This is a genomic window from Mesorhizobium sp. USDA 3734 (assembly GCF_056279665.1).
Window position 1 is genome coordinate 3,659,548 of the sequence record NZ_JBWCCW010000001.1, and the last position, 111,267, is coordinate 3,770,814.

Consider the following 111,267-nt stretch of genomic DNA (forward strand, 5'->3'; position numbering starts at 1 on the left):
CGGCGATGCGCTCGACGCGCCTGGCCATTTCGGCCGCAGCGCGGCGCGAAAAGGTCATCAGCAGAATGCGGCGCGGATCGGCGCCTTTGACGATCAGATGGGCGACGCGATGCGCCAGCGTGTTGGTCTTGCCCGAACCGGCGCCGGCAATGACCAGCAGCGGACCGGCAATCTTGCCGTCGCCATGCTCGACGGCCTGGCGCTGGGCGTCGTTCAGCCGGGCGAGATAGGCAGGCTGGACGGTCGGTTCCCGAAAGGTCGAATCAGCGGCGGCGAGGTTCATCACCCATCAAGCATCGTTTCTGCTTTGTTCGCAACGGCGATGCGAGGATGACTCGCGCGGACTGAGGGCTGACAGATCGCCCCTAGCGTTGCGGATCGATACCCATCGCGGCCGACTGCCGGCGCAAGGCTTCACGATCATATTCCGACGGCGGCAGCAACAGCGGGTCGACCGTGGCAGGCACGTCGTCGATCATCTGCCGGGTGATGCGGTAGGTGACATAGGCCAAAGCGCCGGCGATAAGCAGACGGAACATGGTTCATACTCCATTGGAACAGAACCAACCCGAGGAGACGGCATTTGGTTCCCTCGCCGATTATCCAGGCCAGGTGATCAAGAGCAGCGATCTTCCGCTAACGCCCAGCCCGTTCCGGTATTTCGGCGATGCATTCCTCAAGACGCTCCAGGCGGAACTTGGCATTGCGAAGTTCGTGTCCTGCCTCATGCCGCCTATGGCGGCCCTGCGGAGAGGTCGCCATCAGGTCGCGCTCCAGTTCGGCAATGTGCGCACGCACCTGCCGGGCCTCGTCCTGACGTAACGCCTTGATCCATCCACGCCCGCGCATCGGTCTTCCTGCCAGAACCCCCGAAAGGCATGCCAGACCTATGCCGGAAAGACCCTAATTCCAGGCAAGCCGGAACGCTCTAAATTTAACTTTCGCTAATTTAGCACGACAGGGAGGTTTTTGGAGAAGAAGGCCGGCGCCGCTTGGGAGGAGGAATGAAGCGCCGGCCAAGCGGATAATTAGGTCCGCCGCACAGCAGAGGTTAGCTGAGTCTTTCCCTGGCGTCATCGGGCGATTGTCTTCGTTAAAAGCGTACCCTCGCCGCCCGTCACCCGCGTGTCTTGACCATCATCCCGGCAATCTCCTTGAGGAGTTTTGCCGCCACGCCGGCGGTCAGGTAGGCGATGTCGCGAACGGGATTTAACTCAACGATATCAGCCGCCACGATCGGCTGGTTGACCGACTGAATCAGGTTGATGACCTGACGGGTGGTCAGGCCGCCGGGTTCGCGATGCGAGACCCGTCGTGGGGAATTCCCAGCAGCGAAATCCTGGTCATCGGCATCCGAGCTCCGTCAATGGGAGTTCAACGAAGACTGGGGGAGTTCAGTAAACCCGGGATCTGGCTGGCAATAGCGGTGGTGTTTGGGCCAGTGGCGAGCGCGGTCCGGCGATCAAAACGCGATCATCTTCCCGCCTCGCCACCCAGCCTTTGCCTGACCACGGCGACATGGAAATTCGTGCCGAACAACAGCCCGTCATCGTTGAAGTCGTAGCTGGAATTGTGCAGCGGCGCCGAGCCCTCGCCATTGCCGAGGAAGACGAAGCAGCCCGGCACATGATCGAGAAACCGGGCGAAATCCTCGGAGGCGGTCATCGGCTCGCGGGAGACAGCGATGTCGCCGGACTCGAAGACGCTTCTAGCGGCCGCGAACGCGGCATCGACCAGTTCGACATCGTTGCGCAGAGGCACGAACTCCCTGCTGTACTTGACCTCGGCGGTGACATTGTAGGCGGCGGCGGTGCCCTCGGCGATGATGCGCATCTGCCGCTCGATCTCGGCGCTGACCTCGGGGCGGAAGCTGCGCGCATCGCCGAGGATGCGGGCAAGGCCGGGCAGAGCGTTGCGGGTGCCGTCGGTGATCAGCTCGGTCACCGAAACCACCGATATGTCGGCCGGACTCAGCCGGCGCGAGACAATGGTCTGCAGATTGGTGACCAACGCGCAGGCGGCGATCAGCGTCTCATTGCCGGAATGCGGCCGTGCCGCGTGGCCGCCGAGACCTCTGAGCACGATCTCGAAGATATCCTCGGCCGACATGATCGGGCCGGCGCGGGTCTCGAAATGCCCGATGGGCAGGCCGGGCATGTTGTGCAGACCAAAGATCTCGTCGAAGGGAAAGCGCTGCATCAGCCCATCGTCGAGCATAGCGAGTGCGCCCCTGCCCCATTCCTCGGCCGGCTGGAAGACGAAGCGCACAATGCCATCGAAACCGCCCTCACCTGCCAGCAGCTTTGCCGCTCCGAGCAGCATGGTGGTGTGGCCATCATGGCCGCAGGCATGCATGATGCCGGGATTGCCGGAACGGTAGGGTGCGTCCGACTGCTCGGTGATGCGCAACGCATCCATGTCGGCCCTGAGCGCAATCGCCCGGTTGCCGCTGCCGCGCTTCAGCGTGCCGACGACGCCGGTTCCGCCGACACCTTCGGTGACATCGTCGAGGCCGAACTCACGCAATTTGGCGGCGACGAAGGCTGCGGTGCGCTTCTCCTCGAAGCCGAATTCGGGGTGCGCGTGCAGATCGCGCCGCCAGAAAATCATCTCTTGCTTCAGCGCATCGCGATCGAGTTCAGACATTTTCCGCCCCTTCTGACCTACTTTGCCAGTTGCGCGGCGACATCAAGCAGGATGTTGGCGCCGGCAACAAGCTCGGCATCTTCGGTGTGCTCGCGCGGATTGTGGCTGATGCCGCCGGCGCTCGGCACGAAGATCATCGCAGCCGGCGCGATGCGCGCCAGCATCTGCGCGTCATGGCCGGCGCCTGATGTCATGCGCCTGACGCCAAGGCCGCGGTTTTTCGCGGCGGCCTCGATCCGCTCGACAATGCGGATGTCGAAGATGACCGGCTCGAAGCGGGCCAGCTGCTCGACTGAGATCGTCACGCTCTCGGCGGCGGCAAGCTGCTCGAGATAGGCGGCAAGTGCCGCCTCCTCCGCCTGCAGGCGCTGTTCGTCGGGATCGCGCAGATCGATGGTGAAGACGGCGCGCGAGGGAATGACGTTGATGGCATTCGGCTCGAAGCGGATCGTGCCGACGGTGGCGACGGTCGGTGCGTTCGAGGCTTTGGCCCGGTCGAGCAGGAAGGTGATGACCCGGGCGGCGGCGTGGCCGGCATCGCTGCGCATCGACATCGGCGTGGTGCCGGCGTGGTTGGCGATGCCGTCGATGGTGACGCGCTGCCAGGAGATGCCTTGCAGATTCTCCACCGCACCGATGGGCAAGCCCTCACGCTCCAGCACCGGCCCCTGTTCGATATGCAGTTCGAGATAGGCATACGGCTTGAGGAAGCCGGGTTCCCGGTCGCCGGCGTAGCCGATGCGGGCGAGTTCCTGCCCGAGCACACTGCCGTCGGTGCCGACAGCCGCCAGCACCGTTTCGGCACCGACCCCGCCGGCATGGACCAGCGAGCCCATCATGTCGGGGGTGTAGCGCACGCCCTCCTCATTGGTGAAGGCGGCGACCGCGATCGGGCACGACGGCGAAAAGCCCGATGCCTTGAGCGTCTCGATCACCTCCAGCCCGGCAAGCACGCCGTAGCAGCCGTCATAGATACCGGCATCGATGACGGTGTCGATATGCGAGCCGATAAGCAGCGGCGCGTGCCCCATATTTTCCGGGCTCTGCCAGGTGCCGAAGATGTTGCCGACACGGTCGATGGCGATATCGAGCCCGGCCTGCCGCAGCCAGCCGACGAAGAGGTCGCGGCCCTGCCTGTCGGTGTCGGAGGCGGCCAGCCGGGTCAGTCTGCCCTCGCCATCACGGCCAACAGCACCGAGTTCGCAGATACGGCCGAGCAGGCGCTTTGCATCGATAGCGGTCATGCCGTTGCCTCGGCCGTCATCTTGCCGGCCAGCACATCGGCCGGGCTCATGCCAACCAGTTCGGCATAACGATGCGGGTCGGTGGCGCCTTCAGTGTTGATCACCAGCACCCGGGATTTGCCGTCAAATCCAAGATCGGCCTTGTTGGCGGCCACCGCCCGGATCAGCCCGGCAAGGCCGACGCCGCCGCTTTCGCCGGCGACGATCACCGGATCCCCGGCGGCCGGCCACGCCAGCCGCCGCATCACCGCGACGGCGTCATCCTCATCCACCGTCATGAAGGCGTCGGCGGCGCGTGCCAGCACCCGCCAGGCGACCGGAGAAGCCTCGTAGCATTCAAGCATGGCCATCACCGTCGGCTGGCCGTGCGCGACCTTGACCGGGCGCCCGACCTGGGCGGCTGCAAAAACACAAGCGGCACGCGCCGGCTCGACCACGATGAAGGTCGGCCTGGTATCACCGAGCACGATGGCCAGATGGCCGGCCAGCGCGGCGGCAATGCCACCGACCCCGGCCTGCACGAAGACGTGGGTTGGCGTCCGAGGGAGCTGACGCAAGGCTTCGCGCACGATCGCCGTATAGCCTTGCATGACGAGGCTAGGAATCCGTTCATAGCCCGGCCACGAGGTGTCCGACACAACGGTCCAGCCCTTCTCGGCCGAGACTTGAGCGGCTTGCCTGACCGAATCGTCATAATTGCCGTCGACGCGGATCATCTCGGCGCCATAGCGGGCGATCGCCGCTATGCGCTCCTCGCTGACGCCGGCGTGGACGAAGATCGCCGTCCGCGCACCGACGAGTTGCGCGCCTTGCGCGACGGAGCGGCCATGATTGCCGTCGGTCGCACAAGCAAACGTCATCGCCGCGGCGACGGCCCGCACGTCAGGCTGATCGAGATCGGCCACATCGACGGGCCGGCCAAGTCGGCTGCCTGCCTCCTCCAGCACCAGGCGGAAGACGGCATAGGCACCGCCAAGCGCCTTGAAGCTGGCGAGGCCGAGGCGAAAGCCTTCATCCTTGATGTGGATGGCGCCAAGTCCGAGTTCGGCGGCGAGCGCCGGCAGCGCATGCAGCGGCGTCATCAGGTGATTGTCGCGATGGGCAAGAAAACGCTCGACCGTGTCGGCACCGGTCACGCCAAGGGTTTCGGCATCGGCCGGATCGAGCGGCAGGCGATGCAGGGTATTGCGGTTGAGCAGGAACACTGGCGGCCTCCCTAGAGCCGGATGATTTCAGGTCGAATCGACCTGAAATCTGAATCCGTCTCTAAATCAAAGAGATAGAGCATGATGTCCTCCGAAAACCGCTTGACACTTTTCGGCATCATGCTCCGGCATTCAGCGAGAATATATTGCAGGATCGGCGCAAGGAGCGCTGTAATATGGCCTCCCAAATGCAAGTTTGTTTCGCTGGGGATCTCTCCATTGCCTGTATCGCCACCCTCGCTCGACAGTTTCGATCTCGCCATCCTTGCCATCCTGCAGCGGGACAACACCACGCCGCAGCGGCTGATCGGCGAGGCCGTGAACCTCTCGGCGCCGGCGGTGCAACGCCGCATCAAGCGCATGGAGCAGACCGGCGTCATCGCCGGCAATGTCGCGGTCATCGAGCCCGCCGCTGTCGGCCAGCCCATCACCATCTTCGTCGAGGTGGAACTCGAGAGCGAACGCGCCGAACTGATCGATGCGGCCAAGCGGCAATTCTCGACAACCCCTGAAGTCCAGCAATGCTACTATGTCACCGGCGAGGCCGACTTCATCCTGGTCATTACCGTAGCCGACATGGGTGCCTATGAGGCGCTGACGCGAAAACTGTTCTTCGACAGCAACAATGTCCGGAAGTTCCGCACGTTTGTTGCCATGGACCGGGTCAAGGTCGGGCTGACGGTGCCCTTGCCCGGCTGAGCGTTGCTGGCATGGCAGGCTCCGGCTGCCATGCTTTTGCCATTCTCCGGAAGCGAATTTGTCGGTGGAGGCGCGCTTGGACGACACCACCCCAGTTGCGATCATCGGTGCCGGGCCGGCGGGCCTGGCCATTGCAGCGTGCCTGCGGCAGGCCGGGCAGGATTTCGTCCTCCTCGAAAAAGAACAGCAATCCGCCCCTGCCTGGCGACGCCACTATGAGCGCGTCCACCTGCACACGACCAAACGCTATTCCTCGTTGCCCTTCGTGCCTTTTCCCAAGGATTATCCGCGCTATGTGCCGCGCGACCTGTTCGTCGACTATCTCGATGCCTATGCGCAACGTTTCGATCTGCGGCCCCGATTTGGGGAAACGGTACGGGCGATCACCCGGCGAGGCAGAAGCTGGCTCGTAGACACGACAACAGGTCCCCTGCATGCTTCACAGGTGGTGATCGCGTCGGGCAACAACGCCGAACCGCTGATGCCCGGATTTTCCGGCGCCGATGCCTTCAAGGGCAAGAGACTGCATAGTGCCGACTATCGCAACGCCATGCCTTTTGCCGGTCAGTCGGTGCTGATCGTCGGCATGGGCAATACCGGTGCCGAGATTGCGCTCGATCTGGTGGAAGGCGGTGCGCGGCCGACGATTTCGGTGCGCGGCGGCGTTCACATCGTGCCACGCGAGCTGCTTGGCGTGCCCATCCAGATGATCGGAATGGCGGCGCGTCTGATGCCGCAACGCATCAACGATGCCTTGTTCCCGGTCATTCTCGATCTGGCGTTGGGCAGGCTGGGGAAATATGGGCTCAGGCGGCCGCAGCAAGGAATGCTGCAGCAGATCGCCCTGGCATCGCGCATTCCGACGATCGATATCGGCACGGTCGGCAAGATCCGCGAAGGCGCGATCAAGGTCGCACCCGACATTGCCGAGATCACTGAACAGGGCGCCCGTTTTGCCGATGGCAAGCACGGCGCGTTCGATGCGATCATCTTCGCCACCGGCTTCCGGCCGGGCTATGCCAGATTGCTGGAGCCCGGCGTCCAGCCAGGCGGCAGCGGCGTCAACCTAAGGGCTTCGGATCTCGGCCTCTATCTCATCGGCTTCCACAATCCGGTCACCGGATTGCTGCGCGAAATTTCGATCGAGGCAGAGCAGATCGCTGACGACATCCGCCTCCGGCGAAACCGAAAGAAGGTGGCCGAAACCCTGCCGGTATGATCTGAGTTCTCGCCGACCTCACCCTGCCGCGCGCAGCCAGACCTTGTTGTCGTGGAAGGCAGCACCGCCATATGGCGCCGGCGCGTCGGCGCCGGTCAGCACGTTGATACCTTCGCCGCGCTCGTGGGCGCTGTTTGGCCAGATGCCTTCGGCGATGACGACGCCGCGCTTGAGGCCGTCAAACAGCTTTGCATGCAGCACGACTTCGCCGCGCTGGTTGCCGACCTCGACACGGTCGCCGTCGGCCAGCCCGTGTGCTGCGGCATCGTCGGGATGCAGCAAGAGTTCCGGACGGCCTTCCCTGGCCTTCGACACCGGCGTTTCCGAGAATGTCGAGTTGAGAAAATTGCGCGCCGGCGAGGTTGTCAGCCGGAACGGATGCGCCTCGTCGGCGACCTCGATCAGGTCGACATGGTCGGGGAATTCCGGCAGCCGCGCCACCGGGCCGAACAGACCCATGCTTTTCGGCGGGCGGTTGGGCGCCGCCTGCCCGGTCCAGTCGGCCCGAAAGCGGAATTTTCCATCCGCATGGCCAAATCCCCTGATGAAATGCGCGGTATCGAAATCCGGCTGCAGGTCGACCCATTTGTCTTCCTTCAAGCTGTCGAAACTGCCCAGCCCGCGCTTGCCAAGAATGATGTCGATATGCTGCTGCTCGGTCAGGCCAAAGCCCGGTCGATCGGCGACGCCGAGGCGCCCGGCCAATTCCTCGATGACGAAATGATTGGTGCGCGGCCCTTCCGGCGGCTCGATCAGCTTAGGGCCAAGCGTGATGTGCTGGTTGCCGCCGCCCTTGTAGACGTCGTCATGTTCCAGGAACATCGTCGCCGGCAGCACGACATCGGCGAGCTTGGCCGTGTCGGTCATGAACTGCTCATGCACGCAGGTGAACAGGTCGTCGCGCAGGAACCCCTGCGTCACCAGCCGCTGTTCGGGTGCCACATTCACCGGGTTGGTGTTCTGGATCAGCATCGCCGTCACCGGCGGGCCGCCATAAAGCGCGTCGCTGGCTCCGGTCAGCACCGGACCGATGCGCGAATGGTCGAGATAGCGGATCGAGGGATCGCGCATCTTGGTGCCTTCGAGCACATCCTGGTTGAGCTTGAAGATGCCGGAATTGGAATGAAAGGCGCCGCCGCCCTCATATTGCCAACTGCCGGTAACCGCAGCGATGCAAGATGCGGCATGCATGTTGACGGCGCCATTGCGCTGGCGCGCGAAACCATAGCCGAGCCGGAAATAGGTCTTTTTGGTGGTGCCGACGAGCCTGGCGAAGGCCTCGATTTCGGCGACCGTCAAGCCGGTGATCTCAGCCGCCCACTCCGGCGTGCGCGTCTTGAGATGTGCTTCCAGTCCCTTCGGATCGTCGGTGTATTTTTCGAGATAGGCGCGATCGGCCATGCCTTCCCGGAACAGCACATGCATGACCGCGCAGGCCAGCGCGCCGTCGGTGCCGGGCTTCAACACCAGGCCGAGATCGGCCTGCTTCATCGTCGCGTTTTCGTAGACGTCGATGACGACGATCTTGGCGCCGCGCTCCTTGCGGGCCTTGATGGCGTGGGTCATGACGTTGACTTGGGTGACGACGGCATTGGTGCCCCAGATCACCACGCAATCGGATTTCGCCATCTCGCGCGGGTCCGGCCCGCGCAAGGCGGCCCGCCCCCATCATCCAGCCGGTCCAGGCCAGGTTGGTGCAGATCGAACCAAAGAAGCCGGAATACTTTTTCGCGTGGCGCAGCCGGTCGATGCCGTCGCGCTGCACCAGCCCCATCGTGCCGGCGTAATAGTAGGGCCAGACCGTCTCCGAGCCGTATTTCACTTCAGCCGCGATGAACTTTTCGGCGACGAGGTCGAGCGCGGCCTCCCAACTCGCTTCCTTCCAGGCGCCCTCGCCCTTGGCGCCGGCGCGGATCAGCGGCTTCAGCAAACGGTCGGGGTGGTGGACGCGGTCGGCATAACGCGCGACCTTGGCGCAGACGACGCCGGCCGTATAGCTGTTGGACTTGGCACCATGGACGCGGCCGATGCGATTGCCGTCGAGCAGTTCGACCTCGAGCGCACAGGTCGACGGGCAATCATGAGGACAGGCCGAATGGCCGATTCTGAGCTTGGCGTGCTGGTTCATCGGGTCAAACTAGTCGTTAGTGATGGCGGCGTGTAGGGCCAGATTTGCCCACAAGCTGCCTTTGGGAGATGTCTTTTCCACCTGATGTGGCGCGGCGGTGGTTCACCCTCCCCTTGATGGGGAGGGTCGGCGCGCAGCGCCGGGGTGGGGTGAACTGCCGCGTTGCCCCCCACCCCGCTCCGCTTCGCGGATCGACCCTCCCCACAAGGGGGAGGGTCGATCACTCCGCCGTGCCTTCCTCATATTCGGCCGACATGGTCAGCCACTTTTCCTCATGGCCGGCCAGCGTCTGGGCAAGCTGCGAGCGCTCCTTGGCGAGCCGCGTCGCGGTCGAGGGATCCTTTTCATAGACAGCCGGATTGGACAGCTCGTCCTCGATGCCGTCGATGCGCTTGCGGATGCGGTCCATCAGCGCTTCGGTGGCGCGGATCTCCTTGGCCAACGGCTCGAAGGCGGCGCGGCGTGCGGCTGCATCGCGGCGGCGATCGGCCTTTGACGCCTTGTCGGCCTCGCGCTTGCCGCGGCGGTCGCCGGACACGCCGGTGACCAGCGTCTTGTAGTCTTCCAAGTCGCCATCATACGGGTTGACCGCGCCGTCCTTCACCAGCCATAGCCGGTCGGCGGTCGCCTCGAGCAAATGGCGGTCGTGCGAGATCAGGATCACGGCGCCGGGAAATTCGTTCAGCGCATGGATCAGCGATTCGCGGCTGTCGATGTCGAGATGGTTGGTCGGTTCGTCGAGGATGAACAGGTTGGGACCCTCGAAGGCCGACAGGCCCATCAACAGCCGCGCCTTCTCACCACCCGACAGGTCCTTGGCGGCGGTGTTCATCTTCTCGGTGGTGAGGCCGAACTGGGCGACGCGGCCGCGCACCTTCGATTCCGGGGCCTCCGGCATCAACCGGCGGACATGCTCGTAGGCGTTTTCGTCCGGCCGAAGATCATCGAGCTGATGCTGGGCAAAGATCGCCACCTTCAGCCCGGGCGCCACCGTCATGGTGCCGCTCTCCTGCTTGAGCCGGCCGGACAGCAATTTGGCGAAGGTCGACTTGCCGTTGCCGTTGGCGCCGAGCAACGCGATGCGGTCGTCGGCGTCGATGCGTAGCGTCATCTTCTTGAGGATCGGCTGCCCGTCCGTGTAGCCGACATTGACGTTGTTCAGCGCCACGATCGGCGAGGCCACTGTCTTCACCGGCTCGGGGAAGGAGAACGGCCGCACCGAATCGTTCACGATGGCCGCGATCGGCTTCATCTTTTCCAGGGCCTTGATGCGCGACTGTGCCTGTCTCGCCTTGGAGGCCTTGGCGCGGAAGCGTTCGACGAAGGATTCCATGTGCTTGCGGGCGGCTTCCTGCTTGACCCGGCCCTTCTCCTGCAATTCCTTCTGCTCGGTGTATTGACGCTCGAACTGGTCGTAGCCGCCGCGCCAGAAGGTCAGCTTCTTCTGGTCGAGATGAACGATCGAGTTGACGGCGCGGTTGAGCAGGTCGCGATCGTGCGAGATCAAAAGCACTGTGTGCGGGTATTTCGACACGTAGTTTTCCAGCCACAGCGTGCCTTCGAGATCGAGATAGTTGGTCGGCTCGTCGAGCAGCAGAAGGTCGGGCTCGGCAAACAGCACCGCGGCGAGCGCCACGCGCATGCGCCAGCCGCCGGAGAAGGACGATGCCGGACGCCTCTGCGCGGCGTCATCGAAGCCGAGGCCAGCGAGAATGGTGGCGGCGCGGGATTCGGCTGAGTGCGCGTCGATGTCGGCCAGCCGCATATGGATGTCGGCGATACGGTGCGGATCGGTTGCCGTCTTTTCTTCTTCGAGCAGCGCCGTGCGTTCGAGATCGGCCTTGAGCACGATCTCGATCAGCGGGTCCTCGGTGCCTGGCGCTTCCTGCGCCACCTGGCCGATGCGGGTGCTCTTCGGCAGGCTGATCGAGCCTGTCTCGGAAGGGAAATCGCCGGTGATTGCCTTGAACAGCGTCGTCTTGCCGGTGCCGTTGCGGCCGACAAGGCCGGCCTTGGTGCCGGCCGGCAAGGTCAGGGAGGCATGGTCGAGAAGCAAACGTCCGGCCATGCGGAGCGATAGGTCATTGATGATCAGCATGGCCGCGCTTTTGCACCGGACATCAACGCTTCGCAAGACCTTGTGGGCCAGTTGGCCGCACAAGGTCTCGAAACGACGCCCGCGAGGGCGCCGTCAAAGCAGTCGAACAGTGGCCCGCCTACCCGGCGAGGCAGCGCTCAGGCAGTCGCCTTGCGCTTCGTCGCCTTGGCCACAGTGGCCGGCGCTGCCGCCGGCTTGCGGCCAAGTCCCGTCGACTTTGCCAGCGCCGATCGTGTCGCCGAGTAGTTTGGCGCAACCATCGGATAGTCCGGCGGCAAGCCCCATTTGGCCCGATAGTCGTCCGGGCTCAGGCCGTAGTCGGTCCGCAGATGCCGCTTGAGCGACTTGAACTTCTTTCCGTCCTCAAGGCAGATGATGTAGTCGGGAAACACCGACTTCTTCGGATTGACTGCCGGAACCAGGTTTGGGGTTTCCGCGACAACTGCACCAGCGAGCTTGCGGACCGAAGCACTGACGCTGGCAATCAACTCGGGCAGACCGGAAGCCGGAAGAGGATTGTTGCCTACATAGGCCGAGACAATATCGGCCGTCAGCTCGATAACGGTCTTATCATCGATATTTGACAATTCTTTCACCTTGTTTGCGACAAAATCATCCACCCCAGCGAAGACTTGTGTCGATGTATCTCTTTAACCGCGTCCCCCAACGGACCGCCAAGTCTCAAAAAGGAATCAAGAATCGGCAAAAGTAGCTTTCATGCGAAATCGGCGCTATGCAAATTAGAAAATCTAATACTTGGAACTAGCAGACTTCGCAGCAGGACTGTCGGCCAATATCTCCAGAATACGCTTCCAGCGGGCGCAGCGCCCGAAATCCTTTTGTTCTATCGCCTTTTCGGCCTTCATCGCGGCGTAAAGCGGCGCCTCGGCGCCAAATTCCTTGATCAGCCAATGCGCTTCCTGAATGGCCAGACGTTCATTTTCGTCAAACATGGTTTTCGGCCTCCGAACGTTCCACACCGACCGCGACGCAACTGCCGATGACGAGGACGGCTCCGACAATGGCCGTCATCGTCAGCCGCTCACCGGACAGGGTCAGCAGCAGGGTCGAAGCGATCGGCGTGAGATAGGCGACGACCGCGATCTTGCCGCTGCCTTCGAGCTTCAAGGCGCGTGACCAGAAATAGTAGCCCAACCCCATCGGACCGGCGCCGAGATAGAGGCCGAGAGCCAGGTCCGTACCGACGGGCCAGGTAAAACCGTCGCGAACGCACCACAGAAACGTCAAGGCGACGCCGATCAGCGCCGATGGCAGCAACAGACGATCCGGCGAGGTGGCAACCCGCCCCACCATGATCGAATAGAAGGCCATGCACAGTGCGGATCCAAATGCGGTGAGATAGCCGACGAGATCGCCCTGGAGCCAGGATTGGTTACGCCCGCCCGAAATCACCAGTGCAACGCCGATGAAGCCCACCACCGCGGCTAGGCCCAGCAGTGCCGGGCGCCGCGGATTCTCCAAGGCGATGACCGCCGCCGCGACCATCAACGGCCAGGTGTAGGCCATCAGATTGGCCTCGATCACCGGCATCGAAGCGAAGGCTATGTATTGCAGCACCATGGTGCCGACCAGACCGATGAAGCCGACCGCGAGAGCGATGAGCGCCGCCCCGGCCGTGACCGGCGAGGCTCCTTCCCGGCTCATCAGCCGGATGACGGCGAAGACCAGCGCAGCGCCCGCAAATTGCAGGAACTGCACCTGCGACACCGGATGGCTGGCCAGCAGGGATTTGCCGACCAGCGCATTTGTCGACCACAGAGCCACCGCGCCGGCCGCGAAGACCAGCGCGGATATCGAGCCTGATCCATGCCGAAACAACGGGCCTGGGACTCTATTATGCCGTTCGACCATGACCGTGTCCGAAAACCGGTTCCCACTTTTCGGAATCATGGTTCATTACCATGATTCCCTGGCCCCGCCCGGAACCGACGGATCGACGGGGGCGGGTACCGGATGCTCTGCCTCGAACCGGCGATAGGCCGGCAGCTGGTTGGTCCAGACATCTTCGGCCAACTCGTTGACCCACTCACGGTCGTGGTCGTTGTCGGCGGCGAGATAGAACATTCTGTTATCGTCGACATAGGGCTTGGCCACCGAGCGCTGGTTGAGCACCAGCGTGACGCGCTCGCCGAACCGGATCGGGGCGGTGCGATGCAGGACGCCCAGGAACTGCCCGAGCGTCGCATAGTTCATCTTGTGGTCGATGCGCATGACGCGGTTGCGCGGGATCTCGCGGCCGGATTCGAGGATGGCGCGGCCGGTTTCGGAGTCGTCACAATAGATTTCGAGATGGCCGCCGACCAGCGGGTTGCTGATCGACAGCGGAATGAGCTCGGTGACCGGAACGCCATCGCAATGCCATTCCACGGCGCCGTCCTTGGGGTTCATGAAGGTGACTGTCGAACCGACGATCGACAGCGGATAGGGCTCCAGCTTGGTGCCCATCATATCCGACAGCCGCTCCAGGCGCAGCTTGTCATTCAGCAACTCCTTGATCTCGGGGATGAAGCGGTCTGCCCCGGTGATGAAGGTCAGATCGAGGTGCTTATGCACGGCATGGCTGGCCTTGAGCTTCAGAGCAGCCTCCTCGATCGCGGCAAGAAGTGCCGGGTCATAGCCGTGCAAATATTGCGCGACGCCGAAACTCGACACTTTCCAGGCGGTCTCATGGCCGATGATGGCTTCACGGCTCATCGCATAGCGCAGTTCGGGAATTGTATGGGCGTTCATTGTACTTCTCCAGGAGGGGGGCAACACTTGGTGAACAGTCGATTAATTCACCCACCCCTGTAAAATTAGGAATGCTGGTGCTAGTGTAAGCCAAGCTTAAGGTCGAAACCGTGCGTCTGCTCAGTCAGGTCAACCTCAATTCGCTTAAAATCGTGGAAAGTGCTGCGAGGCACGGGAATTTCACGCGGGCCGGCGAAGAACAGTTTATCACCGCTTCAGCGGTCAGCCAGCGCGTGAAAAGCTTGGAGGATCAGCTGCGCTTCAAGATCTTCCAGCGCGGCGGCAATGCGGTGTCGCTGACGCCGGAGGGCGAGACCTATGTCTCGCGCGTTCGCGAGGCGCTGGAGCGAATCGTCGCCGCCAGCATGGAAGCGACCGGGCAATCGCAGGAGCATGTGTTGAAGATTTCTGTGTTGCCGACTTTTGCCGCACGCTGGCTGTTTCCGCGTCTGCCGCTGTTCCAGCGGCAATACCCGGACATCGAGATGCGGGTCTCGACCTCCTACGCGACGCATGAGTTCACGACTTCCGAATTCGATCTTGAAATCCGCTATGGCGACGGTCACTTTCACGGGCTGCAATCCGATCTGCTGTTTCGTGAAGATCTGACACCCGTGTGCAGCCGCAAGCTGTTCCATGAAGTTCTCGGCGACAAGCCGCTGTCAAAGGTGATACCGGACGACCTCAAGCACTTCACGCTGCTGCATTCCGATACCTGCACCCAGAATTGGCAATCCTGGCTTGGTTTCGCCGGCGCCAGCTTCGTGCTCAGCGAGACCAAAAGCATCTATTTCGACTCGTGCATGATGTCCTACGAGGCAGCCAATTCCGGGATGGGTTTTGCTGTGGCCAACCGCGCCTATATGGCGAGCGATATCCGCGCCGAAAGGCTGGTGGCTCCATTCGCCGTCCACCATCCGAACACGGCTGGTTGGTATTTTGTCTCACCCCCAAAGAACCTTGCCGCACGCAAGGCCCTGCTGTTCAAGCAATGGGTGATGGCGGAAGCGGCTCTGACGCAGTGCCAGATGGACAGCGAAATAAGGGGCGAAGCTTCGACGGCTGCCTGATTTCGGGCAAGCATTTGGTTGTCTGCCGACGAGATTAGACGGCAAGAGCAAGTTCAGGGTCAGAGACTAGTGGCCTGATGTAAGGACTATGCTGCAGCACAAAAGTCCTCGCAGGGCCCTCAACCTCCGGACTCACAACCAAACGTCGCAGGGATCAGGCGAAAGCCCTGCCCTCCTCGGTGCGCTGGAAGAGCATCAGGTCCAACCCCAGGCTTGGCCGTCCCAGGATGGTCAGAATCGTATGCGCCTGGCCGCGATGGTGGGTCTGGTGGTTGAAGACATGGTCCAGCGCCGGCGCCAGCCTCTGTGAGACCGTGCGCATGTCCGAGACGGTCATGTAGGTGAAGCGGCCCGTCAACGCCTTGTCGCTGAGGCCGCCGACCCAATCGATGATCCTCCGGTCCTCGGCTTCACGCGCCATCCGCAGACCGGTCAGCCCGCGATGCAGGATAGTGTCCAGCGTCGTCGGCGCGTCGCCCTCGCCGGTGAAGCGCTTCATCCAGATGCGGTCGGCCGTCAGGACGTGGTTGAGCGTGCCCATCATCGAGCCGAAGAAGGCCCCGACATCGCGGTTGAATTCCTCGTCGTCGAGCTCGGCGGCGGCATCATAGATGCGGCCATTGGCCCATTGATTGTAGGCCGCAAACATCATGAAATGCTGTCTCATGGCTTCCCCTCGGCTCGCGTCGATGCGGGGCCTACCTAACCCGCAGGAACGCCGCCGCCAATGACCATTCTGCTCTATGACCTCGTCGGACGCGACACCACACGTCCGTTCAGCCCGCATTGCTGGAAGGTGGCGATGGCGCTTGCCCACAAGGGGCTCGACATATCAACCGCGCCGACGCGCTTTCTCGAGGTGCCCGCCGTCGAGGGCGGCGTTTCGAAAACCGTTCCGGTGATCCGGGACGGCGAGACGGTCGTAGCGGATTCCTTCGCCATCGCGCTCTATCTCGATGAAGCCTATCCGGACCGGCCGACGCTGTTTGGCGGTGAAGGCGGCAAGGCGATGGCGCGCTTCGTCGAACGCTGGTCGCAACTGACCATCCATCCCTATGTGACCACCGTGGCGATCATGGACCTTCATGCCATGCAGGACGCGGAAAACGCCGCTTATTTCCGCCAGAACCGGGAGCAGCGTCTCGGCAAGCGGTTGGAAGACGTGATGGCAGCCCGAGACGCCGGGCTCGGCACCTTCAGGGTCTCGCTGGAACCATTGCGTTCAATGCTCGCCTATCAGCCATTCATCGGCGGCGCGTCGCCGCTGTTTGCCGACTATATCGTTTTCGGCGCGCTGCAATGGGCGCGCATAGCCTCGCCTTACCAATTGCTCGACGACGGCGACGTGGTGGCGCGGTGGTTCGCCCGCTGCCTCGACCTGCATGGCGGGCTGGGACGAAAAGTGGCCGCGGCAGCGTGACGCCGCAACGCCTGCCCTTGCCGCAAGGCACCAAGTGGGCAGTCAATGTCCTGCAAAGGTCAGCCGCGAGGCGATAGCCAGGTCTTACTTGGCCGCCGCCTTCTTTGGCTTGCTGGCCTTCGTGGCAGCCTTTGCTTCCTTGGGAGCGGCTTTTGCCTTGCCGGCGCCAGCTGCCTTCTTGGTTGGCTTTTTTGGCTGCCGACTTCGCCGCGGCGTCCTCCTGGTCGATATCGGCCGCCGCCTGATGCCAATGGCGCTCTTGGTGTCCGGCCGGCTGTCCCTCTTGCAGCCAGATCTGATGCGCGCGGTTGCGAATGCGTTCCTGACGATCGTCTGTCATGGTCATGTTGTCTCCATGCGGGCCGACTTCAGCGCGGCGCCGACACGCGAGTATAGCAAGCAACGCGTTGCTGTGCAGCCTCCGCCTCACGGACCGTTCCTCACCCCTTGGCAATGGGCCGGGCGGCTTGTATAGAGCCCGCCACTCTCAATTCCACTCAGAGACAAGGACAACCCATGGCGCTCGAACGCACATTTTCCATGATCAAGCCGGACGCAACCCGGCGCAACCTCACCGGCGCCATCACCAGGATGCTGGAAGAGGCCGGCCTGCGCGTGATCGCCTCGCGCCGGGTCTGGATGAGCCGCCGCGAAGCTGAAGGCTTTTATGCCGTCCACAAGGACCGCCCGTTCTTCGGCGAGCTGGTTGAATTCATGTCGTCGGCACCGACAATCGTGCAGGTGCTGGAAGGCGAGAATGCCATTGCGCGCAACCGCGAAGTGATGGGCGCCACCAACCCGGCCAACGCCGCCGAAGGCACCATCCGCAAGGTGCATGCGCTGTCGATCGGTGAAAACTCGGTGCACGGCTCCGACGCGCCGGAGACCGCGGCAGAAGAGATCAAGTACTGGTTCTCGGACACCGAGATCGTCGGCTAAGCCGACAGTCCAAATCTTGGATCCCGTGAAAAAGGCCGGCGTTTCGCCGGCCTTTTTCATTGACGATCAGCTCGCGGCGCTAAGGCGCAGGATCTCGCGGCCATCCTTGTCGGCGATGGTGAGCTTGCCGGCATCGACACTGTATGACGCGGCCTTGGCCAGTGCATCGAACACCGCCTTTTCCTCAGCCATCACCTCGGGCGCGCAGGCCTTGTAGGTCGAGCCGATGTCGCTGATTGCGATTGCCTGGCCATCGACCTTGGCGGTGGCGAAATAGGTGTTGCAGGGGCCGCTGCCGCCTGCCTTGCCAGCCTCGCTGACCCTGAATGTCGCTTGCGGCGCGGTAATGGCGCCGATGCCGTCGACAAAGTCGACCAGCCAGAGCTGGTCAAAGACGGAAACCGTCGGCTCGGCGCCCGGCGTCACCATCTTCAGCACGATGGTCTGCGGCACGTCGGCCAGCGGATCGACCTGATGGCGCATATCGGAGATGAACAGCAGCTTGTCATCGACGGTAATGCGGGCTTGCAACGCGTAAGTCATCTGCGACCGGATGACGGAAGGGTCGAATTTGATCTCGAAGCTGATCGGCACCTGGCCGGCTGGCTTCACTTTCTGTTCGCCGATGATGGTGGCCGGCGCATCGGCCAGCGACACGTCGGCAAGCTGGACGGAGAGTACCGCACTGGGCGGCAAGGCAATGCGCTCGCGATAGATCACCTCGCCTCTCACGGAATTTTCGGCGGCAACGGACAGTTCCGGCACGGCCAATATGCCGACCACCAGAGGCACGAAACCGAAGACGAAGAACTCCGCGATCCTGTCCAGCATGACCATCTCCCTTGCCCCGGGCCGCCAGTGCCCAGGCTGGTCGATGTCCCGGTTGCCAATGCCCGGGCTGCCAATGCCCAAGCCGACCAGCCGCGCTCAATTGGCCAAAGGATTGCGGTCAATGCATGGCTGCGGCGGTATTTTAGTCCGACGATTTCCAGCGGCCGGCGGCCTCGTCGTCGGCCTCCTTGGCCTCGACCCAGCCGCCCTCGGAGCCGTCCGCGCGATGCTCCTTCTTCCAGAAGGGCGCGCGCGATTTCAAATAGTCCATGAGAAAGTTCGCCGCCTCGAACGCCGCCTGGCGATGCGCCGAGGCGGTCACCACCAGAACGATGTTCTCGCCGGGCGCGATCTTGCCGTGGCGGTGGATGGCGGTGAGGCCCTGCAACGGCCAGCGCTCGACCGCCTCGGCAGCGATGCGGGCGATTTCTGCCTCGGCCATACCGGGATAGTGCTCGAGCTCAAGCGCCGACAAGGTGCCCTGCTCGTCCCGGCAAAGGCCGGAGAAAGAAACCACTGCGCCGATATCGGCGCGACCTTGCGTCAGTCTGGCGATCTCGACGGCGACATCAAAATCTTGGCGCTGGATGCGCACGACAGGTACGACCGCACCGGTCATGTCAGCCCCCGGTCATCGGCGGGAACAGCGCAATCTCGCGCGCGCCCGCGATCTTCTCGCGATGCTCGACATGTTCCTGGTCGATGGCGACGCGGATCACGTCGGGATATTGCAGCGCATGCTCGTATTCCTCGCCGCGCGATTTCAGCCAGCGCAAGAGATCGGCGACCGTCTCGACGCCAGCAGGCAAGTCGACGTCTTCCTCAGGCATGCCGATGCGTTCGCGCACCCAGGCAAAATAGATGAGCCGGGTCGTCATCTCACTCGTCCATGATGTGCTTGAGGCCGGCGCGGAAATAATCGTAGCCGGTGTAGAGCGTGACCAGGGCCGCGATCCACAGCAGCACCAGCCCGGTCTGGGTGGTCAGCGGGAAGATCTTGTCGCCGGCCGGCCCCGCCAGCAGGAAGGCGATGGCGACCATCTGGATCGCGGTTTTCCATTTTGCCAGCTGCGTCACCGGCACCGAGACTTTCAGCGCCGCCAGATATTCACGCAGGCCCGAGACGAGGATTTCGCGGCACAGGATGATGATCGCCGCCCACAGCGACCAGCCGGCGATGCCGGCATGACGGTCGGTGTCTGCGGCCAGCAGCAGCAGGCAGGTGGCGACCAGCAATTTGTCGGCGATCGGGTCGAGCATCTTGCCGATGTTGGAGGTCTGTTGCCAGGCGCGCGCCAGGTAGCCGTCCAGGTAATCGGTGATCGAGGCGAGCAGGAAGATGATCAGCGCCGACCAGCGGGCGAAGTCGCTGGACTTGAGATGCCCTTCGAGAAAAAAGCACAGCACCACCAGCGGCACCGCGACGATGCGGGCGTAGGTGAGCATATTGGGCAGGTTGAACGCGCGCTTGGCCATATCTGGGGAACTCTTTCTGCCTGCCTACTCAAATCAGAAGCGAATGTGGGGGGTCAACAGGCTAGAATCGATTGGCCAGCCGAAAATACCCGAATCCGTCAGCTCTCATGAAAATGATTGTAGACCAGTTTGGCGACCTGTTCGGAAATGCCGTCGACTTTCCTCAGATCCTCGATGGCCGCGCGGCTGACCGCCTTGGCGGTTCCGAATGCAAGCAGCAGCGCGCGCTTGCGGCCGGGACCGATGCCGCTGATCTCGTCGAGCGGGCTCTTGACCATCTCCTTCTTGCGCCGCGCACGGTGCGAGCCAATGGCGAAACGGTGGACCTCGTCGCGCAGACGCTGGACGAAATAGAGCACGGGATCGCGGACCGGCAGCGAAAACGAATCCCTGCCCCTGACGAAGAAGCGCTCGCGGCCGGCATCGCGGTCCTGGCCCTTGGCGATGCCGATCGCCACCACCCGGTCCTCGATGCCGAGATCCGACAGGATCTTGCGCACCGCCGTCATCTGGCCCTGGCCACCGTCGATCAGGATGACGTCGGGCCAGGCCGGGAAGCTGCCGGAGATATCGTCTTCGATATCATCGCCCGCCTCGCCTGCCACGGCATCGTCGGCCACGGCAACATCGCCATGTTCCTTGAGCAGCCGCGAAAACCGCCGCTCCATCACCTCGCGCATCATGCCGAAATCGTCGCCAGGCGTGATCTCGGTCGAGCGGATGTTGAATTTTCTGTACTGGTTCTTCACAAAACCTTCCGGTCCGGCGACCACCATGGCGCCGACGGCATTGGTGCCCATGATGTGCGAATTGTCATAGACCTCTATGCGCACCGGCGGCTTCGCCAGGCCGAAGGTTTCGGCGAAACCGGCCAGCAGGCGTCCCTGGGTCGAGGTTTCGGCCAGGCGGCGTCCGAGCGCCTCGCGGGCATTCTGCAGGGCGTTGTCGGTCAGATCCTTCTTCTCGCCACGCTGCGGCACAGAGATCGCGACCTTGCGGCCGGCGCGGGTGGAGAGCGCTTCGGCCAGCAACTCCTGATCCTCGACGCCATGCGACAGAAGAATGGTCCGCGGCGTCGGCTTGTCGTCGTAGAACTGCGCTAGGAACGAACCCAGCACCTCGGCTGCTTCCAACGCCGGATCGGCCTTGGGGAAATAGGCACGGTTGCCCCAGTTCTGGCCGGTGCGAAAGAAGAACACCTGGATACAGACCTGGCCGCCTTCCTGGTGGATGGCAAAAACATCGGCCTCGTCGACAGTCGCCGGATTGATGCCCTGGTGGCTCTGCACATGCGACAGGGCCGCAAGTCGATCGCGATAGATCGCGGCGCGCTCGAAGTCGAGAGCTTCCGATGCTTGCTGCATGGCGGCCGAGATTTCCGTCTTCACCTTCTGGCTGCGGCCGGACAAAAAGTCCTTCGCCTCGCCGACCAGCTCGGCATAGTCCTGGTGCGAGACCTCGCCAGTACAGGGGCCGGCGCAGCGCTTGATCTGGTACAGCAGGCACGGCCGCGTGCGGTTCTCGTAGAAAGAATTGGTGCAGCTGCGCAGCAGGAAGGCGCGCTGCAGTGAATTGATTGTGCGACCGACGGCGCCAGCCGAAGCGAAGGGGCCGAAATAGTCGCCTTTGCGCGAGCGCGCGCCGCGATGCTTGTAGATGCCGGGCGAGACATGGTCGCCGGTCAAAAGAATATAGGGAAACGACTTGTCGTCGCGCATCAGCACATTGAATCGCGGCCGCAAGCGCTTGATAAGATTGGCTTCGAGCAGCAGCGCTTCGATCTCGGTGCGGGTAACGACGAACTCCATCGTCGACGTCTCGCGGACCATGCGGCCGATGCGGGTGGTGTGGAAGCGGCCTTGCGCGTAGTTGGTGACGCGCTTCTTCAGGCTGCGCGCCTTGCCGACATAGAGCACATCGCCGGCGGCGTTCATCATGCGGTAGACGCCCGGCGCGTTGGGCAGCCGCTTGACCAGCGTCTGGATCACCTCGGCGCCGACCATGCCTTCGGCGTCGCCGGCATGCGGCGTCCAGTCAATAGCGGTGAAGGCGACATCAGGACCGGCTGGTTCGACGATCTCCTCGACCGCCTCGTCCTCGAGGTCGATATCGGGGGGCAGATCGTCGGTGCCGCCGCGCGGCTTGTTTTTTTGGTCTACAGGACTCATTCCGCCATGCCTGTCACATCGGGCGTCTGCCACGCAAGATGCTGACCACCATCAAGCGCAATCATCTGGCCGGTGACCGAGCGCGCTTCCCAGAGATAGCGGATTGTGGCGCCGAATTCCGGCAATTCCGGGCCGCGCTTGAGGATCAAGCCATCAACCTGCGCGGCGAAATCGCTGTCGTCCTGGCGCGCGTTCTTCAGGGTAGGTCCCGGACCGATGGCATTGACGCGGATGCGAGGGCCGAGCGATTGCGCCATCATCTGGGTGGCCGTCCACAGTGTCGACTTGGACAGCGCATAGGAGAAATAGCGCGGTGTCGGTCGCCAGACACGCTGATCGATCATATTGACGATCAGGCCCTCCTGCCCTTCCGGCAACGCTCGGGCAAAGTTCTGCGCCAGCAGCGCCGGCGCCTTCACATGCACGGCAAAGTGCCGATCCCAGGCCCGCCAGTCGAAGTCCAGAACCGAATCGTCCTCGAACAGCGACGCATTGTTGACCAGCAGCGAGAGCGGTCCGAGCGCTGCTTGCGCCTGGCCAACGAGGTCGCTGACGGCGTCCATATCGGTCAGGTCGGCGGCGATCACGGCGGCGCGGCCGCCGCTGGCGTTGATTACGGCAGCCGACACATCGGCCTCGACACGCGAGCGGTTGCAATGGATGGCGACAGCAAAACCATGGGCGGCGAGATCCTCGACGATCGCCCGACCGATCCGTTTCGCCCCGCCCGTCACCAGCGCCGTGGCTCTGCTCATATGGTGTCAATCCTCAATTTCGGCCCGAAAACACGGTGCCGGCGAAATATGGCCCGGCATGCGTTAAATGGCGTTCGCACCTTGGGCAGCATTGTGGCGAAACGGCCGGTTGGGCGTCCCGACCCGTCTTTGACTCGAAGCCGCCCGAGCGGAATATAGGACGCTGGAGTCCTTGCACCAAGCGGTGTGCAGCGCAGCATGAGACGGCTCCTGCCATTTCGCTGTTGCGAAGATGCAACGTCAAGGTTCCGCCTCATTCGCGCCGGGTAATGACCCAAGTTCAGGTTCGCTTCAGCCGCATTTTGACACGACATTTGGAACCGACGAACGCCAGATCCGTTTCACCCCCCGGACGGGTAGATGGCGATCGTGAGAAACAAGCCTGTGTCCTGTGGCTTAAGGAGTAAAGAACAATGCAAGCCAATTTCAAATTCGCACGGCCGTTGGCCGTCGCGCTCGGGCTCTTCGCCCTCAGCGGAACCGCCTATGCTGCGGACGTCGTTTCGGAAGAGCCGCCGGCACCCGCGCCGATTGCTGAACTTCCGGTCGCGTCGTGGGCCGGCCCTTACGCCGGTCTCAACGTCGGCTATGGCTTCAGCGGCCATACCAAAGAAAAGGACCTGGGTGTCGACAACGTTGACGTCGGCACCAAGGGCTTCGTTGGCAGCGTCTTCGGCGGCTATCAGTGGCAGCAGGAGAACTTCGTTTACGGTGCTGAAGCCGAACTCGGCTACAACGGCGTCAAGGGCGACGATTCCGGCGTCAATTCCAAGGCCGGCTTCGAAGGCTCGCTGCGGGCTCGTCTCGGCTACGCTGTGACCCCGGAAATCCTGCTCTATGGTACTGGCGGCCTCGCCGGCAGGAGCCTGAAGGTGGAAGATCCCATCTTCGGCACAGACCGCGCTACGATGATCGGCTGGACGGCCGGCCTCGGCACCGACATCAAGCTGACCGACAACGTCTTCGGCCGTGTCGAGTATCGCTACACCGACTTCGGCAGCAAGAGCTTCGATGGCATCGGCAAGGTCAAGGCCACCGACAACCGCGTCACCTTCGGCGTCGGTATGAAGTTCTAAGTCGTTCAAGCCACGACACGAAAAAGCCGGGCCTCGCGCCCGGCTTTTTTTGTGTCTGAGTGATCGCGCCGGAGATCGAAGCGATCACCCAGGGATGCATGGCCTCAGCTCTGGAAACTTCTCGTCGAAGCGCGCTGCCCACCGCGTCAGTCGGGCGCGACCCTTCTCCCATTTTCCGGCAAAGCGCAGCGAGAGATAACCAAGGCAGGCGCGCAGCGCCATCTGGCCGGCCGTGATCTTCTTCGGCAGCTTCGGCGGGTTGGCGTTGAGCAGATCGAGTGCTGCCGTGATCTTTGCCCATTGGCGATCGAGCCAGGGCTGGTAGACCATCTCCTCAGGCCGCGTACGCCGCTCGTAGACCATCGACAGCGCACAGTCGCAAATGCCGTCCGCCAACGCCTCCAGCACTTCCGCCTCGAGCCGCTTGTCGGGATTGCGCGGAAAAAGCGCGCTCTTCGAAACCCGGTTGAGATGCTGGGTGATGGCGCGGCTGTCATGGATCGAGCGGCCGTCGTCGAGCACCAGAACCGGGATCTTGCCGAGCGGGTTGGCGATCATCAAATCGGCCGGCTTCTCCTCGGTCTTGACCGGCACCAGATCGACGGCGATGCCGGCATAGGCTGCTGCCATTCGCACCTTGGAACTGTAGGGAGAAGACGACGCATAGAGCAGTCTGGGCATGGATCGGTTTCCTGTTTGCAAGCGTGGGCAGTGTTGACCGATCAGGCGCGCTCGAGCAATGGCCACAAGCGGAAAACCCGGCCGCCAGCGAGCGACGGGTTTGGCAAGTCGGCGCCTGCATCAGTGTCATTGACCCGGGCCGGTTAGCGAGCGCTCCATGATGATGGTGCGTTCATCGCCATAATAGCTGTCGCGAACTGCCCTGTATCCAAGCCGGGCGTAAAATGGCTCTGCCGTCACCGAGGACGGCACAGTCAGCACGGCGACACCGCTTTCGTGCGCCGCTTCCTCGACCTCCGCCATAAGTCGTTTGCCGATACCACGGCCTTGCAGTTCAGGATCCACAAAGACGGATCGAACAACACTTCCATCGAGGCTGGCTGTTCCAACGATCCTGCCGCGCACAAGCGCGACGGAAACCCTTCGCTTCCTCAGAAGCACAGAGACAGCGGATGGGCTGAAGCTCTGCTCCACACGAGCGATGATGTCTTGCGAATAGTCTTTCGCATTGGTCTGTCGCAGAGCTGCCAGGATCACACGGCTTACGGCTTCCGCATCGTCCTTGTCTGCTCTGCGAATCGTGAATTCCAAAGTCACTTCGTCACCCAGGCAGCCGACCCGAATTCTGTGCGGCGCAGACCGTGGTGGCACGCGGATCAGCGGTCGACAACAAACACCGAAAGGCTTCGCGCCAAGATTTGATCCGCCATCGTTGACGCGAAAAAACCCCACCGGACTTCGCCCTATGGCGAAGTCCTGGGAGCTGCGAAAAGATATCCTCCGTCCGCCTCTGTTCTCGCCTTCCAAGTGACCAAGCAGCAAGCGGGGCGCCTGTCAGGCACCCGCCCTTGACTGTCTCGGCACGGCCCCCGGCGAGGGAAGAAACGCGATTACTTCTTGCCGGCCTTCGCGGGTGCTGCCTTCGGCTTGGCCGCGGGTGCCGCTTTCTTCACCGGTGCTGAAGACTTCGCTGCCGCCGCCTTCTTTGCCGGTGCAGCCTTCGCTGCCGGTTTCTTGGCAGGTGCAGCTTTCGCAGCCGGTTTCTTGGCAGGTGCCGCCTTCTTCACTGCGGGTTTTGCAGCAGCCTTTGCAGCCGGCTTCTTGGCCGGTGCCGCCTTCGCAGCCGGCTTTGCCGCCGCCTTGGCAGGTGCTGCCTTCTTCACTGCAGGTTTTGCAGCGGCCTTTGCAGCCGGCTTCTTGGCCGGTGCTGCTTTTGCCTTGGGCGCGGCCGCCTTCGGCTTGGCAGCAGGTGCTGCTTTCTTCACTGCAGCTGCGACCTTCGCCGTCGCTGCTTTTGCGGGTGCTTTCTTTGCCGGTGCGTTGGACGCCGGCGCTTTGGATGACTGCTTAGCCATGCGATGCCCCTTCCGTTGTGCCGATGGCCGTAATGACCCGGCGCGCTCATGCATATCTGACTCGCGGCTTGCTAGCCAGCGAAGCAACAGACTGATTTCTGCAGCTTAAATTTTGGTTACGGATCGCACATGATCGTGCTGATCGTCGCAGAAATCCGCTGTTGATCTTCGACCATTGCCTAGAGTGTACCACAGACATTCTCCACACCCTGCGAGACCGTTCCTCCCGTGAAGCTCTGAAGATCAGTCAGCAGTTTGCGCATCGATCTTCGGTCGCTGACATCATGACCCGCTGCCTCATCGATGCGATCATCTCGTGCAAGCAGACGATCTATACTGCAATCTGACAGCCGATCGCTGCATCACCTTGTCAAGCACGATCGCGCCACCGCCTGCGTGTGAATTGACAGATGACTCTACATCACAGAGTATTCTGCATGGAATGCGGGAGTGCTTCAATGTCGATCGCACGGGAGCAAGCGGCGCTGTCGCCGTTTGAGCTTGCCGAGCCCGGCGGCGGCCTCGGCCGCATCGGAGCTGACCGATGAGTGCCGACGAAATCATCCACCAGAGCACACGGCTCAGGATCATGGCCACCCTGAACATGCTGGAAAGGCGGCAAACGCTGGACTTCAGCCAGTTGAAGGCCATCGTGGACGCCACTGACGGCAATCTCGGCGCGCATCTCGATACGCTGGCCAGGGCCGGCTATGTCGAGATCGAAAAGCTGTTCGTCGGGCGCCGGCCGCAGACGCGCGTCAGGGCGACAACGAGCGGACGGCGCGCGTTCCGCGGCCACGCCGCGTTCCTGCGCAAAATCCTCGATCAGGCTGAAACGGCGCCGCGCAGAAAATAGCAGAACCGCTCCATCTCTTTGGTCTGACGCAATTCCCAACGGAAAGCGCTATGCGCTTTTCCCGGAAACCGCTTCACACTTTTCCTGGAATTGCTCTCTTTGTCTTGAGGCAATTCCGGACGGAAAACCGCTTCACACTTTTCCTGGAATTGCTCTAGCGCGTGGCGACCACGGCGACACCGGCGCCGATCATCACACCGCCCGCCGCGCGGTTCACGCGACGCACGATCTTCGGGGTGCGCAACAGGCTGCGAGCGCGAGCGGCGAGAATGACGTGGCCGCCGATCACCACCACCTCGACGGCCAGGATTATCATTATCAGCACACCGAGATGGCCAGCGTTGAGCGATGCGCCGACGACGTTCGGCAGCAGCGCGACGTAGAACAGCGGCATTTTCGGATTGCCGAGATTGAGCGCGATGCCGGTGGCAAAAATCGTCAGCAGCCCGCGCCTTTCGGAGACGGGTTGCAGCTCCGGCACGACGGGCACGGCGGTCCACAGCCTGATGCCCATCCAGATCAGATAGGCCGCTCCACCATAACGAAGCACCGTCATCACGATCGCCATCTTGGCGGCGATGATCGACAGGCCGAAGGCGGCGAGGATCAGGAAGATGAGAATGCCAACCACCGTGCCTGCGCCATAGGCGATACCCGAGGCTGCGCCGCTGGAGATCGTGCGCGCGACTATCGTCATGTTGTCCGGTCCGGGGCTGGCAGCGAACACGAAGAAGGCAGCCGCGAAGGCAAGGATGGTGGCAAGATCCATGAAGACTCCCGAAAGTGATCTGTTGCTCTCGGACGTTCAGACTAGCCAGTTTGCCTGTCGGCGACATCAGGAAAATTCAGGATCTTCGCGATGCACATTTTCGTCACGGCTGATAGCCGAGGCAGATCGCGCCGAGTGCGACGATGGCGCAGGCGCCGACCCGCCGCGGCGTCAGCATCTCGCCGAGAAACAGGCGCCCGATGAAGGCCGCGAAGACGACGCTGGTTTCGCGGATCGCGGTGATCGGGCCGGCCGGCCCAAGCGCGAAGGCCGCGACCACGACGCCGTAGGCCAAAAGTGCGAACATGCCGCCGCCCAGCGCCTTCCAGGTTTCCGGCGCCCGCGGGTCGACGATGAGCCGGCCACGGCAGGCGACGAAGGTCACCGGCAGCAAGGCGCCGTATACCAACAGGACCCAGGCGGTGTAGGCGCCGGCATTGCCCGCCGCGCGAACGCCGATCGCATCGACGGTCGCATAGGCGGCGATGATCGCTCCCGTTGCCAGCGCATAGAGTATCGATGTCGTGGCGGCTCTGCCTCTTCCGAGCGAGAGACCCATGATACCGCCGGCGACCAGCGCGACGCCGACGGTCTGCGGCAGGGTGAGCTGCTGGTTAGCGAGGAAAAAACCACCGAGCGTGACAAGCAGCGGCACGCTGCCGCGAACGATCGGATAGACCTGTCCCAGCTCGCCATATCTGTAGGCGGCCACCAGAAACACGCTGTAGCCGACCTGCAGGCAGGCCGAGAGCACGATATAGAACCAAGCCTGTGCGGCCGGAAGGGCGTGGAACATGGCGAAGGGAATGGCAAGCGCCGTACTGGAAAAAGCTCATGACGGTGACGGTCCACAGCCTGTCGGCTCCCGTTCGCAGGAAGGCGTTCCAGGTTGCGTGCAGGATCGCCGCAAACAGCGCGAGCCCGATGACCAACGGGCTCATTGCGGCCTGCGCGAGGCGGCGATGACGCCCAGGGCCGCCTTGCGAGCGTCGCGAATGGCGGTGTTCGCCTCCCCCATCTGTGCCAGCAGGGTCGCACCCTCGATCAGCATCAGCAGTGTCGCCGCCACACTCTCGGCGCGGCCGCGCGGCATCACCTCTTCGAGGATCGACTGCATGCGCCGCTTGAGGCCGTTCTTCTGCCTGGCGGCAGCCTTGAACACCGGATGCTCGGAATCACCGAACTCGGCCAGCGCATGCGCGAACAGGCAGCCATGGAAATCCGGGCTGCGGAACCAACGTTCATGCCAGTTGAAAATCTCTCCGATTTTCTGCTCTGGCGTGGTGCCCTGTTGGGCGAGGCGTTCTAGCTGGCTGTCAAAACGGCGCGCACGATAGTCGAGCACCTCGACGATCAGTTCGTCCTTGCTGGGAAAGTGGCGATACATCGTCATCTTGGCCACCTCGGCCTCGGCGATGATCCGGTCGATTCCGGTGGCATGGAAGCCTGCGCGCTTGAAAAGCGCGTAGGCCGTTTCGACGACGTGCTGACGCTTGTCGGAAGCAGGCGATGATGTCATGACCCTTACCGGTGATGAGACAGGTCTGTCTCATACTTATGCGACGGGTAGCATCGTCTGTCAACACAAGACGGAAAAGCGCCTGCGGCCGATCGAGCCGCAGGCGCGAAAAGGAACGGAAACGGGAAAGCCGCGTTCAGAGCGGTTTAGCGCAGGACGCGGCAGCGGCCGTTGTAGACCATCCAGCGGTCGAAGCCCGAGACGCAGAATTCGACATTGTCGCCGATCGAGGCAAAACCCTGGCCTTCCTCGATCAGGTACCAGATGGTGCGATCGCGGCCGTCGGAGAGACTGACGGTGGCGCCGCAGTAGCGGCGGCCGATCGGCCAGCTGTCGTTGGCCGGCAGGTAGCGGTGCTGGTGGATGCGCTGGAAATCGGTGATCTGCACGTCCGGCAGATGCGGCACGTGATGCACCTGGTAGGAGAAGCGGCTGGTGATCTTGTTCAGTACCCAGGCTTCACCACAGACGCCGCTGTCCTCATCGGAATAGACCGTGAGATCGGCGGCCTGTACGGCCTGGGTGACGCCGAGAGGCGCGGTGAGTGGAGTGCAGAGCGAAATCAGGGCGGCAAGGGCGGATTTGGCGAAGCGAGTCATGGCAGCCTCTCAAGGTCGATTGCGCGCACTGTGCGGATTCGCTTGGCGGCGGTCAAGCGGTTGCGGAAACAATGGTTTCCCAGTTTGAAACTGCCGTGGCCAAAGCCGGACTTGCGTGGAACCGGAATGGCTCCGCACGTTGATACCCGGATCCAGAGAGCGCGAGCCCTGGGTCGTTAAAGAGCCCGCCTTCCCGACCCCTCCGGAACGCGGGCTTTTTCGCGCCTGGTACCGAAATGGCGACGCCCGAAACACCTTGCGTCGTCAAGCCTACTCCCCGGCCAGCCATTCCAGCGACCAGTGCGCCGGCCTCCCCACCGCAAGCAGTCTGTGCAAAGCCGGCAGCAATGCACGCAGCTCACCCTCCAGCGTGAATGGCGGGTTGACCACCAGCAGGCCACTGCCGTCGAGGCTGGGTTCCGATGAAGCGGGCCTGATCTCGAACTCTATGTCGAGCAGCTTCGGGATGCCGGACTGCTTCAGCGCCTTGCGGAAGGCGATGATCGCCTTCCGATCCTTGATCGGGTACCACAGCGCATAGATGCCGCCGGGCCACCGCTTGTGCGCCCTCATGAGCCCGTCAACGAGGCGCTCGAACTCACCCGCCTCCTCAAATGGTGGATCGATGAGAACCAGGCCGCGCTTTTCCTTCGGCGGCAGATGCGCGCCGAGCGCCAGCCAGCCATCGAGTTCGATGATCCGGGCCTGGAAATCACCGGCAAAGAGCGTCCTCAGCTTCGCAACGTCCTTTGGGTGCAGCTCGATCGCCGTCAGCCGGTCCTGCTTGCGCATGAGGTGACGCGCGATCAGCGGTGAGCCAGGATATTTCTGGATGCCACCCTCGGGGTTGAGCGACCGTACCGCCTCCAGATAAGGCGCAAGCAGTGCAGCCACCGGTGCGGCAAACGGGGCATCGATCACCCTGCCGATGCCGCCCTGCCACTCACCGGTCTTCTGCGCTTCGACCGACGACAGATCGTAGCGGCCGATGCCGGCATGGGTGTCGATGACACGAAACGCCTTGTCCTTCTGCTTCAGATACTCGAGCAGTCGCGTCAGCACCACATGCTTGACGACGTCGGCAAAATTTCCGGCATGATAGGCGTGGCGGTAGTTCACTTGGAACCCCTGCCCCAACGCGGCGGCGGCGGCTGCGAGTTCGGATTTTCCGGCTGGCCGCCGCTAGAGCGCAGGGTCAGCAAAAATCCGATCAGGCCGATCGCCATCAGCGAGAAGCCGACCGGCCGCGCACGGCTGTCGATCTCGCCGACACCTGAGCGCAAGATGAGATCGACCGCTCGCATCGGTATGTCGTCGGCATCACCCGGTCCGACGGTGAAGATGTAGGGGCCAGGGCTGACGGTCGCGATCACGCCTGCCTCGTCGCGAAAGATCTTGTCGGGCAACTGCGGGCTGGCCTGGCGCGGGTTGTCGGAATGGTTGAACCGCAGCGTCGAGGCGAGCACCGTGCGGCTATTGCTGGCGGCGGTCAGCGTCAGCACGGTGCGCTGCTGCGAGACGATGCGCTCGGCTCTTGCGGTCAGGTCGACCAGCACCCGCACCGGTGCGTCGCGGGCGGCGAGCGGCACCGTCAGCGGCTTGAAGCGGCCCTGCTCATAGACCCGCCAGGTGCCGATCTCACGGCCGGAGAAATTGCTCATCGCCCAGGGATAGATGACACCGATGCCGGTGCCGGCAAGCAGGATCAGGACAAACAGAAAGCGCATTCACATCACCACAGGATATCGTGACCTTGCCAATAGCGCCCCGACGGTCAAAAGGCGATGGCCAGTTGCTGCAGCCATTCAGGAGGTGGATCAGGGGGTACGGGAGCAACTCGGTTGGCGGCGTGGCCGCGCAACGATGCACACAAGGTTCTACCTATGCGCTCAAAAGCCATTGCTAAAATGACCGGCACTCCCCTACGAAATGAACGCGTGCATGCGCTTTCCGACGAAATGGTACCATTGACGCGCGCCTTGCGAATGAGAGGCCTTGATGCGCAAAGCTCATGAACAGCAGCATCAAATAAGATGAAGTTCAAATTCGCCCTTGTGAGCGAGTTTTCTTACAAATCCTTGGCCCTCGGCTTTTCCGCATGATAACCATCCGCGATACGGCCTCTATCGACCAATCCATTTCGGATAAATATTCTCATCTTGACGTTTACATTTGTATCCCCAGCGGTTTTTGGCAACAATCTCACTGTGCTCTGAAAATTTGACCATCACTCAGACCGGAAAATTTCATCTTTCAGCTGAATATTTTCCAGGCCTTACCCTGAATTGCGCCGCGCGGCTCATTCTTGGCGCTCCTTGCTGCCAAGCTTTGGTTCTGCCTTAAAAACAGCTAGACGCGGCCGGCGGTATGTTTCCAGCGGCGGGGCCAATACGCTGATTCACAAAGAGGATCGCCCTTGGACGCCATCATTCAGCCTCGGGGAGCGATGCCGGCCTCATGATTAACCATTCGCAAACGGATATGATTAAGAAATTGCTAATTTAGTTGACTATGATTTTCACAGGTATATTTTCGATGTGTTGGGATGTGCAATTTGGGCGAGCAATCGACGATGATGGCACGAGGCGTGTGATCGCGGTTTCGGGGCGCAGAAAATGCTGAACGGCAACGCTTAAGTCGTGTCGTAGCATCAGCTCCGTGAACCCAAAGAACAATTGACGCACATCAGTGATGGCGATTCCGCGGATGCGGAGGTTTGCCACGTTCTCAAGGACGTGGCCGGGCAATGCTTTGTCCCGGCCCGGCGGTAGCGTGTGTGGTGCGTGCGAGGAAAACATGGGTAAGCTTGTCAAGGTTCTGAAACTGGAATCCGGCAGTCAAAGGGGCGCCAACCAAAACCGAAGCCGCGCCCTGGTCGCCGGAGGTGCGGGATTTTTAGGATCGCATCTGTGCGAGCGCCTTTTGCGGGACGGATACGACGTCGTCGCGCTGGACAATTTCCACACCGGCAAGAGATACAATCTCAATACCCTACTGCGTAATCCGAGATTTACGTGCATCGAGCACGATATCGTCAATGCACTGCCTTCGGGCCTTCAGTGCGATGAGATCTACAATCTCGCCTGCCCAGCCTCTCCGCCGCACTACCAAGCAGACCCGATCCATACCTTCAAGACAAGCGTGCTTGGTTCGCTCAACCTTCTGGAACTCGCGCGACAGAACAAGGCCAAGATATTCCAGGCCTCGACATCCGAAGTCTATGGCGACCCCTTCGTGCACCCGCAGCCCGAGAGCTACTTCGGCAACGTCAATACGCACGGACCGCGGTCCTGCTACGATGAGGGCAAGCGCTCGGCCGAAACCCTATTCTTCGACTATTCGAGAACCTATGGCCTCGATATCCGCGTCGCCCGCATTTTCAACACCTACGGCCGCCGCATGCAGCCTGATGATGGGCGCGTGGTTTCGAACTTCATCGTCCAGGCGTTGCGCGGCAAAGACCTGACCGTCTATGGCCACGGCCTGCAGACGCGTTCCTTCTGCTATGCCGATGACCTGATCGAGGGCTTTGTCCGGCTGATGAATGCGCCGAATGCGCCCGCGCACCCGGTCAATCTCGGCAACCCCGGCGAATTCACCATCATGGAACTGGCGACGCTGGTCATCGATTACACCAACGCCCGATCGAAGATCGTGCATCGGCCGCTGCCGGTCGACGATCCCAGACAGCGCAAGCCGGACATCTCCTTTGCCAGGGCCAATCTCGGCTGGGAGCCGAAAATCAGCTTGAGCCAGGGGCTCGCGCGGACTGTCGAGTATTTTGACACCCTGCTCTACGGAAGTCCCATGGTCAAAGGAGCCGCGGCTTCATGACCCGTGCGGCAATCCTGGTGACGGGTGGGGCCGGCTTCATCGGCAGCCACACCTGCAAGCTGCTGGCCGCGGCCGGTTATATGCCGGTGGTTTTCGACAATCTGAGCCGCGGCAACGCGAAGTCCGTTGCCTGGGGTCCGCTTGTCATCGGCGATATCCGGGATCGGGATGCACTGCGGGGGGCGATGGAAAAATACCGGCCGACAGCAGTGATCCACTTTGCGGCGCTGGCCTATGTCGGCGAGTCCGTTCGCGAGCCGGCCGAATACTATTCGACCAATGTAACTGGCACCGTCGCGGTGCTCGATGCGGCGCGCGCTTGCTCCATCGAGAACATCATCTTCTCCAGCAGCTGCGCAACCTACGGCGTGCCGGAAGCGTTGCCGGTGCGCGAGACATCCTCGCAGAATCCGATCAGCCCTTACGGGCGCACCAAGCTGATGGGCGAACAGATCATCAGCGACTATGCGTCCGCATACGGAATGAAATTCGCGATCCTGCGCTATTTCAACGCTTGTGGCGCCGATCCCGACGGCGAGCTCGGTGAGTGGCATTCGCCGGAAACGCATCTGGTCCCCAGGGTGCTCATGGCCGCATCAGGCATTATCGACGAGATTGAGGTTTTCGGCACGGACTACAACACGTCGGACGGCACCTGTGTACGCGACTATATCCATGTCAGCGATCTGGCCCGCGCCCATCTGAAAGCCCTCATGCATCTCGAGCGCGGCGGACAAAGTCTGGCGGTCAACCTCGGCACCGGGCGGGGGGTGTCCATCAAGGAGATTGTCCAGGCGGTCAGCCGAATGACGTCAAGATCGGTTCCGGCCGTCTTCAGGAGCCGGCGCCCAGGAGATCCAGCAGAGCTATACGCCGATCCCGGAAGCGCACGCGAACAGCTTGGCTTCGTGCCGGAGCTTTCCGACATCGACACGATCGTCAGGACGGCTGCCCCGTTTTTTGGGCTGAAGACGAAACCAATGAAACTGCCGCCAACCGAGGCGGCAGCATCCATCGCCGCTCGACAGATCAGAGATAACGGGGCCGGCAGCTCGCGCGCTGGCCAAACCCGCTAGGGCTGCAGATAAAGGGCGAACCGCCCAGGAACGTGCCGCCATCCCCCGGATTGAAAGAGACTTTCACCGGCGCCGGCGTGCGGACGTTGATCCGCTGCGGCGGTGCAAAGGCGTAATCTCTTTCGGTCGTGCGCACTGTGCTGGTCATCTGGATCGTCGGCTCGGCTCTGAGCGAACGCACGAAGTATCCGGCTTGGACCGGCTGGGCCGCGGGCTGGCTGCGGACCGCGTGGACCACAGGCTTGATGAGGACCGAATTGGTTTCGGTCGAATCCATACCCTGACAACCTGCAACCGCAGAGGCCATCGCTGCAGCCGCAACAATAGATACGATATTTTTAATGGATACGATATTTTTGCTTGGGCAAAATGCACCCATCCCAGAATTGTTCATCATGTGTCCCTTGCTATCAAGTATAAGCCAGGGCGGGTCGCGACATACTATACCCTCGCCGCTTTCACGCCGCATGAGTGACCACTCGCACATCACACGAGAATATTAGACATCACTAATTATTAAATTTCATCAAAACCGTATGGTAGGCCCATCGTCTCGTCGTTCTGTCAGATAAAATTGAATGCGATCAATCGGCGATCGGCGCGCCGATCGCTCCAGCCGAACCGCTTGATGTCTCATCATAAGCGATTCGCCAGTTCCTTGACAGGCGCCCGGCAAAGCAGCCTGCTCTCAGAACAGGAACGGATTTGGGTGGTTTGTTCAACCCGTCAGGCTCATGCGACCATGCTGACCGGTACCATCAGAAACGAAGACGGGGGGCCACAAGGCTAGTCAGGCGCGTGCCAGCGCGGCTGAAATACGGCCTAATTCTTCGAATCGACCAGCTTGCGGGTCTCTTCGAACTGCGCGCCCTTTGTGTTGCCCACTTCGAATTTCCGGTATTCGTCGGAAAGATCCTCGGAAGATCGCTTGAAACCGTACCATTCCCCATCCGGATCCTTGCGTTGCTCGATGTTCCCGCCCTGGATGCGATGACTGTAGCAGGTGCGATGCTGCTCGCCGGTGTAGCTCTTGGACCGCCAGGCGAGCTCCATGCACATCTTGCCGTCCTTGGTCACCAGCCATCTGCCCTCCGCGACGGATGCCGTGTCCTGCCCAGACGTCCAGGCCTCGAGGCGTCGATTGTCCCGCGCGAAATAGGCCGCTCCGTTTTTCCATACCCATGTGTGGTCGGCATAAAGAAGCTGCAGTTCGTAGGCAGTTGGAGCAGGTGCGGTATCCGTTTCCGCGGGTCCGCTGTCTTTGGCGGCAGCCGCGTGCGCCGTTCCCGAAAGGGTCATCTGGCCACAGAGAGCCAAGAGAAGCATAAGTTGCGTGCAACTTGCGTACCGACGACACTCCTTGCGTTGCCGACGGTCGACATCGAACGGAGGCAATCTGGTCAGAGCTGTCGGCACAATTGGCGTTCGCATGTCTGTTTGGCCCAAGGCAGCGCTATCAGCGCTTTGACAGCTATGCGAACCACTTAACAGTCGCGAGAACGGTGATGTCAACCTTTGCGAAGCGGATGGACGACAACTATTCGAGACGCTCGCGCGGCCTGCAGTCGTCAAAATTAAGGATTGCGTCGTATATTCCTCCAACTCTGACAATCGCGCGCAAAAGCAGCATGCGCAGACATCAGGGGGGACGCGGTTTCAAATGACGGACGACCCGGAATTGGATCAGGCCGAAGGTCAGCAATACCTGCAGCAGTCGACCGACCGGGACACGGCTGCGCGCAACTACCTGAACCCCAACACGGCGATCTTGCTGGGGATCCTGTTCATTGCAGGCATGTTCCGGTTCCACGACATCACCTTGCCGCTGGTCGATGCATTCAGCTGGCGCGAGACAAGCACGGCAATGATGGCCGACAATTTCCAGCAGCGCAGCTGGAACATCTTCTTTCCGGAGGTCAGCTGGACCGGGCCCGGGCCAAGCTACCAGGGCCGCGAGTTCCAGATCGTCAGCTATTTGACCGCCCTGCTCTACCAACTCTTCGGCTGGCACGACTGGTTCGGCCGCATGATTGCGGCCCTCTTCGGCCTGGTGACGGTGTTTTCGCTGCACAGGCTGACGGCGCTATGCTGGGGCGAGACGCACGCCCACGCCGCGGCACTTGCCTATGCGCTGATGCCGGCGGCGATCATGATCGACAGCTCGTTTCTTCCTGATCCCTCGATGCTGGCCCTGGTGACCTTGGGCGTCTGGCTTTTCACGAAATACTGGACGGGAGGCAGTGAATGGCTGCTCCCTCTCGCCACAGCCAGCTTTTCCCTTGGCGTGCTTGCAAAACCACCGGGTTTGGCTGCCGGAGGCGTCATATTCTATCTGATGGTTTGCTGGCTTCTACAAAATCGGCGAAAGCATGCGGCGAGAGTATTCATAAGCGGACTTGTCAGCCTGGCCCTCATCGCTGCTTACTACAGCTGGGCCATTTATCTCGGGCGGACCTATCCGCCGTTTCATGTCGCGGGCAGCGGATACATCTGGGATTCCGGATTCTGGGCGTTTTTCAAGAACGATTTCTATTTCCAATCTGTTTGGAATACGTCGGTCTGGTGGTTTTACGGCTATCCGTTCATGGTGTTGATGGCGGTCGGATTCTGGATGCCACCCCAACCCATCGCGGAATCGAAAGAACGCGCACTTTCAGCCATACCTTTCGTATGGCTTGCAGCGGCCTCTGTCGTCTATCTCGCAGCGGCACGTGAGATCACGACCAATCCGTGGAACTACCATATATTCCATGTGCCATTTGCGATGTTTTGCGGCCGTGGCGCGCTCGTCCTGGCGACGCTTGGAGCCAAAACCGTTCTGTCTCCCGGGGTAATTCTGCGGTCAATTTGCATCGCGGCCGCTACGCTTGTCTGGTCGACCTTTCCCCTCGTCAGGACGATGAAGGCGCCCTTCGCCATGAATGGAAAGTTACTCGGCGACGAGCTGGCGCGCAGGGCCCGGCCTGGCGATCTGGTCGTGGCCATCGCTCCGGAGGTGGGAGATCCTGTCGCAGTCTACTACAGCAGGGCGCGCGGGTGGGTATTTCCGCCTGGTGGCGGTGATGTCGAGTGGTCCAAATTCGTCGAGGACGATGCCATCGCGATAGCACAGCTCGAGGAACTTCGCGCGCAAGGCGCGGATTGGTTTGGTGTGGCAAAGGATGCCGAAGACAGCCAAAAACGGCCGTTCATCGAGCATCATGATGGGGTGATCGACTATCTCAACAAGATCGGGACCAAGCAGGTGGATTCGGACAACCTCCTGATTTATGAAATCAGCCGGCCTTGATCTGGTCGGGCCGTTGGGCCTATGGGCTGGGGATCGGCGACGGTCAGTGACCTTGCGAGCTCCCTCGCCTGCCCGGCGCAGCCAGCAAGCGAGACAAGCCGGTCCGCAAGATCGCCGGTCCGCAAGATCAAAGATCTCTACGCGGCTGGCGGAATTCGACGGTTGCGACCGGAGGAATTGTTGAAACGAGCGATTTCGATCATTGTGACACTGGCTTTACTGGCCTGGCTCGCCAGCGACTCGCGCTGGCGGATGGTCGGCGATGCCTTTGACCGCATCACGCCCGGCACGTTCGCGGTGGCGACCATCGCGTTTTTCGTCACCTATGTCTTGCGTGCGCTGCGCGTCTGCGACGAGTTCCGCGACGAGGTGCATGGCCGTTTCGGCGCCTGCCTGCGCGTCATTCTGATCCATAATGCAATGATCAACGTCGTACCCTTCCGCGGCGGCGAGACGGCCTTTCCCCTGCTCCTGCGCCAGGTCTTCGGCGTACCGATCATGCGCGCCAGCGCCTCGCTGCTGTGGTTCAGGCTGCAGGACGCCTTCGTCGTCGGCGTGCTGGCCTTGGCGGTGTGGCCCGGGCTGCATCCGGCGATAAGGGTCGCTGGCGTTGCCGCCTTGATCGCCGCCGCCTGGTACCTGCCGCGCTGGGCGCGGGCGCCGCATGACTGGGCCGGGCGCAGCAGGATCGTCGCGAAGCTCGGCAAGCTGCGCGATGTGTTCACCGAAGCGACCGGGCGCTCGCGCTATGGCTGGTGGTGGACGATCGCCAACTGGTCGCTAAAGCTCGCCGTACAAGGATGGTTGTTGGCAATGCTGCTGGGAACATCCTTTTCGACCGCCTTTCCCGGCGTCGTCGGGGCCGAAGGCGCCGCCATACTGCCGGTGCAAGGCGTCGCTGGCTTCGGCACCTATGAAGCAGGAGCGGCGGCGGCGCTGCTCACCTCCGGAATCGCAATGAAGAGTGGCCTGCAGGCGGCGCTGGCGCTGCACCTGTTCATCTTCTGCTCGGCTATCGCCACGGGCGCGATCGCCTGGTTGTTTCCCTCGAAATCGACGCTGCCGGGGAACCCGGCTGTCGGACCAGCAAGGAAGCCATCCCAATGAACGTATTGCCCATCCCTGCTTCGGGACTGCCTGACGGCGCGGTGATGCCGAACCATACGCTGTCCATCGTCGTACCCATGTACAACGAGGCCGAAAACGTCGAGCCGCTGCTGGCACGGATCCACCAGGCGATGGAGCGCTATGACCAGACGTGGGAGGTCGTGCTGGTCGATGACGGCAGCACCGACGCGACGGTGAGCGAGATCAGGCGCCTGGCGGCGCATTACGGCCCCCATGTGCATGCGGTCGAGTTGGTGCGTAACTACAAGCAGACCGCCGCGATGCAGGCCGGCATCGACGCGGCGCGCGGCGACGTCATCGCCACGATCGACGGCGACCTGCAAAACGATCCCTACGACATCCCCCGCATGGTCTACCGCCTGCTGAGTGAGGATATCGACCTGGTGGTCGGCTGGCGCAAGGACCGCCAGGAAGGTTTTTTCATGCGCAGGCTGCCCTCGCGCATCGCCAACGCGCTGATCGCGCGCGTCACCGGTGTGCGCCTCAAGGACTATGGCTGCAGCCTCAAGGTCTATCGCGGCAACGTCATCCGCAGCGTCAAGCTCTATGGCGAGATGCACCGCTTCATCCCGGCATGGCTGGCCACGGTGACGACCCCGAGACGCATCGCGCAGGAGGTGGTGACGCACCATGCCCGCATCCACGGCCAGTCCAAATACGGCATTTCGCGTACCTTCAGGGTCGTGCTCGATCTGGTGTTCATGTATTTCTTCATGCGCTATCGCACACGCCCCGGACATTTCTTCGGCGGCATCGGCATCGTGCTTGGCGCGCTGGGTTCGCTGATCCTTGCCTATCTGCTTTGCCTGAAGCTGTTTTTCGCTGAAGACATCGGAACACGCCCGATGCTGTTCACCGGCTTCTTCCTGCTCATCGCCGGGGTGCAGATGGTAACGTCGGGCGTGCTGGCGGAAATGCTGGCACGCGTCTATCACGAGGCGAACGGAGCATCGGCCTATGTCGCGCGGCCACGCCCGGCGCCCGGCGCCGATGACGGCTGGCTCCGCTCCAGCCCGCCATCCTGACCTGATCGGAACGCCATGGAGGTTCTGAGCCCATAGCGTCAACCGGAGCAGTGGGCTTCATGACTAGCGCGCTAGAGAGGGATTTCGGTTTCAGGTCGACGGTGCCTACCGAGGAAGGACTGGCAGGGTTCGTCGACTGATATCACCAGGAATGGCGGTCTGAGGGCAAGAGGTAAGGCGCAACCTCTGCGCAAACCTCTCGCCCTCGACTCGCGCCCCCCGGCGAAGACCAGAGCGGCGGGCTCTTCAGTCAAATCGCGCCGCCACTTCTGGGCCTGGTGTTCTAGGCAGTTCACCGTCTCACGGAAACGGTGAACTGCTCTAACTCTTTGTTTTGACGCAATTCCGGACGGAAAACCGTTTCACACTTTCCTGGAATTGCTCTAGTAACGCGAACGGCAGCTGGCGCGTTGGCCGAAGCCGCTCGGGCCACAAATCCAGGGCGAATGACCCAGGAACGGGCCGCCATTGCCCAGGCGGTAGGAAACTTTCACCGGCGCCGACCTGCCGACACGCTGCGGTCGCACGAAGGCTGCATAGGCCTCCTCCCTCGTGCGCGTCACGCTGGTCATCTGTGTGAGCGAGCGATTGATCAGATGCAGCCGCTTCTTCTTGACGTAGTGCACCTTCTTGCCGAGCGTATGAACCGCGGACTTTGCGCCGATCGAACTGGTCATGGTCGCGTCCATGCTCTGGCAACCGGACATTATCGAGATCAATGCAACGGCGGCAAATGCACAGGCATATTTCGTGCCCATCCTTGCCCCTCTTTCCATAAATTTGTTCATCGCCATCCCCTGCCACGAATATAAGTCGCTGGAGCGCGGAGATCTATTTGCTCTTGTTGGCTTTCCGCGCCACGCGAGTGGCCTATTGCCACTCACATCATGGATTGTATATTAGGGTAGACTTATTAAAGATCATGCAAACGACATGATGAGCGCGATCTTTCGACGCCCGATCGGATATTATTAAAATTTGAACTTTTGACTCGTGTCGGCGCTGCCACAGGTTGCCGACCGGCTATCAAGGCAAATGCGGTTCAGGGGAGTTGTTTGCGCACGGACGCCTCTCGGCTTCAGCGTGGATTCCAGCCGGGGTCAAAATGGAATGTGCGGGTTCCGCTCCCACCACGGCCGGCTCCAGAAACCGGATAGGCCACGCTGACGATGCGCACACTGCCCGCACCCTGCTGGAGCCCGTATATGCCTTCCAGGCCGCGGTCATAGAACGCAGCGCCCGGGACGGAGAGTGCGAGACCGGCGAGCGAGGCCTGCAAGGCGAGTTTCGCGACATTGCGCCGCAACGAAATTCTGTTCTCCACGAGGTGCCTAGTGATAATCACGACCACCAGCAACCCGTAGACGAACGCATTGAAGGCAGCGAACCAGTAGAAGCCGGTGGCGTCCGAGGCGCGGTCTACAAGAAGGACCGGCAGCGAAGCTCCGATTGCGAGCGCCACATAGGGAATGATGACGCGGGCGGGCAGCAGGTTTTTCGGGCCACTGCCCTTGGGGGTAACGCGAAAATCGACGAACGACTTGGTCAGATAATCCCGGATCGACGACAACGTGCCCGCCAGCACCCACGGCCAACGCGCGAAGAATGAGAACAGCATTCCTTCCCAACTGATCGTCTTGGCGGTGAGCGGGCGCGACAGGCTGAAGGACTTCAACAAAATCACCAGCACAATCAGCGAAATCGAGTTCGGCGCATAGTATAGAAGGAAGTCAACATACGTCACATTGGCGAAGTTTTCTCCCATGAGAAGCGCGTATATCGGCATGACGTACATGAGAAGTGAAAATACGGCGAAAAGCGGATACCAGAGCTGGCGAAAAAGGAACTGGAATCTCAGCCGTGGCGATACCTTGGAAAGGTATATGGGCGAGTATTCGAGCATGATCGTCATCAGGCTCCGCGACCACTGGAATTCCTGCGTGACAAGATCGGCAAAGGTCTGCGGGCCGTCGCCATGGGCAATGGCGTCTATCGCATGCACGCCGCGCCACCCAGCCGCAATGAACAGCATGGACGTCGAGTGGTCTTCGGCCAGTTCCGGGCCAAGACCACCGACCTGTTTGAGCGCGGCGGTTCGCACAGCATAATGCGAGCCTATGCAGAGCGGCGTTCCGTCGCCCGTGTGGCCGGACTGTAAGGGTCCGTGGAACATCCCTTCCGGAAACAGCCGGCCGCGCGCCGACCAGCTTTCAGCAGCATTGTTGTCGCAAATGCTTGGCGCCGAAACATAGCCAACCGCTGGGTCGGCAAAGGCTGCCAGGATTTCGCTGAGATAGGTTGGCGTCGGGACGTGGTCCGCATCCATCTGAGCGACGAAGTGGTAGCGTTCATAACCATAATGGTCGTAGAAGAACGCCAGGTTCCCCTCCTTGCAGCGCGTCCGGCGCGGCCAAACCTTGCGGTGATAATCTTCCCTTCCGCGCCGCGTCGAAATCATGACGTTTCGCGCATCGCACCAGGCAACCGTTTCCTCGGAGGGATCCTCGTCGGCCAGCCAGGTATCATGCGGATAGTCCTGCGCCAGCATTGCTTCGATTGTCCGCGCAACCACGGAAAATGGCTCGGACGGGGCCTTGGTCACCACCATCGCGACCCGCGAATTCTTCGGGATCGTGTGAAGCCTGGACGGCTTTTTCATCGCATGCACGTTCAAGAGGAAATACATCGGCATGAAGGTCAGCCATACGAGCGTGAGTGTTGCCAACATGTATGGAAAGACGTGCTCGACGTGCTCGGGCTGCAGCCACCAGAACCAGAAAAATCCGAAGGTGACTGACCAGCAAGCAAGTCCCAGCCTCCAGATCCGCTGCTGGGTGGCCGACAGGACGGGTACCAGAAAAGGAGCCTTCTCCGCCCCCTTACTGCCCAGAGCCGCTCCATGCCGCCGTGTCGGCCTGGTCTTGATAATCCTTACGTCTGCGGAAACACTCATACACGTACCGCCGCTACCCCAAGCATCAGCCGAACGACGGCTGACAAGCCTAACCCGGCCGTAGAATCCGCTCACGCCTTCTTAGAGTCAACTAAATTAGGCATTCATTAACTACGCTTCTTGAGAACTGGTTAACCTAACGTCCTGAATCGAGCGGACATTTCCGTGGATCGGTCTCCACCGACCAGCACGGGAATGACGGGCCATCGATTTTCAGCGTTGGAGAATTTCGTCGATGGGCCAAAGGCGGTCCGACAAGGACCGGCTCGACAGCAGCGTTAACCATGTTGCGAGCGACAAGGTTAAGCAACCGTTAATTGCACTTGACTCTTGGCCGCGACCGGCTCTTAATTTAGCTAGGGATAATGTATCGGGATGTTGACGCGAATTTGTGAGTATCGCGGCGAACTTCTCTCTGTAGCTCCTCGGTGTTGGTGCCTTGAGAGATATTTTTGGGTGGGCTCTGTGCGAAGGCTCGCACACCCGCCAATGGTCGCTCCGAAATCCCGCAGATTCCGCCAATAGGGCCGATTGGTTTTGGACAGTCGTGTCGATCGAACATCGATGCGCACGGGCGAAGCCTGAAACTTCCGCAGGAAGTTGGGGCCATGGGAGGTCAAACATGAAACACTCCACAGCAAATGCGCTTGCAATCGCGCTGGTATTGGGCGGAAGCGCCGTGTTCCCCACTGCGGGAGGCGCTGGCTCCGTAGCCGCGACGGATCCCGTTCAGACGAGCAGCGCCGCCTCGGCGTTCGGATCCTATGATCCCTACGGGGACTTCAGCGCCGACAAGAGCGCCAGCATCGAAGAGCTGTTCCTGCCATGGGAAGACGTCGATCTGGCGACGCTGCCACTTGCCGACGCCTATGCGCTGCAACGCGGCCGTTCGCTGCTGATCACGGTTGAGCCGTGGACCTGGTCGAAGGACTGGCGCATCACCCCGCCCGAATTGCGCGACGGCATATTGAGCGGCAAATATGACGCCAACATGCAGGCAATCTGCGGCCTGGTGGGACAGATGAAGAGCCCGGTGACCATTCGCTGGGCGCAGGAAATGGAGGACAAGAACGGCCGCTTCACCTGGGCCAACTGGGCTCCCAAGGACTGGATCTCCGCTTACAAGCGCGAAGTCGATATCTGCCGCAAGGCTGCCCCCGCCGCCAAGTACATGTGGTCACCCAAAGGCGAAGAGGGTTTGGAAAAATACTACCCGGGTGACGACTACGTCGATGTCATCGGCCTGTCTGTATTCGGTCTGCAGAAAAAGGATAATGACGAAGCCGGTCATGACCGTACGTTCGCTGAGATACTGAAGCCCGGCTATGACCGCGTCGCGGGTTTCAACAAGCCGATCGTGGTGGCGGAGCTCGGCTATGTCGGAAAGCAGGACTATGTGTCGAAGTGGCAGGACGACAGCCGCAAGTCCTATGCGGAGTTCCCGGCGCTGACTTCGGTTGTCTACTTCAACCAGAAGGAAGTGTGGCCGTGGCTGGGGGGCTATGGTTTGCCCGACTGGAGGGTGACCCAGCACGTCCTGCCGTAGACGCATCGTGCCGATCCATCCCGACGCGATCGGGATCGATCTCCAATCTCCTTGTTTGATCGTGATCCATCCCGAACCACTGGTTCGGGATGATGGTTGAGGCGTGGCGTAAATCAGTCTGTGGAGGAGTTTCGTGAAACGAGTGGTGGGAAACTGTCTTGGAGCGGCATTCGCCTGCTTCGTTCTTGCTCTTGCCTTCCAGGTCCCTGCGACAGCCAAGACGGCGGCGAAAATCGCCGATCAGGCGCAAGAGGCCACAGTGATTCCTGACGAAGGCGTCTACCAGATCTATCAAAACCATTCCTGGCTTTGGGGCAAGAAGGGCGCCGGGTTCTTTGCCGTCAAGCAGCGGCAGTTCGACGCCTGGACCCACGACAAAGGCAAGCCGGGCTATGGCGACGGCATGTGGTTCATCCCCGGCGGCGGCAAGTTGTGCTGGCGCGCGCAATGGCACGGCTCCTGGGGCGTGAAGGGCTCGATGACCTGCTTCGAGCATCGCCAGGCTGGCAAGGTGATCTACCAGCGCAAGGCTCCGGATGGCGAATGGTACGTTTTCAAGAGATTGAAATCCGGCGACTACGTCACCCGGAAACAGAACCGGATCAAGGCAAAGCTGTAGGCTGTGTCTGCGACAGGCGGCTGGCCTAAAGCGTGTCGCGTCTGAGCGGTTTCAGGCGACAGCTTGTCCCGTTCTCCCAAAACCGAGGTCACTTTTGGGCGACATCCACTAGGCCTTGCGCTCCCAGCGGCGGTCTGGCGTCTGCTGCCAGTAGGTGACGGCATGGCCGGCATCCTTCATTACCTTCCAGTGCCCCCGCGCCGCCTCGACCTGAGCGGCATCGTGGCCGTCAAACAGGAACACGGCACGCTCGTAGCCGCCAAGGTCGGACGGCACAGCGCCGTCAACGAGGAACCTTATCTTCGCCTGGTTGGGATTGCCGTCACCGGTGGTCAACAGGATCGGCTGTTCCCCGGGATAAGCCTCACGATCGGTTGCGTGCGCGAGGAACGAATCGTCGCGGAAGGTCCAAAGATGCTGGTCGAGCGCATCGCGGCGTTCCTCGGTGCCGGTCTGCACCACGGCGCGCCAGCCACGGTCGACGCTGCGCTCCAGGAGGCCTGGCAGCGCATCCTCCAGCGTCGATTCGGTCAGGTGGTAGAACAGGACGTCGGCCATAGCTTCAGTCTATAGTCGTTGAATTCGCTCACTGCTCATAATTGTCGCGCACCAGCCGGTCGAGCAGCCTGACGCCGAAACCCGAACCCCAGGACTGGTTGATCTCGTTCGAAGGCGCGCCCATCGCGGTGCCGGCAATGTCGAGATGCGCCCAAGGCGTGTCCTTGACGAAGCGCTGCAGGAATTGCGCGGCGATAATGGCGCCGCCATAGCGGCCGCCGATGTTCTTCATGTCGGCGTTCTTGGAATCGATCAGCTTGTCGTATTCGGCCCCGAGCGGCATGCGCCACAGCCGCTCCTGCGTTGCCTGCCCCGCCGCCGTCAGCCGTTCGGACAGTTCGTCATTGTTGGAAAACAGCCCGGCGTAGTGCTGGCCGAGCGCGACCATGACGGCGCCGGTCAGCGTCGCCAGATTGACCATGAATTTCGGCTGGAAGCGGTCGTTGCAGTACCATAGCGCATCAGCCAGCACGAGGCGACCCTCGGCGTCGGTGTTGAGCACCTCGATGGTCTGGCCCGACATCGAGGTGACGATGTCGCCAGGACGCTGGGCGTGGCCGTCGACGGCGTTTTCGACAAGGCCGATGACGCCGACGACATTGGCCTTCGCCTTGCGCGCGGCCAGCGCGTGCATCAGGCCGGTGACCGCGGCGGCACCACCCATGTCGCCCTTCATGTCCTCCATGCCGGACGCCGGCTTTATCGAATTGCCGCCGGTGTCGAAGGTGACGCCCTTGCCGACGAAGGCAACCGGGCTGTCTTTTGGCTTGCCGCCGTTCCACTGCATGATCGCCATGCGGGCGCCGCGCGGCGAGCCTTGCGCGACACCGAGCAGCGAGCCCATGCCGAGCTTCTTCATCTCCTTCTCGGCCAGTATCTCGACCTTGACGCCAAGCGCCTCGAGTTCCTTGGCGCGGGCAGCGAACTCGACCGGCCCGAGCACGTTTGCCGGTTCGTTGACGAGGTCGCGCGCCAGAAGGACGCCGTCGATCACCGCCTCGGCGTCGGTGAAGGCTTTTTTCGCCGCGGCCGGATCTGCCGTGTGGATGGTCACCTTGACCGGTTTTTTCGGCTCTGCCTTGCCGTCGTCCTTGTCCTTCCTGGTCTTGTACTTGTCGAAGGAATAGCTGCGCAGAAGGATCCCCGCTGCAAGGCTCGCCGCATCCTTGCCACTTGGCGACGCGCCGGCGAGATCGAGCACCACCGCTACATCAGTCGCCTTGCGCAGTGACGCGGCAATGGTGCCGCCTAGCTTCAGCCACGCATAGTCGTCGAGCCCCGACACCTTGCCGGCGCCTATCGCCACCAGCCTGTCGAGCGACGCTTCCTGCGGCGCCAGAACCTCCACCACGCTGGCGAACTTGCCCGTGAACTCGGCCACCGGAAAGGCCCGCTCCAGTGTCTTGCCGGGATCGCAAGCCTTGGCGGCGTCGCTCAGGCCGCCCTCATCCGCCAACAGCACGAAGGCTGTGCCCTTCTTGTTCGCCGCGGTCTGGGGTGCGGAAAATTTAGCGAATGCGATCGACGGTCTTTGGCTCATCATGTCCTGCTTTCGGGAATGCGCGGATTTTGGGGAAGCGGTTCGAAACGATGCGCGACATTTGGTCGTTTTCCTCCATTTGGCAAGACTTTGCCAAATTCGCACCCCATATCACCGATGGAATCGATGGTGATTCTTCGCGGCACGGCCCCGCTTTTTGCCGCAACCTGTTGTTAACCATCGATGTTCTCCCTTTCTTATCCATTCCCGCCGACACTCCGGCCCGCCGGGGCGGGTGACTTGGAACGGGAACCGGATCGACCATCTGTTGGAGCCAGTTGTGCAGGCGCTGCCGGACAGCTACCCTTGTGCAGTGGCATGATGCCGTTCGAGAAAATCGAGAAAAGCCTTCATGAAGGTCGTTGAACGCTACATCATGCGCCGCGCTTTCGTGGTCTTCCTGGCCGCGCTTGTCTGGACGCTGGCCATCGTGTGGACGACGCAAGTGCTGGCAAAGATCGACCTGGTCACCGACAGCGGCCAGTCGGCGCTGACCTTCTTCGAGGTCGCTGCCCTCATTCTTCCGTCCATCATTCCGATCGTGGTGCCTTTCGCGCTGGTGGTGGCGGTCGCGCAGACGCTCAGTGCCATGAATTCGGATTCGGAACTCGCCGTCGTCAACGCCGCGGGCGCCTCGCGCTGGACCATCGTGCGGCCGATCATGCTTTTGGCGCTGGCGGCCGCCGTCTTTTCCTTTGCCGTCGACAACGGCATCGACCCCTATGCCCGGCAGAAGAACCGGGCCCTGGTGGCGTCGTCACGCGCGGATCTGTTGTCGCTGATTATCCAGGAAGGCACCTTCCGCAAGATCGAGGACGGGCTGTTCCTGCAGATCGGCGAGCGGCTTCCCGACAATCGGCTGGGCGGCATCTTCGTCGCCGATTCGCGCGAAGAAGGCGTCAACCTCGTCTATTACGCCAAGACCGGCAGCATCGTCGAACGCGGCGGCGAAAAGGTGCTGATGATGAATGACGGCGTCATCCATCGCAAAACGCTGACCGGCGATCTCTCGGTCATCCGGTTCACCTCCTACGCCTTCGACATGTCAGCCTTCATGGCGGCGGCTTCAGCGGTGACGCTCCTGCCGAAGGACCAGACGACCCAGTACCTGCTCAACCCGAGCGCTAACGACAAGTATTATCAACAGAGCCCCTACGAATATCGGGCCGAGGTCAACCAGCGGTTTTCGGAATGGACGTATTCCATGGTCTTCGCGCTCATTGCGCTGGCGGTCGCCGGAGACGCGCGCTCGCACCGCGAGGCGCGCGTCAATCCGCTGATCACGGCCATCGCGATATCGCTGTTCGTGCGTTGGCTGGGCTTTTTTGCCGCCAGCAAGGCCGATGAGATCCCGCAATATACCTATATGGTCTATGGCGTGCCGATCGTGGCTTCCGCGGTGGCGATCTGGTTCATCGTCTCCAACCGGACCATGGAACTGCCGGTAGCCTGGGCCGACTGGATGACAAATTTCGCCACGCGCATCGGTGACAGCTGGAACGCTCTCAAACTGCGTTTGTCCAGACGCGGCACTTCAGGGCAAGGGGTCAGCTGATGGGCTGGACGCTGGGCCGCTATTTCTTCTTCCGCTATGTGACGATCACCATCTGGTTCTTCATCGGCCTCCTGGCGCTGGTGTTCCTGATCGATTTCACCGAACTCTCCGGCCGCACCACCGGCCTGCCCGGCTTCACCTACGGAACGGCAGTGGCCATTTCGGGGCTCCGAATGCCGATGATCATGCTGCAGACGGTGCCGTTTGTCGGTCTGTTCTCGGCAATGGCGACGCTGGTGTCGCTCAATCGGCGCTACGAACTGGTCATCGCGCGTTCCGCCGGCGTTTCCGCCTGGCAGTTCCTGTTGCCATGCTGCATCGGAGCCTTGCTGTTCGGCGTCTTGTCGGTCGGCGTCATCAATCCGCTCGCCGCGCACGCATTCTCCTGGTCCGAGCAGATCGAAACCCAGCTGCGTTCCGGAAAATCAAACACGGTTTCGGCCGATGCCGCGCCCTGGATTCGGCAGAAAACCGCCTCGGGGGACACCATCATCGGTGCGCGGGCCATCCTGAACCAGGGCCTGGAGATGGCCGATGTCGTGTTTTTCATTCTCGACCCGCAAGGCAACATCGTCGAGCGCAAGGACGCGGCGCGCGCCTTCCTGCGCGACGGCTATTGGGAATTGCAGGACGTCAAGACGTTCCGGAACGGCACGATCCAGGCATCGACAACCGATCGCGTGCCGACCAATCTGAAGCCTGAATTCGTGCAAGAGCGGCTGGCGCGCCCCGAAACCATCCCTTTCTATGACCTGCCGGGAAAGATCGAGGTTGCCCGCTCCTTCGGCCTCAAGGCAAATGCCTTTGCCATGCAGTTTGATTCGCTGGTGGCGTTGCCGTTCCTTCTCGTCGCCATGACACTGATTGCGGCAACGGTTTCAATGCGATTTGCTAGGATGGGGCAGTCGGCAACGATGATTCTGGGTGGCATCATCGCCGGCTTTCTGCTTTATGTCGTTTCGGTGCTGGTGAAGGCATTCGGCGTGGCGGGATTCGTGCCGACTGTCGTAGCCGCATGGGTGCCGGTCGTAGTGGCTATGTTCTTCGGGGTGACTTTCCTGCTATACAAGGAAGACGGCTAGTGAGGGAGGCGTTTTTGCCCAGCAACAGGCAGGCCCGTTTGGCGCGCCTCTATGCGGCGACCGCCTTGGCGTGCCTGCTTGCCTGCGCCGTCCCGATGCCGGCGTTCGCGCAGGATGTCGGCGACATGGCGACATCGGTTCCGTCCGGCTCGCAGATGCTGCTGGCCGCCGATACGCTGGTCTACAACAACGACAACCAGACGGTGACCGCCGTCGGCGGCGTGCAGATCGACTATGGTGGCAATCGCCTTGTCGCCCAGAGAGTCGAATACAACCGCAACACCAAACGGATGGTCGCGAGCGGCAACGTCGAAGTCATCAACAGCGACGGCACCAAGATCAATTCGGAACATATCGACATCACCGATGATTTCGCCGACGGCTTCGTCAACGCGTTGCGTGTCGAAACCATCGACAAGGCCTATTTTGCCGCCGAAAGCGCCGAGCGGATGGGCGGCGTCCTGACCACGTTCCACAATGGTGTCTACACCGCCTGCGAACCGTGCGAGGACAAGCCCGACAAAGCACCGACCTGGCGCGTCAAGGCCAAGAAGATCATCTGGAACGGCGAGAAGAAGACGGTTCGCTTCGAGAATGCGAATTTCGAGTTCTTCGGTTTCCCGCTCGCCTATCTGCCTGCATTCGAAATTGCCGACCCGACGGTGAAGCGCAAGAGCGGCTTCCTGATTCCTGGCGTCGTCTACAACGACGATCTCGGCGTCGGCGTGAAAATTCCCTATTATTTCGCCTTGTCACCGACCTATGACCTGACCGTCACCGGCACCGGCTACACCAAGCAAGGCTTCCTCGGTGAGGCCGAGTGGCGCCAGCGCTTCAACAACGGCCAGTACAGTTTGAAGATCGCCGGAATCCATCAGCAGGATCCCGATGCCTTCCTCGACACGACTGCTTTCCCCAGCACCGCTGGCCACAATGTCAACTCGGGCGCGGCGGGCGATCCCAACAAATTCCGCGGCATGATGGGAACCCAAGGCCAGTTCGCCATCAATTCACGCTGGAATTTCGGCTGGGATGTGCTGCTGCAGACCGACAAGAATTTCTCGAACACCTACAACATCGACAAGTACAATGGCAGCGTCCACCAGTCGTCGGTCTACCTGACGGGTCTCAACGGCCGGAACTATTTCGACCTGCGTGCCATGCACTTCGAAGTGCAGGAAGATACACCCAACGACAACATCTCCGCGCGAAGCGGACAACAGCCATGGGTGCTGCCGTCGCTCGACTACGCCTATATCCCCGACGTATCGGTGGCCGGCGGCCAGCTGTCGCTCAATGTCAACGCGCGGGTCATCAGCCGCGACGATCTCGATAAGACTTACTTCGTCCCCACGCAGCGTGTCCCTGGCATCGAAGGCGAATCGGGCCGCCTCACCGCCGAGGCCGAGTGGAAGCGGAGCTTCGTCACCGATGGCGGGCTGGTGCTGACGCCATTGCTCGCGCTGCAGGGCGACGTGGATTATCTCAAAGCTTCGTCGGCTTCGCTCGCCGCCGTCAACCAGATGGCAACGAATTTGGGCGAGCAGGACGATATGCGCTCGTCATTTGCCCGTTACATGGCAACCGCTGGGCTTGAGATGCGTTGGCCGGTGCTGTTTTCCATGGCAGGCGGGTCCAGCCACGTTATCGAGCCAATGGCGCAGGTCTTCATGCGCCCGAACGAGCAGTATGTCGGCGGCCTGGCCGTCCCCAACGAAGACGCGCAAAGCATGGTCTTCGACGCGACCACCTTGTTCGAGCGCGACAAATTCTCCGGCTACGACCGCGTCGAAGGCGGTTCGCGCGCCAATGTCGGCTTCCGCTATTCCGGCTCGTACAACAATGGCTGGGGCACCAATGCCATTTTCGGCCAATCCTATCAGATCGGCGGCGAGAACTCCTTCGCCGCGCCGGATCTGGTCAATGTCGGCGCCTATTCGGGTCTCGACACGACTAAGTCCGACTATGTCGGCCTGTTTGGCATCAACAGCCCCAACGGCTTCGCGGCTTCGGTCAGCGGCCGTTTCGACGAACAGAGCTTTGAGATCCGCCGCGCCGAGGTGAAGGCGGCCTATTCCGGCCTGCCGGTGTCGCTGAGCGCCAAATACGCCTTCATCCAGGCCCAGCCACTGTACGGTTTCACGACCGACCGCCACGAGGTCACGCTTGGTGCATCGACGCATCTTGCCGAGAACTGGCGCGTCTTCGGCACCGGGACCTACGACCTCGAGGAAAGCGTGCTGGTCAAGGACGGCGTGGGCTTCGCCTACAACGATTCCTGCTTCACCTATTTGATGACCTACTCGCAGTCGCGCGACATAAATACCAAGGAAGTGTCGCAGACCATCGGCTTCAATCTGTCGTTCCGCACCCTCGGCGATTTCGGCTCATCGACCAGTGGCGTCGACACGATCCAGTAACAATCGGCGACATCGTTTCGCCGCATAGGGCTGGCACGGATTTCGCGCACCTGAAAAGATAAAAATTGGGCGGAGTCGGGATAGAATTGGGATGCCAACGATGAGGAAATACCTCTTTTCAGCAGGTTTCGCGTTGCTTGTGGCGGCGACGTCCGTGTCGATCACCGTGATGACGCCGCCGGCTTTCGCCAGCGAGATCAAATACGTCGTCAACGACATTCCGGTCACCACCGGCGACATCGCCCATCGCGCCGCCTTTCTGAAGCTGCAGCGCAAGAAGGGTGATGCCGGTCAGGAAATGATCGACCAGACGCTGCGCATGGCCGAGGCCAAGCGGCTTGGCATCCGCATCAGCGACGCGCAGGTCGAGGCGGCGTATCAGCGCTTTGCGTCAAGCAACAAGATGCAACTCAGCCAACTCGACGGCGTCATGGAGAAGTCGGGCGTTACCAAGAGCCACTTCAAGGAATTCATCCGCGCCCAGATGGCCTGGAACCAGGCGTTGAGCGCGCGCTACCGTTCCGGCGACGGCACCGGTGCCGTCAGCGAACAGGATCTTGTCAGGAAGATGCTCGAAAAAGGCGGATCCAAGCCGAGCGCCACCGAGTACATGCTGCAGCAGGTCATCTTCGTGGTGCCGGCGGCCGAACGCAGCGCGACGCTGGGCAAGCGCAAGCGCGAGGCCGATGCCATGCGCGCCCGCTTCAACGGCTGCACCACGACGCGCGAATTCGCCAAGGGCCTGATCGACGTCACGGTTCGCGATCTGGGCCGGGTGCTGGCGCCGCAACTGCCGCCGGACTGGGCCGAGCAGATCAAGGCTACCAAGGTCGGCGGCGCCACCGTCACGCGCGAAACCGAACGCGGCGTCGAATTCATCGGCATCTGCTCGTCGCGCGAAGTGTCCGACGACAAGGTCGCGCAGATGGTGTTCCAGGGCGAAAGCTCCGGTGACAAGAACGCCGACGAGCTCAGCAAGAAATATGTCGACGAGCTGAAGGCGAAAGCCCGCATCGTCAAGCGCTGACGTGGCCAGCACCGTGGCTGCGCTCGCGTTGAGCGCCGGCGATCCGTCCGGCATCGGGCCGGAGATCGCCATCGCCGCCTTCGTGGCGCGCGAGGCTGCCGCTCTGCCCCCCTTCTACCTGCTCGCCGATCCGGCGCTGGTCGCCTCCCGGGCGCACCTCCTCGGCATTTCGCTGCCGATCATCGAAACGACAGCGGCGCAAGCGGCGCAAGTGTTTGCCCGCGCCCTGCCGATCGTCCCGCTGGCCGCCCGCTGCATCGACAGCCCCGGCCGGCCGGACCCGACCAATGCGGCCGCCACCATCGAGGCCATCGACCGCGCCGTCGCCGACTGCCTTGCAGGCGAAGCCTCGGCCGTCGTCACCTGCCCCATCGCCAAGAAGCCACTCTACGATGCCGGCTTCCGCTTTCCCGGGCACACCGAATATCTGGCACATCTGGCGGCCCGGCACAGCGGCGTCGAAGCGATGCCGGTGATGATGCTGGCAGGCCCCGACCTGCGCACCGTTCCCGTCACCATCCACATCGCGCTGGCCGAGGTGCCGAAGGCACTGACCACCGAACTGATCGTCGCCACTGCGCGCATCACCGCCGCCGACCTCACCGGCCGCTTCGGCATCGCCCGGCCACGGCTCGCCATTGCAGGGCTCAATCCGCATGCGGGCGAAGGCGGCGCCATGGGCCTCGAGGACGAGCGGATCGTGCGCCCGGCGGTCGACATCCTGCGTGCCGAAGGTATCGACGCTTTCGGCCCGCTGCCGGCCGACACGTTGTTCCACGCCCGGGCACGGGCCGGCTACGACGTAGCCCTTTGCATGTATCACGACCAGGCGCTGATCCCGGCCAAGGCGCTGGCCTTCGACGAGGCGGTCAATGTCACGCTCGGCCTGCCCTTCATCCGCACCTCACCCGACCACGGTACGGCCTTCGACATCGCCGGCAAGGGCGTGGCGCGGCCCGACAGCCTGATGGCGGCGCTGAAGCTTGCCCGGCGGCTGGCCGACACAAACACGAAGGCAGTTGCCGCATGAGACCGCAGGCATGAGCATCGACGGGCTGCCGCCGCTGCGCGAGGTGATCGAGCGCCATGGCCTGCAGGCAAAGAAGGCGCTCGGCCAGAATTTTCTGCTCGACCTCAACCTCACCGGCAAGATCGCCCGCACCGCCGGCAATTTGTCCGATGCAACCGTGATCGAGGTCGGTCCCGGTCCCGGCGGGCTGACCCGCGCCTTGCTTTCCAACGGGGCGCGTCACGTCATTGCCATCGAGCGTGACGAACGCTGCCTGGCTGCCCTTGCCGAAGTGTCCGATCATTATCCCGGCCGGCTGGAGGTTGTTTCCGGCGATGCGCTGAAGACGGATTTCGCGGCACTTGCCAGTCGAGCGCCCGGGGACGGCGGCCCGGTAAAGATCGTGGCCAACCTACCCTACAACATCGGCACGGAGTTGCTGGTGCGCTGGCTGACGGTCGGCGATTGGCCGCCCTTCTACACCTCGATGACTTTGATGTTCCAGCGCGAGGTGGCCGAGCGCATCGTCGCGCCCGCCGGCAGCGACAGCTATGGGCGGCTGGGGGTCCTTGCCGGCTGGCGGACGGAGGCGAGGATCGCCTTCGACGTACCGCCACAGGCATTCACGCCGCCGCCAAAGGTCACCTCCTCGGTGGTGCATCTGGTGCCGCGCCAGGCCCCTCTGCCCGCCGAGGTGAAAAAACTCGGCCGCGTCACCGAAGCCGCCTTCGGCCAACGTCGCAAGATGCTGCGGCAAAGCGTGAAGAGCCTTGGCGGCGAGGCACTGCTCGAACGCGCCGGCATCGATCCGACACGCCGCGCCGAGACGCTCAGCGTCGAGGAATTCGTGCGGCTGACCAACGCGGTATGAGGGCTGAGATGCAGGAACTTGGGGTGGTGCCTCGACTTTTCCCGCTTGTTGTGGCGGGGCAAAAGACGTCCACCATACGCTGGCGCGAAACGCCGATCGTGCCGGGTTACATGCGCTATGTCTGCGATGGCGACGCCACGTCGACAGTCATCGTGTGGGTTACGCGCTGTACGGAAATGCCGTTGTCGGAAGCTGCCGCCTTTGTCGGGCGGGAAAGCGAGTGGCCAAGGGATGTCATGCTGTCTGGAATGCGAGAGCACTATCCTGAGATCGAATGGACCGACATCGTGCAGATCGTCGAACATCTGACGCTGGCCGATAGCATGCGTCTATCCAACTACCCGGCTGCCACACTGTAGCCGGTTCAGCCCGTCTTCTCGTCCAACAGTCCCGAGACGAAATCGAACAGGCCGGGCCGGCGGTCGCGTCTTAGCCGCTCGGCGACGACGATGCCGCGCACTTCGGCGAAGGCGCGGTCGAGGTCGTCATTGACGATGACGAAATCATATTCCTTCCAGTGCTCGATCTCATTGCGGGCGTTTTTCAGCCGCGTTTCGATCACCGCTTCCTGGTCTTCGGCGCGGCGCTTTAGCCGCGCCTTCAATTCCTTCATCGACGGCGGCAGGATGAAGATCGACACAATGTCGGCGCGCATCTTCTCCTTGAGCTGCTGGGCACCTTGCCAGTCGATGTCGAACAGCATGTCGCGCCCTTCAGACAATGCCAGTTCGGCCGGTTCGCGCGGGGTCGCATAGCAATTGCCGTGCACCTCGGCCCATTCCAGCAGCGCGTCGGAATCGCGCAGCCGCTCGAACTCGCGCATCGTCCTAAAATGGTAGTGAACGCCTTCGATCTCGCTGCCGCGGCGCGGTCTGGTGGTGACCGAGACCGACAGTTCGAGACTGGAATCGCTTTCCAGAAGATTGCGCGCGATCGTCGACTTGCCGGCGCCGGATGGCGACGACAGGACGAGCATCAGGCCCCGGCGGCGAATGCGGGACCCCAAATCCTTGGCAACCATCGGCTACTCCAGGTTCTGGATCTGTTCACGAAACTGGTCGACCACCGCCTTCAGCTCCAGCCCGATCGCGGTGACGGCGGCGGCATTCGACTTCGAACACAGCGTATTCGATTCGCGGTTAAATTCCTGTGCCAGAAAATCAAGCTTGCGGCCGACCGCGCCGCCGCCCTCCAGCAATGCCCGACCGGATGCGACATGCGTTTTCAGCCGGTCGATCTCTTCGCGAATATCGGCCTTGGTGGCCAGGAATGCCGCCTCCATGTGCAGTCGCGTCGCGTCCAGATTGGCGGACGCGTCCATCAGAAGCCTGACCTGCTCGGCGATGCGTTCGCGGATCGCCACCGTCTCGCGTGACGGATCCACTTCTGCCCGCAGCGTCAGCGCCTCGATTGTGCCGATATGACCCGACAACAGCAAAGCCAGCGCGGCACCCTCGCTTTGTCGTGCCTGTTCGAGCCCTTTCAGGGCCACCTCGAGCGCGGCCATGATCGCGGCATCGAGCGCGGCCCTCGCCTCTTCGGTTTCGACAGTTTCGGGAATGTCGAGCACGCCGCGCAGCGACAGCAATCCGTCTGATGTCGCGGGGGCAGCGCCGAATTGCTCCTGCAGCCGCTTGGCGAGCCCAGCCAGGTCCTTCAGGAAGGCTTCGTTGACGACCGGCTGCGCCTGCGCACCGGCGGCACGGCCGATGGTCAGAGTCGCCTGGAAATTGCCGCGCGCAAAACGCTTCTGAAGTATCTGCCGGACGGCTGGTTCCAGCCGCTCGAAGCCTTGCGGCAGTCGCAGCCGTACCTCGACGCTCTTGCCGTTGACGGACTTGACCTCCCAGGCAATCGAGGTGCCCTCATGCTCGGCGACGGCACGTGCAAAACCGGTCATGCTCTGCAAATTCATATCGCCCATACGTCCCTGGTGCACCACCCCGAAACCGGCTTTCCGGAGAGGAGCAAGTGCGGCTTGAAAATGACCGCGCGCAGGCGCGTCGAAATCGGACGCGCGGCGCTCTTCCGAATGTCAGGGCATCGCCTGGTGGGCAATGCTCTTCTTTATTCTACTGGGCAGCGCCGGCGTCACCGTCGCCATCGCCGCCACCGTCAACCGGCTTGTCGGCATTGCCGTCGCCGGCGCCAGTGGTGTTGGCGGCCTTGGCGGCTTCATCTGCCTGCTTCTTCTGTAAGGCGCGATAGCGGGCGACATTCTCGTTGTGCTCGTCAAGCGTCGCGGCAAAGACGTGCCCACCGGTGCCGTCGGCGACGAAGTAGAGGTCGTCGGTCTTCGACGGATTGGCCACCGCCTCCAGCGCCGCACGACCCGGATTGGCGATAGGCGTCGGCGGCAAGCCGTTGATCACATAGGTGTTGTAGGGCGTCTGCTTCTGGATGTCCGACTGATAGATCGGCCGGTCCGCCGGCTTGCCCTTGCCGCCGAACAACCCGTAGATGATGGTTGGATCGGATTGCAGGCGCATGCCCTTGGCAAGCCGGTTCAGGAAGACGGCGGCAACCCGTGAACGCTCGTCACCCTTGCCCGTTTCCTTCTCGACGATCGAAGCCAGCGTAACGAACTCTTCGATGTTTGCCAGCGGCAGGTCCGGTGCGCGCCGCTGCCAGACATCGTCAACCAGCTTCTTTTGATCCGCCAGCAGCTTGTCGACCATCTGCTGGCGCGTCGCGCCGCGCGTGAAGCGCAGGGTGTCGGTGGCGAGGCTGCCCTCCGGCGGCGTGGTCGCCGGCATATCGCCACTCAAGGCAGTCTCGTCGGCGATGCGCTGCAGCGCCTGCTCGACCGTCAGCCCCTCTGGAATGGTCAGCGAATACATCACCGACTTGCCGCTCTTCAAAAGCTCCATGATGTCGCGCATGGAAGCCCTGGGCTTGATCTCGTACTCGCCGGCCTTCAGCGCGGAATCATTGCCGAAGGCCCGCACGCCAAGGCGGAATACCCGGGCATCGCTGATCAGTCCGCGGCGTTCGAGCTGGTCGGCGATATCCTGCACGCCGGTGTTCGGCTTCACCAGGAAGGTGTCGCCATTGGCCGAGGGGCCGGGCTCGGTGAATTCCTGCTTGCCGAAATAGACCGCGACGCCAGCCGCCAGAACCATCAGCATCACCGAAGAGATGACGAAGTTCATGAACACGACGACCTGGCTGCGTGATGCACGCGAGCGCTTCGGCGGCGGCGTGCCGGCCTCCGGCCGCAATGCCTCGCTGGCCGTTTTCGGCACGATCGGTCCGGATGTCGCCGGCCGTTGCCCGAATTCTCCGTTGCCTGCCGGATTTGTGTTCATTTCGCCCTACCGTTTGATCGCCCAACGAATCCCCAGCGGCAGAGTAGGGGCGAATATGGCAAAATTGACGGCACGCCAAAGCGTCGCCCGATAGACGGGCGATCAGCCATTGTAGCGCTGGAAGACCAGCGACGCGTTGGTGCCACCAAAGCCGAAGGAATTGGACAGCGCCACGTCGATCTGGCGGGCACGCGGCTTGTTCGGCACCAGGTCGATCGCGGTTTCGCGCTCCGGGTTGTCGAGGTTGATGGTCGGCGGCGCGACATTGTCCCTGATGGCAAGGATCGAAAAGATCGCTTCGGCGGCGCCGGCCGCCCCGAGCAGATGGCCGATCGACGACTTGGTCGACGACATCGAAATCTTCGACGCGGCATTGCCGACAAGCCGCTCGACAGCGCCGAGCTCAATCGTGTCGGCCATGGTCGAGGTGCCGTGGGCGTTGATGTAGTCGACATCGGCGGGCGTCAGCTTGGCCCGGTTCAATGCCGCCGTCATGCAACGGAAGGCACCGTCGCCATCCTCGGCGGGCGCGGTGATGTGATGCGCGTCGCCTGTGAGACCGTAACCCGTCACCTCGGCATAGATCTTGGCGCCGCGCGCCTTGGCATGCTCCAGCGCCTCGAGCACGACAACGCCGGCGCCCTCGCCCATGACGAAGCCGTCACGGTCGCGATCATAGGGGCGCGATGCCGTTTGCGGCGAATCATTGCGTTCCGTCGACAGCGCCCGGCACGCGGCGAAGCCGGCGATCGACAGCCGTGTCACCGGCGCTTCGGCGCCACCGGCGACCATCACGTCGGCATCGCCCCACATGATCAACCGGGCAGCATCGCCAATGGCGTGCGCGCCAGTCGAACATGCCGTGACGACGGCATGGTTCGGACCTTTCAGCCCGTGCCGGATCGAAACCTGCCCGGAGACGAGATTGATGATCTGGCCCGGGATGAAGAAAGGGCTGATGCGGCGCGGGCCGCGTTCCTTGAGGATCATCGCGTTCTCGGCGATGCCCTCGATGCCACCAATGCCGGAGCCGATCAGGACGCCGGTGGCGCATTGCTCTTCATGCGTCTTGGGCTCCCAGCCGGAATCCTTCAACGCCTCGTCGGCGGCGGCAATCCCGTACAGGATGAAGTCGCCGATCTTGCGCAATTCCTTCGGCTCGAGCACGGCCTCGGGATTGAAGGTGGCATTGCTGCCATCGCCACGCGGAATGACGTGGGCGATCTTGCAAGCAAGATCCTCCACCTCGAACTCGGTGATGCGCTTGGCAGCGCTGCGGCCGGTCAGAAGTTCCTTCCAGCTGTGCTCAAAGCCCATGCCGAACGGCGACAGTAACCCAAGGCCCGTGACGACGACACGCCTCATCGCAGGTCCTCCCCGGTGACAACTGCGGAAAGCGTCAGGCCGAAGCCTTGTCGATGTACTTCACGGCATCGCCGACGGTCAGGATGGTCTCGGCTGCGTCGTCGGGAATCTCGACGCCGAATTCTTCTTCGAACGCCATGACGAGTTCGACCGTGTCGAGGCTGTCGGCGCCCAGATCATCGATGAAGCTCGCCTGCTCCGTCACTTTGTCGGCATCGACGCCAAGGTGCTCGATGACGATCTTCTTGACGCGCTCTGCGGTGTCACTCATTTGGGCATCCTCGTCTTTTGTTTGTCTGTCTTCGTTAGCGGGCAGAATGCCGCTAATCAAGCTGAAAGATGGTCCTGCCGGAAACGCAACGGCTACAGACCGGTTTTTGCCCGAACCGCCGGGTTGCGGGCCGCATTACACGAAAAATAGCTGAGGTCCAAGCCGAAATGGTCTCTTTTCACAGCCCGCCGGACCTTGTTCAGAATTCGCCCTGCCGAGTCATATGGTGCGGTTTTCGAGAACCGGAGCGGAGCGTACTTTTCGTACGGGAGCACCGGAAGCGCAGATAACCGCGGCAGATGGCCGGCAGGGTAGAATTATCAACAAGGTCCGTCAGATCATCGCCATGCCGCCATTTACATGGATGGTCTGGCCGGTGACATAAGCGGCCTCGTTGGAGGCGAGATAGGCGACGGCGGACGCGACTTCAGCGCTGGTGCCCATGCGGCGGGTCGGGATCGCCGCCATGATCGCTTCTTTTTGCTTGTCGTTGAGCTTGTCGGTCATCGCCGATTCGATGAAGCCCGGGGCGACGCAGTTGACGGTGATGTTACGGGTGGCGATCTCCTGCGCCAGCGACTTGGAAAAGCCGATCATGCCGGCCTTGGAGGCGCAGTAGTTGGTCTGGCCGGGATTACCGGTGACGCCGACCACCGAGGTGATGTTGATGATGCGGCCGTGGCGGCGGCGCATCATCGGATGGGTGAGTTCGCGGGTCAGCCTGAACACGGCGGTCAAATTGACCTCGAGCACGGTGTCCCAGTCGGCATCCGACATGCGCACGAACAGCCCGTCCTTGGTGATGCCGGCATTGTTGACCAGGATGTCGACGCCCTCGAGATCGGCCTCCGCCTTCTGGCCGAGCGCCTTGACCTCGTCACGGTTCGACAGATTGGCCGGGAACAGCTTGACCCGGTCGCCAAGCTCGGCGGCCAGCGCTTCCAGTTTCTCGACGCGGGTGCCGTGCAGGCCGACGATGGCGCCTTGCGCATGCAGCACCCTGGCGATCGCCTCGCCGATGCCTCCCGATGCGCCGGTGACGAGCGCCTTGCGGCTAGTCAATTCGAACATATCTTAATCCTTCTCAATCGGACAGCCCGCGAACTGGTTATCTGTAAACGTCGCCGCGATGGCCTATCGTCACGACCAGAATTACGAGCCGGCTGTCCTGCACATCACAGATAATTCGATAATCCCCAACTCGATACCTCCAAAAGGTCGCAAGCGGACCCTTCAGTGGCTTGCCAGCCTCTCGTGGATTGTCGAGAGCGGCGATACGGTTCTCGATGAAGTCGCGAATTCGGTTACGTGTCTGCGGATCCAGCTTTTCGACGAATTTGCGTGCCGAGCGGGCATATTCAAGCGTCCAGGCCACGCCAGAAGTCCTCAGGCTTCATGACATCCTCCTCGCCGCTTCTGATCCGCTCTAGGACCCCGGCCGCGAGATAATAGTCCTCCATGTCCTCAAGACCGCGTTCGATAAGCTCACGCAGATAGTAAGCTTTGCTCCGGCCGGTCTTGGTCGCGAGAAAATCCAAGCGTTCTTCGATTTCGGGAGCGAGTCGGATCGAGGTCGGCATACCACTCTCCTTTTGAATACATGTATTCATGTATCGCCATGACGTCGGGATTTCAAGCCCGGTGTGCACAGGTCAACTCAACGCGGCCAGCACCGCCTCGACCTCAGCCGCGGAGCCTACCGACGCGGTGGCGACGTCGCGGTTGATGCGCCGCGCCAATCCCGAAAGCACCTTGCCGGCGCCGATTTCGTAAAGCGTGGTGGTGCCGTTCGCGCCAAACCACTCCACCGTCTCCCGCCAGCGCACGCGGCCGGTCACCTGCTCAACCAGACGCTGTGCAATCTCATCCGGATCGCTCGACGGCGCCACCGACACATTGGAGACAACCGGGACGACCGGCGCATTCTTTGTCACGCCGGCCAGGGCTTCGCGCATGACGTTCGCGGCCGGCGCCATCAGCGCTGAATGGAAGGGCGCAGACACCTGCAGCATCAGCGCGCGCTTGGCGCCCTTTTCCGTGCACAGTTTTGCCGCCAGTTCGACCGCGGCCTTGGCGCCGGAAATGACCAGTTGGCCACCGCCATTGTCGTTGGCGATCTGGCAGACTGCCCCGTTGGCCGAGCCTTTGGCGGCTTCCGCGCAAGCAGCTTCGACATCGGCCTGCTCCAGTCCGATGATCGCCGCCATCGCGCCCTCGCCGGCCGGCACCGCCGCCTGCATAGCATTGCCGCGGATGCGCAGCAGCCTGGCCGCATCGGCAACCGAAACAAAACCTGCAGCGGCCAGCGCCGAATATTCGCCCAGCGAATGACCGGCGACATAGGCGACCTTGTCCTTCAGGGAGAAGCCGCGCGATTCCAGCGCCCGGATCGCGGCCAGCGACACTGCCATCAGCGCCGGCTGCGCGTTGGCGGTCAGCGTCAACGTCTCTTCCGGCCCTTCCCAGATCAGCTTCGACAGGTTTTCGCCGAGCGCGTCGTCGACTTCCTGGAAGATCCTGCGCGCCTCGGGAAAGGCGTCGGCGAGATCCTTGCCCATGCCGACTGCCTGGCTGCCTTGTCCGGGAAAGGTGAATGCAACGGCCATGCGAGGACTCCCAAGGGCTGGTTTTGCTTGCCTGATAGACGAGTTTTTCTTGCCTGTGACGCAAGGCAGGCCGCCAAGTCAAGCCCGGTTCGACCCTGCCCGGCGGCAGCTTCGTCCGCCGAGTGCCTGTTCCGAAAGGCTTTTTGGCGATCACTCCTGATGAAAACCGCTCACGATTCGTTTGCTGGCTCTTCTTATTTTCGCTACAGGCGCTAGCTTTGCGTGACAATTCTATGACAATCGAGTGACGTGTTTGTCGCTGGGTGGGGAAGTTAAGGTGGCAAAGAGTTACAAACGCGCCGGCAAGGCCGCGCCACAGTTCCTGGAAGACGACCCCTCCACCGGCTATCTGCCGGGCAGGAGATGGCCGGTCGTGCGCTATGGGCTGATCAGCCTGGCGATCGCTGCCGTCCTGGTGTTTGCCATCGAACTGATCGTGCGCGGCGACTTTGCCGGCACTGTCTCCTTCTTCCTGCAGCCGCTCAAACCTGGCTGGACCACCATTGTCGTGTTTGCGCTGATCCTGATCGGCCTCGATGCGGTGCTCGGCCGCAGTCATCAGAGCCTGATGATCGTCGCGCCGCTGACCTTGTCCCTTGCCTTCGTCGGTCACCAGAAGTCGCACTATCTCGGCGATCCGCTCTACCCGACCGATTTCCTCTATGCCCGCCAGATCTTCGCGCTGCTGCCGCTTTTGGTGCGCGACCGTCCGATGACCGCGCTCGCCATGGTCGTCGGCATCGTCGCCGGCCTGTCGCTGCTCGTCTATGGCTGGCGGCTGTGGCGCCGCAAGGTTCAGGCGCTCAGCCACAAGGGCCGCCTTGCCCGGCTGACGCTGGCCGTGCCGCTGCTCGCCTTCTTCGTTTCGATCATGGACTACGCCACCTTCTCCTGGACCAGGGACCGGCTGCAGATCATCCCGATCATGTGGGACCAGAAGGAAAACTATGCCTCCAACGGCTTTGCGCTGGCCTTCGCCCTCAACGTGCCGATGGCGCATGTCTCGGCGCCGCCAGGCTATTCCGACAAGGCGATCGCGGCGATCGGCAGGTCCGATGTGACCGCCTCGGTGCCGGCCGAGAAGCCCGATATCATCATCGTCATGAGCGAGTCCTTCTGGGATCCGACCAAGCTGCCCGGCGTCACCATCACGCCCGATCCGATCCCCAATGTGCGGGCGCTGCGCTCGGGCTCGATGTTCTCGCCGGAATTCGGCGGCATGACCGCCAACATCGAGTTCGAGGCGCTGACCGGCTTCTCCAATGCGTTCCTGCCTGCCGGCAGCATCCCCTACCAGCAATATGTGCGCACGCCGACGCCTTCGCTCGCCACCTTCCTCAAGAGCCAGGGCTACCGGGCGCGCGCCATCCATCCCGGCACCAACTGGTTCTGGAACCGTGGCGCGGTCTACGCCGATTTTGGCTTCAACGACTTCAAGTCGGAAGAAACGCTGCCGCCGATGCAAAAGCGCGGGCCGCTGGCATCGGACGCGGCGATGACCGACGAGATCATCAGCGAGGCCGACGCCAGCGACGAGCCGGTGTTCTTCTTTGCGGTCAGCCTGCAAAACCACGGTCCCTACGAGCCGAACCGCTACTACAATCCCACCCATACGGTGCAAGCGCCGATCAGTCAGTGGGCGCGCGAATCGCTGCTCAGCTATGCCGAGGGCTCAGCCGATGCCGATCGCGGCCTTGAACGCCTGGTCGAATGGGCAAAGAAGCGCTCCCGCCCCACGGTGATCGCCTTCTTTGGCGACCATCTGCCGCCGCTGGGGCCGGTCTACGTCGAAACCGGTTTCCTGAAGGACAATGTCGCACCGCGCAAGGAAGCGTCGCCCGAGGCCGCCCTCGAACACCACGCGACGCCGCTGGTCATCTGGTCGAACCGCACCGGGCCGGCCGAGGACGTGGGCGCCGTCAGCCCGGCCTTCCTGCCCTATCATATCTTGAAGACGGCCGGCATCAGCCATCCCTACTACACCGGATTCCTGGGTCAGATGAGCGAACGCTACCGCGTCGTCGACCGCAATTTGTTGCTGACGCCGGCTGGCGAGGCCACGCCCGATTGGGCGCGGCAGAAAGAGATCGACCCGGCGATCCGCGATTTCCGCCTGTTGCAATACGACATGATGTTCGGCAAACGCCTCTCGGCGCCGGACTTCTTCCCCGAAACGGTCGACAAGGTTGTCGCCGCCCATACGAGTTGAGCCGATCGATCCCGTCAGGAGCCGGCCCGTCTCTCGGGTCGAGCGTTCAGTTCGTCAATTGCAGCTTCGTGAACTTGTTGGCGATCTGCAGGAACACGTTCGGCAGTTTGGTCGGATCGTTGACGGCATAATAGTCGCTCGGATTCGAAGCGCAGGCGCTGTATAGCGCGCGGTTGGCGGCGGTGTCGGACTGCAGCACGAGGGTGTAGATTTGCACACCCTCGTCCTTTAACTGCGTACAAACGCTTTTGGTCCAGCCGTCGACATTGCGCGCCGCGGTCGTCTGGTTGTCCGATCCGAAACGGCCACCGGCCAGATAGCCATAGGATGTGTAGTCGGACTTCTCCGGCTGTTGGCTGGCGCCATAGACGACATTCTCGCCGTCGGTGAGCAACAGGACGATCTTGGTGATGCCGGGCGTCTTCCACGGCGCTCCATCGGTATAAGGCGCTCCAGGCGACAGCACCCGCATGCCCCACGACAGGCCTTCGGAGACATTGGTGCCGGAACCGTTCCACTCCGTCATTTTGCTGGCCGCCTTGCGCAGCTTGTCGAAATCGTCGGTCAGGGGAACGACAGGGGTTGGACACGCACGGTTTGGGCCAACGGTGATGGGGGAACCAGTCTCGGTGATCAGTACCTTGGCGGGCGCAACATACTTGGCGACCTTTTCCTTGGCAGACTTGCCGGGCGTCAACAGATCGCCGAGGAGATCGCTGAGATCGATACCGAGAAGGTTATCTTTCTGTTTGGCGAGCTTGGCCTTGTCGCTGATATCGTCGAGATAGGAATTGTTGTAGTACTTATCCGAATTGCCATAGGAGCCAGACGGCATCTGGGCATTTTCCGGATCATCCGGCGCGAAATACGGTACGAACAGCGTGTCGGGCTTGTCGGGATCGGGTGGGGTGTCGGAAATGTTGTAGGTGCCCGGTCGCGCCTCGACGCAACCTTTCCATCCGGTACCGTTCCAGCCGGGCTCGGTCCATCCGGTCATCTTGAGTTGCTTGAAAAGCGCCATGTGATTGGGACGCTTGCCGTCGATGACCGGAAAATTGATGCCGTTGGTGGACGACTTGCCGTCCATATCGATCCAGGACGGGTCGAATTCGTCGCCGTCGACGTTGACGGCCGTAACGAATGGAACCAGCGAGGCGCGGATCTGGCGCGTCGGCGACTTTGTCGATTCGAGTGTGTCGAGCAATGATTTGGTCGCTGTCCTCAGCGCCGTCATGCGCGCACCAGCCATCGAGCCGGTGTTGTCGAGCACCAGCACAACTTCGAGCTGGTTGTTCGATTCGACAGCGGAGGCATCGACCTCGATGCGCTTGCTGTTGCCGAACAGGAAGGCGAAGTTCAGATTGACGTCCGCCGTGGCAACCGCCTTTGTCTTGACGAAATTGATGCCCTTGTCGACGGTCAACGTCGCCTGCGCATTGCCAAGTTCGCCGTGCCCGACGATGTTGGCCTGGAAATAGCGGTCGAAAGCGTCCTTGCGGGTGATGTCGAGATCGCCAAGATGCGAAGAGGCAAGGTTTGCCCCATCGAGGGCATTCTGCAGATTGCTCTTGGCCCGCATGAGGGTGGAGACATCGGTTGCGAAAGCGACAGCCGTCAGGATGACCGGCAAGCCCAATCCCAGCACAAGTGTGAAATTGCCGCTCGTTGAGCGCCAGAATTTGTCGAAAAGCATCCTAACCCCCGGAAATGCTTGCCGCGCTTTTTGTGCGCGGCTATCCCGCCTTCTGCGCCTCCCATGATGAATCGACCGTTGACGGCGAGCTTTCAACTCCGCACAACCTGATAGTGTGGTTAAGGCCCGGTCTCCGGAAAACCCCAAAGCCTGGCCCGTGGTTGCTGTTTGATTTTCCCGCCGCATGCGACACAGACGACGCCGCCCGCCCTTGCCTTCCAGCCGGATTGCTGTATAGACGCCCGCAATCTGCCGGTCCTTGCTGGGGGCTGAACGGAGGGCCGGAGGTTTTTTCGAAAACCTTCGTGTGAAGCCAGATGTGCTTCCGCCTCCCGTGTCTCCGCTCTCGACCGTCTCGAAATGCTCCTTTCTTCCCCGATTTTGTCGGGTCAGAGAAGTTGCAGAGGCTTTTGCCGCCGGGAACCGGGAGAGAAACGAAGAAAGGCATAAGACATAATGGCTCTTTACGAACATGTGTTTCTTGCCCGGCAGGACCTCTCGCAGCAGCAGGTCGATGCGCTTGTCGAACAGTACAAGGGTGTCATCTCCGCGAATGGCGGGTCCGTCGGCCGGGTCGAGAACTGGGGACTGAAGTCCCTCACCTACCGGGTCAACAAGAACCGGAAGGCTTACTACACGCTGATGGACCTTAACTGCCCGCCGGCCGCGCTCAACGAGATGGAGCGCCAGATGGGCCTGTCCGAAGACGTGCTGCGTTTCCTGACCATCAAGGTCGAGGCGCATGAGGAAGGCCCGTCGGCCATGATGCAGAAGCGCGAAGAGCGCTCGGAACGCGGCGGCTTCGGCGACCGCGACCGTGGCGATCGTGGCCCGCGCTCGTTCGGCGACCGTGATCGCGGCGACCGTGGCGATCGCCCGCCGCGCTCGTTCGGTGATGCCGGTGCTGATCGTGGTCCGCGCCGTCCGCGCGAAGGCTTTGAAGGGGGTGCAGAATAATGGTCGACATCAATCAGATCCCGACCCGGCGCCCGTTCCATCGCCGCCGCAAGACCTGCCCGTTCTCCGGCGCCAACGCGCCCAAGATCGACTACAAGGACGTGCGTCTGCTGCAGCGCTACATTTCCGAGCGCGGCAAGATCGTGCCGTCGCGCATCACCGCCGTCAGCCAGAAGAAGCAGCGCGAACTCGCCAAGGCGATCAAGCGCGCCCGCTTCCTCGGCCTGCTGCCCTACGTGGTTCGTTGATATCTCCAATGCGGGCGGCTTGCCGCCCGCTCTTCTCCCACGGCGACGGGCGCCGCAGGGTCGAACATCAAATCCCGGGTTGAGGTCAAAAACCTCTAACTGCCGCGACAGGCAGGACAGCGACACCAGCGCCCCAGGCGCCCAAGCTTCCTGACCTGTTCCAGAGACATTCGGCGTCGATCTCATCGATTGATTGGCGCCCAACCGAAGGAACAAAACCATGGAAGTCATTCTTCTCGAACGCGTTTCCCGCCTCGGCCAGATGGGCGATACCGTCAAGGTCAAGGACGGCTTTGCCCGTAACTTCCTGCTGCCGCAAGGCAAGGCGCTGCGCGCCAACGAAGCCAACAAGAAGAAATTCGAAGGCCAGCGCGCCCAGCTCGAAGCCCGCAACCTCGAGCGCAAGTCGGAAGCGGCCCAAGTCGCCGAAAAGCTGGACGGCAAGAGCTTCATCGCCGTTCGCTCCGCCGGTGAAACCGGCCAGCTCTACGGTTCCGTTTCGACCCGCGACATCGCCGATCTGCTGACGGCGGAAGGTTTCTCGATCAACCGCAACCAGATCCTGCTCAACCAGCCGATCAAGACCATCGGCGTCACCAATGTGGCGATCGCGCTGCATCCGGAAGTCGAGGTCACCGTCACGCTCAACATCGCCCGCACGGCCGATGAAGCCGAGCGTCAGGCCAAGGGCGAGACGCTGACCACCGCCGAAGCCATCTATGGCGACGACATCAACGACAATGCCCGGCCGGAAAACTTCTTCGATCCGAACACCGAGTTCGAGGGCGGCGAAGACAACGCCTGATCTTACGTCGCAAGGCGATTGGAGCCGTGCTCTGATCACTTTGCCGGCATCCAGCCATACTGGACCAATGCCCGGGCCTCGCGCCCGGGCTTTTTTATGCCAAATGGAACTTTTCGAACCCCTATATATTGTTGCAGACTACAGCGTCGCGCGTCCTTTGGCCGCGCGAATGACGCTGTGCAACTTTGGTTCGGCGCAAGATTCCCGATGAAAATCGATTTCGATTTTCGGGTCACGCGCCAAGACAGCCTGTCTGACCGAGAGGGGACATTTGGTCATGAATATTCTGTTGAAGCGCGTTCTCGACCGCCTGGTGCGCACCGGCAATCTCAAGGTCACCGGCCCCAAGGGCACGACAGTGGTTTTCGGCGACGGCAGCGGCGAACCGGTGCACATGCATATCAAGACCGCGCATGCCGAGCGCGCCATCACCTTCGATCCGATGCTGGCTGTGCCTGAATCCTACATGGACGGCGAACTCGACATTCTCGAAGGTGGCGTGCTGGGCGTAATGCGCATTGCCTTCCAGAACATGGGCAGTGGCGGCATCGACGCCACCTGGTCGAAGGCCATCGAAGGCCTGCGCCACGCCTTCCGCCGCCTGCAGCAGATCAACACCGCCTCGCGCTCGCGCCGCAACGTGCAGCGCCACTACGACCTGTCGGGAGATCTCTACCGGCTCTTCCTCGACGAGGACATGCAGTATTCCTGCGCCTATTTCGAGCAGCCGGACATGACGCTCGACGAAGCGCAAGCGGCCAAGAAGCGCCACATCGCCGCCAAGCTCCGGCTGAAGGCCGGCCAGACGGTGCTCGACATCGGCTCCGGCTGGGGCGGGCTCGGCCTCTATCTCGCCAAGGCGTTCGACGTCGACGTGCAGGGCGTGACGCTGTCGACCGAACAGCATGGCGTCGCCACCGACCGGGCGCACGCTCAAGGCTTGGAAAGCCGCGTGCATTTCGAGCTCAAGGACTACCGCGAACTCAACGAGCGTTTCGATCGCATCGTCTCGGTCGGCATGTTCGAACATGTCGGCGTCAACCATTACCGCACCTTCTTCGACAAGAGCGCGACGCTGCTCAAGCCGGACGGCGTCATGCTGCTGCACACGATCGGCCGTTCCGGCGTGCCGTGGGCGACCAGCGCCTTCATCCGCAAATACATCTTCCCGGGCGGCTACATCCCCGCGCTCTCGGAAGTCATGCCGGCGATCGAGAAGTCGGGCCTGGTCGTCACCGACATCGAGATTCTTAGGCTCCACTACGCTGATACGCTGAAGCACTGGGGCCAGCGCTTCGCCGCCAACCGCGACAAGGCCAAGGCGATCTATGACGAGCGCTTCTGCCGCATGTGGGAATTCTACCTGGCTGCCTCGGAAGCCGCCTTCCGCTGGCAGGACCTTGTCATCTTCCAGATCCAGATCGCCAAGAAGAACGACACGCTGCCAGTGTCGCGCGACTACATGGCCAAGTGCGAGAAGGCGCTTGAGATGCGCGACATGGGGCATCGTGAAACGGCACCGGTCAAAAAGAGCCCTGCCGCCAAGCCGGCTCGCCGCCGCAAGGTTGCGGATCAGGAATAAGCATTGCCGCTTGCCATTACCGGCGCCTGCACTGAAAAAGGTCCCGTGATCGCCACGGGACCTTTTTCATGACCTACGTCCTCTATGCCGCTGCCGCTCTGGCCGAGATCGCCGGCTGCTTTTCGTTCTGGGCCTGGTGGCGTTTGGAAAAGTCGCCGTTGTGGCTGCTTCCCGGCCTCGCCTCGCTTGCCCTGTTCGGTTTCCTGCTGGCGCAGGTCGACACGTCAGCCGCCGGCCGCGCTTACGCCGCCTATGGCGGCATCTACATTGCAGCATCGCTTGGCTGGCTGTGGCTGGTGGAGGGCGTGCGCCCCGACCGCTGGGATTTTGCCGGTGCCGCACTTTGTATTGCCGGCGCTTCGGTGATCCTTCTCGTTCCGCGGGGCGCGTGAGATGGAGTTGCCGGCATCCCTTCGCCAAGGCGTCGAGCGCCTGCTCGAAAACGTTCCGCTGGCGGTACTCAAACAAGCGGCAAAAACGCTGTCCGACCGTTATCGTGCCGAGTTGCGCGACGGCCGTTTGCACATGGCCGAGGATCTTGCGGTGAAGGCCTATCTGGCGACGCGGCTGCCGGCGACCTATGCAGCGATCCGCGCCAGCCTCGACGCGCTGAGCGACGCAAAGCCCGACTTTCAACCCAGGAGCCTGCTCGACGTCGGCGCCGGCCCTGGTACGGTGCTTTGGGCCACGACCGATCAGTGGCCCGATCTCGAACAGGCGGTGTTGTTGGAAGCCAGTGCCGCGGTGCGCAAGGTCGGCGAGACACTTGCCGCCGGCGCGATTGCCGCCCGGACCAGATGGCTGGCGGGTGATGCCACCATCGACCTTGCCGATCTCAAGTCGGCCGATCTGGTCACTTGCGCCTATGTGCTGGACGAGATCATTCCTGCATCACTGCCGAAGCTCATCGGCCGGCTCTGGCAACTCACTGGCGACACGCTGCTGATCGTCGAGCCGGGCACCCCTGCCGGCTGGCAGCGCATCCTCGCCGTGCGCCGGCAGTTGATCGAGGCGGGCGCACATGTGCTTGCGCCTTGCCCGCATCAGGCGCCCTGCCCGCTCGCCCCGCCCGACTGGTGCCATTTTTCCCGACGCGTCGCCCGCTCGCGCCTGCACAGGCTGGCCAAGGACGCCGACGTGCCGTGGGAAGACGAGAAGTTCATCTATGTCGCGGCTTCTCGCGACGGACCCACATCACACCAGGCACGGGTTCTTGCGCCACCGAAATCCGGCTCCGGCAAGGTTCTGCTCAAGCTTTGCCAGGACGACGGCACCGCCCGCGAGCGCTTGTTCACCAAGCGCGACGGCGCCGACTTCAAGCTGGCCCGGCGGTTGGACTGGGGCGAGAGGCTGGACAACACCGCGTCATGAACGGCGCAATCGTTCTTGCTTCGTTCCGACGAGTCAGGTAGGAATCAAGGCCCTGTCGAGTCAACCGGAATCGGGGCACGGGAATACTCTCCTGTGGACGATTGGTCGTTCCTGTGAACAACGGGCATCAACGCTCGTTGGTCGCGTAGTGATGCAGAAAGGTCAGCACCGACTCGTCACGTTCTGATATCAGAAGCCGGGATCGAGATCGGGGATATCATGGCAGAGGCAGCGCGAAAATTCGGCGTGGCGGAAACACCGCTTTATCGTGAAGCGCCAAACAACATCGAGGCCGAGCAGGCGCTGCTCGGCGCCATCCTCGTCAACAACGACGCCTTCTACCGCGTCTCGGATTTTCTCAAGGCCAGCCATTTCTACGAACCGCTGCACCGCAAGATCTTCGAGGTGGCGTCCGAGTTCATCCGCATGGGCAAGGTCGCGACGCCGATCACGCTGAAGACCTTCCTGCCGGCCGACGAGAAGGTCGGCGACATGACGATGGCGCAATATGTCGTGCGGCTGGCGGTCGAGGCCGTGACCGTCGTCAACGCCACCGATTATGGCCGCGCCATCTACGATCTTGCCACGCGCCGCGCGCTGATCACCGTCGGCGAGGACATGGTCAACATCGCCTATGACGCGCCGGTCGACATGGCGCCCACCGAGCAGATCGAGGATGCCGAGCGGCGGCTGTTCGAACTGGCCGAAAACGGCCGCTACGATGGCGGTTTCGAAAGTTTTTCCGATGCGTTGAAGAACGCCGTCGACATGGCCAGTGCCGCCTATATGCGCGATGGTCACCTGTCCGGCATTGCCACCGGCCTGCGCGATCTCGACCACCGCATGGGTGGCCTGCAGCCATCGGATTTGATCATCATCGCCGGCCGCCCGGGCATGGGCAAGACGTCGCTGGCCACCAACATCGCCTACAACATCGCTGCCGCCTATGAACCCGCCCAACAGGCCGATGGCTCCGTCAAGGCCGCCAATGGCGGCGTCGTCGGCTTCTTCTCGCTCGAAATGTCGTCGGAGCAGCTGGCCACCCGCATCATCTCCGAGCAGACCGAAATCCCATCGTCGAAAATCAGGCGCGGCGACCTGACCGAAGCCGATTTCGGCAAGCTCGTCGCTTATACGCAGGAGAACCACAAGCGGCCGCTGTACATCGACCAGACGGGCGGTATTTCGATCGCCCAGCTCGCGGCGCGCGCCCGCCGCCTCAAGCGCCAGCGCGGGCTGGATCTGATGGTCATCGACTATATCCAGCTGATGCAAGGTTCATCCGCCAAGGCATCACAGAATCGCGTCCAGGAAATCACCGAGATCACCACCGGATTGAAGGCGCTGGGCAAGGAGCTGGGCGTGCCGATCATCGCGCTCTCACAGCTCTCGCGTCAGGTCGAAAGCCGCGACGACAAACATCCGCAACTGTCCGACCTGCGCGAATCGGGCTCGATCGAGCAGGACGCCGACGTGGTGCTGTTCGTGTATCGCGAGGAATACTACATCAAGAACAAGGAGCCGGAGAAAGGCACGCCCGAGCACCTCGCCTGGGAAACAAAGATGGTCGAGGTCCAGGGCAAGGCCGAAGTGATCATCGCCAAGCAGCGCCATGGCCCGACCGGCACCGTCAGCCTTGCCTTCCAGGGCGAGTTCACCCGCTTCTCCGACCTTGCCGAGGAGCATCATTTGCCGGAAAGGTTCGAGTAGCTTTTTGACCTACCGTCGCCCACCACGCCCAGGCCATTTTCAAGCGCAGCCATCTGATGGCTAAATCGCGCGTGCAATTCATCTGCCAGAGTTGCGGATCGGTGCATCAGCGCTGGGCCGGCAAATGCGATGCCTGCGGCGAGTGGAACACGCTGGTCGAGGAAGGCACGTCCGGCGGCATCGGCTCGGGGCCGGCCAACACGCGCAACGCCCGCAAGGGCCGCGCGGTGGTGCTGACCACGCTGTCCGGCGATATCGAGGATGCGCCGCGCATCATTTCGGGCATCGGCGAACTCGATCGCGCCACCGGCGGTGGTTTCGTGCGCGGATCGGCGCTGCTGGTCGGCGGCGATCCCGGCATCGGCAAGTCGACGCTGCTCACCCAGGCGGCCGCGGCACTGGCGTCAAAAGGCCACCGCATCGTCTATGTCTCGGGCGAAGAGGCGGTCGCGCAGATCAGGCTGCGGGCGCAGCGGCTCGGCGTCGCCTCGTCTCCGGTGGAACTTGCCGCCGAGACCAATGTCGAGGACATCCTGGCGACAATAGCCGACGGCAAGCGGCCTGACCTCGTCATCCTGGATTCGATCCAGACGCTGTGGACCGACCTTGCCGATTCGGCGCCGGGCACCGTCACCCAGGTGCGTGCCGCCGCCCAGGCGATGATCCGTTATGCGAAATCCACAGGGGCGGCGATCGTGCTGGTCGGCCATGTCACCAAGGAAGGTCAGATCGCCGGGCCGCGCGTCGTCGAACATATGGTCGATGCCGTGCTCTATTTCGAAGGCGAAGGTGGGCATCATTACCGCATCCTGCGCACGGTGAAGAACCGTTTTGGACCGACCGACGAGATCGGCGTCTTCGAAATGTCGGACAAGGGCCTGCGCGAGGTTGCCAACCCATCCGAGCTTTTCCTTGGCGAACGCCATGCCAAATCGCCAGGTGCTGCGGTTTTCGCCGGCATGGAGGGAACAAGGCCGGTGCTGGTCGAGATCCAGGCGCTGGTCGCGCCCTCCTCGCTCGGCACGCCGCGCCGCGCCGTCGTCGGCTGGGACGGCGCCCGGCTGTCGATGATCCTGGCGGTTCTCGAAGCCCATTGCGGCGTGCGCTTCGGCAGCCACGATGTCTACCTCAACGTCGCCGGCGGCTACCGCATCTCGGAGCCCGCGGCCGATCTTGCGGTGGCGGCGGCCCTGGTTTCCTCGCTCACCGGTCTTGCCCTTCCCGCCGATTGCGTCTATTTCGGCGAAATCAGCCTTTCGGGCGCCGTGAGGCCGGTTGCGCATGCGCAACAGCGCCTCAAGGAAGCCGAAAAGCTGGGTTTTGGAAGCGCGGTTCTGCCCTCGGGCAGCGGGGAACTGGCCGGGGGGATCGGGGCTGGTTCTTTCCAGCCGACCGAGCTTGCCGACCTCGTGGCACGCATAGCCGGCTCACGCCGAAGCCGCGTGGACGAGGAAGACTAAGCAGACTGACGTTGGCGAGCCGACGTTTCGCCTGCTCACAATGCGGCTCATGGAGTGGGGCGAAAGACATGCCGATTACGCTGCTTGACGGAATTCTCGTCGGCTTCACTCTGGTCTCGGCGATGCTCGCCATGGTTCGCGGCTTCTCGCGCGAAGTCCTGTCCGTCGTCTCCTGGGCAGCGGCGGCGGCCGCGGCTTTCTTCTTCTACAAGCCGGTCCTGCCTTATTTGAAGCCCTACATCGAGAATGAAAAGATCGCCATGGCGGCCTCCGCCGGCGTCGTCTTCATCATCGCGCTGATCGTCGTCTCGGTCATCACCATGAAGCTCGCCGACTGGATCATCGATTCCAGGATCGGCGCGCTCGACCGCACGCTGGGCTTCCTCTACGGCGCCGCGCGCGGCATCCTGGTCGTTGCCGTCGCCCTGCTGTTCTTCAACTGGCTGGCCGGCGCCAAGGCACCGGCCTGGGTCACGGACGCCAAGTCGCGGCCGCTGCTCGAGCAGATCGGCGCCAAGCTCGAAAGCCTGCTGCCCGAGGATCCGGAAAACGCGATCCTCAAGAAGCTCAATCCGAATCAGCCGGCCGCAGAGACGCCCGCGGCTCCGGACGCCCCGGCGGCGGATGCTCCAGCGGGTGGCGACGATGCCAACACGCCGGCACCTGACGATGACGCCGCGGCACCGCCGGCGGACAACGCGCCGGCCAATCCAGCGCCGGCTGCACCGGCAAACTGACGCCGAAACGGCGTCAGGACCTAACGATGGTGTGAACGGCTGCACGGCGCGCGTTGCTTTCGACGCGAACCCGCACTATATGGCGATTTTAGCGGAGCTTAAGATGGCAGACGCAGACGACGTGCTTTCCGCCGAGGCCGACGACCATTTCCACGACGAATGCGGTGTGTTCGGCATTTTCGGCCGACAGGATGCAGCGGCCATCGTCACATTGGGCCTGCATGCGCTGCAGCATCGCGGCCAGGAAGCGGCCGGCATCGTTTCCTATGATGGCAGCCAGTTCCATGTCGAACGCCATGTCGGCCTGATCGGCGACACCTTCACCAAGCAGCGCGTCATCGACAGCCTGCAAGGCAACCGCGCCATCGGCCATACACGCTACGCCACGACCGGCGGCGCCGGCATGCGCAACATCCAGCCCTTTTTCGCCGAATTGGCCGATGGCGGTTTCGCCGTCGCCCACAACGGCAATCTGACCAATGCCATGACCGTGCAGCGCGCGCTGCAGAAGCAAGGCGCGATCTTCTCCTCGACCTCCGATACCGAGACGCTTTTGCACCTTGTCGCCACCAGCAAGGAGCGCGACCTCAACTCGCGTTTCATCGATGCGGTGCGGCAGGTCGAGGGCGCCTTCTCGCTGGTCGCGATGACGGCCAAGAAGATGATCGGCTGCCGCGACCCGCTCGGCATCCGGCCACTGGTGCTCGGCGATCTCGACGGCGCCTGGATCCTGGCCTCCGAAACCTGCGCGCTCGACATCATCGGCGCGCGTTTCGTGCGCGACCTGAAACCCGGCGAGATGGTCGTCGTCACGTCCAAGGGCATTGAGAGCCTGTTCCCCTTCGAGCCGCAGAAAAACCGCTTCTGCATCTTCGAATATGTCTATTTCGCGCGGCCGGATTCCTCGGTCGAGGGCCGCAACGTCTATGAGGTTCGCAAGCGCATCGGCGCCGAACTTGCGGTGGAAAGCCCGGTCGAGGCCGACATCGTCGTGCCGGTGCCGGATTCGGGCACGCCGGCGGCGATCGGCTTCAGCCAGGCCGCAGGCATTCCTTTCGAACTCGGCATCATACGCAACCATTATGTCGGCCGCACCTTCATCCAGCCCGGCGATTCGATCCGCCATATGGGCGTCAAACTGAAGCACAATGCCAACCGCCGCATGATCGAAGGCAAGCGCGTGGTGCTGGTCGATGACAGCATCGTGCGCGGCACCACCAGCCAGAAGATCGTGCAGATGGTGCGCGACGCCGGTGCCAGGGAAGTGCATATGCGCATCGCCTCGCCGCCGACACGCGCCTCCTGCTTCTACGGCGTCGACACACCGGAGAAGTCGAAGCTTCTGGCATCGCGCATGTCGGTGGAAGAAATGGCCGAGTTCATCCGCGTCGATTCGCTCGGCTTCCTCTCCATCGACGGGCTCTACCGCGCCGTCGGCGAAGCCAGCCGCGACAACGACCAGCCGCAATTCTGCGACGCCTGCTTCACCGGCCAGTACCCGACCCGCCTGCTCGACTTCGAAGGCCACGACAACGTGCGCACGCTGTCGCTGCTGGCGACGAGCGGGACGTAGGCTCTTGCTGCAACCGTGAATTTGGTGTTTGGCGAAGGCGTGGCGACAGCCGATCTCCCCCCTTGCGGGGGAGATGCCCGGCAGGGCAGAGGGGGGTGCTGTCCCTCCAACCTGTCGATCAATCGCAGCAACGCCATCAGTCTGATTTTGGGTCGAGGCTTGGTTAAATCCAGAGTTGGCGATCCTTCACACCCCCCTCTGTCCTGCCGGACATCTCCCCCGCAAGGGGGGAGATTGCGCTCTCATCCCCGTTTTCGCCAATCACGCAAGCTGACGAGGCAGAGCCAAGTCCGAGTTAGAGCACTAACCTTCGGAGTTGCCCGTTGAACCCTCCCCTCGACCTTACCGGCCGCGTTGCGGTCGTCACCGGCGCCTCGCGCGGTATCGGCTATTTCATCGCCAAGGAATTGGCTGCCGCCGGCGCGCATGTCATCGCGGTCGCGCGCACTGTCGGCGGCCTTGAAGAACTCGACGATCAGATCAAGGCGGCCGGCGGCCAGGCGACGCTGGTGCCGCTCGACCTCGCCGACATGACCGGCATCGACCGGCTGGGCGGCGCCATCCACGAGCGCTGGGGCAAGCTCGACATTCTCGTCGCCAATGCCGGCGTGCTCGGCGTCATCTCGCCGATCGGCCATGTCGAAGCAAAAACCTTCGAGAAGGTGATGACCATCAACGTCACCTCGACGTGGCGGCTGATCCGCTCGGTCGATCCGCTGCTGCGGCTCTCGGACGCCGGGCGGGCGATCATCCTGTCTTCCAACGCAGCGCACTCGGCGCGCGCCTTCTGGGCGCCCTACGCGGCCTCCAAGGCGGCGGTGGAGACGATGATGCGCTCATGGGCGCATGAGACGCAGAGCCTGCCGCTGCGCGTCAACGCGGCCGACCCCGGCGCTACCCGCACCGCCATGCGTGCCCAAGCGGTGCCGGGCGAAGATCTCGAGACGCTGCCGCACCCCTCCGAGATCGCCAAACGCATCGTGCCACTGGCCAGCCCGGAGCTTAAAGAGACCGGGCTGATCTTCCAGGCCAAGCACAATCGTTTCGTCGCCTATCGTCAGCCGGAATAAAACTGACCACGAGACGGATTAAACAGGCCTCCGGCAACGTTTCTTCTGACGTAGCCAGTCGAAACGGAGGATCACCATGCGTAGACTTCTTCTCGTTGCCGCCGCCATCACGGCCGCATTCGCCGCCACCGCGGGCGTAGCCCTCTCGCAAGATGCCACGATGAGTTTCTTCGTCACCAGTGCCGGTTCCGGCAAGGGCGCCGATCTCGGTGGCCTCAAGGGTGCGGACGCGCATTGCGCCTCGCTGGCGGAAGCCGCCGGCGTTACTGGCAAGACCTGGGCCGCCTATCTGTCGACCAGCGACACCGATGCGCGCGACCGTATCGGCAAGGGGCCGTGGATGAACGCCAAGGGCGTCAAGATCGCCGACGACGTCGCCTCCCTGCACAGTGACGCCAACGGCATCACCAAGCAGACGGCACTGAACGAGAAAGGCGAAGTGGTCAACGGCCGTGGCGACAAGCCGAACCGCCACGACGTGCTGACCGGCTCCAAGCCCGATGGCACCAAGATCGCCGACCAGACCTGCGGCGACTGGACGATGAGCGGGGCTGAGGGAGCCGCGATGATGGGCCATCATGACCGCACCGGCCTCGACGAATCGGCTGCGGCCAAATCCTGGAATTCCTCGCACGCCTCGCGCGGTGGCTGCAGCCAGGAGGCGCTGAAGGGCACCGGTGGCGACGGCCTTTTCTATTGTTTTGCCACCAACTAATGCATATCGCCCCAAAAGTGACCCCGGTTTTGGGAAAACGACATGCATAAAAACAAGGACCTAAAACGCGTCGCCTGAATCCGTTCGAACGCGACGCGCTTTAAAGCCGATTGGGCTTCAAAAATTGGGGCTGGAACCCGCCGTCACATCACGCGGCTGTGATGTGACGGCGGAAGGCTGCGTCGCGGTCATGCTTTCGTCATTTCCGCGGAGTTGATAGGATCGCAGCGACTCCCCAACAACAAGCGCCCAACTGGCAGAGGAAATCCCCATGGCTACGACCGCAGCAGCGTTGGTCTGGTATCTGGTAATCGCCGGCCCGCAGGGCGGCATGGTCGTGCTGCCCAGCACCTTCGACAAGCGCGAACAGTGCACCGCCGCCATCACCGAATATCAGAAACAGCCGACACCGGCCGGCTGGTCGGTGCAATGCGTGCCGAGCGCCTCGCCCTTCACCGACGAAGGCGACGCCGAAGAACCGTCAGCACAGTAATGAGCGTAATCTCCCCCCTTGAGGGGGAGATGGCCGGCAGGCCAGAGGGGGTCGCCGCGCGTGGAGTGCTAACCTTCTCTGCCGACGGAAGGAGGTCGCGTCCCGTCGCACCGACCCCCTCTGTCGCCTTCGGCGACATCTCCCCCTCAAGGGGGGAGATCCTCAGCGCCGCGCTGAAACCGTCAACTCCGGCTTGCTGCTGATGGTCTGGAACACAACGCAATAGCGCTCGGTCAGCTTCAGCAGCGAGTCTATCCGCTCCTGCGGCTCACCGGTGTTGAGCTTGAAATTGAGCCGGATGGCGCGAAAGCCGACCGGCGCATCCTTGGCGACACCGAGCGTGCCGCGAAAATCGAGATCGCCTTCGGCCTCCACCGTGGCGGCGCCGAGCTTGAACTCGAGCGCCGTCGCCACCGCCTTCAGCGTCACCCCGGCGCAGGCCACCAAGGCCTCCAGCAACATGTCGCCCGAGCAAAGTTCAAGGCCCGAGCCGCCTGTTGCCGGATGCAGTCCGGCGATGGCGAGCGCCCTGCCCGTCTCCACCTTGCAGGCAACCGACTGGTCGTCGATCGAGCCCTTGGCACGAAGCGTGATCAGGGCCCGCGAAGCATCGTCACGATAGGCCTGCTTCAGCGGCGCCTGCATGGCCTTCAATTCGGTCGCATCCATCCGCTGTCCCTTTCGTCGACTGTTTCCGCCTGGCATACGCCGCCGGTCGAGATTTGCGCCGATCGCCATGGGAAGGCAATGCTGTTCCGCAATACGGGCCAGCCGCCGCCGGGACGCTGCCCGTTTCCCTCTGCCAGGAGTTGTCCGGCAGGACGAAGGGAGACCTGAGCGAACGCGGCAGCGGCAGTTGTTCGAACACAGCCATTTCCTTTGACTTCGATCATCTCGGCCATACCTATGCGGGAGTTGTTCTCGCGGAGCCATCATGCCGGTCAAGCTGAAACTGATCTTCCTTATCCTGCCGATGCTTGCCGCCCTGGCGCAGCCCGTCCTGGCTGAAACGGCGGAGCGCCCGGCACCCTCGGGCGGCGTGCTGTCCCTGCTGCCGCCGCCGCAGACCACAAACCATTCGATCACGCTGGCCGGACGCAAGCTGGATTATCAGGCAAAGGCCGCCACCCTGTCGCTGCTGTCCGGCAAGGGCGACGTTACGGCGGAGATCTTCTATGTCGCTTACACGCTGCAGCCACCGGCAAGCGTGGCCAAAGACCCGCAGCGGCCGATAACCTTCGTGTTCAACGGCGGCCCTGGAGCAGCGTCCGCCTACCTGCATATCGGCGCGCTCGGTCCGCGTATAATCGCAACGGGGGCGGACGGCGAATTCCTACCCTCACCACAAAGGCTCATCGACAATCCCGACAGCTGGCTCGACATGACCGATCTGGTCTTCGTCGATCCGGTCGGAACCGGATATAGCCGCGAGGCACCGGGCCAGGACACGCACGACTTCTGGGGCGTCAACCAGGATGCCAGCTCGATAGGCGCCTTCATCCGGCTCTATCTCGCGCAGAACGGCCGCACCGGATCGCCGCTGTTCCTCGCCGGCGAAAGCTATGGCGGGTTCCGCGCCGCGCTGCTCGCCAGAACCTTGCAGGAAGATATCGGCATCAGCCCGAACGGCATCGTGCTGATCTCGCCGGCGCTGGAGTTCACGCTGGTGCAGCCCGACGAATTCGAGCCGCTGCATTGGGCGCTCGAACTGCCTTCCCTGGCGGCGGTGCGCCTACGCGCCGAAGGCGTCAGCGGCGATGCGTTGCGGGACAAGCTGGCCGAAGTCGAACATTATGCGCTGGGCGATTACCTTACGGCGCTGACCAGCGGACTGGAGCAAGGCAAGCGGCTGGCGAGCCAACGTGTGGCCGACATCACCGGCCTGCCGCTCGACCTCGTGCAGCGGAACTCCGCCCGCATCCCGACCGGCCTGTTCGCAAGGGAGTTCGCCCGTGCCAGCGGCAAAGTGCTCAGCTCATATGACGCCACGATCGGCACGGCCGACATCGCGCCCGAGAGCGCCCGCATCGCCGGCCCGGATCCAGTGCTCGACCGCAGCGTGCCGGCGCTGACGTCGGCGTTCGTCGGCTATATCAGCGACGAACTGAATTTCCGCACCGATGTCAGCTATCGGCTGCTCAATGGCGAAATCAGCCACAATTGGGACTACGGGACCAGCGCGTCACGGCAAGGCTATGCCGGGGTGATGGACGATCTGCAGCGAGCACGCTCGCTGAACCCGTCGCTTGGCGTCGTGATCGTCAATGGCTACACCGACCTGGTCACGCCTTACCTCGCCTCGCGCTACCTGGTGAACCAGATCCCGTCGCTCGCCAATGCCAAGCCCATCCGTCTCGATGTCGTCGAGGGCGGGCACATGATGTATTTCAGATCCGATGGTCGGCGCGCCCTGAAAGAGGCCGCGTCGGCGCTTTACCAGGCGACGCAGTAAGCTTTGCGACAATGCGGCGCGCCATGGAACTCCTGCCCCAACATAAGCACGGGGCTGGCGTAGCGCTGCACCGACTTTCGCCCCTATAGCTTGGTGCTAAGGGAGCTGAATTCCCAGCTCCCTTGTGTCGCTCCTCACAGCATTTCTGCCGTTCCGGCAATTGGTCCCACGCGCCTTATGGCCGATATCGCCATTCTCGAAACACGCGAGCGGGTTCTTGCCGGCATCCTGCTGACAGGTGCGGCCTATCTCCTGTTTTCGACGCAGGATGCTTCGATCAAGCTGCTGGTCGTTGGCATGAGCGTCTGGCAGATCATGTTCTTCCGCAGCATCACCATTCTGGGCGCCTGCGCGGCGATCGGCGGGCGACAGCTGCTTGCCGACACGGCGCGCTCGCCGATCGTGCGGCCGATGCTGGTGCGCAGCGCCTTCACGCTTGCCGCCTGGCTCTGCTACTACAACGCCGCGCGCAGCCTGCAGCTCGCCGAACTGACCACCGTCTATTATGCGGCACCGATCATCGTCACCGTGCTTTCAGTGGTGATGCTCGGCGAAAAGGTGCCGATGCTGCGCTGGTTGGCGGTGCTGATCGGCTTTGCCGGTGTGTTCGTCGCTTGCGATCCGACTCATCTCGGCCTGTCCGTGCCGGTGCTGCTGGTGCTGGCGGCGGCCTTTCTGTGGGGCATCGCCATCGTGCTCTTGCGCAGGACCGCCCTTGCCGAGCGCTCGATGATCCAGCTCCTGCTCAATAATTTCTATTTCCTGCTGTTTTCGGCGGTGCCGGCGCTGTTGTGGTGGCGGACACCGGACTGGACCCAGTTGCTGCTGCTTGCCAGCGTCGGCGCGCTCGGCGGCCTCGCGCAATATCTTCTCTTCGAAGGCATGAAGCGCACGCCGGCCTCGGTCCTGGCGCCGCTGGAATACACCGCGCTGTTGTGGGCATTCGCGCTCGGCTTTGCGATCTGGGGCGACGTGCCGCGCCGCGAAGTCTTTCTGGGTGCTGCCCTGATCGTCGCCGCCGGCCTGTTGATCGTCGGCACCGAGCATTTCCGCAAACGGCTATGATGTGGATCACCATCAATGCTGACACTACGATGTCAGCACGGAACGACGTAGGCTGGCGGCATGACTGAGATTACAGCCGCCATAGACACCGCCGCCGAACGCACGCTCGGCATCATCCTGGTGTCGTCCTCGGCCGCCGTTTTCGGCCTCACCGGCGTTCTGACAAAGTCGATCCATGCCGACCCGTTGACCATCATCTGCTGGCGCGGCTTCGTCGGTTCGATCCTCATCTCGGCCTATGTGCTGTGGCGGCGTCGCCGCTCCGGCAGCCGCGAAACGCTGCGGCTTGGCTGGCGCGGCTGGCTGCTGGCGGTGGAAGGCGCGCTGGCCAGCATCGCTTTCATATCGGCGTTCAAGTTCACCTTCGTCGCCAATGTCGCTGTCATCTACGCCACCGCGCCCTTCGTCACGGCACTGCTGGCCTGGGTTCTGACGCGCGAACCGTTCCGACTGCAGACGATGGTCGCCGCCGCCGTGTCTCTGTGCGGCGTGGCGATCATGGTCTGGTCCGGCTTCGGCACCGGCAATCTGTTCGGCGACGGACTGGCACTGCTGATGACCATCGGCAGCGGCCTCTACATGATCATGGTGCGCGCCTTCCGCGACACGCCCGTGGTGTGGGCCGGTGCGGTTTCGGCCTTCCTGTTGTTCGTGCTCGGCTGGTTCGTCACCGATCCGCTGGCGGTTTCGCCAAGGGATGCGGTTCTGCTCGCCACGTTCGGCGCGTCCTTCGCACTCTCCTCGATCCTGTGGACGGAGGGCGCGCGGCTCATCCCGCCGGCCGAATCCGGGCTGCTTGGCTCGGCGGAAGTGCCGTTCGCGATCCTGTTTGCCTTCCTGTTCCTGGGCGAGATTGCACCGGCCGCCAGCATGATTGGTGGCGTCATTGTGTTATGCGCGGTGTTTGCCCATGCGGGGCGGGATTGGCTGATGGCCCGCTCGCAACGCATGGCGTCAAATATTTCTTAGAAAAGTGACACAGTCACGGAACCATCATCGGGGTCGGGCATTATTGGTGCGACGGGCCATCCCCAAGTCCCCCCAAACCCCTCGGCCCGTCCTACTCCCAAGCCGACCGCAAGGTCGGCTTTTTCTTTGCCACTCGGCGACCGTAAGGTCGGCTTTTTCTTTGGGCATTCAGCCGGCCGACAAGGCAAGGTTGCCGCTGAGCAGGGCTGCCAGATCGGCGGCCGGGCCATCGGCACCGGCACGCAGCCGGATGGCGAACTCAGCCATCGGAACCTGCGGGAGGCCAAGCTCGCGCGGCGCCTCGACAATGCCGGAATGGGCAAAGCGGGCGGTTCGCAGCGTCAGCGCGACACCGGCATTCACCGCCGTGCGCAGGCCGGCCAGACTGGCGCTGCCGGCAGCAATACGGTAGCGGCGGCCGGCGGCATCGAGTGCGGCAAGTGCTGCTTCGCGAAAACCGCAATATGGATCGAGCAGCGCCAGCGGCAGTTCTTCCTGCCGCGAGGCCAGCCCCTTCTGTGAGCACAGCCACATCATCGGCTCGCGCAGCACGCCGACTTCGTCCGGCACTGCCGCCTGGCGCATGACGATCGCCAGATCGAGGCCGCCAGACTGCAGCGCCTGCGCCAGTTCGGCGGAGCGGCCGACGCGTAATTCGATCCTGACGCGCGGGTGACTGACGGCGAAGGCACGCAGCAGGTCCGGCAGGCCGCTGTCGGCGAAATCCTGCGTCGTACCGATGGCGACGCGTCCGGCAGCGCGCGCGCCCTTCAGCGCCAGCCAGGCCTCGCGATGGGCGGCAAGGATGCGCCTGGCATGGCCGACGAGGTCCTCACCCGCCGGCGTCAAGCCGCGCCCCCGCCCTTGAGGCGCCAGCAACGGCTCGCCGACGATTTCCTCCAGCCGCTGCATCTGGGCGGTCACCGCCGAGGGCGAACGGCCGACGCTTGCAGCCGCCTGGGCCAGCGAGCCGCTATCGACAAACGCGAGGAAAGTCCTGAGCAGATCGGGATCGAGCGTTTCCATAATTCGACAATATCGAACCTTCAATTAAAAACAATTCGATTTTTTTGATTCCTGGATGGTGACATGGTGCTTGCAACGGCGATCGGACGCCGCTCGAACCAAGGAGAAGAGACATGCCCATCATCACTGTCAGCGTCACCGGCAAGCCCGACGCGGCTCTTTCCGCTCGCATCGCAAAGGAGGTCACCGAGATCACCGCGACGCAGTTGCGCAAGGATCCGACGATCACCGCCGTTGCCGTGTCCTACATCGATCCGCGGCACTGGTTCGCCGGCGGCAAGTCGCTGGCCGAGCATGGCACCAATACGTTCTGGCTCGATATCAAGGTGGTCGACGGCACCAACACCAAGCTTGAGCTGGAGGCCTATCTGAAGGCGATCTTCGCAGCCTTCGGCCGCCTGCTGGGCGGCGTGCACGAGGAAAGCTACGCCTTCGTGCATGAAGTGCCGGCCGCTGCTTACGGCTATGGCGGCAAGACGCAGGAGTTCCGTTTCATCAGCGGGCGGTTGAAGGCGGCGTGAGCAGGGCCGCCTCCCTTCCCCCACAAGAGGGAAGGCAAGAGGCGTGCTCATCCGCATTGACCTTGCTTCCACATCGTCTAGGCTCTGCCCTCGAAGCGGCCGCAAAGAGCCGAGTTGATAAAATCGTTGGGAGAGACGCGGCATGGTCCTGACACTGGCGCTGCTTGCGGGTCTTGTTCTGGCCTGGCTGCTGATCGGCGTGGTGGAAAAATTCCGCCTTGGCCTGCGCTTCACCCAGGCGCTGCTCTATGTGCCGTTCAAGCTCGCCTACCGGATCGAAGACAGCCGCATCAAGATCGCCCGCAAGGCGCAGGCCCCGGTCATTTACGTCATCTCGCATCAATCGCGCTTCGAACCGGCGCTGATGCTGTCGCTGCTGCCGGACGACACACTTCACATTCTCGATGAAGTCTCGGCGCGCTCGCCTTGGCTCGAACCGTGGCGCGAGCTTGGCCGCACCATCGCCTTCAATGCAGAACATGTCTTCGTCAGCCGCCGGCTGGTGCGCGTGCTGAAAGGCAAGGGCCGGCTCGCCGTCTATCTGCCGGATGCGGTCGAGCCCGACGTCAAGACGTTTCGGCTGTTTCGTGCTGTCACCCGCATCGCCATGCAGGCCGACGCCCGCATCGTGCCGATCTTCGTCGGCGGAGCGCGCAGCCTGCCGGTGTCGCTGACGCCGGCGGACAAGGCACCACGGCACTGGTTTCCGCGGCTGTCTATCAGTGTGCTGGAGCCGATGACCATCGCCGAGTTGGTGGCGCGCAACCCCGACCAGGCCTCGAACGCCAATGCGCTGTTCGACCGTGTCGCCGAAGCCCGGCTTTTCGGCACCGACCTCGATCGCGGCCTGTTCCTGGCCATGCGCGATGCCGCTGACCGCGTCGGCGCATCGCACCCGATCATCGAGGACGTCATCTCCGGCGCGCTGAGCTACCGCAAGATGTTCATCGGCGCTCGCGTCCTGGGCAGCCGCTTCGAGGCCGTCACGGCGCCGGGCGAAGCGGTCGGTGTGATGCTGCCCAACGCCAATGGCGTCGTGTTGTCGCTCACCGCCCTCCTGTCGGCCGGTCGGTTGGCGGCGCTGATCAACTACACGGCCGGGCCGGCGAGCGTCACAGCGGCGGTGCGCACGGCGGTGATAAGGACCGTGATTTCCTCCCGCGCGTTCGTCGAGAAGGCTGATCTCGCCGATATCGTCGCGGCGGTCGAAAAAGGCGGTGCAGAGCTGCTCTGGCTGGAGGATGTGCGGGAGAGCGTCACCGCGCTGGACAAGCTTGCCGCCGCCTTGCTGTGGCGCTGGCCGCTGCAACGGCAGGATGCGGCCAAGCCGGCGGTGATCCTGTTTACCTCCGGCTCGGAAGGCACGCCGAAGGCAGTCGTGCTGTCGCACAAGAACCTGCTTGCCAACGCCATGCAGGCCGAGGCGCGCATCACCATCTCGCCCGCCGACATCCTGCTCAACGTGCTGCCGGTGTTCCATTCGTTCGGACTGACGGGCGGCACGATCCTGCCGCTGGTCACCGGAGTAAAACTGTTCCTCTACCCCTCGCCGCTGCACTACAAGATCATCCCCGAGGTGGCGCGCAAGGTGAAGCCGACCATCATGTTCGGCACCGACACGTTCCTCGCCAACTATGCGCGCACCGCCAAGGACGGCGATTTTTCCAGCCTGCGCTTCGTCGTCGCCGGCGCCGAGGCGGTGAAGCCGGAAACCCGCCGCGTCTATCGCGAACGCTTCCAGGCCGAGATCATCGAAGGATTCGGGCTCACCGAGGCCGCACCGGTGGTTGCCGTCAACACGGCAATCCATGGCCGCGACGGCACGGTCGGGCGGCTGCTGCCGGCGATGCGCATGAAGCTGGAACCGGTCGAAGGCATCAGCGATGCCGGCCAATTGTGGCTCGACGGCCCGAACCTGATGATGGGCTACATGACATCGGACCGCCCCGGCGAGTTGCAGCCGCTGACCGGCTGGCACGACACCGGCGACATCGTTGCCGTCGACCGCGAGGGCTTCATCACCATTCGCGGCCGCGCCAAGCGCTTCGCCAAGATCGCCGGCGAGATGGTGTCGCTGGGTGCGGTCGAGATGCTGGTGCAGTCGCTGTGGCCGGAAGAACGCCATGCGGCGGTGGCGGTGCCGGACAAGCGGCGCGGCGAGCGCATCGTGCTGGTCACCACCGCCGACGATGCCAATCCGGATGAGTTGCGCAAATTCGGCAAACAGGCGGGTGCCGCCGAACTGATGGTGCCGAACGACATCGTCAAGGTGGAGGAAATCCCGGTGCTGGGATCCGGCAAGACCGATTATGTGTCGACCAGGAAACTGGCGATCGATCGGCTGGGGCTCGGCGTGGCGGCGTGATCTCCCCCCTTGAGGGGGAGATGGCCGCGAAGCGGCCAGAGGGGGTCGCCTCCGCTAGCGCGACGTTTTTAGCGCGACGTTTTGCGGGAGTGAAAGAGGACGTCGGCGCTTCACGCGCGGCGACCCCCTCTGTCGCCTTTGGCGACATCTCCCCCTCAAGGGGGGAGATTGGGCGCTACCCGATATCCGAAGGCGGCACCTTCTCGCCCTCGCGCTTGGCGCGCTTCGAATAGGCGCGCACGCTGAACGGCAGGAAGATCAGGTAGCCGGCGACCGAGGCGGTCAGCGTGTACCAGGGATAGGTCATCAGCAGCAGCACGTAGAGCACGACACCAAGGATGATCGGCAACACCCTGTCGCCCGGGATTCTCAGGCTCTTGCCGGAATAGACCGGCAGCCGGCTGACCAGCAGGAAGGCGACCAGGATGGTGAACCCGGTGGCGACGAAGGCCGCTGGACGACTGGGCTCCAGCCCGGTGCGCAGGAAATAGAGATAGAGCGGCAGCATCACCAGCACGGCGCCCGCCGGCGCCGGCACGCCGACGAAATATTCGGACTGCCACAGGGGGCGATCTCCCTTCTCGTCGTCGAGCACGTTGAAACGGGCGAGGCGCAGCCCACAGGCGATGGCAAACAGGAGTGCGGCGATCCAACCCGGCGAGCCGGCGCGGTCGAGCAGGAAGGCATAGAGCACCAGAGCAGGCGCCACGCCGAAATTGACGATGTCGGCCAGCGAATCCATCTGCGCGCCGAATTTGGAGGTCGCCTTCAGCATCCGCGCCAAGCGGCCGTCAATGCCGTCGAGGAAGGCAGCAAGCAGCACCATCACCACCGCCGGCTCGAAGCGGCCTTCGAAGCCGAAGCGAATGCCGGACAAGCCAGCGCAGATAGCAAGCACGGTGACGAGATTGGGCAGCACCATGCGCATCGGGATCTCGCGGATGCGCGGACCGCCGCTGGCATGGGCCTCGAACTTTTTGTATTGCGTGCCCACGTCAGGAAATCCGCACGAGGGGGGTGCCGGCGACACCGCCGAATTCAGCCAACACGGTTTCGCCGCCGACGGCGGTCTGGCCAACGGCGACACGCGGCGTGGCGGTCAGCGGCAGGAAGACATCGACGCGCGAGCCGAAGCGGATCAGGCCGAAACGCTCGCCGATGGCGATCGAGCCGCCGGCCTCGGCCCAGCAGACGATGCGCCGCGCCACCAGGCCGGCGATCTGGACCGCCGCGACCGTGCCGTTGGGGCTCTCGATGACCAGGCCGTTGCGCTCGTTCTCGGTGCTTGCCTTGTCGAGTTCGGCATTGAGGAATTTGCCGGGCCGATGCTCGATCCTGGCGATGCGGCCACGGACCGGAGCGCGGTTCACGTGGCAGGAGAAGACGTTCATGAACACCGAGATGCGGGTCATTTCGACATTGCCGAGGCCAAGTTCGCGCGGCGGCACGGCCGGCCCGACCGCCGAAATAATGCCGTCGGCGGGACTGACCACGAGGCGGTCGTCCACCGGCGTGACGCGCTCGGGATCACGGAAGAAATAGACGCACCAAGCCGTCAGGATAAGGCCGATCCAGAACAGGATCGACGAGAAATAGCCGAGGAAAAGCGTTGCCGCGCCAAAGGCCGCGATAAAGGGATAGCCTTCGCGATGGATCGGTACGAACGCGTTCTTGACCGTATCGACAAGGCTCATCGGGTAAAAACGGGCTCCGTTTCAATTGCGGCCTCAATAGCCGAAAGCCCCCCTCGCCGCAACGCAACAATCGGCAAGGCCAATTGGCCACAACTGGCGGGAGCGGTGATGCGCTTGCCTGTCGGCGTCGTTGTCGGCAGAATTCGGGACACCGCCGGTTTCAACGGGCGGAGAAAAGGTCGGCCGCCCATGATGCGGTACCCGAGCAAGGCGCCGCGCATGCCAGGCTATGGGCTGCCATGAGTGCGGTTCTGGTCAGCCTGCTTGCATTGAGCGGCAGCGTATCGCGCAAGCCAAGCCGTCCTTTGACTGCGCCAAGGCCTCCAGCGTGGCGGAGAAGGCCATCTGCGCCGATCCTGCCCTGGCGCAAGCCGATGCCGATGTGGCTAAGACTTATGGGGCATTGCTGAAGAGGCTCGATCCCCGTGCAGGCAAGGCGACCAGAGCGATTTCATCCGATACCGCGACCAGATTGCCGGCTTCAACCAGAACACGCCAAGGACCAGCAGACTTTCGACCTCGGCGAGTTTCTGCGCGACCGCGTGATCTTCCTGGCGAGCATCCGCAAGCCGGCGAGCATCGGCTTCATCGGCACATGGAGCAGCAGCCGTGGTTCGGTCGAGATCAAAGCCGCGGGCGCCGGCAAGCTCGAGATCTCGGAAGAGGTCGCCAACCCCGTCTCGGGCAGCGGCTCATGCGAGCTCGGCGGCACGGTCAAGGACGGCAAGAACTTACGGCTGGTCGATACCGACGACAACGACGAGCCGACCGGGTTTGTCTTCACCTTTCGCCGTGACGGTGACTCGCTCGTCGTCGAACACTGGCAAGGACGATATGTCGGAGCCACCATCTTGCGGCGCCAACGGGCACGCCGACGGGATTTTCTTCCTGACCGGGAGGCGGGCGGACATGTAAACGCGAACCCGACCTAACCGGCAGCAGCGGAGCGATCAAAGTGCGCGTCGAGTTCAGCAATCGTAGTCTCGGCGAGCTTTTCGTAATCCTCACCACGTAAGAGCGCACTGCCATCCGGCGAAGACAGGGAGAGGAAGGTTCGGTCAGACGCCTGCACCACCCAATTCACCATTGGCCCTTCCGCCGTTTGAACCACTGAGTTAGCTGAAACGACGGCACCCAGCGGATCGAAGCCGGCCTTGCGCAGCAGAAGGTCGACAGCGACCGGAGCATGATTTTGTTCAGACAGTTGGATTACCGTCTCAATCTCCGCCTCCTCCGCGCGTCCAAGCCGCGTCCCGACTCTCGGTGCATTGGCACCCAACAAGCTCGCACCTGGGCGTCTGGCTGGAGGATCGTCAGGGGGGATATACTCGTAAACGGTAACGTGTGCTTTTGTTGCGGCGCATAACCGGGGCTCTTCGGCACTGGTACGCAGATGGAAGACCATTTGCTTTTCGCCTTCGACATCCAGGATTCTTGCCATCCCCAGCGCCAGCTTGATCTCTGATGGCGATGCCTTAGCGCAGGCGAGGCCGGCACCGACGTCACGCTGGCTCAACATCTGGCTCACCAGTTTGCTGACCGACTCATGAAGAAGCCTACTTTCACGCTGGGGGTTGGCCATAACGAGTCGGTCGATCGTATCGTCGTAGTTGTCATCATTGACAATCTGCAGATCGGCCCAAGACGTGATCCAGCGCGCGAGCAAATCCTCCATCGGCGCGGCTTCATCCGCTTCGTAGAATGCGTCATCGAGCGTATCCAGGAAATCGGCGCGGCCACCCTCGAAGCCCGTTTGTTTCGCTGCTTCATCAGGATTCCGGGCAACCCAAGCTGACATCTTTTCCAAGGTCGCCAACTGCCTCGTTGCCCCGCAAGCGCTGAGTCCGGCTCTGGCGTTGGCAATTGTGGTGTCGATTTCCCTGCCCGCATTGTGGATAAACTGACTGTGGCCGCCGTTCTTTACCTCCGAGGAGTACCAGTCCGCATGAAAGACCTGCATCGCCTTGGGGTTAATCTCCGGATGGCGATAGAGCCCTTTGGAAACGATCGTCACCGCGAATTGCATGACAGCTAAGACGAGATCAAAAGGCTTTTCACTAGCCTTCTCGACCTTCGAACGAGGCACCGTGATTAGAGGTACGAGGAGATTGACCCCTTTATCTTCGGAAGCGGGCGGTGTCTTCTCGGACGCCCCTTTGGACTTGCGCGAGAAAAAGCCAAACATCGAAATGTTTCCGTAATTCAAACATCGGTTGTTATTGCCTAGACAATATCAGTTGTCGTTGAGGATAAAAGCCCCATCTCATCTATCGGGATAGAGTGGGGACGCCTGCGCCAGACAGACTCTGGGCGTCGTTGCGCTGAATGAGCGTTACAGTTCCGGAACCCGCTGATAGTTGGCGATGTCGGCCCGAACCCCAAGCCGCGCGATGGTCTCCTGCGGATTGAAGGCGATGCGCTCGTGGGCCGCCTTGACGATCGGCACGACATTGTCGACTGCCGCCTGGCTTTCCCATTCAACGATCGTCACGAGGTTGAATTCGCCCGGCCCCGAGAATTGCTCGAGCAGGAAATCCTGCACGAAGCCCTGTTGCAGGCGCAGCAATTCATGCGTTGTCCGGACCTTTGTGAGTATCTCTTCGCGAGCGGCGGCCGGGACAACGAACTTGTCCACCCTGAACACGCTGCCGCCATTAACGATCTGATTTGTCTCGCTCATTTCGATTCTTCCGTTCTTGGATCAGGTTGTTTCCGGGCTCCAAGAACGGCCTACAATCTCAACTTAAGTTGAGGTCAAGCGGAAATTTTTCTCCTTCTCCCCTTGTGGAGAAGGGAAGACGCGTCAATTCACCTCCGACGTCCGCCGGCGAACGATGACGCCAAGCTCGTCACCTTCGCGGGCGATGCGCAGCCTTTCCTCGGCTTCGGTCGCCTCGCGCTGGCGGTCCCACATCGAGGCATAGAGGCCGTGCTTGCGCATCAGCTCGGCATGGGTGCCGCGCTCGGCAATCTGGCCGTCCTGCAGCACGATGATCTCGTCGGCCGTAATCACCGTCGACAGGCGGTGGGCGATGACGATGGTGGTGCGGCCGCGGCTGACCAGATCGAGCGCGGCCTGGATTTCCTGCTCGGTGTGGCTGTCGAGCGCCGAAGTCGCTTCGTCGAGCATCAGGATCGGCGGCGCTTTCAGGATGGTGCGGGCGATCGCCACGCGCTGCTTCTCGCCGCCCGAAAGCTTCAGCCCGCGCTCGCCGACCATCGATTTGTAGCCATCGGGCAATCGCTCGATGAACGGGCCGATCTGGGCGAGCTCGGCCGCCTTGCGCATATCCTCCTCGCTGGCGCCGATGCGGCCGTAGCGGATATTGTAGGCGATGGTGTCGTTGAACAGCACGGTGTCCTGCGGCACCATGCCGATCGCCCCGCGCAGGCTCTCCTGCGTCACATCCCTGATATCCTGGCCGTCGATCAGCACCTGTCCGCCCTGCACGTCGTAAAAGCGGAACAGAAGCCGCGAGATGGTCGACTTGCCGGCGCCCGATGGCCCGACAATGGCGACGGTCTTGCCGGCCGGCACCTCGAAGCTGATGCCCTTCAGGATCTTGCGGTTCGGGTCATAGGAAAAATGCACGTCGCGGAACTCGACCTTGCCGGCACTGACCGCGAGCGGCCTGGCATCCGGTTTGTCGACGATCTCCTGCGGAACATCCAAAAGGTCGAACATCTGCTCGATGTCGGTCAGCCCCTGGCGGATTTCGCGATAGATGAAGCCGATGAAATTGAGTGGCACCGACAGCTGCATCAGCATGGCGTTGATGAAGACGAAGTCACCGACCGTCTGCGTGCCGGCCTGCACCTCGAGCGCCGACATGCACATCACGATGACGGTGCCGAGGCCGAAGATGATGCCCTGGCCGAAGTTCAGCCAGCCGAGCGAGGTCCAGATCCGCGTCGCGGCAACCTCGTAGCGCGCCATCGAACGATCGAAACGCTCAGCCTCCATGCCCTCATTGTTGAAATACTTGACTGTCTCGTAGTTGAGCAGCGAGTCGATCGCCTTGGTGTTGGCGTCGGTGTCGCTGTCGTTCATGTCGCGGCGAATGGAGATGCGCCAGTCGCTGGCACGGACCGTGAACCAGACATAGACCCATACGGTGACCGCGACGACGACCACATATTTCCAGCCATAGGTGTAGGCGAAGATGCCGGTGGTCAGCGCGAATTCGAGGATGGTCGGCGCCGTGTTGAGCATGATGAAGCGCACGATCGTCTCGATGCCCTTGGTGCCGCGCTCGATGATGCGCGACAGGCCGCCAGTGCGCCGCTCCAGGTGAAAGCGCAGCGACAGCTGGTGCATGTGGACGAAGGTGCGGAAGGCAAGCTGGCGCACCGCGTATTGGCCGACACGGGCAAACAAGGCGTCGCGCAATTGATTGAAGCCAAGCTGCACCAGGCGCACGACATTGTAGGCGACAACCAGCATGACGGGCGCCAGCAGAAAGGTCGGCAGCGGCGGCACCGATTTGGCGTCGCCGGCCAACGCGTCGGTCGCCCATTTGAAGAAATAGGGACCGGCGACCAGCGTCAGCTTGGCGACAACCAGCAGCAGCGTCGCCCACGTGACCCGGGCTCTGAGATCGGCGCGGTCCGCCGGCCACATGTAGGGCCACAGGTTGAGCAAGGTCTTGAAGGTCGAGGAGTCGGAGACGGTTTTTTCGGCCATTTCTTGTGCCTTCTTCTTATGTCTTTTTGACTAGCGGCCGGAGCAGCAGGAATTGACGAGGGCGGCCAGCGACGCCGAGACGTCGGCGAGCGCAGCGTGGTCGACCGCATAGCGCGAGCGCTGGCGATCAGGCTCGAAGCGGACCAGCCCGGCTTCGACCAGTATCTTCAAATGTTGTGACACGGTGGACTGCGCCAGATCGAAACGATCGACGACCTCGCGGCAGCAGCAGGAGTTGCTGGCCGACAGGTGCTTCAGGATTTCGATCCGCGCCGGGTGCGAAAGCGCTGCCAGCCGGGCGGCAACGGCGCGGCTGTCGGGCGCGGCATTCTCCGGAGGGCGGCAGCTGCTGGGAAGGGATTCGATCATCGTCCATCGGCGATAAACGATGACCGGGTCTGCGGCAAGCTGCCCTTATGGGCAGCGCTGGAGCTGCCGATCTCCCCTGTCGTGGGGAAGATCGGCTAATCGCCGAAGCGCTACTGCGTCTTGGCCGGCGCCGTCGTTGCCTGCTCGCCCATGGCCTTGAGGTCGGCGGCTTCGCCTTCCTTGGACTTTTCCGGAACCTTGAACACCTGCCCCGGCCAGATACGGTCGGGATCGCTGATCTGGTCCTGGTTGGCGAGGTAGATGGTCGAATAGCGCACGCCATGACCGTAGACGCGCCGCGAAATCCGCCACAGCGTGTCGTTGCGGCGGATGATGACGGCGCCGTCGGCATGTTCGAGCTTGGGCGCCACGGTCTCGGGCACATCGCTCGGCGGCGTCGCCGCTGCCACGGCCGGAGCCTCGGTGGCGGGAGCGGGCGTCGTGGCCGGTGCCGTGGCAACGGCAGGCGCCTCGGCGGCCGGCGCGGCAGGAGCCGGCGCGGGTTCCGCAGGGGCAGCCGCGACAACAGCGGGCGCTGTGGGTGCCGGGGGCGCCTCGGCGGCGGCAGGTGCGGCCGGCTTTGCTTCGGCGGGCTTTGGCTCAGCAGGCGCCACGGCGGCGATCGCTTCGCCCGGCTCACGTTCGAACGGCACGGCGGCGCGGGCCACCACTTTCACGCCGTCGGCATCGAGGCCGTCGACATGGATGGTGTAGCTGCCGACCGGAATGTCGCGCGTCGCCTCGACAAGGAAATGACCATCCGGCGACGTCTGCGCGTCACCGAGCAGGATGTCGTTGGCGTAGGCGCGCACCTTGCGGCCGGCATCGGCGAGGCCGGCGACAAAGATCTTGTTGCCGTCTATCTCGACCGCCTCGACGACGATCTTTGGTTCGGCTGCGGCTGGCGGCGTTGCCGGAGCCGGTGCTGCTTCAACCACGGCTGGCGCTGGAGCGGCTGATGCCGGAGCAGTTGCGGGCGCTTCGGGAGCAGCCGGCGCGGCAGCCTGGTCGCCTGCAGCCGGTGCGGCCAGCTTTGTCTCGGGCGCGGGAACCGTTAGCAGTTCGGCCGGCTTGCCCGGCTCCTCGACCATGGCCAGTACCTGGCCGGCCGCATCCTTGGGAACCGAAACGACGGCGGTCTGCACCGAGGGCGTTACGACATCGCCCGTGGTCGCGCGTAGCGCGATCGTATAGTCGCCAGGCTTCAGCGGATCATCGAGAATGATAACGAAGGCGCCATCGGGACCAGCTACGGTCGATCCAAGCACCGTCGAACCGCTGAGGATCTCGACCTTTGCATTCGGAGCCGCGTTGCCGGCGACGACGATCGAGCCATTGCTCTCGACGCGCACGACATCGAAGGACGGTGCGATCGGGCCGGCCGCGGCCGGCGCTGCCGCATCCGTCGCCGGTGCGGCCGGTGCCGTTGCCTGGGGCACAGCAGCGGGAGCAGCCGGGACCTCCGCTGGCGGCAGCCGCGCTTCCGTGCCGGGATCGGCCGGTTTCGGCGCCGCGGGTGGCGTCAGCGCCGCCACGTTCGCCGGCGGCGTGTGATTGAGATACGGGTCGAGTGCGCCCGATACATAGGCGGTTCCCGCGGCCGCAACGGTCCCACCCGCCGCGAACAGGAACGCCTTCAATGGATTAATTGCCATATTTGCCTACCCCTTAGCCACCTAACGCCGGTCTAGCCTGTTTTGCCAAAGCCGACAAGAAAAAGCCCGCCCTTGTTGACCCTTGGGGCTTGACCGCGCTTTCAGACCCAATCACCAATCATCGCCATGAACACGATTCGATCCGTCTGCGTCTATTGCGGCTCGTCTCCGGGCCGCGATGAAACCTATATAAAGGCCGGACACCTGCTCGGGCGCTCGATTGCCAAAGCCGGACTGCGGCTGGTCTATGGCGGCGGCACCAAAGGGATCATGGGCGCCGTCGCCGAAGGCGCGCTCAAGGCCGGCGGCCAGGTGACAGGCATCATTCCGCGCTTCCTGATCAACAGGGAGGCGACCGAAACCGCGCTTGACCGGCTCGATGAACTCTTGATCACCGACAACATGCACGAGCGCAAACACAAGATGTTCGAGAAATCCGACGCCTTTGTGGCGCTGCCGGGCGGCATCGGCACGGTCGAGGAGATCGTCGAGGTCATGACCTGGGGGCAGCTCGGCCATCATCGCAAGCCGATCGTCTTCGGCAATGTCGGCGGATTCTGGGATCCGATGCTGGCGTTGCTCGATCACATGGCTGCCGAGGGCTTCATCCACACCGCGCAGCGGGTCAAGCCGCTGGTCGTCGACGACCCCGAAGCGATCGTCGCCGCCATCATGGTGGCTGGCTCTTCCGTCGACGCGCCGACCGAAGGCGTGCAGTCGGTGATCGACAAGCTGTAGGGGGATAAGGGGGCAGTATGTGAATTGCCTGGAGTGCCTTCCCCTACTGCCCTACTGCCCTACTGCCCTACTGCCCTACTGCCCTACTGCCCTACTGCCCTACTGCCCTACCCTCTTCCCCAGCAGCCTGCCGCAAGCCGTCGATCACCGCGCGGCGGTCATGACGCCGCCAGGCAAGATAGATCGAAACCTTGCGGTCGAACCACGGCAGGTCGCGAAACACGATCCGTGACGGTGCGGCGGCACGCAGGCTGGCCTGCACCGTCGCCAGGCCGAGCCCGGCGCTGACCAGACCGAGCGAGGTCAGCGGGTCCGCCGTCTCATAGGCGATGTCGGGCAGAAAACCGGCCTTGGCGCAAGCGGCGAGGAACTGGCCACGATTGGTGTCGTCAGGCTGGCGCACGACGGTGATCCAGGTGTGGCCGTCGAGGTGATGCGGCCCGATCTCTGATATTTGGACGAGGGGATCATCTTCGGGGATCGCCAGCACCAGCGGTTCGTGCCGCAGCGCCATGGCAGTGACATCCGGGTCATCGTCGGCGGGCGGCGAGTAGACAAAGCCCAGATCGAGCGACCGTTGCCTCAGTCCCTCCAGTTGCGCCGCCGAACGGAGGTTCCTCAGTTGCAGGTGGTAATCCGGCCGGTCCCGGCGGAACTGACGCAGCATTCCGGCGACAAGCCCGGCATGCACGGCGCCTTCGACATAGCCGATGGCCAGCCGGCCGACGGCGCCGCTGGCCAGGTTGCGGCCGAACTCCTCCAAGCGTCGCGCATTGGACAGCAGCGCGCGGGCCTCGGTGAGGAAGGCGCGACCCTCGGTGTTGAGATGGACCCGCTGTTTTGCCCGTTCGAACAGGCTGACGCCAAGCTGCTCCTCGAGCTGCATGATCTGCCGGCTAAGCGGCGATTGCGAAATATGCAGCATTTCGGCGGCGCGCCCGACATTGCCGGTTTCGGCGACGGTGACGAAATACCTGATCTGGCGCAGGTCGAACATTTTTCCTCCGAGGTTCCAAGTCCCTTAGGGTCTCAACTTTAGCCTAATCAGTCTTGGACAGTCTGACCAGCCAGAAGCGATAGTCGGGCATCCCAACCAAAGGAGACCGCCATGCAGTTCTTTGCCCTTCTCACCCGCAACACCGCTGAGTTCACCGATGCCGATTTCGCGCCGCTTCTGCCCGATGAAGCCGAACAGCGGCGCACGCTCTACGCCGAAGGCGCGGTGCGCCAGGTCTGGAACCGAGGCGACATCCCGGGCAGCGGCATGATGTTCGAGGCAGCCGATGACGCAGAGGTTCGCGGCCATCTCGCCACCTTGCCGCTGGTCAAGGCCGGCATGATGGACATTGCCGCAATCGTGCCGCTCAGGCCCTACCCCGGCTTCGGCCCGAAGCATTGACAGGGCACAATCCGGGGTGGCGAAGGCGTCGCCACCGGATTGACGTGGGGGGCCGACAGACTGTGATCGGCTGTCAAGAAACCGTCACACGAAACCGGGTTCGCTCGTGCTAGATATCGAGGGTCAGGCGGCCGCCCTGCGGCGCCATGTTCGAAACCTGCATCTGGCACCGCGCCCATGGATATCGCTCTCGCCCCGGAAGGCACCGACCTGTCGCCTTACCTGCCCGACGAGCACGGCCTGTTCTTCATCTACCATTTCACGGCTGATGGCCTGCGCACCAAGGACCCAGCACAGGCGTGCTGGACCTGGCGCAGCTATCAGATCACCGACCTGCATGCACGCCAGGAGATCGGCACTGAGACGGCTTTGCCGAGGCCGGTGCGCGACGCCTTCCTTGCCCCCAGCCATGGCTGCCACATCGACTTTGAGGATGGCTGGCTCTATGGCGATCTGCCTGATCTCAAACACGACTTTTCGGAGGCACGCGGGCTCGTCCATTTCCGCTTCGCCTTCAACGACGCGGTGTTGATCGGCGCGCGCAAGCAGCCACTGGAATCGGTCGACGCCATTCGCAAGGCGGTGGAGAATGGATCGCGGAAATTCCGCTCGCCTGCGGAACTCATCGAGGCGGTCACGGGCCAGTCGCTCGACGGCATGGCGGCCGAGCTCGGCAAGCTTGGCGATACGCTCGACGGCATCGAGGACCGTGTCGTGCGCGACGCATGGCACAATGAACGACAAGCGCTGGTCGAAGCGCGCCGGCAATTGGTGGTGATCCATCGGCAGATGGCGACGATCACCAATCTGTTCCGGCATCTCGATCATGCGCATCGCAACGAGCTGCCTGACCCGATCAACGACATGGCGGTCAGGCTCTCGCAACGGGCGCATACTCTCTATCATGACGGCGAGCAGTTGCAGGCGCGCACAAGGCTGTTGCAGGACGAACTGATGGCCAAGCTGACCATGCAGTCGAACCAACTCCTCTATGTTCTCTCTGTCATGACGGCTGTGCTGTTGCCGATGACCATCATCTCGGGTCTGTTCGGCATGAATGTCGGCGGGCTGCCGCTGGTCGATACGCCGATTGGCTTCTGGGTGGTGACCGCGGTATCCATGGCTATCGCTGCGGCTACTTACCTGTTCGTCAGGCGGCTGGGCCGCGGATTATAGCGCCTGCCGACGGCTTTCACTCCGTGGCGCGAAGATCCTCGATGATGGTGCCGGCGGCGGCGACTTCCGCTTCGTGGTCGGGCTCGCGCCAGGTCTCGGCAAGGCCAGCCGCATACCATTCGCGCATCGCCGGCAGGGCAAGCAACTGCGCCGGATAGGTTGCAGCCGCACCCTCGAACGAGAGCCCATAGGACTGCGCACGAAACGCCACCGGGGCAAAGAAAGCGTCGACGGCGGTGAAATGAGCACCGGCCAGAAATGGCCCGCCGAAACGGGCGAGACCATCGTTCCAGAGATCGCCGAGGCGAAAGAGGTCCTGTTTCAGCGCATCGGACATCGGGAACGGCTCTACGCGCAGGCCGCAGCTCATCGGACAGGCGCCACGCAGTGCGGTAAAGCTCGAATGCATCTCGGCGGCGGCCGAGCGCGCCCAGGCGCGTGCCTTGGCTTCGACAGGCCACACACCATGGTGGCGCTCGGCCAGATACTCGGCGATGGCCAGCGAATCCCAGACCGCCCAGCCATCGTCGATCAGGCACGGCACCCGGCCACTCGGCGAGAACGGCCGGTAGAGGCTCCAGCTCGATCCGGTCGGGAATGGCGTCAGCCGCTCCTCGAACGGGATATCCAGCTCTCGCATCAACACCCAGGGCCGCAGCGACCACGAGGAATAGTTCTTGTTGGCGATGTGCAGCACGTACATTGGAGAGCCCTTACCTCGTAGTCTGCACCACCGGCCGAACTTCGCGGCCACGGAACATCGACCAGGAATAGACCGCCAAGGCCGCCCAGATCAGCGCAAAGGCGACGGCCTGGGTGGTGCCGAAAGGCTCGTCGAAGATCAGAACGGCGATCAGGAACACCATGGTCGGCGCGATGTACTGCATGATGCCGATGGTGGAGAGGCGCAGCAGTTTGGCGCCGAAGGCGAACAGGAGCAGCGGCACCGACGTGACCGGACCGCAGCCGATCAGCAAGGCCGTATCGACGCCACTGCTGGATACGATGTGGTCCTGTCCGGTCGCGATCAGGTAGACGATGTAGCCAAGTGCCGGCACCGACAGCAACAGAACTTCGAGCAGAAAACCCTGGCTCGGGCCGATCGGCAGCGTCTTGCGGAAGAAGCCGTAGGCGGCGAAGGAGAACGCCAGCGCCAGCGACACCCAGGGCAGCTTGCCGCCCTCTATGGTCAGCACCGCGACGGCGACGGCCGCCAGCACCACTGCCGCGATCTGCAGCCGGTCGAGCCGCTCGCCGAGCAGCAGCGCGCCGACGACGACGCTGACCAGCGGGTTGATGTAGTAGCCGAGCGCGGTTTCGACGGTGCGGTCGACCGCGATCGCCCAGACATAGATGCCCCAATTGACCGAGATCAGCGCCGCCGTCAGCGCGGCCATTGCGATGGTGCTCGGCGAACGCAGCGCCGCCTTGAAATCCGCCGTGCGGCCGGCCCAGATCAGAACGGCGGCGGCGATCGGCACCGACCAGACAATGCGATGGGCAATGACTTCGGCGAGCGGCAGATGAGCGACCGCCTTCATGTAAAAAGGCAGCAGCCCCCATAGCAGATAGGCGCCGAGTGCCAGCAGGAAGCCGCGACGGGCCTTGGAATCTGCGTCCAGGGTAATTGCTTCAGTGGCCATGGGCCAACGCTATGGCCCAGTCACCTTGGCAAGACCATCGCAAAGTTCTTATGGATCAATGGACTTTCGCTGATGGTTCAACTCTATTCGGCGGCCACCAGCCCGGCCATCTCGCGGTTCTTCATAAGCTTGTAGACGATGGAATCCATCAGCGCCTGGAACGAGGCATCGATGATGTTCTCGGAAACGCCGACCGTCCACCAGCGCACGCCGGTGCCGTCATGCGATTCGATCAGAACGCGGGTGATCGCCTCGGTGCCGCCATTGAGGATACGCACCTTGAAGTCGGCAAGCTCCATGTCGGCGATCTCGCCCTGGAATTTGCCGAGGTCCTTGCGCAGCGCGATGTCGAGTGCATTGACCGGGCCATGCCCCTCGGCCACCGACATCTTCTCCTCGCCATCGACCACCACCTTGACGATCGCTTCGGAGACCGTCTTCAACTGGCCGTTGGCATCGAAGCGGCGCTCGACCATGCAGCGGAACGAGGTGACGTTGAAGAATTCCGGCAGGCCGTGCAGCATCTTGCGCGCCAGGAGCTCGAAGCTGGCATCGGCGCCTTCATAGGCGTAGCCCTCGGCCTCGCGCTCCTTGACCACTGATATCAGCGCATCGAGCCGGCGATCGTCCTTCGGCACCTCAATGCCGCGCCGTTTCAGCTCGGCGAGGAAATTGGCCTTGCCGCCCTGGTCCGAAACCATGACGCGGCGGCGGTTGCCCACCGTTTCCGGAGGCACATGCTCATAGGTCGCCGGCTCCTTGGCCAGTGCGGAGGCATGGATGCCGGCCTTGGTGGCGAAGGCGGAAGCGCCGACATAGGGCGCCTGCGCTTCCGGGGCGCGGTTCAAGAGTTCGTCGAAGGCGCGCGACAGGCGCGAAATGCCAGTCAGTGCCTCAGTCGAAATGCCCGTTTCGAAACGATCGGCGAAGGCCGGCTTCAGCGCCAGGGTCGGCACGATCGAGATCAGGTTGGCGTTGCCGCAGCGCTCGCCAATGCCGTTGAGCGTACCCTGGATCTGGCGCACGCCGGCCTCGACCGCGGCGAGGGAGTTCGCCACGGCCTGGCCGGTGTCGTCATGGGCATGGATGCCGAGATGATTGCCTGAAATACCGGACGAAACAACCTTCTCGACGATGGCGCGGACTTCCGATGGCTGCGTGCCGCCATTGGTGTCGCACAGCACCACCCAGCGCGCGCCCGCATCGTAAGCGGTCCTGGCGCAGGCCAGCGCATAATCGGGATTGGCCTTGAAGCCGTCGAAGAAATGCTCGCAGTCAACCAATGCCTCCTTGCCGGCGGCGATCGCCGCCTCGACGGAGGCCTTGATGGCGTCGAGGTTCTCCTCATTGGTGCAGCCGAGCGCGACACGGACGTGATAATCCCAGCTCTTGGCGACGAAGCAGATGGCATCCGACTTCGATTGCACGAGTGACGCAAGGCCGGGATCGTTGGACGCCGATACTCCTGCCCGCTTGGTCATGCCGAAGGCGACGAATTGGGCGCGTGACGTGCGCTTCTCCTGGAAGAATGCTGTGTCGGTCGGATTGGCGCCGGGATAGCCACCTTCAACATAATCGAGACCAAAAGCGTCGAGCAGTCTGGCGATGGCGATCTTGTCCTCGACGGAAAAGTCGATGCCCGGCGTCTGCTGGCCATCGCGCAATGTGGTGTCGAAGAGATAGAGGCGCTCGCGGGTCATGGTCATTTGCCTGCAAACTTGTCCGTCGCGCGGACCAACCGGTCAAGGATACCCGGCTCCGAATAGGCATGACCGGCGCCCTCGATCAGGTGGAAATCCGCCTTCGGCCAGGCCTTGTGCAGCGCCCAGGCATAGCGCGCCGGGCACGGCATGTCGTAGCGGCCATGGACGATGGTGCCGGGAATGTCGCTCAGTCTGTGCGCGTCGCGCAGCAACTGCCCTTCCTCAAGCCAGCCGGCATGGACGAAATAGTGGTTCTCGATGCGGGCGAAGGCGACGGCATAGTCGTCCTGCCCAAACGGTCCGCTGGTCTCCGGCTCCGGCAACAGCGTGATCGTTTCGCCTTCCCACAGGCTCCAGGCGCGGGCAGCCTCGATCTGCGCCTTGCGATCCGTGCCGACCAGCCGCTTGCGGTAGGCGGCCATCATGTCGCCGCGCTCGGCCTCCGGGATTGGCGCCAGGAACCGCTCCCACTTGTCCGGAAACATCTCCGAGACGCCGAACTGATAGTACCATTCGAGTTCCGCACGCGTCAGCGTGTAGATGCCGCGCACCACCAGTTCGCTGACGCGTTCGGAATGCGTTTCGGCATAGGCGAGCGCAAGCGTGGAGCCCCAGGAGCCGCCGAACACCAGCCATTTGTCGAAGCCGGCCATCTCGCGCAGCCGTTCGATATCGGCGACCAGGTGCCATGTCGTGTTGGCTTCGAGCGAGGCGTTGGGCGTCGATTTTCCGCAGCCGCGCTGGTCGAACAGGATGACATCGTAAAGCTTCGGGTCGAACAGCCGCCTGTGTTTTGGCGAAATGGTGCCGCCCGGCCCGCCATGCAGGAACACGGCCGGCTTGGCGCCCTTGGTGCCGGAGCGCTCCCAGTAGACCTGATGGCCGTCGCCGACATCGAGCATGCCGGCATCGAACGCCTCGATCTCCGGGTAAAGCGTACGCAATTGACTGCTCATAGTTGCAAACCTTTGGTCGGCCAGTCCGCTGTTTCATGGTCGGGGTGCTGGAAGGAGATGATGGATTCCTGCCTGTTGTAGTAGTCAGGATCCTGGTGGACAGGCTGATCGAAGATCGTCTCCACCCAGGGCAGCCGCGCGGCGTAGTTGACCTGGATCTGCGGGGCGAGATCGGAGCGGTCGTCGAAAGCGCCGATGGCGATCTCAAGCCCTCCGGGCTGCCGGTAGGTCAGCGGCGTCCCGCAGCGGGCGCAGAAACCACGATCGATGTTGACCGACGACTGGAAATAGCTCGGCTCTTCATGGGTCCATTCGACGCCATCCCTGGGCACCGTGACCAGCGCCCCGAAGAACGAGCCGAACTGTTTCTGGCACATGCGGCAATGGCAGATCGACGGACGGCCGAGCGCCCCATGAATGCGGAAACGCACGGCGCCGCACTGGCAGCCACCGGTTCTTACTGTGGTCATGGCTTTTCCTTCGGCGGCCATTGTTCGGTGTCGTGGTCGGGATGCTGGTAGGAGACGAGATCGGCCAGATAGGGGGCCGACGACATGTCGGCCATCGTGTCCTCGCCCGGCAGTTGCGGGATCGTATCGACATAGGGCAGCTTTGCCTCGGTGCCCCACTGGATCAGCGGCACGATCTCCGCCGGATTGTCGAACGCACCGATGGCGAGGCCAACACCGTCCGGCGCGGTGAAGGTCAATGGCGTGCCGCAATTGGCACAGAAGCCACGATCGACATGGTTGGAGGAGCGGAAGTATTTCGGCTCGCCACGCGTCCAGTCGAGCCTGGCGCCGCGCACCGACACCAGTGGCGCGTAAAACGCGCCGAACGCCTTCTGGCACATGCGGCAATGGCAGATCGAGGCGTCACCAAGCGTGCCCTCGACGCGAAAGCGCACCGCGCCGCATTGGCAGCCGCCGGTGTAGATCGGCCGGTTGTCGAGGCTCATCACCGTTCACTCCGGGGCATGGCAGACGGCCTCGACATTGTTGCCGTCGGGATCGAAGACGAAGGCGGCGTAGTAGTCCGGGTGATAGTGCGGGCGCAGGCCCGGCCCGCCATTGTCCCTGCCGCCGGAGGCGAGTGCCGCGGCATAAAAGGCTTCGACCTCGGCGCGGCTGCGCGCGGTGAAGGCGACATGCTGGTGATCCCTGGGCTTGTCCTTGCCAGTGCTCAGCCAGAACACCGGCCGGTCACGGCCATAACCACCGACCTTGGCGCCGCCGGTATATTCCAGCGGCACCATGTAAAGCAGCGCGGCACCCAGCGGCGCCATCGCCTTGTCGTAGAAAGCCTTCGAAGCGTCGAAATCGGCAACGGTGATGCCGAGATGGTCGATCATCTTTTTACCTCCCAGGTGGTGATGCGCTCCCCAGTGACCGGGTCCTTGCCGTCCTTCAACTGTACACCTTGTGCCAGCAGGTCGTCGCGGATGCGGTCGGCCTCGGCCCAATTCTTGGCAGCAATGAGCGCGAGGCGATTGGCGATAGCCTTGGCGACGTGGTCTTCATCCACCTTCGCCGACGCGACATCGAAGCCGAGGAACAGCAGCGACGCCTTCAGCGCAGCCGCCGCAGCGTTGCCGTCCGCTGCCTCGCCGGCCAACTGGGTCAGGACCTGGAAGGCGGCATAGGTGGCGAGATCGTCGGACAAGGCATCGATGATCTCCACGGGCAACTGCCCTGCCGCCGCCGGTGCGAGGTCGGCCGCCCGCTTCCATTTGCGCAGCATGTTCTCGGCCTCTTCCAGCTTGCGCACGGAAAAGTCGATCGGCTCGCGATAATGCGTCATCAGCATCGCCAGCCGCAGCACCTCGCCCGGCCATTTGCGGCCGCCAAAGGTCTCGGTCTCCAGGAGCTCGTTGATCGAATAGAAATTGCCGAGGCTCTTCGACATCTTCTGCCCTTCGACCTGCAGGAAGCCGTTATGCATCCAGATGTTGGCCATCACGTCGGTGCCATGGGCGCAGCGCGACTGGGCGATCTCGTTCTCGTGGTGCGGGAAGATCAGGTCGAGGCCGCCGCCATGGATGTCGAAGACCTCGCCGAGATAGGCGGCCGACATTGCCGAGCATTCGATGTGCCAGCCTGGGCGGCCCCTGCCCCAGGGCGAATTCCATCCCGGCTCCTCCGGCGACGACAGCTTCCAGAGGACAAAATCGCTGGGATTTTTCTTGTGCGCGTCGACAGCGACGCGAGCGCCCGCCTGCTGCTCGTCGAGATTGCGCTTCGATAGCTGGCCGTAGTCGGGCATCGACGCCGTGTCGAACAGGACTTCACCTGCGGCAACATAGGCATGGCCGCGTTCGATCAGGCTTTGAATCAAGGTGATCATGTCGACCTTGCCGTCGGCGCGAGGCTCGACGAATTCGGTGGCGCGCGGTTCGACCGTCGGCTCCAGGCAGCCGAGAACCGCCACGTCCCTGTGGAACTGGTCTGCGGTCTTTTCGGTCACCCGCCGGATCGCCTCGTTGAGCGACAGTTTTCCCGAAGAAATCTCGGCGCCGAAATCACGCAGCGCGCGGGCGTTAATCTTGTCATCGACATCTGTGATGTTGCGCACATACGTGACGTGCGCCTCGCCATAGACTTGGCGCAACAAACGGAACAGCACGTCGAAGACGATCACCGGCCTGGCATTGCCGATATGGGCAAAGTCGTAGACGGTCGGGCCGCAGACATACATGCGCACGTTGTCTGGATCGATGGGGACGAAATCCTCTTTCGTCCGCGTCAGCGTGTTGTAGAGGCGCAGGCCCTGCGATGCGTCAGACATTCGTGCCTTCCCGGTTCAGAACTCAATTTGGATGGAGCCAGCCCTGCGCGAGACGCAAATCAGGCTCCAGCCTGCTGGCCGGGGCGTTTGTCCAATCTGGGGAAAGATGAGGCGAAAACGTCCGGACCAGCGCAAGGCTAGCCAATAATGCAAATGCCACAAATGGCGAAAGACGTTTTCATGGGCGGCTTTATCGCCTTGGCTTGTGTTGCCGTCAAGTCGCAAGTTTCGGCAAAAACGTCGCTGGATCACAGGTAATGACCCAGTGAAACATTTTATTAAACATGTCGGCACAGTCATGAAACATTCGCCGGCTAGATCAGCAGGCGTCACGATTTGGTCAGAATCGGCCATCAAACGCAGACACGAAAATGTTACCAGGGAAGAGAGACATGCCCCGAAGCACGCAGGAATCCAACCGCGCCAAGCAACCGGCGCTGGCCAACCACTATCGCGCAATCGGTCCGGCCGCGATCGTCGCCGCCCTTCTCCACACCGCGAAGAAGAAGAAGCCGGCGCAGAAGATCGTATCTCCCCGCGCTGCCTGAAGCGGTGCGCGGCCGGCGCCAAAGGCGCTTGGCATGAGGGCGCTGACATGCGCCTTTGAAGAACACCTGAGCTAGAACAACGCCATCTGACTGTCGTCAGCGCCCGGCTTCTGGCGCTTGACCTTCTCGGGCTCCGGCCCGATCTCGCCCCGCTCCTGGATTTCCGGTCCGTTGTTGGCGACCTTGTTGACGAGGTCGGAGACGGGAATTGCCTCGAAGAAATCCAACTGCGCCGGCCGCAACAGGTCGGCGACATCGCGCGGCTCGAGCGTGCGGCAATCCAGCCAGCGGGCGAAATCCCTGGGATCGATCACCACCGGCATGCGGTCGTGGATATGGGCGATGTCCGCATTGGCGTTGATGGTCAGGATGGCCCCGGTGTCCATTTCCGAACCGCCCGGCTCGGCATAGGTCTCGATCAGGCCGGCGAAGGCGACCAACCCGCCATGTCTTGGGCGTATCCAGTAGGGTTGCCCCTTCTTGCCGCCGGTTTGCCGCCACTCATAGAAACCGGATGCCGGCACCAGCGCACGGCGATGGCGCATGGCCGCTTTGAACGAGGCTTTTTCGGCGGCACCCTCAGAGCGCGCGTTGAACAGCAGCGGAAACTCGCGTGTGTCCTTGACCCAGGTCGGGATCAGCCCCCAGCGCACCAGCATCGGCTGCCGGTCCGGCAGATTCGAGCCCGGCGCCCGCGGGGCTCCGGCGATCGCCATCAGGATCGGCTGCGTCGGCGCGATGTTGTAGCGCGCCGGAAAATCCTCAAGCCCCGCTACGTCCAGAAAGGCGGCGGTCTGATCCGGCGTCGCGGTCAAGGCAAAACGTCCGCACATGGTCGATTGGCGCCCTTCGAATGGTTCGCCTTGAAAGTGCCGATGCAACCGGCGTTGCGCAACCGCTAAAGCTTGCCCATGCTGGGCGGTCCACAACAGACCTGCCTTCATGCCTGATCGGGAATCCATGAACGAAGCGCGCAAGACACTCCTGGCAGTCTCCGTCGCCGTCGTGCGGGCAGACACCGTGCTTCTGGTCAAGCGAGCCCGGCAACCCTCGCAAGGGCTCTATGCCTTTCCCGGCGGCAAGGTCGACCCCGGCGAGACGCTGGAGGCAGCGGTAGAGCGCGAACTTCTGGAAGAAACCGGTTTACGCGCCACAAATTATCGCCCGCTTCGGGAAATCCACATCGACGGCAGGGATGACAGCCACCCGGTCGATTATCGCCTTACGGTCTTCGGCGCCGCCTATGCCGGCGGCGAGGCAGTTGCCAGCGACGACGCCGAGACGGCCGCCTTCTACACGCTCAGTGAGATGGCGGCGCTGCCGCTCGCAGGCTCGGTGTTCGCGGTGGCCGAAGACTTGTTGAATCCCGGCGGAGACGCTGACTAGAAGCGATGTTCGCGATCGACGTTGCACGGTTGAGGCCAAGTATCTTAGCATTGCATATTAACGATACATTCCCGAAGAAACCGTCGAAAGGCGATGGCCTGTGCCAAATTCAAAACCAAAAGAAGCAACAAAACCCGACAAAAACCCACTTCTCATCGCCGCATTCAACTCGGTCAGGGCGGAAATCATCGAGAGAATAAAAATGAGGGACCAAGCTCTGTATATCTACATTGCTGGTGTGGGCGCTTTTTTCTCGTTCACTTTCTCGATCCAAAAATCAATGATCGGCACCTGCAACGGGATATCAATCGAGTATTTCTTACTTCTTCCGCTACCAATATTCTCGTTAATAATGACCTTGATAATCCTCCAGCATCACATCTTCATAGAAAAACTCTGGCGCTACCTGCGTGAAGATCTTTCAAAGGAAATCGACGTCGTTTTCTGGGATTGGTCGAACCGGCCAATTGACCGGGCTCCATCTCTCGCGTTCAATCGAACATTGGTTCAGGTTTTATGCCTTACATTGCCACTCGGCTATGAACTGTCGTTCCTCGGGTCGTCGATATATCTTTGCCGCACCGTGGACATCGCCCTGTATATCAAGCTGCTGGGCGTCGCCCTGAGTTTGGGGGTGGCTACCTACATTCTCTACCTTCATGTCGCAGTGCATCTATTCAGACGCCAAGCATACAATCCCAAGTTGACGACAGTTAGCGTCCCCGGTGGGGTAAACACGCAGCCCTGAAAATCGCCTTGCGGGCGACAAATTGTTTCGTCACAAAGGCTTATGAACCGCCTCTCTCCATTCCTCGCTATATGTCTTGCCGTCAGCGCGGCCGTTTCGATACGGCCCGCGTTCAGCGCCGAGTCGCCGTTCGAGCCGGGGCTGATGCGATTGGCTGAGGTTTTGGGGTCACTGCATTTCCTGCGCAATTTGTGCGGCGAGAAGGGCGACCAGTGGCGTGCCGAGATGGAGAAACTGCTCGATTCGGAAAATCCGGATGCAGAGCGGCGCGCCCGCTTCATCGCCAGCTTCAATCGCGGCTACCGCTCGTTCGGCGGCACCTATACGCGGTGCACGCCCTCGGCGACCGAAGCTATCAGCCGTTACATGAAGGAAGGCGAGACGCTGTCGCGCGACATCGCCTCGCGTTACGGCAACTAAACATGTCGCCCAAAAGCGCGCAGCGGTTTTGGGACAACGATATGCATAAAACAAAAAGCTTAAAGCGAGTCGCCTGAATCCGATTAAACGCGCCGTGCTTCAGGCATTCCGAACTGCTCATCAACAACTATCCGGGCCATTGCTGGTGACAGCCGACACATCCGGCTTGTGCCAGTGGATATCTTGGTGCAATCCTTATGTTGCACTTCTGCAACAGTATTAACGAAACCTTACTGCGCGAAAGCGGAATTAACTCAAACTGAAGGTTTTCGCCCCGCAGGCCGCCCCAATCGGCTAAGTTTGACTCGAGCTGAACGCAGCTTCGCACAAGGCAATCGGGCTTTGTAAAAGACGATCAAAAAAATGTCGTATTTACAAATACTTAATTGACCCCGCGTGTGAAATGAACAGATCAGGCCTGATCCACGACGACGGATCGCTGCTTGAAAGGGTGGACATTCGCTTATGGAACATGGTGTCAACGACATCGACGCGCTGGTCAGGGAAGAAAAACGCCTGACCGCCGTGGAAAGCCACAGCGAGGCCTGGGCGGAAGGTCTCTCCGCCGGCATAGAGCCAGAGATCATTGCCGAAGCAGCGCTCGAAACCGCCTTCGGCGAGATGTTGCGTGCCAATGGCGAGACCTCGGCCCTTGCCCTGCTCGACCGTATGCGTGAAAAGGTGATTGCTGGCGCCTTCGAACCCGAACGGCTGCGGCACTGAACCGACGTCCGGTTCTTTGACGGCAAAATGCCGCTCGGGCGCGTCATGCCCGGAAGCAGGGAGAAACGGGCAGTGAGTTTTCCGATGTCAGGCAAGCCGCGTGGCTTTGTCCTCTGCATCTCCTTCGCCGCTTGCTGTGCCGCGATTCCCCTGATTGTGTGTCTCGCGAGCAGCCCCGCCTATGCGCTGAGCGAGATCAAGCGCGAAGAGCTCCCGCCAACAGTCACGCCGCCGGCGGACGATGACATGTCGCCTCCGGGAAGCACCGTGCCAATGCCCAACCCGGTCGGAACGCCGCCTCCGGCCAGCCAACCGGCTGCTCCTGAGGCCGAGCCGGACAGTCCGGCGGATGGCGGCGTGACCAGACCGCGCGTCGATCCAGACACGCCGGTACCCGAGGTTGTCTACGATCTCGCCAAGCTGCCGGAGCCGGTACGGCGCATGCACGACCTCATCGTCGAAGCCTGCAAGGGCGGCGACATCGAAAAGCTGCGGCCCTTGATCGGCAAGGGCGACAGCGCCACGCAGATATCGCTGACCGACATAGACGGCGACGCCATCGCCTTCCTCAAGGGGCTCTCCGGCGACCCGGACGGCCAGGAGATCCTGGCCATCCTGGAGGAGGTGCTCGATGCTGGCTACGTCCACCTCGATGCCGGCACGCCACAGGAGCTTTACGTGTGGCCGTATTTCTTCGCCCTGCCGCTGGACAAGCTGGACGCCAAGCAGCGGGTCGAACTGTTCAAGATCGTCACCGCCGGCGATTTCGACGACATGAAGCAGTTCGGCGCCTATATCTTCTATCGTGTCGGCATCACGCCTGCCGGGCAGTGGACATTCTTCGTCGCCGGGGATTGAGCCTCGTAGGGAATCTAGACGACAAGGGCCTCGGAAAACTCCACCGCTTTGCCCTGGCTTGGCGTGGCGATCTCGCCTTCCCACATGACGCGCCGGCCGCGAATGACGGTGCCGACCGGCCAGCCGGTCACTTCTCTCCCGTCATAAGGCGTCCAGCCGGCTTTCGAGCCGGCCTG

Annotated in this window: 113 protein-coding genes and 4 pseudogenes (2 of these 117 cut by a window edge); 52 read left to right on the forward strand and 65 right to left on the reverse strand. The window is 62.5% G+C overall.

The annotated features are described in order from the left end of the window. Positions 1-283 carry the start of an ATP-dependent helicase gene (locus ACZ89F_RS18000; RefSeq protein WP_476093237.1) on the reverse strand. 1,811 nt of this gene lie to the left of the window's left edge, so the window shows 283 of its 2,094 coding nt (coding positions 1-283); its start codon is at positions 281-283; its stop codon lies beyond the left edge, outside the window. Between the two features lie 82 nt (positions 284-365). Further along, positions 366-539 carry a hypothetical protein gene (locus ACZ89F_RS18005; protein WP_476093238.1) on the reverse strand — a complete coding sequence of 58 codons (174 nt, stop codon included), beginning with the start codon at positions 537-539 and terminating at the stop codon, positions 366-368. Between ACZ89F_RS18005 and ACZ89F_RS18010 the strand changes: the two genes are divergently transcribed. Further along, positions 538-822, forward strand: coding sequence for a hypothetical protein (locus tag ACZ89F_RS18010; protein ID WP_476093239.1), 285 nt, complete (start codon positions 538-540; stop codon positions 820-822). The two genes, ACZ89F_RS18005 and ACZ89F_RS18010, sit on opposite strands and share 2 nt — an antisense overlap. A gap of 295 nt (positions 823-1,117) precedes the next feature. Here ACZ89F_RS18010 and ACZ89F_RS18015 read toward each other — a convergent pair. The 4 genes and pseudogenes from ACZ89F_RS18015 to ACZ89F_RS18030 form a co-directional block, all read right to left on the reverse strand. After that, positions 1,118-1,297 (reverse strand): annotated as a pseudogene (locus tag ACZ89F_RS18015) (arginase family protein); the annotation flags it as partial. Positions 1,298-1,473: 176 nt separating this feature from the next. Then, positions 1,474-2,646: a M20 aminoacylase family protein gene (locus ACZ89F_RS18020; RefSeq protein WP_476093241.1), complete on the reverse strand. Its 1,173-nt coding sequence runs from the start codon at positions 2,644-2,646 to the stop codon at positions 1,474-1,476. Between the two features lie 17 nt (positions 2,647-2,663). Then, entirely contained in the window at positions 2,664-3,890 is a 1,227-nt protein-coding gene (locus tag ACZ89F_RS18025) for an allantoate amidohydrolase (protein ID WP_476093243.1), read from the reverse strand. After that, positions 3,887-5,095 carry a diaminopropionate ammonia-lyase gene (locus ACZ89F_RS18030; protein WP_476093245.1) on the reverse strand — a complete coding sequence of 403 codons (1,209 nt, stop codon included), beginning with the start codon at positions 5,093-5,095 and terminating at the stop codon, positions 3,887-3,889. Before ACZ89F_RS18030 ends, ACZ89F_RS18025 begins: the two co-directional genes overlap by 4 nt. 219 nt (positions 5,096-5,314) lie before the next feature. Between ACZ89F_RS18030 and ACZ89F_RS18035 the strand changes: the two genes are divergently transcribed. Beyond that, a complete protein-coding gene (locus tag ACZ89F_RS18035; RefSeq protein ID WP_476093246.1) occupies positions 5,315-5,794 on the forward strand; it encodes an Lrp/AsnC family transcriptional regulator in 480 nt (159 codons plus the stop codon). Between the two features lie 76 nt (positions 5,795-5,870). After that, entirely contained in the window at positions 5,871-7,013 is a 1,143-nt protein-coding gene (locus ACZ89F_RS18040) for a flavin-containing monooxygenase (RefSeq protein WP_476093247.1), read from the forward strand. A gap of 18 nt (positions 7,014-7,031) precedes the next feature. On the opposite strand, the pseudogene ACZ89F_RS18045 reads toward ACZ89F_RS18040, so the two are convergent. The 6 genes and pseudogenes from ACZ89F_RS18045 to ACZ89F_RS18070 all read right to left on the reverse strand — a co-directional run bounded on the left by ACZ89F_RS18045 (position 7,032) and on the right by ACZ89F_RS18070 (position 13,990). Next, a pseudogene (locus ACZ89F_RS18045) lies at positions 7,032-9,141 on the reverse strand (molybdopterin-containing oxidoreductase family protein). Between the two features lie 220 nt (positions 9,142-9,361). Beyond that, positions 9,362-11,239, reverse strand: coding sequence for an ABC-F family ATP-binding cassette domain-containing protein (locus tag ACZ89F_RS18050; protein ID WP_109662916.1), 1,878 nt, complete (start codon positions 11,237-11,239; stop codon positions 9,362-9,364). A gap of 137 nt (positions 11,240-11,376) precedes the next feature. Next, the gene (locus ACZ89F_RS18055) at positions 11,377-11,826 is read right to left on the reverse strand and encodes a Ros/MucR family transcriptional regulator (protein WP_109663370.1); all 450 of its coding nucleotides are present in this window, start codon (positions 11,824-11,826) and stop codon (positions 11,377-11,379) included. 162 nt (positions 11,827-11,988) lie between these two features. Continuing rightward, positions 11,989-12,192, reverse strand: a complete 204-nt coding sequence (locus ACZ89F_RS18060; RefSeq protein ID WP_109662914.1) for a hypothetical protein — start codon at positions 12,190-12,192, stop codon at positions 11,989-11,991. Next, entirely contained in the window at positions 12,185-13,111 is a 927-nt protein-coding gene (locus tag ACZ89F_RS18065; RefSeq protein WP_476093248.1) for a DMT family transporter, read from the reverse strand. Before ACZ89F_RS18065 ends, ACZ89F_RS18060 begins: the two co-directional genes overlap by 8 nt. A 45-nt stretch (positions 13,112-13,156) precedes the next feature. Further along, complete coding sequence (locus ACZ89F_RS18070) at positions 13,157-13,990, reverse strand: hypothetical protein (protein WP_476093250.1); 834 nt, start codon at positions 13,988-13,990, stop codon at positions 13,157-13,159. 110 nt (positions 13,991-14,100) lie between these two features. On the opposite strand from ACZ89F_RS18070, the gene ACZ89F_RS18075 reads away from it, so the two are divergent. Next, positions 14,101-15,060, forward strand: a complete 960-nt coding sequence (locus tag ACZ89F_RS18075; protein ID WP_476093252.1) for a LysR substrate-binding domain-containing protein — start codon at positions 14,101-14,103, stop codon at positions 15,058-15,060. A 154-nt stretch (positions 15,061-15,214) separates the two neighbouring features. Here ACZ89F_RS18075 and ACZ89F_RS18080 read toward each other — a convergent pair whose 3' ends face one another. Continuing rightward, positions 15,215-15,727 carry a DinB family protein gene (locus tag ACZ89F_RS18080; RefSeq protein ID WP_476093253.1) on the reverse strand — a complete coding sequence of 171 codons (513 nt, stop codon included), beginning with the start codon at positions 15,725-15,727 and terminating at the stop codon, positions 15,215-15,217. Positions 15,728-15,787: 60 nt separating this feature from the next. Here ACZ89F_RS18080 and ACZ89F_RS18085 point away from each other — a divergent pair, with 60 nt between their 5' ends. Beyond that, positions 15,788-16,480: a glutathione S-transferase family protein gene (locus ACZ89F_RS18085; protein WP_476093255.1), complete on the forward strand. Its 693-nt coding sequence runs from the start codon at positions 15,788-15,790 to the stop codon at positions 16,478-16,480. Positions 16,481-16,754: 274 nt separating this feature from the next. Here the strand turns inward: ACZ89F_RS18085 and ACZ89F_RS18090 are convergent. After that, a pseudogene (locus ACZ89F_RS18090) lies at positions 16,755-16,826 on the reverse strand (DUF2934 domain-containing protein); the annotation flags it as partial. A 170-nt stretch (positions 16,827-16,996) separates the two neighbouring features. On the opposite strand from ACZ89F_RS18090, the gene ndk reads away from it, so the two are divergent. After that, a complete protein-coding gene (ndk, locus tag ACZ89F_RS18095; RefSeq protein ID WP_027048827.1) occupies positions 16,997-17,419 on the forward strand; it encodes a nucleoside-diphosphate kinase in 423 nt (140 codons plus the stop codon). A gap of 66 nt (positions 17,420-17,485) precedes the next feature. Here the strand turns inward: ndk and ACZ89F_RS18100 are convergent, their stop codons facing one another. The 6 genes from ACZ89F_RS18100 to ACZ89F_RS18125 form a co-directional block, all read right to left on the reverse strand. Next, positions 17,486-18,250 carry a YbaY family lipoprotein gene (locus ACZ89F_RS18100; protein ID WP_476093257.1) on the reverse strand — a complete coding sequence of 255 codons (765 nt, stop codon included), beginning with the start codon at positions 18,248-18,250 and terminating at the stop codon, positions 17,486-17,488. A 142-nt stretch (positions 18,251-18,392) separates the two neighbouring features. Next, positions 18,393-18,869, reverse strand: a complete 477-nt coding sequence (locus tag ACZ89F_RS18105; RefSeq protein WP_476093259.1) for a molybdenum cofactor biosynthesis protein MoaE — start codon at positions 18,867-18,869, stop codon at positions 18,393-18,395. A 1-nt stretch (position 18,870) separates the two neighbouring features. Next, a complete protein-coding gene (gene moaD, locus ACZ89F_RS18110) occupies positions 18,871-19,128 on the reverse strand; it encodes a molybdopterin converting factor subunit 1 (protein ID WP_476093260.1) in 258 nt (85 codons plus the stop codon). 1 nt (position 19,129) lies between these two features. Continuing rightward, a complete protein-coding gene (gene pgsA / locus ACZ89F_RS18115; protein ID WP_023673449.1) occupies positions 19,130-19,726 on the reverse strand; it encodes a CDP-diacylglycerol--glycerol-3-phosphate 3-phosphatidyltransferase in 597 nt (198 codons plus the stop codon). A 98-nt stretch (positions 19,727-19,824) separates the two neighbouring features. Then, positions 19,825-21,894 carry an excinuclease ABC subunit UvrC gene (uvrC, locus tag ACZ89F_RS18120; RefSeq protein ID WP_476093261.1) on the reverse strand — a complete coding sequence of 690 codons (2,070 nt, stop codon included), beginning with the start codon at positions 21,892-21,894 and terminating at the stop codon, positions 19,825-19,827. Beyond that, positions 21,891-22,649: an SDR family oxidoreductase gene (locus tag ACZ89F_RS18125; RefSeq protein ID WP_476093262.1), complete on the reverse strand. Its 759-nt coding sequence runs from the start codon at positions 22,647-22,649 to the stop codon at positions 21,891-21,893. Before ACZ89F_RS18125 ends, uvrC begins: the two co-directional genes overlap by 4 nt. 413 nt (positions 22,650-23,062) lie before the next feature. On the opposite strand from ACZ89F_RS18125, the gene ACZ89F_RS18130 reads away from it, so the two are divergent. After that, positions 23,063-23,725 carry an outer membrane protein gene (locus tag ACZ89F_RS18130; RefSeq protein WP_476093263.1) on the forward strand — a complete coding sequence of 221 codons (663 nt, stop codon included), beginning with the start codon at positions 23,063-23,065 and terminating at the stop codon, positions 23,723-23,725. 84 nt (positions 23,726-23,809) lie between these two features. Here the strand turns inward: ACZ89F_RS18130 and ACZ89F_RS18135 are convergent, their stop codons facing one another. From ACZ89F_RS18135 to ACZ89F_RS18145, 3 genes are all read right to left on the reverse strand, one after another. Continuing rightward, positions 23,810-24,406 carry a glutathione S-transferase family protein gene (locus ACZ89F_RS18135; protein ID WP_476093265.1) on the reverse strand — a complete coding sequence of 199 codons (597 nt, stop codon included), beginning with the start codon at positions 24,404-24,406 and terminating at the stop codon, positions 23,810-23,812. Positions 24,407-24,532: 126 nt separating this feature from the next. Beyond that, a complete protein-coding gene (locus ACZ89F_RS18140) occupies positions 24,533-24,997 on the reverse strand; it encodes an N-acetyltransferase family protein (protein WP_476093267.1) in 465 nt (154 codons plus the stop codon). A 299-nt stretch (positions 24,998-25,296) separates the two neighbouring features. Beyond that, the gene (locus ACZ89F_RS18145) at positions 25,297-25,761 is read right to left on the reverse strand and encodes a hypothetical protein (RefSeq protein ID WP_476093268.1); all 465 of its coding nucleotides are present in this window, start codon (positions 25,759-25,761) and stop codon (positions 25,297-25,299) included. Positions 25,762-26,305: 544 nt separating this feature from the next. On the opposite strand from ACZ89F_RS18145, the gene ACZ89F_RS18150 reads away from it, so the two are divergent. Beyond that, on the forward strand, positions 26,306-26,617 hold the full coding sequence (locus ACZ89F_RS18150) for a transcriptional regulator (RefSeq protein ID WP_476093270.1): 312 nt from the start codon (positions 26,306-26,308) through the stop codon (positions 26,615-26,617). Positions 26,618-26,771: 154 nt separating this feature from the next. Here the strand turns inward: ACZ89F_RS18150 and ACZ89F_RS18155 are convergent, their stop codons facing one another. The 6 genes and pseudogenes from ACZ89F_RS18155 to ACZ89F_RS18180 all read right to left on the reverse strand — a co-directional run bounded on the left by ACZ89F_RS18155 (position 26,772) and on the right by ACZ89F_RS18180 (position 31,231). Beyond that, positions 26,772-27,386, reverse strand: coding sequence for a LysE family translocator (locus ACZ89F_RS18155; RefSeq protein ID WP_476093271.1), 615 nt, complete (start codon positions 27,384-27,386; stop codon positions 26,772-26,774). A gap of 103 nt (positions 27,387-27,489) precedes the next feature. Next, positions 27,490-28,327 (reverse strand): annotated as a pseudogene (locus tag ACZ89F_RS18160) (EamA family transporter). Then, positions 28,324-28,905, reverse strand: coding sequence for a TetR/AcrR family transcriptional regulator (locus tag ACZ89F_RS18165; RefSeq protein WP_476093273.1), 582 nt, complete (start codon positions 28,903-28,905; stop codon positions 28,324-28,326). Before ACZ89F_RS18165 ends, ACZ89F_RS18160 begins: the two are co-directional and overlap by 4 nt. A gap of 146 nt (positions 28,906-29,051) precedes the next feature. Then, a complete protein-coding gene (locus ACZ89F_RS18170; protein WP_476093274.1) occupies positions 29,052-29,504 on the reverse strand; it encodes a hypothetical protein in 453 nt (150 codons plus the stop codon). Positions 29,505-29,774: 270 nt separating this feature from the next. Then, entirely contained in the window at positions 29,775-30,623 is an 849-nt protein-coding gene (locus ACZ89F_RS18175; protein WP_476093276.1) for a 23S rRNA (adenine(2030)-N(6))-methyltransferase RlmJ, read from the reverse strand. Beyond that, positions 30,620-31,231 (reverse strand): hypothetical protein, encoded by a 612-nt coding sequence (locus tag ACZ89F_RS18180; RefSeq protein ID WP_476093278.1) that lies wholly within the window; start codon positions 31,229-31,231, stop codon positions 30,620-30,622. Before ACZ89F_RS18180 ends, ACZ89F_RS18175 begins: the two co-directional genes overlap by 4 nt. Before the next feature lie 1,069 nt (positions 31,232-32,300). On the opposite strand from ACZ89F_RS18180, the gene ACZ89F_RS18185 reads away from it, so the two are divergent. Beyond that, positions 32,301-33,338 (forward strand): UDP-glucuronic acid decarboxylase family protein, encoded by a 1,038-nt coding sequence (locus ACZ89F_RS18185; protein ID WP_476093279.1) that lies wholly within the window; start codon positions 32,301-32,303, stop codon positions 33,336-33,338. After that, positions 33,335-34,414 (forward strand): UDP-glucose 4-epimerase GalE, encoded by a 1,080-nt coding sequence (gene galE / locus ACZ89F_RS18190; RefSeq protein WP_476093281.1) that lies wholly within the window; start codon positions 33,335-33,337, stop codon positions 34,412-34,414. Before ACZ89F_RS18185 ends, galE begins: the two co-directional genes overlap by 4 nt. Here galE and ACZ89F_RS18195 read toward each other — a convergent pair. Beyond that, entirely contained in the window at positions 34,368-34,811 is a 444-nt protein-coding gene (locus ACZ89F_RS18195; protein WP_476093282.1) for a hypothetical protein, read from the reverse strand. The two genes, galE and ACZ89F_RS18195, sit on opposite strands and share 47 nt — an antisense overlap. Before the next feature lie 425 nt (positions 34,812-35,236). Then, positions 35,237-35,713, reverse strand: a complete 477-nt coding sequence (locus ACZ89F_RS18200) for a DUF995 domain-containing protein (protein ID WP_476093284.1) — start codon at positions 35,711-35,713, stop codon at positions 35,237-35,239. A 361-nt stretch (positions 35,714-36,074) separates the two neighbouring features. Between ACZ89F_RS18200 and ACZ89F_RS18205 the strand changes: the two genes are divergently transcribed. The 3 genes from ACZ89F_RS18205 (at position 36,075) to ACZ89F_RS18215 (ending at position 39,856) form a co-directional block, all read left to right on the forward strand. Continuing rightward, positions 36,075-37,703 carry an ArnT family glycosyltransferase gene (locus ACZ89F_RS18205; protein WP_476093286.1) on the forward strand — a complete coding sequence of 543 codons (1,629 nt, stop codon included), beginning with the start codon at positions 36,075-36,077 and terminating at the stop codon, positions 37,701-37,703. A gap of 180 nt (positions 37,704-37,883) precedes the next feature. Then, complete coding sequence (locus ACZ89F_RS18210) at positions 37,884-38,810, forward strand: lysylphosphatidylglycerol synthase transmembrane domain-containing protein (RefSeq protein ID WP_476093287.1); 927 nt, start codon at positions 37,884-37,886, stop codon at positions 38,808-38,810. Positions 38,811-38,854: 44 nt separating this feature from the next. Beyond that, positions 38,855-39,856, forward strand: coding sequence for a glycosyltransferase family 2 protein (locus ACZ89F_RS18215; RefSeq protein WP_476097309.1), 1,002 nt, complete (start codon positions 38,855-38,857; stop codon positions 39,854-39,856). A gap of 383 nt (positions 39,857-40,239) precedes the next feature. Here the strand turns inward: ACZ89F_RS18215 and ACZ89F_RS18220 are convergent, their stop codons facing one another. Next, positions 40,240-40,533 carry a hypothetical protein gene (locus tag ACZ89F_RS18220; protein ID WP_476093289.1) on the reverse strand — a complete coding sequence of 98 codons (294 nt, stop codon included), beginning with the start codon at positions 40,531-40,533 and terminating at the stop codon, positions 40,240-40,242. 401 nt (positions 40,534-40,934) lie between these two features. Next, the gene (locus ACZ89F_RS18225) at positions 40,935-42,809 is read right to left on the reverse strand and encodes a glycosyltransferase family 2 protein (protein ID WP_476093291.1); all 1,875 of its coding nucleotides are present in this window, start codon (positions 42,807-42,809) and stop codon (positions 40,935-40,937) included. Between the two features lie 622 nt (positions 42,810-43,431). Between ACZ89F_RS18225 and ACZ89F_RS18230 the strand changes: the two genes are divergently transcribed. Together ACZ89F_RS18230 and ACZ89F_RS18235 are read left to right on the forward strand one after the other, a co-directional pair. Next, the gene (locus tag ACZ89F_RS18230) at positions 43,432-44,355 is read left to right on the forward strand and encodes a glycoside hydrolase family 26 protein (protein ID WP_476093293.1); all 924 of its coding nucleotides are present in this window, start codon (positions 43,432-43,434) and stop codon (positions 44,353-44,355) included. A 133-nt stretch (positions 44,356-44,488) separates the two neighbouring features. Beyond that, complete coding sequence (locus ACZ89F_RS18235; protein ID WP_476093294.1) at positions 44,489-44,974, forward strand: DUF995 domain-containing protein; 486 nt, start codon at positions 44,489-44,491, stop codon at positions 44,972-44,974. 108 nt (positions 44,975-45,082) lie between these two features. Here ACZ89F_RS18235 and ACZ89F_RS18240 read toward each other — a convergent pair whose 3' ends face one another. Beyond that, complete coding sequence (locus ACZ89F_RS18240; protein ID WP_476093295.1) at positions 45,083-45,532, reverse strand: DNA polymerase III subunit chi; 450 nt, start codon at positions 45,530-45,532, stop codon at positions 45,083-45,085. 28 nt (positions 45,533-45,560) lie between these two features. Beyond that, the gene (locus tag ACZ89F_RS18245) at positions 45,561-47,072 is read right to left on the reverse strand and encodes a leucyl aminopeptidase (protein ID WP_476093296.1); all 1,512 of its coding nucleotides are present in this window, start codon (positions 47,070-47,072) and stop codon (positions 45,561-45,563) included. A gap of 352 nt (positions 47,073-47,424) precedes the next feature. On the opposite strand from ACZ89F_RS18245, the gene lptF reads away from it, so the two are divergent. From lptF to ACZ89F_RS18280, 7 genes are all read left to right on the forward strand, one after another. After that, positions 47,425-48,627: an LPS export ABC transporter permease LptF gene (gene lptF, locus ACZ89F_RS18250; protein ID WP_476093298.1), complete on the forward strand. Its 1,203-nt coding sequence runs from the start codon at positions 47,425-47,427 to the stop codon at positions 48,625-48,627. Next, on the forward strand, positions 48,624-49,709 hold the full coding sequence (lptG, locus tag ACZ89F_RS18255) for an LPS export ABC transporter permease LptG (RefSeq protein WP_476097310.1): 1,086 nt from the start codon (positions 48,624-48,626) through the stop codon (positions 49,707-49,709). The genes lptF and lptG overlap by 4 nt, the downstream gene beginning before the upstream one ends. Next, entirely contained in the window at positions 49,709-52,129 is a 2,421-nt protein-coding gene (locus ACZ89F_RS18260) for an LPS-assembly protein LptD (protein ID WP_476093300.1), read from the forward strand. Before lptG ends, ACZ89F_RS18260 begins: the two co-directional genes overlap by 1 nt. Positions 52,130-52,220: 91 nt before the next feature. Next, on the forward strand, positions 52,221-53,156 hold the full coding sequence (locus ACZ89F_RS18265) for a peptidylprolyl isomerase (RefSeq protein ID WP_476093301.1): 936 nt from the start codon (positions 52,221-52,223) through the stop codon (positions 53,154-53,156). Positions 53,157-53,169: 13 nt separating this feature from the next. Then, a complete protein-coding gene (gene pdxA / locus ACZ89F_RS18270; protein ID WP_476093303.1) occupies positions 53,170-54,186 on the forward strand; it encodes a 4-hydroxythreonine-4-phosphate dehydrogenase PdxA in 1,017 nt (338 codons plus the stop codon). A gap of 10 nt (positions 54,187-54,196) precedes the next feature. Further along, positions 54,197-55,036 carry a 16S rRNA (adenine(1518)-N(6)/adenine(1519)-N(6))-dimethyltransferase RsmA gene (gene rsmA / locus ACZ89F_RS18275; RefSeq protein ID WP_476093304.1) on the forward strand — a complete coding sequence of 280 codons (840 nt, stop codon included), beginning with the start codon at positions 54,197-54,199 and terminating at the stop codon, positions 55,034-55,036. Positions 55,037-55,062: 26 nt separating this feature from the next. Continuing rightward, positions 55,063-55,395 (forward strand): ASCH domain-containing protein, encoded by a 333-nt coding sequence (locus ACZ89F_RS18280; RefSeq protein ID WP_476093306.1) that lies wholly within the window; start codon positions 55,063-55,065, stop codon positions 55,393-55,395. Between the two features lie 5 nt (positions 55,396-55,400). Here ACZ89F_RS18280 and gmk read toward each other — a convergent pair whose 3' ends face one another. The 3 genes from gmk to mltG form a co-directional block, all read right to left on the reverse strand. Next, the gene (gmk, locus tag ACZ89F_RS18285; RefSeq protein WP_013532512.1) at positions 55,401-56,057 is read right to left on the reverse strand and encodes a guanylate kinase; all 657 of its coding nucleotides are present in this window, start codon (positions 56,055-56,057) and stop codon (positions 55,401-55,403) included. A gap of 3 nt (positions 56,058-56,060) precedes the next feature. Beyond that, positions 56,061-56,951, reverse strand: a complete 891-nt coding sequence (locus ACZ89F_RS18290; RefSeq protein ID WP_476093308.1) for a YicC/YloC family endoribonuclease — start codon at positions 56,949-56,951, stop codon at positions 56,061-56,063. Positions 56,952-57,108: 157 nt separating this feature from the next. After that, positions 57,109-58,188 carry an endolytic transglycosylase MltG gene (gene mltG, locus ACZ89F_RS18295; RefSeq protein WP_476093310.1) on the reverse strand — a complete coding sequence of 360 codons (1,080 nt, stop codon included), beginning with the start codon at positions 58,186-58,188 and terminating at the stop codon, positions 57,109-57,111. Between mltG and ACZ89F_RS18300 the strand changes: the two genes are divergently transcribed. Further along, positions 58,187-58,438: a hypothetical protein gene (locus tag ACZ89F_RS18300; protein WP_476093311.1), complete on the forward strand. Its 252-nt coding sequence runs from the start codon at positions 58,187-58,189 to the stop codon at positions 58,436-58,438. The two genes, mltG and ACZ89F_RS18300, sit on opposite strands and share 2 nt — an antisense overlap. An 8-nt stretch (positions 58,439-58,446) precedes the next feature. On the opposite strand, the gene fabF is transcribed toward ACZ89F_RS18300, so the two are convergent. The 6 genes from fabF to fabD form a co-directional block, all read right to left on the reverse strand. Further along, complete coding sequence (fabF, locus tag ACZ89F_RS18305; RefSeq protein ID WP_476093312.1) at positions 58,447-59,709, reverse strand: beta-ketoacyl-ACP synthase II; 1,263 nt, start codon at positions 59,707-59,709, stop codon at positions 58,447-58,449. A 34-nt stretch (positions 59,710-59,743) separates the two neighbouring features. Further along, positions 59,744-59,980: an acyl carrier protein gene (locus tag ACZ89F_RS18310; RefSeq protein ID WP_006203723.1), complete on the reverse strand. Its 237-nt coding sequence runs from the start codon at positions 59,978-59,980 to the stop codon at positions 59,744-59,746. A 333-nt stretch (positions 59,981-60,313) separates the two neighbouring features. Beyond that, on the reverse strand, positions 60,314-61,051 hold the full coding sequence (gene fabG / locus ACZ89F_RS18315; protein WP_476093314.1) for a 3-oxoacyl-[acyl-carrier-protein] reductase: 738 nt from the start codon (positions 61,049-61,051) through the stop codon (positions 60,314-60,316). A 37-nt stretch (positions 61,052-61,088) separates the two neighbouring features. Continuing rightward, positions 61,089-61,355: a type II toxin-antitoxin system RelE family toxin gene (locus ACZ89F_RS18320; protein ID WP_352868170.1), complete on the reverse strand. Its 267-nt coding sequence runs from the start codon at positions 61,353-61,355 to the stop codon at positions 61,089-61,091. Beyond that, positions 61,339-61,560, reverse strand: a complete 222-nt coding sequence (gene relB / locus ACZ89F_RS18325) for a type II toxin-antitoxin system RelB family antitoxin (protein WP_476093316.1) — start codon at positions 61,558-61,560, stop codon at positions 61,339-61,341. Before relB ends, ACZ89F_RS18320 begins: the two co-directional genes overlap by 17 nt. A gap of 72 nt (positions 61,561-61,632) precedes the next feature. Beyond that, the gene (gene fabD / locus ACZ89F_RS18330; RefSeq protein ID WP_476093317.1) at positions 61,633-62,586 is read right to left on the reverse strand and encodes an ACP S-malonyltransferase; all 954 of its coding nucleotides are present in this window, start codon (positions 62,584-62,586) and stop codon (positions 61,633-61,635) included. A 253-nt stretch (positions 62,587-62,839) separates the two neighbouring features. On the opposite strand from fabD, the gene ACZ89F_RS18335 reads away from it, so the two are divergent. After that, the gene (locus tag ACZ89F_RS18335; protein WP_476097311.1) at positions 62,840-64,795 is read left to right on the forward strand and encodes an LTA synthase family protein; all 1,956 of its coding nucleotides are present in this window, start codon (positions 62,840-62,842) and stop codon (positions 64,793-64,795) included. A 46-nt stretch (positions 64,796-64,841) separates the two neighbouring features. Here the strand turns inward: ACZ89F_RS18335 and ACZ89F_RS18340 are convergent, their stop codons facing one another. After that, positions 64,842-66,488, reverse strand: coding sequence for a Tad domain-containing protein (locus tag ACZ89F_RS18340; RefSeq protein ID WP_476093319.1), 1,647 nt, complete (start codon positions 66,486-66,488; stop codon positions 64,842-64,844). 456 nt (positions 66,489-66,944) lie between these two features. On the opposite strand from ACZ89F_RS18340, the gene rpsF reads away from it, so the two are divergent. The 13 genes from rpsF to ACZ89F_RS18405 all read left to right on the forward strand — a co-directional run bounded on the left by rpsF (position 66,945) and on the right by ACZ89F_RS18405 (position 79,209). After that, positions 66,945-67,445, forward strand: coding sequence for a 30S ribosomal protein S6 (gene rpsF / locus ACZ89F_RS18345; protein ID WP_023761609.1), 501 nt, complete (start codon positions 66,945-66,947; stop codon positions 67,443-67,445). Continuing rightward, entirely contained in the window at positions 67,445-67,693 is a 249-nt protein-coding gene (gene rpsR, locus ACZ89F_RS18350; RefSeq protein ID WP_006203718.1) for a 30S ribosomal protein S18, read from the forward strand. Before rpsF ends, rpsR begins: the two co-directional genes overlap by 1 nt. Before the next feature lie 220 nt (positions 67,694-67,913). Beyond that, on the forward strand, positions 67,914-68,498 hold the full coding sequence (gene rplI, locus ACZ89F_RS18355) for a 50S ribosomal protein L9 (protein WP_136622524.1): 585 nt from the start codon (positions 67,914-67,916) through the stop codon (positions 68,496-68,498). Between the two features lie 277 nt (positions 68,499-68,775). Beyond that, positions 68,776-70,080: a class I SAM-dependent methyltransferase gene (locus ACZ89F_RS18360; protein ID WP_476093320.1), complete on the forward strand. Its 1,305-nt coding sequence runs from the start codon at positions 68,776-68,778 to the stop codon at positions 70,078-70,080. Between the two features lie 68 nt (positions 70,081-70,148). Next, positions 70,149-70,472 (forward strand): YnfA family protein, encoded by a 324-nt coding sequence (locus ACZ89F_RS18365; RefSeq protein WP_476093322.1) that lies wholly within the window; start codon positions 70,149-70,151, stop codon positions 70,470-70,472. Position 70,473: 1 nt separating this feature from the next. Then, the gene (locus tag ACZ89F_RS18370) at positions 70,474-71,451 is read left to right on the forward strand and encodes a small ribosomal subunit Rsm22 family protein (protein WP_476093323.1); all 978 of its coding nucleotides are present in this window, start codon (positions 70,474-70,476) and stop codon (positions 71,449-71,451) included. A gap of 219 nt (positions 71,452-71,670) precedes the next feature. Further along, entirely contained in the window at positions 71,671-73,161 is a 1,491-nt protein-coding gene (locus ACZ89F_RS18375) for a replicative DNA helicase (protein ID WP_476093325.1), read from the forward strand. A gap of 56 nt (positions 73,162-73,217) precedes the next feature. Then, a complete protein-coding gene (gene radA, locus ACZ89F_RS18380) occupies positions 73,218-74,621 on the forward strand; it encodes a DNA repair protein RadA (RefSeq protein WP_013532526.1) in 1,404 nt (467 codons plus the stop codon). A 68-nt stretch (positions 74,622-74,689) separates the two neighbouring features. After that, positions 74,690-75,358, forward strand: coding sequence for a CvpA family protein (locus ACZ89F_RS18385; protein WP_476093327.1), 669 nt, complete (start codon positions 74,690-74,692; stop codon positions 75,356-75,358). 103 nt (positions 75,359-75,461) lie between these two features. Then, on the forward strand, positions 75,462-76,931 hold the full coding sequence (purF, locus tag ACZ89F_RS18390) for an amidophosphoribosyltransferase (RefSeq protein WP_476093329.1): 1,470 nt from the start codon (positions 75,462-75,464) through the stop codon (positions 76,929-76,931). Positions 76,932-77,254: 323 nt separating this feature from the next. Then, positions 77,255-78,001, forward strand: coding sequence for an SDR family NAD(P)-dependent oxidoreductase (locus ACZ89F_RS18395; protein WP_476093330.1), 747 nt, complete (start codon positions 77,255-77,257; stop codon positions 77,999-78,001). Between the two features lie 76 nt (positions 78,002-78,077). Next, the gene (locus ACZ89F_RS18400; protein WP_476093331.1) at positions 78,078-78,716 is read left to right on the forward strand and encodes a hypothetical protein; all 639 of its coding nucleotides are present in this window, start codon (positions 78,078-78,080) and stop codon (positions 78,714-78,716) included. A 271-nt stretch (positions 78,717-78,987) separates the two neighbouring features. After that, positions 78,988-79,209, forward strand: a complete 222-nt coding sequence (locus ACZ89F_RS18405) for a hypothetical protein (protein WP_013532531.1) — start codon at positions 78,988-78,990, stop codon at positions 79,207-79,209. 162 nt (positions 79,210-79,371) lie between these two features. Here the strand turns inward: ACZ89F_RS18405 and ACZ89F_RS18410 are convergent, their stop codons facing one another. After that, the gene (locus tag ACZ89F_RS18410; RefSeq protein ID WP_476093332.1) at positions 79,372-79,878 is read right to left on the reverse strand and encodes an OsmC family protein; all 507 of its coding nucleotides are present in this window, start codon (positions 79,876-79,878) and stop codon (positions 79,372-79,374) included. 265 nt (positions 79,879-80,143) lie between these two features. Here ACZ89F_RS18410 and ACZ89F_RS18415 point away from each other — a divergent pair, with 265 nt between their 5' ends. The 3 genes from ACZ89F_RS18415 to ACZ89F_RS18425 all read left to right on the forward strand — a co-directional run bounded on the left by ACZ89F_RS18415 (position 80,144) and on the right by ACZ89F_RS18425 (position 83,695). Next, positions 80,144-81,661, forward strand: a complete 1,518-nt coding sequence (locus ACZ89F_RS18415; protein WP_476093333.1) for a S10 family peptidase — start codon at positions 80,144-80,146, stop codon at positions 81,659-81,661. Positions 81,662-81,838: 177 nt separating this feature from the next. Continuing rightward, complete coding sequence (locus ACZ89F_RS18420; RefSeq protein WP_476093335.1) at positions 81,839-82,726, forward strand: DMT family transporter; 888 nt, start codon at positions 81,839-81,841, stop codon at positions 82,724-82,726. A gap of 60 nt (positions 82,727-82,786) precedes the next feature. Further along, on the forward strand, positions 82,787-83,695 hold the full coding sequence (locus ACZ89F_RS18425; RefSeq protein WP_476093337.1) for a DMT family transporter: 909 nt from the start codon (positions 82,787-82,789) through the stop codon (positions 83,693-83,695). A 168-nt stretch (positions 83,696-83,863) separates the two neighbouring features. On the opposite strand, the gene ACZ89F_RS18430 is transcribed toward ACZ89F_RS18425, so the two are convergent. Then, positions 83,864-84,721 carry a LysR substrate-binding domain-containing protein gene (locus ACZ89F_RS18430; RefSeq protein WP_476093339.1) on the reverse strand — a complete coding sequence of 286 codons (858 nt, stop codon included), beginning with the start codon at positions 84,719-84,721 and terminating at the stop codon, positions 83,864-83,866. Between the two features lie 113 nt (positions 84,722-84,834). Between ACZ89F_RS18430 and ACZ89F_RS18435 the strand changes: the two genes are divergently transcribed. Both ACZ89F_RS18435 and ACZ89F_RS18440 read left to right on the forward strand, forming a co-directional pair. Further along, a complete protein-coding gene (locus ACZ89F_RS18435; protein WP_476093341.1) occupies positions 84,835-85,242 on the forward strand; it encodes a tautomerase family protein in 408 nt (135 codons plus the stop codon). 142 nt (positions 85,243-85,384) lie between these two features. Continuing rightward, a complete protein-coding gene (locus ACZ89F_RS18440) occupies positions 85,385-87,607 on the forward strand; it encodes an AMP-binding protein (protein ID WP_476093343.1) in 2,223 nt (740 codons plus the stop codon). A 175-nt stretch (positions 87,608-87,782) separates the two neighbouring features. Here ACZ89F_RS18440 and ACZ89F_RS18445 read toward each other — a convergent pair whose 3' ends face one another. Together ACZ89F_RS18445 and ACZ89F_RS18450 are read right to left on the reverse strand one after the other, a co-directional pair. Continuing rightward, positions 87,783-88,601, reverse strand: coding sequence for a CDP-alcohol phosphatidyltransferase family protein (locus ACZ89F_RS18445; RefSeq protein WP_056580375.1), 819 nt, complete (start codon positions 88,599-88,601; stop codon positions 87,783-87,785). A 1-nt stretch (position 88,602) separates the two neighbouring features. Continuing rightward, positions 88,603-89,301 (reverse strand): phosphatidylserine decarboxylase, encoded by a 699-nt coding sequence (locus tag ACZ89F_RS18450; protein WP_476093345.1) that lies wholly within the window; start codon positions 89,299-89,301, stop codon positions 88,603-88,605. 542 nt (positions 89,302-89,843) lie between these two features. On the opposite strand from ACZ89F_RS18450, the gene ACZ89F_RS18455 reads away from it, so the two are divergent. Beyond that, positions 89,844-90,233 (forward strand): hypothetical protein, encoded by a 390-nt coding sequence (locus ACZ89F_RS18455; RefSeq protein ID WP_476093347.1) that lies wholly within the window; start codon positions 89,844-89,846, stop codon positions 90,231-90,233. Here ACZ89F_RS18455 and ACZ89F_RS18460 read toward each other — a convergent pair. The 5 genes from ACZ89F_RS18460 to ACZ89F_RS18480 all read right to left on the reverse strand — a co-directional run bounded on the left by ACZ89F_RS18460 (position 90,230) and on the right by ACZ89F_RS18480 (position 96,009). After that, positions 90,230-91,486, reverse strand: coding sequence for a DMP19 family protein (locus ACZ89F_RS18460; protein WP_476093348.1), 1,257 nt, complete (start codon positions 91,484-91,486; stop codon positions 90,230-90,232). The two genes, ACZ89F_RS18455 and ACZ89F_RS18460, sit on opposite strands and share 4 nt — an antisense overlap. Before the next feature lie 147 nt (positions 91,487-91,633). Next, a complete protein-coding gene (locus ACZ89F_RS18465) occupies positions 91,634-91,981 on the reverse strand; it encodes an antibiotic biosynthesis monooxygenase family protein (protein ID WP_476093350.1) in 348 nt (115 codons plus the stop codon). A gap of 123 nt (positions 91,982-92,104) precedes the next feature. Continuing rightward, positions 92,105-93,985, reverse strand: a complete 1,881-nt coding sequence (locus ACZ89F_RS18470) for an ABCB family ABC transporter ATP-binding protein/permease (protein ID WP_476093351.1) — start codon at positions 93,983-93,985, stop codon at positions 92,105-92,107. Between the two features lie 30 nt (positions 93,986-94,015). After that, the gene (locus tag ACZ89F_RS18475; RefSeq protein ID WP_476093352.1) at positions 94,016-94,354 is read right to left on the reverse strand and encodes an ArsR/SmtB family transcription factor; all 339 of its coding nucleotides are present in this window, start codon (positions 94,352-94,354) and stop codon (positions 94,016-94,018) included. A gap of 110 nt (positions 94,355-94,464) precedes the next feature. After that, a complete protein-coding gene (locus ACZ89F_RS18480) occupies positions 94,465-96,009 on the reverse strand; it encodes a LysM peptidoglycan-binding domain-containing protein (protein ID WP_476093354.1) in 1,545 nt (514 codons plus the stop codon). A 126-nt stretch (positions 96,010-96,135) separates the two neighbouring features. On the opposite strand from ACZ89F_RS18480, the gene ACZ89F_RS18485 reads away from it, so the two are divergent. Further along, on the forward strand, positions 96,136-96,747 hold the full coding sequence (locus ACZ89F_RS18485) for an LOG family protein (protein ID WP_476093356.1): 612 nt from the start codon (positions 96,136-96,138) through the stop codon (positions 96,745-96,747). A 91-nt stretch (positions 96,748-96,838) separates the two neighbouring features. On the opposite strand, the gene ACZ89F_RS18490 is transcribed toward ACZ89F_RS18485, so the two are convergent. Further along, positions 96,839-97,744, reverse strand: coding sequence for a LysR substrate-binding domain-containing protein (locus tag ACZ89F_RS18490; RefSeq protein ID WP_476093358.1), 906 nt, complete (start codon positions 97,742-97,744; stop codon positions 96,839-96,841). 111 nt (positions 97,745-97,855) lie between these two features. Here ACZ89F_RS18490 and ACZ89F_RS18495 point away from each other — a divergent pair, with 111 nt between their 5' ends. Both ACZ89F_RS18495 and ACZ89F_RS18500 read left to right on the forward strand, forming a co-directional pair. After that, on the forward strand, positions 97,856-98,146 hold the full coding sequence (locus ACZ89F_RS18495; protein WP_476093360.1) for a muconolactone Delta-isomerase family protein: 291 nt from the start codon (positions 97,856-97,858) through the stop codon (positions 98,144-98,146). Between the two features lie 177 nt (positions 98,147-98,323). Further along, on the forward strand, positions 98,324-99,322 hold the full coding sequence (locus ACZ89F_RS18500) for a transporter (protein ID WP_476093361.1): 999 nt from the start codon (positions 98,324-98,326) through the stop codon (positions 99,320-99,322). Between the two features lie 16 nt (positions 99,323-99,338). On the opposite strand, the gene ACZ89F_RS18505 is transcribed toward ACZ89F_RS18500, so the two are convergent. The 8 genes from ACZ89F_RS18505 to cysS all read right to left on the reverse strand — a co-directional run bounded on the left by ACZ89F_RS18505 (position 99,339) and on the right by cysS (position 106,408). Beyond that, on the reverse strand, positions 99,339-100,025 hold the full coding sequence (locus ACZ89F_RS18505; RefSeq protein ID WP_476093363.1) for a glutathione S-transferase family protein: 687 nt from the start codon (positions 100,023-100,025) through the stop codon (positions 99,339-99,341). Between the two features lie 10 nt (positions 100,026-100,035). Beyond that, positions 100,036-100,965: an EamA family transporter RarD gene (gene rarD / locus ACZ89F_RS18510; protein WP_476093365.1), complete on the reverse strand. Its 930-nt coding sequence runs from the start codon at positions 100,963-100,965 to the stop codon at positions 100,036-100,038. A gap of 83 nt (positions 100,966-101,048) precedes the next feature. Continuing rightward, complete coding sequence (gene cimA / locus ACZ89F_RS18515; RefSeq protein ID WP_476093367.1) at positions 101,049-102,671, reverse strand: citramalate synthase; 1,623 nt, start codon at positions 102,669-102,671, stop codon at positions 101,049-101,051. Then, positions 102,668-103,624 carry a prolyl aminopeptidase gene (gene pip / locus ACZ89F_RS18520; RefSeq protein WP_476093369.1) on the reverse strand — a complete coding sequence of 319 codons (957 nt, stop codon included), beginning with the start codon at positions 103,622-103,624 and terminating at the stop codon, positions 102,668-102,670. Before pip ends, cimA begins: the two co-directional genes overlap by 4 nt. Beyond that, positions 103,621-104,115 (reverse strand): GFA family protein, encoded by a 495-nt coding sequence (locus ACZ89F_RS18525; protein ID WP_476093370.1) that lies wholly within the window; start codon positions 104,113-104,115, stop codon positions 103,621-103,623. The genes pip and ACZ89F_RS18525 overlap by 4 nt, the downstream gene beginning before the upstream one ends. After that, positions 104,091-104,582, reverse strand: a complete 492-nt coding sequence (locus ACZ89F_RS18530) for a GFA family protein (protein WP_476093372.1) — start codon at positions 104,580-104,582, stop codon at positions 104,091-104,093. Before ACZ89F_RS18530 ends, ACZ89F_RS18525 begins: the two co-directional genes overlap by 25 nt. A 6-nt stretch (positions 104,583-104,588) precedes the next feature. Continuing rightward, positions 104,589-104,975, reverse strand: coding sequence for a VOC family protein (locus ACZ89F_RS18535; protein WP_476093374.1), 387 nt, complete (start codon positions 104,973-104,975; stop codon positions 104,589-104,591). Next, complete coding sequence (cysS, locus tag ACZ89F_RS18540; RefSeq protein ID WP_476093375.1) at positions 104,972-106,408, reverse strand: cysteine--tRNA ligase; 1,437 nt, start codon at positions 106,406-106,408, stop codon at positions 104,972-104,974. Before cysS ends, ACZ89F_RS18535 begins: the two co-directional genes overlap by 4 nt. 392 nt (positions 106,409-106,800) lie before the next feature. On the opposite strand from cysS, the gene ACZ89F_RS18545 reads away from it, so the two are divergent. Continuing rightward, complete coding sequence (locus ACZ89F_RS18545; protein WP_476093377.1) at positions 106,801-106,956, forward strand: hypothetical protein; 156 nt, start codon at positions 106,801-106,803, stop codon at positions 106,954-106,956. 71 nt (positions 106,957-107,027) lie between these two features. Here the strand turns inward: ACZ89F_RS18545 and ACZ89F_RS18550 are convergent, their stop codons facing one another. After that, positions 107,028-107,789, reverse strand: coding sequence for an SOS response-associated peptidase (locus tag ACZ89F_RS18550; RefSeq protein WP_476093379.1), 762 nt, complete (start codon positions 107,787-107,789; stop codon positions 107,028-107,030). A 127-nt stretch (positions 107,790-107,916) separates the two neighbouring features. On the opposite strand from ACZ89F_RS18550, the gene ACZ89F_RS18555 reads away from it, so the two are divergent. The 5 genes from ACZ89F_RS18555 (at position 107,917) to ACZ89F_RS18575 (ending at position 111,091) form a co-directional block, all read left to right on the forward strand. Then, on the forward strand, positions 107,917-108,342 hold the full coding sequence (locus ACZ89F_RS18555) for an NUDIX hydrolase (protein WP_476093380.1): 426 nt from the start codon (positions 107,917-107,919) through the stop codon (positions 108,340-108,342). Positions 108,343-108,442: 100 nt separating this feature from the next. Further along, the gene (locus ACZ89F_RS18560; RefSeq protein WP_476093382.1) at positions 108,443-109,090 is read left to right on the forward strand and encodes a hypothetical protein; all 648 of its coding nucleotides are present in this window, start codon (positions 108,443-108,445) and stop codon (positions 109,088-109,090) included. Positions 109,091-109,132: 42 nt separating this feature from the next. Further along, positions 109,133-109,510, forward strand: coding sequence for a TIGR02301 family protein (locus tag ACZ89F_RS18565; RefSeq protein ID WP_476093384.1), 378 nt, complete (start codon positions 109,133-109,135; stop codon positions 109,508-109,510). Positions 109,511-109,975: 465 nt separating this feature from the next. Further along, entirely contained in the window at positions 109,976-110,233 is a 258-nt protein-coding gene (locus ACZ89F_RS18570; protein WP_008874920.1) for a hypothetical protein, read from the forward strand. A 72-nt stretch (positions 110,234-110,305) separates the two neighbouring features. Beyond that, a complete protein-coding gene (locus tag ACZ89F_RS18575; RefSeq protein WP_476093385.1) occupies positions 110,306-111,091 on the forward strand; it encodes a hypothetical protein in 786 nt (261 codons plus the stop codon). Positions 111,092-111,105: 14 nt separating this feature from the next. Here ACZ89F_RS18575 and ACZ89F_RS18580 read toward each other — a convergent pair whose 3' ends face one another. Next, positions 111,106-111,267 carry the 3' end of a dihydroorotase gene (locus ACZ89F_RS18580; RefSeq protein ID WP_476093386.1) on the reverse strand. The gene runs 1,170 nt beyond the window's last position, so 162 of the gene's 1,332 nt are visible here — the last part of the coding sequence; its start codon lies beyond the right edge, outside the window; it ends in the stop codon at positions 111,106-111,108.

Excerpts from the sequence above, each read along its gene's own strand:
- ACZ89F_RS18010 (WP_476093239.1), top strand. The coding sequence starts at position 538 with ATGGTTCATACTCCATTGGAACAGAACCAACCCGAGGAGACGGCATTT.
- ACZ89F_RS18005 (WP_476093238.1), bottom strand. The coding sequence starts at position 539 with ATGTTCCGTCTGCTTATCGCCGGCGCTTTGGCCTATGTCACCTACCGC.
- ACZ89F_RS18020 (WP_476093241.1), bottom strand. The coding sequence starts at position 2,646 with ATGTCTGAACTCGATCGCGATGCGCTGAAGCAAGAGATGATTTTCTGG.
- ACZ89F_RS18025 (WP_476093243.1), bottom strand. The coding sequence starts at position 3,890 with ATGACCGCTATCGATGCAAAGCGCCTGCTCGGCCGTATCTGCGAACTC.
- ACZ89F_RS18050 (WP_109662916.1), bottom strand. The coding sequence starts at position 11,239 with ATGCTGATCATCAATGACCTATCGCTCCGCATGGCCGGACGTTTGCTT.
- ACZ89F_RS18060 (WP_109662914.1), bottom strand. The coding sequence starts at position 12,192 with ATGTTTGACGAAAATGAACGTCTGGCCATTCAGGAAGCGCATTGGCTG.
- ACZ89F_RS18065 (WP_476093248.1), bottom strand. The coding sequence starts at position 13,111 with ATGGTCGAACGGCATAATAGAGTCCCAGGCCCGTTGTTTCGGCATGGA.
- ACZ89F_RS18070 (WP_476093250.1), bottom strand. The coding sequence starts at position 13,990 with ATGAACGCCCATACAATTCCCGAACTGCGCTATGCGATGAGCCGTGAA.
- ACZ89F_RS18080 (WP_476093253.1), bottom strand. The coding sequence starts at position 15,727 with ATGAGACAGCATTTCATGATGTTTGCGGCCTACAATCAATGGGCCAAT.
- ACZ89F_RS18085 (WP_476093255.1), top strand. The coding sequence starts at position 15,788 with ATGACCATTCTGCTCTATGACCTCGTCGGACGCGACACCACACGTCCG.
- ndk (WP_027048827.1), top strand. The coding sequence starts at position 16,997 with ATGGCGCTCGAACGCACATTTTCCATGATCAAGCCGGACGCAACCCGG.
- ACZ89F_RS18100 (WP_476093257.1), bottom strand. The coding sequence starts at position 18,250 with ATGCTGGACAGGATCGCGGAGTTCTTCGTCTTCGGTTTCGTGCCTCTG.
- ACZ89F_RS18105 (WP_476093259.1), bottom strand. The coding sequence starts at position 18,869 with ATGACCGGTGCGGTCGTACCTGTCGTGCGCATCCAGCGCCAAGATTTT.
- moaD (WP_476093260.1), bottom strand. The coding sequence starts at position 19,128 with ATGACGACCCGGCTCATCTATTTTGCCTGGGTGCGCGAACGCATCGGC.
- pgsA (WP_023673449.1), bottom strand. The coding sequence starts at position 19,726 with ATGGCCAAGCGCGCGTTCAACCTGCCCAATATGCTCACCTACGCCCGC.
- uvrC (WP_476093261.1), bottom strand. The coding sequence starts at position 21,894 with ATGAGTCCTGTAGACCAAAAAAACAAGCCGCGCGGCGGCACCGACGAT.
- ACZ89F_RS18125 (WP_476093262.1), bottom strand. The coding sequence starts at position 22,649 with ATGAGCAGAGCCACGGCGCTGGTGACGGGCGGGGCGAAACGGATCGGT.
- ACZ89F_RS18130 (WP_476093263.1), top strand. The coding sequence starts at position 23,063 with ATGCAAGCCAATTTCAAATTCGCACGGCCGTTGGCCGTCGCGCTCGGG.
- ACZ89F_RS18135 (WP_476093265.1), bottom strand. The coding sequence starts at position 24,406 with ATGCCCAGACTGCTCTATGCGTCGTCTTCTCCCTACAGTTCCAAGGTG.
- ACZ89F_RS18145 (WP_476093268.1), bottom strand. The coding sequence starts at position 25,761 with ATGGCTAAGCAGTCATCCAAAGCGCCGGCGTCCAACGCACCGGCAAAG.
- ACZ89F_RS18150 (WP_476093270.1), top strand. The coding sequence starts at position 26,306 with ATGAGTGCCGACGAAATCATCCACCAGAGCACACGGCTCAGGATCATG.
- ACZ89F_RS18155 (WP_476093271.1), bottom strand. The coding sequence starts at position 27,386 with ATGGATCTTGCCACCATCCTTGCCTTCGCGGCTGCCTTCTTCGTGTTC.
- ACZ89F_RS18165 (WP_476093273.1), bottom strand. The coding sequence starts at position 28,905 with ATGACATCATCGCCTGCTTCCGACAAGCGTCAGCACGTCGTCGAAACG.
- ACZ89F_RS18170 (WP_476093274.1), bottom strand. The coding sequence starts at position 29,504 with ATGACTCGCTTCGCCAAATCCGCCCTTGCCGCCCTGATTTCGCTCTGC.
- ACZ89F_RS18180 (WP_476093278.1), bottom strand. The coding sequence starts at position 31,231 with ATGCGCTTTCTGTTTGTCCTGATCCTGCTTGCCGGCACCGGCATCGGT.
- ACZ89F_RS18185 (WP_476093279.1), top strand. The coding sequence starts at position 32,301 with ATGGGTAAGCTTGTCAAGGTTCTGAAACTGGAATCCGGCAGTCAAAGG.
- galE (WP_476093281.1), top strand. The coding sequence starts at position 33,335 with ATGACCCGTGCGGCAATCCTGGTGACGGGTGGGGCCGGCTTCATCGGC.
- ACZ89F_RS18195 (WP_476093282.1), bottom strand. The coding sequence starts at position 34,811 with ATGATGAACAATTCTGGGATGGGTGCATTTTGCCCAAGCAAAAATATC.
- ACZ89F_RS18200 (WP_476093284.1), bottom strand. The coding sequence starts at position 35,713 with ATGACCCTTTCGGGAACGGCGCACGCGGCTGCCGCCAAAGACAGCGGA.
- ACZ89F_RS18205 (WP_476093286.1), top strand. The coding sequence starts at position 36,075 with ATGACGGACGACCCGGAATTGGATCAGGCCGAAGGTCAGCAATACCTG.
- ACZ89F_RS18215 (WP_476097309.1), top strand. The coding sequence starts at position 38,855 with ATGCCGAACCATACGCTGTCCATCGTCGTACCCATGTACAACGAGGCC.
- ACZ89F_RS18220 (WP_476093289.1), bottom strand. The coding sequence starts at position 40,533 with ATGACCAGTTCGATCGGCGCAAAGTCCGCGGTTCATACGCTCGGCAAG.
- ACZ89F_RS18225 (WP_476093291.1), bottom strand. The coding sequence starts at position 42,809 with ATGAGTGTTTCCGCAGACGTAAGGATTATCAAGACCAGGCCGACACGG.
- ACZ89F_RS18230 (WP_476093293.1), top strand. The coding sequence starts at position 43,432 with ATGAAACACTCCACAGCAAATGCGCTTGCAATCGCGCTGGTATTGGGC.
- ACZ89F_RS18240 (WP_476093295.1), bottom strand. The coding sequence starts at position 45,532 with ATGGCCGACGTCCTGTTCTACCACCTGACCGAATCGACGCTGGAGGAT.
- ACZ89F_RS18245 (WP_476093296.1), bottom strand. The coding sequence starts at position 47,072 with ATGAGCCAAAGACCGTCGATCGCATTCGCTAAATTTTCCGCACCCCAG.
- lptF (WP_476093298.1), top strand. The coding sequence starts at position 47,425 with ATGAAGGTCGTTGAACGCTACATCATGCGCCGCGCTTTCGTGGTCTTC.
- ACZ89F_RS18265 (WP_476093301.1), top strand. The coding sequence starts at position 52,221 with ATGCCAACGATGAGGAAATACCTCTTTTCAGCAGGTTTCGCGTTGCTT.
- rsmA (WP_476093304.1), top strand. The coding sequence starts at position 54,197 with ATGAGCATCGACGGGCTGCCGCCGCTGCGCGAGGTGATCGAGCGCCAT.
- gmk (WP_013532512.1), bottom strand. The coding sequence starts at position 56,057 with ATGGTTGCCAAGGATTTGGGGTCCCGCATTCGCCGCCGGGGCCTGATG.
- ACZ89F_RS18290 (WP_476093308.1), bottom strand. The coding sequence starts at position 56,951 with ATGAATTTGCAGAGCATGACCGGTTTTGCACGTGCCGTCGCCGAGCAT.
- ACZ89F_RS18300 (WP_476093311.1), top strand. The coding sequence starts at position 58,187 with ATGAACACGACGACCTGGCTGCGTGATGCACGCGAGCGCTTCGGCGGC.
- mltG (WP_476093310.1), bottom strand. The coding sequence starts at position 58,188 with ATGAACTTCGTCATCTCTTCGGTGATGCTGATGGTTCTGGCGGCTGGC.
- fabF (WP_476093312.1), bottom strand. The coding sequence starts at position 59,709 with ATGAGGCGTGTCGTCGTCACGGGCCTTGGGTTACTGTCGCCGTTCGGC.
- ACZ89F_RS18310 (WP_006203723.1), bottom strand. The coding sequence starts at position 59,980 with ATGAGTGACACCGCAGAGCGCGTCAAGAAGATCGTCATCGAGCACCTT.
- fabG (WP_476093314.1), bottom strand. The coding sequence starts at position 61,051 with ATGTTCGAATTGACTAGCCGCAAGGCGCTCGTCACCGGCGCATCGGGA.
- relB (WP_476093316.1), bottom strand. The coding sequence starts at position 61,560 with ATGCCGACCTCGATCCGACTCGCTCCCGAAATCGAAGAACGCTTGGAT.
- fabD (WP_476093317.1), bottom strand. The coding sequence starts at position 62,586 with ATGGCCGTTGCATTCACCTTTCCCGGACAAGGCAGCCAGGCAGTCGGC.
- ACZ89F_RS18340 (WP_476093319.1), bottom strand. The coding sequence starts at position 66,488 with ATGCTTTTCGACAAATTCTGGCGCTCAACGAGCGGCAATTTCACACTT.
- rpsF (WP_023761609.1), top strand. The coding sequence starts at position 66,945 with ATGGCTCTTTACGAACATGTGTTTCTTGCCCGGCAGGACCTCTCGCAG.
- rpsR (WP_006203718.1), top strand. The coding sequence starts at position 67,445 with ATGGTCGACATCAATCAGATCCCGACCCGGCGCCCGTTCCATCGCCGC.
- rplI (WP_136622524.1), top strand. The coding sequence starts at position 67,914 with ATGGAAGTCATTCTTCTCGAACGCGTTTCCCGCCTCGGCCAGATGGGC.
- ACZ89F_RS18360 (WP_476093320.1), top strand. The coding sequence starts at position 68,776 with ATGAATATTCTGTTGAAGCGCGTTCTCGACCGCCTGGTGCGCACCGGC.
- ACZ89F_RS18365 (WP_476093322.1), top strand. The coding sequence starts at position 70,149 with ATGACCTACGTCCTCTATGCCGCTGCCGCTCTGGCCGAGATCGCCGGC.
- ACZ89F_RS18370 (WP_476093323.1), top strand. The coding sequence starts at position 70,474 with ATGGAGTTGCCGGCATCCCTTCGCCAAGGCGTCGAGCGCCTGCTCGAA.
- ACZ89F_RS18375 (WP_476093325.1), top strand. The coding sequence starts at position 71,671 with ATGGCAGAGGCAGCGCGAAAATTCGGCGTGGCGGAAACACCGCTTTAT.
- radA (WP_013532526.1), top strand. The coding sequence starts at position 73,218 with ATGGCTAAATCGCGCGTGCAATTCATCTGCCAGAGTTGCGGATCGGTG.
- ACZ89F_RS18385 (WP_476093327.1), top strand. The coding sequence starts at position 74,690 with ATGCCGATTACGCTGCTTGACGGAATTCTCGTCGGCTTCACTCTGGTC.
- purF (WP_476093329.1), top strand. The coding sequence starts at position 75,462 with ATGGCAGACGCAGACGACGTGCTTTCCGCCGAGGCCGACGACCATTTC.
- ACZ89F_RS18400 (WP_476093331.1), top strand. The coding sequence starts at position 78,078 with ATGCGTAGACTTCTTCTCGTTGCCGCCGCCATCACGGCCGCATTCGCC.
- ACZ89F_RS18405 (WP_013532531.1), top strand. The coding sequence starts at position 78,988 with ATGGCTACGACCGCAGCAGCGTTGGTCTGGTATCTGGTAATCGCCGGC.
- ACZ89F_RS18410 (WP_476093332.1), bottom strand. The coding sequence starts at position 79,878 with ATGGATGCGACCGAATTGAAGGCCATGCAGGCGCCGCTGAAGCAGGCC.
- ACZ89F_RS18415 (WP_476093333.1), top strand. The coding sequence starts at position 80,144 with ATGCCGGTCAAGCTGAAACTGATCTTCCTTATCCTGCCGATGCTTGCC.
- ACZ89F_RS18420 (WP_476093335.1), top strand. The coding sequence starts at position 81,839 with ATGGCCGATATCGCCATTCTCGAAACACGCGAGCGGGTTCTTGCCGGC.
- ACZ89F_RS18425 (WP_476093337.1), top strand. The coding sequence starts at position 82,787 with ATGACTGAGATTACAGCCGCCATAGACACCGCCGCCGAACGCACGCTC.
- ACZ89F_RS18430 (WP_476093339.1), bottom strand. The coding sequence starts at position 84,721 with ATGGAAACGCTCGATCCCGATCTGCTCAGGACTTTCCTCGCGTTTGTC.
- ACZ89F_RS18435 (WP_476093341.1), top strand. The coding sequence starts at position 84,835 with ATGCCCATCATCACTGTCAGCGTCACCGGCAAGCCCGACGCGGCTCTT.
- ACZ89F_RS18440 (WP_476093343.1), top strand. The coding sequence starts at position 85,385 with ATGGTCCTGACACTGGCGCTGCTTGCGGGTCTTGTTCTGGCCTGGCTG.
- ACZ89F_RS18450 (WP_476093345.1), bottom strand. The coding sequence starts at position 89,301 with ATGAGCCTTGTCGATACGGTCAAGAACGCGTTCGTACCGATCCATCGC.
- ACZ89F_RS18460 (WP_476093348.1), bottom strand. The coding sequence starts at position 91,486 with ATGTTTGGCTTTTTCTCGCGCAAGTCCAAAGGGGCGTCCGAGAAGACA.
- ACZ89F_RS18465 (WP_476093350.1), bottom strand. The coding sequence starts at position 91,981 with ATGAGCGAGACAAATCAGATCGTTAATGGCGGCAGCGTGTTCAGGGTG.
- ACZ89F_RS18470 (WP_476093351.1), bottom strand. The coding sequence starts at position 93,985 with ATGGCCGAAAAAACCGTCTCCGACTCCTCGACCTTCAAGACCTTGCTC.
- ACZ89F_RS18475 (WP_476093352.1), bottom strand. The coding sequence starts at position 94,354 with ATGATCGAATCCCTTCCCAGCAGCTGCCGCCCTCCGGAGAATGCCGCG.
- ACZ89F_RS18480 (WP_476093354.1), bottom strand. The coding sequence starts at position 96,009 with ATGGCAATTAATCCATTGAAGGCGTTCCTGTTCGCGGCGGGTGGGACC.
- ACZ89F_RS18485 (WP_476093356.1), top strand. The coding sequence starts at position 96,136 with ATGAACACGATTCGATCCGTCTGCGTCTATTGCGGCTCGTCTCCGGGC.
- ACZ89F_RS18490 (WP_476093358.1), bottom strand. The coding sequence starts at position 97,744 with ATGTTCGACCTGCGCCAGATCAGGTATTTCGTCACCGTCGCCGAAACC.
- ACZ89F_RS18495 (WP_476093360.1), top strand. The coding sequence starts at position 97,856 with ATGCAGTTCTTTGCCCTTCTCACCCGCAACACCGCTGAGTTCACCGAT.
- ACZ89F_RS18500 (WP_476093361.1), top strand. The coding sequence starts at position 98,324 with ATGGATATCGCTCTCGCCCCGGAAGGCACCGACCTGTCGCCTTACCTG.
- ACZ89F_RS18505 (WP_476093363.1), bottom strand. The coding sequence starts at position 100,025 with ATGTACGTGCTGCACATCGCCAACAAGAACTATTCCTCGTGGTCGCTG.
- rarD (WP_476093365.1), bottom strand. The coding sequence starts at position 100,965 with ATGGCCACTGAAGCAATTACCCTGGACGCAGATTCCAAGGCCCGTCGC.
- cimA (WP_476093367.1), bottom strand. The coding sequence starts at position 102,671 with ATGACCATGACCCGCGAGCGCCTCTATCTCTTCGACACCACATTGCGC.
- pip (WP_476093369.1), bottom strand. The coding sequence starts at position 103,624 with ATGAGCAGTCAATTGCGTACGCTTTACCCGGAGATCGAGGCGTTCGAT.
- ACZ89F_RS18525 (WP_476093370.1), bottom strand. The coding sequence starts at position 104,115 with ATGGCCGCCGAAGGAAAAGCCATGACCACAGTAAGAACCGGTGGCTGC.
- ACZ89F_RS18530 (WP_476093372.1), bottom strand. The coding sequence starts at position 104,582 with ATGAGCCTCGACAACCGGCCGATCTACACCGGCGGCTGCCAATGCGGC.
- ACZ89F_RS18535 (WP_476093374.1), bottom strand. The coding sequence starts at position 104,975 with ATGATCGACCATCTCGGCATCACCGTTGCCGATTTCGACGCTTCGAAG.
- cysS (WP_476093375.1), bottom strand. The coding sequence starts at position 106,408 with ATGTCTGACGCATCGCAGGGCCTGCGCCTCTACAACACGCTGACGCGG.
- ACZ89F_RS18545 (WP_476093377.1), top strand. The coding sequence starts at position 106,801 with ATGCCCCGAAGCACGCAGGAATCCAACCGCGCCAAGCAACCGGCGCTG.
- ACZ89F_RS18550 (WP_476093379.1), bottom strand. The coding sequence starts at position 107,789 with ATGTGCGGACGTTTTGCCTTGACCGCGACGCCGGATCAGACCGCCGCC.
- ACZ89F_RS18555 (WP_476093380.1), top strand. The coding sequence starts at position 107,917 with ATGAACGAAGCGCGCAAGACACTCCTGGCAGTCTCCGTCGCCGTCGTG.
- ACZ89F_RS18565 (WP_476093384.1), top strand. The coding sequence starts at position 109,133 with ATGAACCGCCTCTCTCCATTCCTCGCTATATGTCTTGCCGTCAGCGCG.
- ACZ89F_RS18570 (WP_008874920.1), top strand. The coding sequence starts at position 109,976 with ATGGAACATGGTGTCAACGACATCGACGCGCTGGTCAGGGAAGAAAAA.